The sequence below is a fragment of the Vibrio panuliri genome (assembly GCF_009938205.1).
GTDB lineage: Bacteria > Pseudomonadota > Gammaproteobacteria > Enterobacterales > Vibrionaceae > Vibrio > Vibrio panuliri.
In genome coordinates this window covers 1,211,102-1,325,042 of record NZ_AP019655.1, presented here as the reverse complement: position 1 = coordinate 1,325,042, position 113,941 = coordinate 1,211,102, and the positions used below count along the sequence as shown (strand labels likewise).

The window sequence follows — 113,941 nt, the reverse complement described above, 5'->3', positions numbered from 1 at the left end:
GTGAGTGCACCGTGCCCGCCCATGCTATGACCAGAGATGGCTTTAACCTCAGACACAGGGAAGTTAGCTTCAATCACCTTTGGTAGTTCGTCCACAATGTAGTCATACATTTGATAATGTTTGGACCAAGGTGCTTGTGTCGCATTGAGATAAAAGCCAGCCCCTTTGCCCAAGTCGTAGTTTTCATCATCAGCCACATCGTCACCGCGTGGGCTGGTATCGGGAGCGATGATAGCGATTCCCAGTTCGGCGGCTGCGCGAAATGCCCCCGCTTTCTGCATAAAGTTTTCGTCTGTGCAGGTTAAGCCTGACAACCAATACAGGGCTGGCACAGGATTGCTGGCCGTCGCATTGGGTGGCAAAAATATTGCGAAGCGCATACTAGAGTTAAGGCTTTGGGCATAGTGTGAGTATTGTTTATGCCAGCCACCAAATACTTTTGCTTGGCTGAGGTTTTCGATGGTCATGGATAATCTCTCGGTAAAGTGACTCGCGTTAGTATCCCTAGTAAGCTCTCTAGGCAAAACCCAGAGAGCTTGAATGTTTGAACTCGGTATCTGGATTATTTATCCATGTGTAAAACAGTGCGGATAGATTCACCTTTATGCATCAGTTCAAATGCTTCGTTTACGTCTTGCAAACCCATAGTATGAGTGATGAATTCTTGTAGACCGAATTCACCAGCCATGTAACGGTTAACAATCTCTGGAAGCTCTGAGCGGCCTTTTACACCACCAAATGCACTACCGCGCCATACGCGACCAGTCACCAGTTGGAATGGACGAGTTGAGATCTCTTGGCCTGCACCAGCAACACCGATGATCACTGATTCACCCCAGCCTTTGTGGCAGCACTCTAATGCTTGACGCATCACGTTGACGTTGCCGATACATTCAAATGAGTATTCAACACCACCATCTGTCATCTCAACGATCACGTCTTGGATTGGCTTATCGAATTTCATTGGGTTGATGCAATCAGTTGCGCCAAGCTGTCTTGCTAGCTCAAATTTGCTCTCGTTGATGTCAACACCGATGATGCGGTTTGCACCAGCCATACGAGCACCAATGATGGCAGATAGACCGATACCGCCTAAGCCGAATACCGCAACGTTGTCGCCTTTTTCTACTTTAGCGGTGTTTAGTACCGCGCCCATACCTGTGGTTACGCCACAACCTAATAGACAAACTTCTTCAAGTGGCGCTTCTTTATTTACTTTCGCCAGTGAAATTTCTGGCAGTACTGTGTACTCAGAGAAAGTTGAACAACCCATGTAGTGGAAGATAGTTTCGCCGTTGATTGAGAAGCGGCTAGTACCATCAGGCATTAGACCTTTACCTTGCGTTTCGCGAACGGCTTGGCATAGGTTAGTTTTACCTGACTTACAGAACTTACATTCGCCACATTCAGCCGTGTAAAGAGGAATAACGTGGTCACCCACTTCTACGCTGGTCACGCCTTCGCCAACCATTTCAACGATACCGCCACCTTCGTGACCAAGAATTGAAGGGAAGATACCTTCTGGATCGTCGCCAGATAGGGTGAACGCGTCAGTGTGACATACACCCGTTGCAACGATGCGAACTAAGACTTCGCCGGCTTTAGGCAGTTGTACGTCAACTTCTTCCATTTTTAACGGTTCGCCAGCTGCCCAAGCAACCATAGCTTTTGATTTAATGTGAGTTTGACCAGGTTTAATTTCAAGCGCCATTGCGTTTTCCTTCTAGTGTTGCTCGTCGTGAATAACAAGCATCAGATAATCTATTTAAAGGTAGTTGAGGATGAGTGGTGTTGCTGTCTCAACAAGATGGTGACTATTTTAAATATTTCATTTCAAATGATAATCCGGCTATTATGTAAATGATTTTTACGTATATGTAATAATGAGAGTGTTAACTATGGCGAGTTGGGAAGGCGTGAGTGAGTTTGTTGCGGTGGCGGAAAGTGCGAGCTTTACGGGGGCAGCGAAAAAACTCCACACCTCAGTTGCACAAGTAAGCCGACGAGTGGCTGCGTTGGAGGAACGATTGGCGGTTAAATTGCTCAATCGAACGACGCGCAAGGTCACGTTGACAGAAGCGGGTATGGTTTACTTCGAACAGTGTAAGCTGCTGGTGGAAGGGTTGGAGTTAGCGGAACTGGCGGTAACGGATCTTCAAGCTGCCCCCAAAGGCAAAATTAAACTCACAGCGCCCGTTACGTACGGTGAAATGCACGTTGCCCCATTGCTGAATGAGTTTTTACTGAGTTACCCACAGATTGATTTGGAGCTCGATTTAACCAATCAAACTGTCGATCTGATTGAAGCGGGGTTTGATGTCGCTATTCGCTTAGGCCGTTTGCGAGACTCGACGCTAGTGGCAAAAAGGTTGGCTTCGCGGCAACTCTATGTGTGTGCCAGTCCGGATTACATTCGCAAGTATGGCGCGCCTCATAGCTTATCGGAACTGGGCTATCATCAATGCTTAGTGAGCAATATGGCGCATTGGCGTTTTAGACAGAACAACAGTGAAAAATCGGTTCGCGTGAGTGGTCGTATCCAATGTAATTCTGGTTTTGCTTTACTAGATGCAGCAAAGCGGGGTTTGGGCTTAATTCAATTGCCAGATTATTACGTTCAAAGTGCGCTCGATAGTGGCGAGTTAGTTGAGGTGCTGAGAGATTTTCGTGATGAACGAGAGGGCATATGGGCGCTTTACCCACAGAATCGCAATTTGTCACCTAAGGTGCGGCTGTTAATCGACTTTCTTGCTGAAAGAATGGCTGAGTAGGGGATGTAGATGATGCCTTTTATTCACTAGGGCATCATCTCTTCTCTGATAGCGGTGGTGCTAAAAAATAGCAGAGCGCTAAACGCTAAGCGAATCAATCGTTTTCTTGAGCATCCTGCTGTTTAATGACTTTATGTCCATCTTCGGCAACGCCTTGTTTCCAGTAGCTGCTGATATAGATAAAGTCGCGTTCGACCTGCTTTTCGTTGCGAAGGTACTGGCGTAAGCCGCGCATTGAGTCAAATTCACAGGCTACCCAAGCTGAAGCTTGACCTTCAAGCCAAGGCAACGCACGTACTGCTTGTGACAGTTCTTCCGTCACCCAATGAACTTCAATACCTTGTGGTACTTCTAAAGGCTGAATATCTTCTTGGCTTACCACTTGGATAACAGCATAGCCTTTTGCATCGCTAGGTAACTGTTTCACTTTGACCGATAGCGCTGGAAGTGCGGTCATATCCGCGGCGAGTACAAACCAATCAGCATCGTGGTTTAGGTTAGAAATCGATCCAGGACCACGTATATCAATGGTGTCGCCAACCTGCGCATTCATCGCCCAGCGAGAGGCAAAACCGCATTGCTTATCTTGAGTAATATGACGGACAAAATCGACTTCAATTTCTTGATTCGCTGCGATAAAACGGCGAATAGTATAAGTACGCATAACTGGGCGCTCGCCCTCTGCGATACTTGAGAGATTGGTTTCACCCTCTTTATTGAAAAGCAGCTTAATGTAGCCTCCTTCACAATCGGCAGGAAAGTTGGCTAAAACATCCCCTTTTAGGGTCAGGCGTTGCATGTTTGGCGTCACGGTTTGATTGCTTATGACAGTGACGGTTTGGGCGTTAATTGTTTGCATGGTGTACTCGATAAATATTCTTCTTCTCATTTAGAGTACCACTCAATCCTCTAACCACACAGTATCTTTAACCTTATTTACATTTGTTACGTTGAAGGAGGTGAGTGGTATTCAAGTCTTAGAGCATCGGTAAGGTAGAAGCAATCAAAAGTACTGCCATGGAATAGTTAAACCATCGCACACGGGTGGCGTTGGTAAGCCAATATTGCAGTTGCTTACCAGCCACAATCCAAAAAGAGCCTGAGGGGATATTCGCGAGCGCATAGATAAGGGCGATCAGCCCTAACCCCAACAAGCTGTTACTAGGGTTGTAGACGGTGACAGCTGTTAGCGCCATAGACCAACCTTTTGGGTTCACCCACTGAAAGCATGCCGCTTGAAAAAAACTGAGCGGTTTGTAAGTGTCAGTATTGCTCTGTGGTGGTTGGCTGCGAGCAATTTGGTAAGCCAAGTAAAAGAGGTAACTGAGACTGAGTACCTTAAGGAGTTGATGTATCAGCGGATAGCGGTCAAAAACTTCGACTAGACCAAAGCCAACCAATACCACCATAACTGGAAAACCGATAGTAATACCGAGCATGTGGGGCAAGGTACGATTGAAGCCAACATTCGCGCCTGAGGTCATTAACATTAAGTTGTTGGGGCCTGGGGTAAAGGTCGAGACAAAGGCAAACAGCGCCAAAGCCGTAATATGTTCCCAATGCATAGAGTGTTCCTTGCTAGGTTTTAATAGGTGAATAATTAGTCTACGTAGATTGATGCTCAATTTTGTGTTTTTATTGTGTACATATCACCTAATTGCACAATTTGGAGGCGGAATGGATAAGTTTGACGAAAGAATATTGCAAGCGCTCAAATTGGATGGACGAATTGCTAACGTCGACCTCGCTGAGAAGATAGGGCTGTCACCCTCTGCAACTTTACGGCGTGTCCAAGAGCTAGAGAAGCGTGGTGTGATTACAGGTTATAAAGCCAAGCTAGATCCAAATGAGTTGGGGATTGGCTTTATTGCTTATGTCTCGATAGGTTTATCTAATCATAGCAAGCAGGCTCAACTTGCCTTTGAAGAACATGTTAGTTTTGTCGATGAAGTGGTTGAGTGTCATAGCATTACTGGCGCGACGGAATATCTGTTGCGTGTCGAGACACAAGACTTGATCAGTTATAAAAAGTTTCACGCTGATGTTTTAGGAGAGTGTGAGTTTGTCAACTCGATCGCAACGATGGTGGTGATGGCATCGCCAAAAGATCTGCGTTAGCGTGTCATAAAGTTGCCAAATTAATTTAAGATTTGTGCAGTGCAAAGGTCATTAATATGCCATTTGGTTTTCATTTTTCTTCTCTAGCTTAATGGGTGCAAAAGCACAGAGCAGCAAGCTCACGATTAATTAACTAGGGAAAGAAAAATGAAATACGCAGCAGTGGCAGTGGCTGTTTTAGCCAGTTTAACTTCAGGTTCGGTGTTCGCAGCGAAAGTATATGACTCAGAAGGTACCGAGTTGAAGGTGGGAGGGCGTGTAGAGTTTCGTGGCGACTTTATTGGCACCTCAAAAGGGGCCGAAATTGAAGGCAGTATGGATGACAGCACCCGTGCCCGACTTAACCTCAAAGGTCAATCTCAGCTTAATGATTCGATGACAGCATTTGCCGTATACGAAGCAGAACAAGACACAGGCACCGATCAGTTTGAAAACCGCTATATGTACGCTGGTGTCGATTTTGGCCAGCAGGCGGTATCGTTCGGTCGTCAAGATATGGCATCTGTGATTGTTTCAGATTTTACCGATATTACCGAGTTCTCGGGTATTCAACAGGTAATTGACTCATCAAGTGATAAGCAAGACAGCGTGTTTGCCTATGCATTGGAAATGGACGCCCTGCAGTTCCAAGCAACTTACCAAGCAGAAGAAGCCAAAGACAACGATGGTTATAGTATTGCAGGTGTTTATTCAACGCCGTTCGGCTTGGACTTAGGGCTTGCATACTCGGGTGGCGATCTTGGTCAAGGCAACGGTAGCGAGTCTCAAGGATTAGTTGGGCTAGCTTACTCAATAGAAAATCTGTACCTTGCCGCCACGTATTCGCGAGGTGACTTAGACGATAAAGCGGCATCAAATACAGATAAAGAGTTTGAGGCGATGGAGTTTGCGGCTCAGTACAAGTTTAATCAGCAAATATCTTTAGCTGCAATGTATACCTTTCAAGAAAATAAACAGGGTAGTGGAGAGAAATACGACGAAAAAGATGGCTTAGAGTTGGTGGGTTATTACAAATTTAATGGTCATTTTCGTACTTACGTTGCCTACTACTTAAATAATCTCGACAAAGTTGCCAATGCTCAAGGAGTGAATACTCAAGGCGAGGACACATTACGCTTGGGTGTTCGCTACGACTTTTAACTCGTCTCTAAAATGAACCCAATAATACTGCCAAGGGTCACTTTGGCAGTATTATTTTTTGTCTATAAAAACACCTTCAGTTGATGTTAGTTCAATTAAATACTGTGCAGTCGAAATTTCCCCTGATATTTATGACCGGTATCACGGCTTAAACTGGTGATATGCAATAGTATTCGCGCGTTTATTTGTCGGCTAATTCTTACAACGACAAATAATGAAGTATAATTTGGGGTTGTATATGCAGTTTTCTATGAAAAATATCTCCATCCGCACTCAAGTTCTTGTTCCAGTAGTTTTTACTATTGTGGCTCTATTGATTGCGCTTGGAATGACACAAAATAGCTTACGGAAAGAACAGGCATTGATTGAAGATCATATGCAATCATTGATGTTCTACAAGGATTCACTCGCCAATATTGATGACAGTGTTTATCCATTGCGTATCAGTGCGGTATATGCGATTTACGATGCAGAACGCCGCAAAACATTCTTAGCAGAACTGACCCAAGGTCTACAAAAAGTGGAATCCATTCTGGATACCATTGAAGCTCGTGGTACTTTCCGCTCTGAAGCCGTGAAAGTTCGAGAAAAGATTGAGCAGTACGTGGCGGTTTCTAAACAAGCGACCGAGTTCTTTGCGCAGCGCGACAAAGGGCTGGTTACGTCACAAGAATATAATGATTTTATTAGTAACTACCGAGTTGTTGGGAATGAGTTGGCTTCTGCCATCAACGACCTATCGGGACGCGTTAACAAGATCAACAATCAAGTGATGGTGGAGTCAGCGCAAGACCTTGAGCGAGTCCAATCGATTGCAATCTGGTCAGTGTTAGCTGTGTTAGCGCTGTCTGTGTTCGTCGCTTGGATTCTATCGGGTATGATCGTGGCACCGATCCAAAAGCTCCAACTAGTGATGCACCGTGTTTCTGAGGGTGATCTTAGAGTTCGTTGCGAGTCTGATGGCAACAATGAAATTGCTAAGTTGAGCAAAGATGTGAATCAAACCGTTGAGCAACTTGCCTCAACAACAGACCATCTGATCCGCATTAGTGAAGATGTTGCCTCTGCTTCTACTGAGTTGGCGGCAGTCATGGGTCAAGCAGAGCAAAATTCACATCAGGAACTTGCAGAAATTGAGCAGGTAGCGTCAGCGGTGAATGAGTTGGCAAGTACGGCAAACAATGTGAGTGATAATGCTCAGTTAGCGGATAGCACAGCTCGAGAAGCGGACCATTTGGCTCAATCGGCGCTGTCTACGTTCAACGAAAGCAATGTAGCCAGTGAGCAGATGAGTTTAGCGCTTCAAGATGCGGCGGTGGTTGTCAACAAGTTGAAAGAGCAATCTGAGCAGATCAACAACGTGATTGAAGTCATCAGTGGTATCTCTGAGCAAACTAACTTGCTTGCGCTTAACGCCGCGATTGAAGCTGCTCGTGCCGGAGAATCCGGTCGTGGTTTTGCTGTGGTGGCTGATGAAGTGCGCATGCTAGCAGCGAGAACACAAGAATCAACTGGTGAGATTCAGGCGATTATTGAAGAGTTGCAGAAGCAATCAGGGTTAGCAAATGACAGCATGCATTTGAGTATTGAAATGCTAGAGAAGAACAATGAGTTGGCTAAGCAAGCTAATGATGCTCTAGTTGGTATTACTGAAGCGGTTACCCGCATTAATGATGCTAACACTCAAGTGGCGACGGCAGCAGAAGAGCAGTCACAAGTGACGCAAGATATAAACCGTAATGTCGTCAATATGTCTGAGTTGGTGAGTCAGAACGTTTCGGGAATTAGTCAAAGCGCGACTGCGAGTACGGAACTCTCTGAATTGGCAGAAAAACAGAAAGCTCAACTTTCGTTCTTTACGTTGTAATATTTGCCTTCAAGATAATACCCAGCCGATAGAGCGTTGCTCTGTCGGCTTTTTTTATGTCCGATGGTTTGGGATATCAAGGAAATTCTATTTTACCGCTTATATAACTTTGATGTGATCAGGCTTCATAGTTCGGTTAAGTTATATTGATTTATTTGTCAATTAATAAGTGGTTTGTTTGCTGGACAGGTTGTCATAATTTGTAATAAACTCCCGCCTCAGAATGAATATTGGGAAGATTCCCAAAGCATGGATGCGAACAGACAATTATAAACCTGAGGCTATACATGCAATTTTCTTTGAAAAACCTTTCTATACGCACTCAAGTACTTGTGCCGGTACTGTTGACCACTTTTGCGCTGTTTGTCGCGCTGTGGATCACCAAAAATAATTTGCAGTCAGAGCAAGAGCTTGTATCACAAAACACTCGCTCATTGGTGTTTTATAAAGATACCCTAGCCAAAATTGATGATCGTATTTACCCGTTACGAATCAGTGCGGTATATGCGATTTATGATGCATCACGCCGCGACTCTTTCCTGTCTGAGCTAAAGCAGAGCATGGGAGAGATCACTCGTGAACTGAATGAAATGGAACAGGAAGGTTCATTTGACGCAGAAGTGCAGCGCGTTGAGAAGGCGATTGATCAATATGTACGTCAGTCAGAGCAGGCGGTGAGCTTTTTTGGTCGTCGTGATCAGGGGCTAGTCACTCAGCAAGAGTACAACAACTTTATCTCTACTTACCGTCAAACGGGTAACGTGATGGTTTCGTCAATCAACGATTTGTCGAAAAAAGTTAACCAAGTGACCAATACGGCGATGGAACAGAGCGAAGCTGCGGCGGCGAATGTTCAGCGTATTGCGATGTGGACAGTCCTAAGTGTACTTGCGCTGTCGTTGTTAGTTGCGTGGATACTGTCTGGTATGATTGTTACTCCAGTGCAAAATCTTCAACAAGTTATGCGTAAAGTGGCGCAGGGCGATCTTTCTGCTCGTGCTGATGCTGATGGTAAAAACGAAGTGGCTCAGCTAAGCCAAGACGTAAACAAAACTGTAGAGCAGCTGCACAGTACTGTTGATCATCTAACACGCATCAGTGAAGAAGTGGCTTCTGCATCGACTGAGCTTGCTGCGGTTATGAACCAAGCAGAAAATAACGCTCAGCAAGAGTTGGCAGAAATTGAACAAGTTGCTTCTGCGGTAAATGAACTGGCAAGCACGGCTGATAACGTGAGTGACAACGCTCAAATGGCTGATGGTACAGCACGCAATGCAGAGCAACTTGCCCATTCAGCGATCTCGACCTTTGATGAGAGCAATGAAGCAAGCGATCAAATGGGGCGTGCCCTAACTGACGCTGCGTGCGTAGTTTCAAAACTGAAAGAGCAATCTGAGCAAATCAACAATGTGATTGAAGTGATCAGTGGTATCTCTGAGCAAACTAACCTGCTAGCACTTAACGCCGCAATTGAAGCTGCGCGAGCGGGTGAGTCAGGCCGTGGTTTTGCGGTCGTTGCGGATGAAGTTCGAATGCTTGCCGCGCGCACTCAAGCATCAACAGTTGAAATTCAAGGCATTATTGAAGAGCTTCAAAAGCAATCTGGCTTAGCCAATGACAGCATGCAAATCAGTTTGGATATGCTAAACCGCAACAACGAGTTGGCACGTCATGCAAACGATGCGTTGATGGGTATTACTGAAGCAGTGACTCAAATTAATGACGCCAACACACAAGTGGCGACAGCGGCAGAGCAGCAGTCTCAAGTGACACAAGACATCAACCGCAATGTGGTTAACATGTCTGAGTTGGTTAACCAAAACGTTGCTGGTATCAGCCAAAGTGCGGCAGCAAGTAGTGAGTTGTCACTATTAGCTGAGAAGCAAAAAGCACAACTATCATTCTTTAAACTGTAATCCAGTTAGAGAAGAGAGAACAAGCCGGCATTGATGCCGGCTTTTTTGCATCTAAAGAGGCGTGTTAAAAGACAAAATCAGATACTTACTTTTCAGTACAGTTATTTTTGTGACTTTGATTGTTATTTTAATTGCTTGCGTTACAATGTGCGCTTGTTCGTAGAAAGGGGCATCCGTATTTGTCTCTGGCCACGAATCAAACAACCAAATTTACTCATCGTTTCATCTATTAGATTCGATTGAACCAGCAAGTGTTGCTTGGTATGCAACACCACTGTAAGGATAAAACATGCCTATTATTACACTTCCTGACGGCAGTCAGCGTCAATTTGACAACCCAGTATCTACTTTAGAAGTTGCTCAATCTATCGGTCCAGGTCTTGCAAAAGCAACCATCGCGGGTCGTGTTGATGGTCAGCGCGTTGATGCGTGTGATCTGATTGAACAAGATGCAAGCCTTGAAATCATCACGGTTAAAGATGAAGTCGACGGTCTAGAAATCGTTCGTCACTCTTGTGCTCACCTTCTTGGTCACGCAATTAAACAGCTTTACCCAAATGCGAAAATGGCGATTGGTCCAACCATCGACAATGGTTTCTACTACGATATCGACCTAGAAGAATCGCTAACGCAAGAAGATCTAGAAAAGATCGAAAAGCGCATGAAAGAGCTGGCGAAAACCAAGTACGAAGTTGTTAAAAAGAAAGTTAGCTGGCAGGAAGCGCGTGACACATTTGAAGCGCGTGGCGAAACTTACAAGATGGAAATCTTGGATGAGAACGTATCTCGCGACGATCGTCCAGGCCTATACCATCACGAAGAATACATCGACATGTGTCGTGGTCCACACGTGCCAAACATGAGCTTCTGTCAACACTTCACTTTGCTGAATGTTGCGGGCGCATACTGGCGTGGTAACAGCGACAACAAGATGCTGCAACGTATCTACGGTACCGCTTTCCACGATAAGAAAGCACTTAAAGCGCACCTTACTCGCCTAGAAGAAGCGGCTAAGCGTGACCACCGTAAAATCGGTAAGCAACTAGACCTATTCCACATGCAGCAAGAAGCACCAGGTATGGTGTTCTGGCACCACAATGGTTGGTCTATTTTCCGTGATCTAGAAGTATTTGTTCGCGACAAGCTAAACGAATACGGTTACCAAGAAGTAAAAGGCCCACTAATGATGGACCGCGTTCTTTGGGAACGTTCAGGTCACTGGGACAAATACGCAGATGCGATGTTCACAACTTCTTCTGAGAACCGTGAATACGCGATCAAGCCAATGAACTGCCCAGGTCACGTGCAAATCTTCAACCAAGGTTTGAAATCTTACCGTGATCTACCACTACGTATGGCAGAGTTTGGTTCTTGTCACCGTAACGAACCATCAGGTGCACTACACGGCATCATGCGTGTACGCGGCTTTACTCAGGATGACGCTCACATCTTCTGTACTGAGAGCCAAATCCAAGAGGAAGTAACCAGCTGTATTAAGATGGTTTACGATACTTACCAAACATTTGGTTTTGACAATATCGTTGTGAAACTGTCTACTCGCCCAGAGAAGCGTGTAGGTTCAGATGAAATCTGGGATCAATCTGAAGAAGCATTGAAACAGTCTCTAGAATCAATGGAAATTCCATACGAGATTCAAGAAGGCGAGGGTGCGTTCTACGGTCCTAAGATCGAATTCACACTATACGACTGTCTAGACCGTGCATGGCAATGTGGTACAGTTCAGCTAGACTTCAACCTACCTGGTCGCCTTGGTGCAACTTACGTAGGTGAAAACAATGAGCGCCTAGTGCCAGTGATGATTCACCGTGCAATTCTAGGTTCTCTAGAGCGTTTCATCGGTATTCTTATCGAAGACTACGCGGGCTTCTTCCCAACTTGGTTGGCGCCAGAACAGGCAGTAATCATGAATATTACTGACAAACAGGCTGACTACGCACAAGAAGTTGCTCAAAAACTACAAAAAAGTGGAATTAGAGCTAAAGCGGACTTGAGAAATGAGAAGATTGGCTTTAAAATCCGCGAACACACTTTAAAGCGTGTACCGTACCTACTAGTTTGTGGCGACCAAGAGATGGAAGCTGGCGAAATTGCAGTACGTACTCGTAAAGGTAAGGATCTCGGCAAATTCAAAGTGGATGACTTTATCGCATACATCCAAGACGAGATCGCTAGCCGTAAGCTCAATCTGGAGGAATAAGCTATTAAAGGCGGAAGACGCGGCCAACAGCCGGTAAAAACAAACCCGCACCGTTTGAACGGTGAAATTCGTGGCGTTCGTGAAGTTCGTTTAACTGGCGCTGACGGTGAATCAGTTGGTGTTGTATCGATTCAAGAAGCGATCGCAGCTGCTGAAGAAGCAGGCATGGATCTGGTTGAGATCAGTCCTAACGCTGAGCCACCAGTCTGTCGAGTGATGGACTACGGCAAATTCCTCTTTGAAAAGAGCAAATCTGCGAAAGAGCAGAAGAAAAAGCAAAAGCAGGTTCAGATTAAGGAAGTTAAATTCCGTCCTGGAACTGACATTGGAGACTATCAGGTAAAACTACGCAACCTGACTGGTTTCCTAGAAGACGGCAACAAAGTGAAGGTAACAATTCGCTTCCGTGGCCGTGAGATGGCTCACCAAGAGATCGGTGTTGACGTTCTAAATCGCTTGAAAGCCGACACAGAAGAATTTGCTGTTGTCGAATCTTTCCCTAAGAAGATTGAAGGCCGTCAAATGATCATGGTGTTGGCCCCTAAAAAGAAGTAATTAACGGCTTTTACAAGTAAGAAAACCCAGCCGTAGTCCTTTAAAGGTCTGGCGGTTGGGTTTTGTTCGCCCTAATTACTATTGTTATAAACAACTCAACAATGCGGAGTTATTCATCATGCCTAAGATGAAAACCAACAAAGGTGCTGCTAAGCGTTTCAAGAAAACTGCTGGTGGTATTAAGTACAAGCACGCTACAAAACGTCACATCCTGACTAAGCGTACTACTAAGAACAAGCGTCAGCTACGTCCAAATGCAATCCTTCCTCGTTGTGAAGTGGCTGCAGTTGTTCGTATGATGCCATACGCTTAATTCTTTTTAGTTATCAATCGTTTAGTTTAGGAGAAGCATAATGCCTCGCGTAAAACGTGGTGTACAAGCTCGTGCACGTCATAAGAAAGTTCTAAAACAAGCTAAAGGTTACTACGGTGCACGTTCACGTGTTTACCGCGTAGCTTTCCAAGCAGTTACTAAAGCTGGTCAATACGCTTACCGTGACCGTCGCAACAAGAAACGTCAATTCCGTCAACTATGGATTGCACGTATCAACGCTGCATCTCGTCAAAATGGTCTATCTTACAGCCGTTTCATCAACGGTCTTAAGAAAGCATCTATCGAGATCGACCGTAAGATTCTTGCTGACATCGCAGTATTCGACAAAGCAGCATTTGCTGTACTAGTTGAAAAAGCGAAAGCTGCTCTTTAATTAGCAGTTTAGGTTTAAGAAAAGGAGAGCTTCGGCTCTCCTTTTTTCTTTTGAGTCATTTACTTTAGAATGCTTGCCTCATCCGTGAGGAAGTGTTTAACCTTTTCTACTTTCTACTTTCTACTTTCTACTTTCAGCTCTCCTCTCCCAACTTTGTGACAATCTGAGCGGCGGTAAAAGAATGAATTTTCTTACCGTGGAATGACTAATATCCTGTTGTTAATGGGATTTTTGTCACATTGCCATGAAAATCAGTACTATTGCATATTCGTAAAATCGAGAATGATCACGTTAGAATCGGCGTGGGTTATTTAGTATGCGCGTGATTTGTTTACAACCATATGAATACCAATAATGAAAAAAAACCTCTTATCTAGCGCAATTCTGCTCTCTCTTGCATTCCCTACGTTTGCAGCAGACGGTGACATTCATCAAGTGACGATTCTTGGTACCTCTGATCTCCATGGTCATTTTATGGCTTGGGATTACGCCGCCGACAAACTGAACATGCGTGGTAGTTTGAGCCAAATTTCGACTAAGGTAGATGAGATTCGCCAAGAGCAGCCGAACATCATCTTGGTAGATGCAGGTGATACGATTCAAGGTAACTTTGTTGAAACCTTCAAGGATGAGCCTGTCGACCCTATGATGCTTGGTTTCAACCATATGAAATACGACGTTTGGGTGCTAGGCAACCATGAGTTCGACTTTGGCTTAAAAGTACTGGATCGCTCGTTGACTCAGTTCCAAGGTCATTCATTGGGTGGCAACATTAAACGTGCTGATGGCAATCCATTCCTACCGGCTTACACGGTTATCGAACGCGGTGGAATTAAAATTGGTGTGATTGGTATGGATACACCAATGACACAAGTTTTCGCGGAAGGCACGAACAGACTTGAGGGTGTCACTTTTACTAACCCAACATTGGAAGTGCAGAAAGTCATTAAGCAAATCGACGACAAAGTTGACGCAATTGTGCTTGTCGCTCATATGGGTTTAGACAATGAAAATGACATTGCCAACACAGGTGTGACTGATATTGCCAATGGCAACCCAGAACTTGATGCAATCGTTGCGGGCCACATGCATACCCGTATCGACAAAGCAGTGGTTAATGGTGTGATCATCACTGAACCGGACAAGTACGGTCGCGCACTATCTCGAGTGGATCTTCAGTTTGAAGAGCGTGATGGCAAGTTCAACTTAGTCAACAAAGACAGCTTTACTTACAAGATCAAAGGGATCGACTCAGACAAAGATATGGATGAGTTGTACCAACCTTACCACAAACGCCTGCGTGATATGGCCAACCGTCCGGTGGCAGAGCTAACTGGTGTCGATTTGGTACCGGAAAATGAGATCCGAGGCATCCCACAAGTGCACATTCAAGATACGGGCATCAGTGCTTTGTTCCAAGAGGCGAGTTTTTTCTATGCGCCAAAAGCCAATGTGATTGCACTGCAAATTGATAATGATAACGCTGAGCTTGATGTCGGTCCGATTAAAGCAAAAGATATTGCTTACAACTACCAATATGCCGGCGGTGAAATTACGGTTTATCAAATGACTGGTAAAGAGCTTAAGACCTACATGGAATGGTCGGCAGGCTACTTTAACTCAGTTGTTCCTGGTGATGTTACTTACAGTTTCGACCCAATCCGTCGTGCTTCTAAGTACTCAACCAATGACTTTTTTGCTGGCGTAACTTACACCATTGATTTGACTCAACCAAAAGGAAAGCGCATTACCGATCTGCAATTTGCTGATGGAACTAAAATCACTGACGACACCGCGATTCAATTGGGAATGAACAGCTACCGTATGGGACACTTGACCAAGAAAGGCGGTGTGTTAGAAGGACGTGACTTCCCAGTACTGTTTGATACTGAAGCGGAGTACGGTGAGGAAGCGGGCACGATTCGTAACTTGACCATCAAGTACTTAACGGAAGAAAAAGCGGGCGTGTATCAAGGCATGCCAATGCAACGCTGGAAACTGGCGGGGTTGGATGACGGTTACGCTGAACAACGTGAAATCGTAAAAGCACTGATCAATGAAGGTAAAATTGATGTGCCGATGAGCGAAGATGGTCGTTACACGAATATCGCCTCGATCAATGTTCAAGGCCTAATGTTTGACAGCGAAAAAGCGATGCAGAAAGCGGTCGCGGAGCGAAAAGCTCTGCTTAAGCAAGCCTCTGCGGCTGATAAAGTGAATATCGAACGTGAGCTTATTTTGATTGATGCACTAAACTAATCAAACGATAGACCTAAGCCTAGCGGTTGCTAGGCTTTTTTTTTGCTTTGACGATGACGGATTGTTTCGCGGCGATTGCTTTAACTTGTTAAGATGTGCCCTTATGTTTTGATGCAGGTCATCGAGATAAATCATCCAAAATAAGGAACCGACGTCTGATGCAAAATCAGCCAAATAACCCGCTACATGGGCTATCGCTCGAAAAGATTGTGACTCGCTTAGTTGAACACTATGGCTGGCAAGGTTTGTACTCTGAGATTAGAGTTAACTGCTTTCAAAAAGATCCATCAGTGAAATCTTCACTTAAGTTTCTGCGTAAGACCCAATGGGCGAGAGATAAAGTCGAAGCACTCTATATTGATACGTTTTGCTAAGGTTTTTAGTGCTGGAATTTTGATTCGGTCGAGTGATTCACTCGGGAGGTGTTATGAAGCAATCAATTGTTCACATTGCTTTGGTCGTTAAAGACTATGATGAAGCGATAGACTTTTACGTCAACAAACTGAAGTTTGAGTTGGTGGAAGACACCTACCAACCAGAGCAGGACAAACGTTGGGTAGTGGTTTCGCCGCCAGGATCAAATGGCGTAACTTTGTTGCTTGCGCGAGCCTCAAAGCCTGAACAGTTTGACTTTGTTGGCAACCAAACGGGCGGACGGGTATTTTTGTTTCTCAATACCGATGATTTTTGGCGCGACTATAAGCGAATGTGCTCGTTAGGTATTCATTTTGTCAGAGAGCCAAAAGAAGCCGAGTATGGCACGGTAGCAGTGTTTGAAGATCTCTATGGTAATCAATGGGATCTGTTACAGCTGAAACCTGACCACCCTATCGCTATGCGCCATAGCAAATAGCGATAGAGTGATTATTATTGTCAGCCGCATTTGGTTGGGTAAACCTGCTTAGTTGCTCACTTCGTATGTCGCGACAAAACCTTTTACCGCACTCTCTACTGCGATTTTCACCTCGTCGCAACTTGGTGGTGACTTATGGGCGAGAAGGTGCGGCCAAAACACCACGGCTTTAATACTGCCAATGTATTGCTCTACTGCGAGTGAAACGTTTGGTACCAGTAGACGATTGGCAGCAATGCCTTGGCGAACCCACTCATGTAAGCCGTAGCTATCTTCAATTGCGCCAAATTTGCTTATCAGCATGCGAGACGCGTTAGGACAACGGATACACTCTGCAATCACCATGCGTGCGGCGATCTGATAATCCTCACTGTTGATATAGCAAAGCTGTTTAAGAGTGAGTTCAATTAACTGCTGCTCTGTTGAACGCAAGAGTTCGAATTGAGCAGTGGGCTGATCATCAAAACGACACATCAAATTGTCTACAATGACTTCAAATAGCGCTTCTTTGTTAGGGTAGTACTTATACAAAGTGCGCTTTGACACACCCGCTTGTTTAGAAATCCCCTCCATGCTCGCTTGTTCAAAGCCTTTTTGAGCAAAAACCTGAATGGCAGAGTTGATAATATCTTTCTGTTTTATATCGCTAATTTTTACCATAGTCAGTTTTTATCATAAAAAAGTAAACGATGGTGTTTACTTTTTGTGGGTTAATTTCTAAAGTATACACCATCGTTTACTTTTTTTGATAGCAGATAGGTCATAGAAATGAGCAAACTGGGTTCACTTGGTATGATTACTCAATCACACATTGCTTCGGTAGTCGGCAAGTTTAGGGCATCGTGGGTAGATGCCTCAAGGCGTGAAAGTGAGCAGCGTCGCCTAGCGCGTATTGAACAATCGCCGCAGTTCCACCAAAGCAAAGTGATCAATCGCTTACCTCGCGTTGCGAGCAACGAAAGTATGTCGAGTGTGATGAAAAAGTTCTTCTTTGAGCGTTCAACACTGAAACCTCAAAATGCGCTTCCTTATCAACCAGTAGACATTGAGTTACTCTATTCTAAGCCTCTTTCACCAAGAGTGACGTGGCTTGGGCATTCCAGCCTCTATGTTGAAATCGATAGTGTCAAACTCTTAATTGATCCTGTGTTTGAGTATGCCTCACCATGGGCAGTTAAACGGATGTTTGCTAGGAATGTGAGTTCGCCGATCACAAGAGAGAAGCTACCAACACCCGATGCAATCGTCATTTCGCACGACCATTACGACCATCTGGAGAAATCGACAGTACGTTTTTACGCTGATAAAGGTGTTCAGTTTATTGTGCCATTGGCGGTGGGGCGCCATTTAGAAAAATGGGGCGTCGCACCGGATAAAATTGAAGAGCTAGATTGGTGGGAGTCGACCTTGATCGGTAGTGTCGAGCTAACCGCGACGCCAGCTAACCACAACTCTGGGCGTACTGGGTTTGACTCTAACTCGACGCTTTGGGCGTCATGGGTGATCAAAGGGGTGAGCGGATCATTGTTTTACAGCGGTGATACCGCCTATGACAATCACTTTAAACAGATTGGTGAGCGTTTCGGCCCGTTCGATATTGCCTTTATTGAAGTGGCGGCTAACGTGAAAAATGGCATCGGTTACCCAGTCGAAAATTGGGGACATATGCAAGCTAGGCATACCGCAAATGCTTATCAAGATCTGCAGGCGAACATACTGATGCCAGTACACTGGTCGACGTTTGAACTGTTTGCTCATCGTTGGGATGAGCCAATTGAAGATTTACGCCAAGAAGCCCAGCAAATTGGTGCCGAGCTGATTACACCTATGATTGGTGAGTCATTTGAGATTCATTCAGAGATAAACTCTACTCGATGGTGGGAATCGCCAGAGTATCATCTAACTAAAGTGGACTATAGCTACTCAGGCTAGTTATTGTAACTAGTTGTTCTCAATCAATCAGACCTATTGAGTAGGTCTGATTCGATCTTTATATAATATCGACTCTTTTCATCCATATGCAAAATCATGTACTGTGAAGCTGTTCACAGGAGGTGATAATGGAAACCGATCAAACGCTATTTCAATGGCAGCGAGTAAAAAGATTCAGTCTTCCCATATGGACCGTGCTGGTCGGCGTGTTAGTGACACGCACTGCTTACTTTATGGCTTGGCCATTTCTCATCGTTTTTCTCTACCAAGATTATGGCGTGTCGGCGGCGGATGTCGGGGGAATGTTGGCGATCTCCGCGTTAGTGGCATCATTCACTGGGCTTTACTCTGGTTACTTATCCGATAAGTTAGGTCGTAAGGTGGTCATGGCGGTAGGCAGTTGCTTGGCGGCATTTGCCTTTACTGGGATTGGTCTGGCGAGTGAACTTTGGCAATTCTATTTGATGGTCGTGTTGGCAGGACTGATGCGTCCAATGATCGAAGCACCCTCGAAAGCGGTCATTAGCGATAATCTTGCGGATCTTAAAGATCGCGAGTTGGCACTGAATATTCGCTACTTTGTGATAAACCTAGGTGGGGCGATTGGTCCGTTATTAGGTATTACTTTGGCGCTTGAAACCCCTCAACTGCTGTTTGTCGCAACAGGTGCTACTTTCGTGATCTATTTGTTGTTGATTCTTGTCGGTATTGAGCGCAATGGCAGTTTTCGTAAACCAGATTCTTCAACCTTGCCCAATTTTCGCGCCACAATGAAAGTGGTCGCGCAAGATAAGGTGTTTTTGCTGCTTTTGATCGCCAACTTCTTGATGATGTTTATCTATGCTCAGTTGGAGTCATCGCTCCCGCAAGTGATTGTACGTGCGAACCCCGAACTGGCCGCTAAGATCATTGCCAGCCTCGTATTGGTGAATACATTGACCATTGTGATCTTTCAGTTTCCAATGTTGAAATGGTTGGAGAAGGTGCCATTGTTTACCCGTACTCGAATTGGTATGGCGCTCATGGCGATCGCACAAATAGGTTTTATGCTTACTCCTGTCGATTATCCAATAGGGTGGGCGGTTGCGTGCTTTATTATTAGTTTGGGAGAGGTAATCGCATTCCCAACTCTAAACGTACAGATTGACCGTTTAGCTCCACCTCATTTAAGAGGCTCATACTTTGGTGCAGCAGCGCTATATTCATTAGGCTTTGCCTTAGGACCTTGGTTAGGTGGACTTATGATTGATAAATTCAATTCAAATTGGCTTTTCTTGCTCTGTTTCGCTTTGGGTTTGATGATGATCTGGCTCTACCAACGAGCAGATCGCTCGCAAGACAGCATTAATCGAGATGAAATTCGAGTATAAGCACAAAGCCTTCTGCTGAAGGCTTTGTGCAAATTATCGAGTCGTAGGCGACTATCCCTCTAGCTCGCCAAGTGAGGTTGGGTCGATTTTTAGCGTTTGAGTTGGGAAGGCGATATCTGCCCCATTGTCAGCCACAATCGCAATGATTTTTAGCAGGACATCCTGCTTAACCTCTTGATAGCGTATCCAGTTGACGGTTTTGGTAAAAGTGTAAACCATGATATTAAGCGAGGATGCGCCAAACCCATTGAGGTTAACGATCAAAGTTTGGTTAGCATCGATATCGGGATGGCTCTTCAGCATCGTTTTGATATCTTCAGTGATTTTTTCCACTTTGCTGCCATCATCGTAACGAACGCCCACCGTCTCGTAGATACGTCGGTTAAGCATTCGAGAAGGATTCTCAACCACAATATTGCTAAACACTGAGTTAGGAACATACAGTGGACGTTTGTCAAAAGTACGGATAATCGTCATGCGCCAACCAATGCGTTCAACCGTTCCTTCAATTTGACGATCTGGTGAGCGAACCCAGTCACCGACTTTAAAAGGGCGATCGAAGTAGATCATCATCCCACCAAAGAAGTTGGACAGAAGATCTTTAGCGGCTAAACCGACAATCAAACCACCGACACCACCAAAGGTGAGTAGGCCAGAAAGGCTCAAGCCAAATGCTTGCATAATCGTCAGCGCACCAATGGTTAAAAAGAATAGTCTGGCGACCTTTGCTACCGCTTGAACCGTTGTTTCATCGCGCTTTTTCTGCTCCAACACATACTCTTCAACATTGTTGATCAGTCGCATGATAAACCAGAGAAAAATCGCGATGACCAAGATGAGCTTTACGGTACTGAGCCAGTTGAGCTTGCTGCCCATTTGTTGTTGGAGTAAAAAACCAATTGAAATGGTAGCGGGCCAACACCAAATCAAAGTGCTCATCGGGGTTTTTAGTGCTTGTAACGTCAAGTTGTCCCAGTGAAAGCTGGTGCGTTCAGCTAATACTTCAAGACGACCGTAAACAACGCGCCATATCAACCAAACGACAAAACTGGTGGCAGTGAGTAAGAGAACATTACTATCAAGTTGCTGATAGAGCGTTGAGATATGGTTAGGTAATAATAATTTGAGTTCATTCATGTTTAGAGTTCTAACTTGTCGTCGAGTGCGAGCTGATCAGTCACGTTACAAACGCTGATCAGAGAGACTGCCGATAATTGGATACCTTGAGTATATACACTTGGTTTGGCGTCGAAAATGCTAGAGGGGGTAAACCTATCGTTTTCCTGCATTTTGGCTATTTTTCGTTGAAATGTTCAACGATTGCCGAGCGGCGTTTTTTCCCTAATCCGCCACCTTCGAGATCCACCAGGTGTTCGTAACCTTGTTTGACAAAACGCTGAGAAGGGCTGTTTGGCTGCACTCGATTCAATAACGGAGCGTTTTGTCGCGAGGATAGCTGGTAGACGTGCCACCCCGAGCCAGTTTCTAGCCTGATTTGACTGCCGTCAAACTCAAATTTTGTCGTGATTAGGCGATTATTACGAAAAACACCATCTTGGTTGAATTCAATTGTTGCTCGATCATAGGTGGGGGTACCAATCTCGATCCAGCGCCCATAGACGCGATGTGGATCAATCGATTGTTGATAGTTCTGATAGATAAGGACACTTAACGCGCCAACAGTGGTGATGGCAACTGCAAATAGCGTGTAGCGAATGGCATGTAGCGTCAGACTCGCTTTGCTGCGCGTCGACTGTCGTCGAAAGTACATCGCCATTGCTAACTACCCCTATGTCACTGCGAACGGCTACCCAGATTCAATACTGTTGCCAGCTTGTAAAAATAAAACCGATAAGGCAATTTGAATGTGAGGAAGTTTGATCTTATACGCAAAGCTAAACTAAAGGCTTAGATAGGGCATGACGAGTTTCCGAATATCAACGCGTGCTTTTAACCTTGCTGCCAACAAGTATAGCCCACCGATTTTCCGATGAAGGAAGATCGCATCAATAGGGGGAGTGTGCCAGTAATTTTCTTGCATACTCAATGCGGTGCCTCTTTGACGAATTTTATTCGCGAGATCGGATTGGCCAAAGTCATACGCGCCCTCATAACACATAGGCTCACATGCCAGCGTGACCAGTTCAAGTATCGCTTGTTTCTGACTTTCAACGATCGTTTGACTGAAAAAGCCAATTTGTCTCAACGCTTCTTCTAGTGCTCCTGTGTCGTGGTTAATCACTGCTTGGAATGCGAGTCGGTAGCCGTTGCTAATGATGTCGCTGTATTCTCTGGTAGCACCAAAATCGAGTAGGACGACTTTCTGCGATTGGGTGTTGTACCGATAGTTTGCGAAGTTAGGGTCGGTTTGCACTAATTGGAAGTCAAACAGTTCAGCAAACAATAGCTCAAGTAAAGCATGCATCACGGCGTCACGTTGAGCTTGTGGTGCATCAACCAGACTCTCGATGCTTACACCCTCCACGTACTCCATCGTTAGTACCGTCTCGCTACTAAGTTCGGGGTAAGCTTTGGGAATAACAAAATGGTCGCGTTGGGTGAGGTGTTGCTTGTATCGTTGCAGATATTCACATTCTAGTTGGTAATTAGCTTCAGCGTGGAGCTGTTTTTTGGCTTCCCCCAATAGAGCGTTTATATCAATATCTTTGGGAATAACTCCCACCACATTGAGCAGGGTAGCGACATTGTCGACATCACTATCAATGCTATTACGTATTCCGGGGTATTGAACTTTTACCGCGACCATATCCCCGTCGTCAGTGTATGCTTGATGAACTTGTCCAATTGAGGCGCTGGCTACAGGCTTAAAGTTGAAAGATAGAAATGCTTGCTTCCAGTTCTCACCCAACCCATCGACCAATACAGCGTTGAGCTGCTTAGATAACATTGGATTCGCATCAGAGCGTAAGCGCGCTAAAATTTCCGCCAACTCAGGAGACAGAATGTCACCACTGTCCATCGACAGCATTTGACCGACTTTCATCGCTGCCCCTCTAAGGTGAGCCAGTTGGTCAGCCACGCGTTTGATGTTTGACGGTGTGAGCAGAAGGTCTTTGGTATGAGGCCGCTCGCCTTTAAGTAGCTGCTTAGCCCCTTCTGCGACAACATTACTGCCAATTCGAGTCGCAAGAGAAGCAAATTGACCAAAACGAGCCAAGCGGTGAGTGGGAATTTTAGATTCTTGATTTGCCATAGTGTCGTGTTTAATTGGGGTTCCGTTCAAAGTAAGCCGTCAGTGACCGTAAGTTATTGCTTGTTGTTGCGCAAGTTTTGCGATACAAAATCAAAGGTTTCTGGCTTTTACGTGAAGTCAGCAATGAATGTTCAGAAAAACAAGGAAGAAAAATGAAACACAACGTATATTTTGAGGGAAATGTTCAGTCTCTAGCGTTTACCCAGCAAAGTGATGAATCTAGTGTTGGCGTGATGGCGCCGGGCGAGTACACATTTGGTACCGCCGCTCCAGAAAAAATGACAGTTGTAAAAGGTGCCTTGACCATCAAACGCGATGGTGAAAATGATTGGATAACGTTCCGCGATGGTGAATCGTTTAATGTCGCGGGTGATTCCTCTTTTCAGTTAAAAGTAGAGTTGGCTACGGCGTATCTATGTGAATACCTGTAATTACGGTGCCGTGTATAACGCGCGGCATTGCTCTCGTTATTTGTAATGTTTTCAAACTCACTCTCCTCATTACCGCTTGTATCCATACTCAAACGTGAAACACAGAAAATAATCAACCTTTTGACTATACTAATGTTATTGGTAGTAACTGATGTGAGGAGGTTGATATGGCTGTTGGTCGAAGACAAACTAACTCGAATACTCGTTATGATCCTAACCAAGACTTCACCCAAGACCAACTTCGTCGCTTTGGTCATGTCGCTAACCAAGCGCAAAGTAATCGCGATTTAGAGAATAAACTCGCGCAAGAGCGTCAGCAAAGTCAGCGCAAAAGTCGAGCGTTAACACCGATCGTTAAGATGGGTGACGTCAAAAAAGAGAAATCACTCAGATACGCGATTTGGTTAACCGTTGCGCTTATCGTGCTGCTCTGGTTTATGTATATGACGGGATGACTTCTGTGCGATGTTATGCACGTTGCAATCCATCGGGATCTCCGTCAGGGTAGTTAGGATATCACCGCTGTAGTATTTGAACTGATTTTTACCACAATGCTTGGCTGCATACATGGCTTTGTCGGCACAGCGAGTCAATTCCGATAGATTGTCAGCATCTTGTGGGTAGAGTGCCACACCAACACTGACGGTTAGGTCGCGGATCTTATTGGTATCTGCATAGCTGTCATGAAAGAGGTGGCTGATTCGTTTTAGAATGCCATCTAAATCTTTTTTACTGCGTACGTCATAGAGCAAAATAACAAATTCGTCGCCAGCGAATCGAGCTATCGAGTAGTCATGGTGATTACTCTTTCGGTCTCGAGAGCGAACATTGTTTTTCAGCCGACGTGCAAAATTCTGTAGAACGCGATCTCCAACATCATGTCCGTAGGTATCATTTACCTGTTTGAAATCATCAATGTCGAGGAATACGAGAGCTGTAGTGGTTGACAAGTTACCAACTTCAGAGAGCTTTTTCTGCGCCCAGCTTTCGAAACTCCAGCGATTTGCCAATCCCGTAAGCTGATCTAGGTATGCAAGATCTTCAATGCCCTCCCGATAGAGTAATTGAATATAACGCAGTAGTTTGGCGTAATAATAGGCAGCGGTATTGCAGATAATACAAAGCACAATCAGACCAAATAAAAAGCCAGTCTGCACGCTATGAAGTTCAGTTTGACTCTGCTGGAATATGTTGGCAGCGAGCGCCATCAAACAGAATAAAGAGCTACAGACTAAGCCTATTTTAAATTCGTTAATTGCAATGACTGAGACCATTAATGGGAATAGCCAGACTAACCGCTCGGGATAGTGAGCATGGTACAGCAGTAAGAGTAAACCTTGGAACATGAGTACACCTGAGAGCAAAATATCAGTGTATTGCAGCCCTTGATGGCGTTTGAGGCGCCACAAATTGGTTGTGACAATCACAGTACAAATAAGGTTTATTATCGCTAAGCTGTAATCTTGGTTGTAGAAATGGACGACGCCGTAACCGGCCAGAGTGATAAGTGAAATAACTGAACATAGGCTGACTAACTTGCGCTTACGTGTTGCGCGAATATCGGCCATTTCCTCTAGATGGCCTGCGACGAAATTACTCATCCTTAAGTGTGCTCTCAAGTTCATATTGTAGAACTAAGTCTAGGAGAATATTTCTTTGCTTGAGAACAAGAGAGCATTAAATAGTGTGACGTCGTTCAATTAAATGCATGAATGTATTTATTAGTACTAACGGTTTACTGAATTAATCCCTCGGTTTTTACTCAAGACCAGCCTGCTAATTTAATCCATCGAACTCAGCTCTTAACCAATTTCTGAGTAATAGAACATTTTCGCTTTTTAAACTATCAATCCGACAAGCAAAGTAAAAATCTTGGAATGGGTTGAGTGCTGCATCGCCAATTTCAACCAGTAGACCTTGCTCGACATCATCTTTGATAAATAATCGATGTGTCACAAAGACCCCGAGTTTACGAATACATGCTTGTACGGCTTGAACAGAGGCTGAGAAACTGAGGTTTTTGCTGATATCTGGAACGGCTAGCCCGTTGTGATGACACCACACTTGCCAATCATGCTTGCGTCTATCGTTGGCAGCGGCAATCGCAGGATATTGTGCGAGTAGCTCGGTAGGACTGATGCCATCGCGGAGTAAATCGGGATGACAAACCATCACCAGTTCATCGATAGCGAGTTTCTCGCAGTAGTAGTCAAGCCACTCGTCAGTTTTGCCATGAATAATCGCGACATCGACACCTTCCTCTTCGAGTGAAAAATGACCGATTAATGTCGAAATGCGAACATCCACCTTAGGAGCGTATTGGTTAAAGTTTTGCATGCGAGGTATCCACCAATGCATTGCCAACGAGTTAACCATGTTGAGTGTGATGCGCTGCGAATGCGGTGAAACCATTAGCCCTTGTGTTGCATGTACGATAGTTTCTAAAGCGGGTGCCACCTTGCGGTAATACTTCCTTCCCACGCTGTTGAGTGTTACTTGCCGACCAACACGTTTGAGTAAAGGCTGACCCAATTGAGTTTCTAAAGCTTTGATTGCTTGGCTAACAGCAGAATGACTGACGTTCAACTCCTTCGCTGCCTCGGTCATGCTGCCCGTTTCAGCGACCGCGACAAATGTATAGAGAGATTTCAGTGGGGGTAGCTTTCTCATCTGTAAGTTTCTCTAACAGGTTATGTTAATTTTAATCGTTATTCAACAGGGTATACGCGAGCTACAATATGCGCAACTTTAGGGAGGTGATTATGTTGCGCCAGTGGTACCCAGTTTTTTTTATGTTGTCTTCGACATTTAGTTTGTCTTTGACGGGGCTGTTTTCAAAATACTTGACCAATCAGTTAGAGGCTAACTTACTCAGTTTTATGCGTTTCTTTGTGCCTAGTTTGGTTTTATTGATTTTTATTGTTGGGCGAAAATTGCGCGTACCAAAGCGCGATCTTCTTAAACCAATTTGGGTTAGGGCATTGTGCATTGGTGCTTGCCAAATTTGCTTTATTTATTCTTTGAACCATCTCAGTTTGGTTGAGAGCGTGGTGTTGTTCGGTACTGGCCCTCTGTTTCTACCATTGTTAGAAAAGCTAATTTATGGTGTGCCTATCTCTACCGTCACGATTGCAGCATTGATCACCACGTTTGTTGGGGTGATGCTATTGGCTGGTGATGTGGGGGGGATTGAACTACGTCCTGAGCTCTTTATTGGCCTATCAGCGGGAGCATTTAACGCCGGTTCACAGTTAAGTCTTTACCGAGCAAGCAAAAGTGAACTCAATCCCTATGAGATTAACTTCTGGTCATTTACTTTTGCTGCAATACTCATTGCTCCGCTGGTTCTGTTTTCTGCCCACAGTGGTGAGACATTGTGGCATCCTCAGCAAGTGAGTTCTTTAATGGTCGTGGTTGTGCTACTGCTTTTGGCGGTGCTGATCATCAATACTCAGGTATTTCGTGCGAAAGCCTATCGGCTAGCGGATTCGGGTTCACAGTTAGCACCACTCATTTTTACCAACTTGCTGTTTACTGCTATTTGGCAACTGCTCTTTTTTGACGTGACGTTCCATCGTTTTCAAGTTATTGGACTCGGGTTAATTGTTATTTCGAGTGTAATGAATGTGTTGTTGCCTAAGTGGTTGGAACGCCGAGAGTCTCGTTTGGCCTAGTATCGTCGCCCTCGCGTTGCGGCGAGGGCGACATAGAGATGTTAAAGGCTTTTATTTTGGCTCGAGTCCATAAGGTAAGCGAGTGAATATCTCAGGTTGCTTTTGGTAGGTAGGTGCTTGATTTACTTGCTGCCAGTCGAGCAACATAATTGCCAGCACATTTCTATGCTCACCGTGAGAGAAATCGAAATCACCAGTGACGGAAGGGATCATACCTTGTTGTTTATCGATGGCTTTGTTGATCGCCTTACGGGTTTTCGCGACCACTGGGTCGTTATCTAACCCAGCCAGCAAAAACGAGAGGCCGACTTCGGCGATTACGTCCTCTTTCGCTCTAAGCAAAATTTGATCAATGTTTTGACGGAAGTAGTCGTATATCCATTGGTGATCTTGCTCATTGACTTGCTTTTGGTAGTAGTTAGAGTCGGCAAAGATAATGTGCGTCATGCCATAAAGTTTATTGCCGTATTGCTGCGGTGAGAGCTTTTTATCTATCGCGTCGGGATAGGTTTTGCGAAAACTATCAATAAACTGATCGACGACATCTTGTTCTCCTAGTTGACGCAACCAATATACCTGATTGGCGAGCTGAGCTGCCCACGCTCGAATCATTTCGGGGTCGGTAGCGTAACGGGCAAAATCATAGCGACGGATAACCTCACGCAGTTTTTGGTCTTGTTTATGTTTCAGGCCATATTCATTCGCACGTGCCATTGAGCCAAGCAGGTCAACCCCGAGATAGAGGTATTCAGGCATGTGTTTTGTCGCGTTGAAGCGGCGAATGCTGCGCTCATCATCATCCCCAATGTAGCCAGACAATCTTCCCTCAGAGTAGATATAGATGCTTTCAGGTGTGTTCACCTCTGCCGCAAAGTGGTTGAGGCGACTTGCCACTCTTGCTAGGTCACTCCAGATTGCGGCTGAGTACTTGCTATCTAGGGTTTGGCGATACATTCTCAAACCATAATGCCCTTCCTTGAAAGCGGGTAAGGTGTATAGGTTTTGCTCGTATGTTTGTTTAATGAGATCGGCCGACTCTTGGTACGCTGCAGAGGTATCAGCAAAAGCGGTGTGGGATAAAGAGAACCCAAGTAGTAATAAGGAAAAAGTTCGACGCATTAGCAGTTCCTAGCTCAATGAGTGTTGAAGTGCTTAGCTTAGCAAATATCTTTGCTGTCAATGTGAGCAACATGTCAGATTGATAACAAACATATCGTAGTCAGGCTCTTACGCTGACCTTAACGGAATATCAGCGCACCAGTCGGGATTTGACGCTATTGAAATTCGGGCACGATATAACGGAAAGTAAGGTTAATTCTTGGCTCTGAAATCCGCTTAGTCTTGGGTAGTGAGTGACGCCAGTGGTGTTGTAGCTCTCCAGCCATAACCAATAGGCTGCCGTGGTTCAATTGAAAGTCGAGTTTAGCGGAGCCATCTTTACGTTTTATCGCAAACTTACGCACCGCACCCAAACTGACTGAGGCGATCACTGGGTTGACGCCGAGTTCTTTCTCATTGTCTTGATGCCAACCCATATAGTCCTGTCCATCGCGATAAAGATTAAGCAAAACGGTATTAAATGGCTGTTGGCAAACGATCTCACATTGCTTTTTCAATTGTGTGATGAGTGCTGGCATGGGTTTGGGTGAAAGTACTAGGCCAGAATACTGATAGGCATGTTCCCCATACGATGCTTGAAGGCGAGGTTGAAGAACGTGCCGACCAAACATAGTGATAGCTTCTTGTTGCCACGGTGTCTGATTGAGTAAAGTTTGATAATTGGTATCAGCTTGCGCTTTTGGCAAAAAGTTCTTTATCAATAATAGTTTCCCACCGTCGACTTCATGCCACATGAGATTACTTGACATATCCCTGACACTCCTAAAACGTCATTTTTGGTATTTTTTGTGCAAAATTCGATGTAATTTCACCAGTTTTATTATATTTTGTAATAAATGATAAAGATATAACTCAACATTAAGTATTAGTTGTTGCTTGTATGTTTTAAACCAAACGATGGCGCAAGATCATCGGTTATTAAATCTAATTGTAAATTCAGCTCATTTTTCGGGGGAGTATATGAGGTTCAGACGTAGCTGGCACCGTCCATTGACGTTGTGTTTTGCTATCCTCATCGTTATCACGGTTGCTTGTATAGAGTACATGACCAGCTTGCAGCACCAATACATTAGTCAAATTGAACAGGAAAATGCGAAAGAAGAGTTGTCAATAATCCGAGCAAAACTGGAATCACTGATTATCTCGGATATCTACCTAGTCAATAGCCTACCCGTAGTTGTGGCCACGAATCGAGAGTTCCGCCAAGAACAATGGGAAGCGATCGCCGAAAACATCATAGAGCGCAGTTCACATATTAATGCCATTCTTTTAGCGCCCGATGATGTGGTGGAATATGTCTACCCTAATCACCATCGTCGTTTTATTGGTAGTGATTATCGGGATAGACCAGAGGCGTGGAGCGCTGTACAAGAAGCCAAAGTCGTCGAAGAGGCGCTTATTTCAGACATTGTGCATTTTTCCAGTGGTGAAAGAGGGCTTGTCGCTCGTGTGCCGATATTTACCGATCCTCCCTTCAATCAAAATTACTGGGGAGTTGCCAGCGTTGTAATTGGTTTGAGTAACTTATTACGCGACGCGGGTGTCTATCAACTCTCTAAGCACTATCGACTTAGTATTGTTTCTTTAGATAGCCAACAGCAGGCGGTAAGCCAAATATTTGGTGAGGGTGATGAGCACGCCAATGCTTTTTCGAGCGAGTTAGTGCATTTTCCTCATGGGACTTGGCGAATCAGTTCGACAATCGATAACGGCTTTCTTAGCGAAACGGATTGGTATCAACTTAATGGTGCTCGACTAATTGGCTACAGCTCTTTACTTATGCTGTGTATCGCCTTTGCTGCCGTCTATTTTTTGTATCACCAGGCCAATCAGCGCTCGCTCCATGATGAGCTAACCAGTTTACCTAACCGTCGCTACTTTATGTTTACCCTCAAACGGCAGTTTTCGATGGCGCAGCGCTCTGAGTCCAAAGAGTGCTTTGCTCTGTTGAATATTGATCTCGATAAGTTTAAACAGATTAACGATCGGTATGGTCATGATGCTGGAGACAGCGTGCTAAAAGCGGTTGGTCTGCGTGTCCAACAAGCTTTGCGCGGCTCTGATGTGGTCGCACGCGTTGGGGGCGATGAGTTTTTGGTTTTGTTACCGCGAGTACGGGAAGAAAGCAACGCCAAAACGATTGTGGCGAATGTTGCTCGTTGTCTCTGTGATGAACCATTGGATTACGATGGACACTCAATTGAGTTCAGTGCGAGTATTGGCTACGCGATGTATCAACCTGAAATGGCGTCTGTCGAAGATATTCTTCGCGAAGCAGATGATGCTATGTATCAAGATAAGCTACGTGACACAAAGTAGGTTTTTGCATTATGCGATCCCGAAAAATTGCATATTGCATCGACATTTGCATTTTGCAATGGATTTATGCACGCTGTTTTGCTGCAATCGCTGATTGTTTAACCGTTTTTATAGCATTTATCCCATTTATAAAGTTGGCACATTAAATGCTTTAGATAAAGTGACCCTTATTAAGCCGAGGGTCACCTAGCCAACTGACGTTGTTAGTGAACCTACTAATTTGTTCACATTCATATATAGCCAATCATATTGTTGTGATTGGCTTTTTTTCTATCTGGGTTTCTCAATCGCTGTAGCAACTAGGTTGACGTGGGCAAACCGCCCCACGTGAGCAAATGACACGTGCATCAGAGTCTAACCCTCGTTCTACCCAGTTGATGTTGAGTATCTTCGCTATAGTGGTGAACTCACGTTTGATATGTTGAGGGATAGCAGCACTGCCTCCATTCTCAACACAGAGGGCTTTCAGCTCTTCCGCGATACTTAATGCATGCCCACCTTGTGCGTTGATCGCCGGATTGAGGTCAATACCAGCGCAGAGTACACGATTGTTCCCTGCAGGATCGGTCATGTTCATTGACTCACAACAATAGATTCTTGGTTCATCGCCGACATGAAGAATGGAAATCTGTGCAGAGCTACCAGTTTGAGGTTGGGATAGACGTCGAAACACCGCCCAATGCTGACATGGGTCGTTAACCTTTCGCATGTTTCCCCATGGCAGAGGAATACCATTACCTCGATAGACTGCTTTGAGTTTATTTTCGCCATAGGCATCAAAGTAGTGCCAATGAGGGTAAGGAGAGACCACCGTCATACGACGCATGGCGACAGAAGGAGATACGCCTGCCTTTTTGTGCACATCAATCTCATAACCGTTCCGATCGAGCAATTGCCTAAATGGGACTTTGGGGCACAGCAGAGCCCCAGCAAAAAAGCTCGACTCAAAATCTCGCCATGCTTGAAGAATGTGTTGTGAGTTAAGTTCGGTATTATTGCTTTGCTCGGGCTGCTCTTCCCAGCTGTTCGCATGGCCGACAGAGAGGACGCTCTTCAATCCTTCCTTGCTGTGAAGTACACAGTGACCAATATAAACCGCTAAGTCATATTTCAAGCGCGTAGGGTAATCACGCAGGATTTCATTCAGATAAATACTGCCTGGTGGTTCAAAAAAAGAGGTGACCACTTGCTTAGCGCTCATTCCCATCTCATCAACCACATCTTGTGGGGCGCGAGAAATCCAACGTATGGTTAACCCCATGCTTCGGGCGATATTCATAAGATCTTGTGTCGACAAGTTCAGGCGTTTTAAGCCTATCTCTTCTGCCGCTCGCTCGAGATCGGGAAAATGGTTTTGGTGACTTTCCTGATGTGCCCGAATCAATAGGTGGGCGAACTGGCGACCTGTTATTCCGGTTTGAGAGAGCATTTCAGGGATGGCGATCTGTAAGATCTCTTTGGAAAAAAGAAAACTAGGCTCTAACGCCATGCCACTGATTCCACCCCGGTTACCTTTATCTGGGGTGATGTCCTCTTGAGTCGGTTCATCGTCAAGAAACCATGCGGGATCCTTTTGGAAAACTTCAGCGATAACTTCAAGCATATCGATACTTGGAACACGCTTTCCTCGCTCAATCATCGAAAGGTAGGAGACGGAAGGGGCGTACTCGGGGTTGATGCGAATACAACGGGCAGAGAGATCTTCCATGGTTAAATGGTTACGTTTTCTTAGATTTCTTATCTTGGTCCCTAAAAAATGGGACTGACGGATTAAACTTTTTGACAGCAGCATTTTGTAAAATTCACAGTGTAAAATTTTTGTTGTGAAATTGTAGTAAAAAATTCGCTAATCTACCTAGTAAGCAAGTTCACAAATTTACAATCTCGTTGGATTGCAGGTTTCATGAACTGCCAAGGATATTAAGAATTGTGCGTTATACGCGAGGGAAAGACTATGAATATGCAAACGTTCGAAAACAATGACATCCAAACAAATTCGACTTCTTTTATTGCGAACGCAGTCTTTGCCGTGGAAGCAATTAAAGCGGACCAAGCACAAGAAAAGCAGATGAAGACTAAGCAGTTGCTAGATAAACTGTTCCCTCTAGAGAACGGCTCGCACTGTGATGTGACTGAGTACGTAATTGATTTACGTCACGTTATGGCGTTTTTCAAAGATGGTACGCACAGTGGTCTAAAACACCCTAAGCATTTCGTTGCCTTTACAGGGGAGAAAGAACACCCACATTCAATTCTGTTCCGTGATGGTACAGGTAGCCATATGGAAGTGACTTTTGGTCGTCAAAGAGGTACGGGTAGTGTTGAATTTATTACTATTGACGATATCCAAATGGAAACATGCACGACTTTTCCACATATGGAAGCCAGTTCAGCGATGCGTCATTGGATCAGCTTGGTGAAAGGCGACAAGAAAGGAAAACCAATGGCTTGCAGTGAAGATAAAGAGTACACCGCGAAAAATGGCGATGATTACCGCTTAGACTGCTGCTACAAGCTATAAGCTAAAGTTGTTAGAGAGAAATCCAGCTACGGCTGGATTTTTTATTGCTTAAATTCGACAAATGAGAAGTGAGGGTTATCTAAAGTGACTCGTAGACTTTTGAGGTTGTCGGTGACGACATATTCACGCGTGCCCTCGACTTCGAGGATCAGACACTCTTGTTTTAATGCGTTATAGCCGGTATCGCAAGCAATGCCAGATAGTTCGTGTCCATCAAGTAAGGTCAACTTGACGGGAAAATGATAAAGGCAGGCGATTTCAAGATAGTCGTATTGGCTGCAACTGATCATAGGTTTTCCTTAGTTGGTTTAAGCTCGACAATATTACCCTCTGGGTCTGTGAGGTAAACTGAACGACCAAACCCTTGAGCGCCATAGCGCTCAACAAAATCCTCTGGGCGAAGTTGGTGTTGCGCGAAGAGTGTGATTAAGTCAGTTTCTGATATCGGTTCAATCTGTAAGCAGAGATGATCCATGTTTCTTCCATTTTGCTGCGGTGCTTTACCGCCTAATCGACCTAGCTCACTATCTACCGTGACGATGTCAATTAAAGCGGACCCTGCACGTAACTGAGTCAGTCCCAGCTCGGGTAACGTGCGCTCAATTGGACACCCTAGTTTGTGTTGATAAAACTCCAGCATTTTATCCAGTTGGGTGGTACGCAGCACCACGTGATCTAATCCAACAATCTTAAGCATGCTCTCTCCCAAACTGTTGCTCAAATGATCAGTTTAAACGCTAACAGCAACATGATCATACCAATGGCACTTTCTAACACTTTCCACGCTCGTGCATGACGAAATACAGGCGCAAGCAGCCGAGCGCCATAACCCAAGCTGAAGAAAAACAGAAACGACCCCGTCATTGCCCCAAGCGCAAACTGGAGTTTTTCTGGTTCGTACTGGGTGGAAATGGAGCCGAGTAACACCACCGTATCAAGATAGACGTGTGGATTGAGCCATGTAAACGCCAAACAGAGCAATGCGGTGTGCCACGCACTTGAGTTGCTATTGCCTTGAGGCGTAAGGGCATGGTTGGTTTTCCACGCCGAGTACAAACTGCGCAATCCATACCAAACAAGAAACAGTGCGCCTCCGTAGCGTGCGATCATCTCTAAGTTTGGAAACTGTTTGACCAATACGCCAAAGCCAGCCACGCCTGCCGAAATCAGTAGTGCATCCGATAGAGCACAGATAAAACAGACCAAAAAAACGTGGTGACGTTGGATACCTTGTTTAAGTACAAACGCATTTTGCGCTCCAATGGCGATAATCAAGGAGAGTCCAAGGGCTAGACCTGCAATAAAAGTACTCATTTAAAAACGTGAGTTTGGCTGGGCGAGAAATTCGAGTTCTTCATCGCTACTAGGACGACCTAGGATCTCGTTGCGATGGGGATATCGGCCAAAGCGGTCAATAATCACTTTGTGTTTCAGTTCAAAGTCGTAATTGTTTTCCATACCTGGCTGATTAAAGAGTGTGACGGCTTGTTGATGGATCTGTGCGGACTCACTATGCATATAAGGCATGTAGAGAAATGCCCGCTGCTCGACAGATAGCGCTTGATCCGCTCCAATACTGATCGCTTCTTGAGCCAGAGCAAGCGCGAGCGGATCCTGACTAAAAGCGCGCGGTGTATTGCGATAGATATTTCGAGAGAACTGATCTAAGACAATGATCTCTGCCAAACGTCCGTGCGCACTCTTTCGCCAGTGAAAAAGCTCACATTGCGCAGCTTGCTCAACCAATGGAGCAAAGCGCTGTTGAATATGTTGATCAACCTCAGGGTTAACCATAAACCAATCTTTCGGTTGTAATTCCTCAAACCAAAAGTCGAGAACGTGCTGATCCATGAACTGTCCTTAATTCGTCTTCTATTTGGATTATCAATATAGCCTAAACAAGCCACGCTTGAAATCTTGCGCCTAGCACATATAATCCGCGACACAAGATCCTGACAGCAGTTGCTCTAATGAAATCGAACAAGAAACCCGATCGCATGACAGCGATGAAAAATATCATTGAAGAAGTCTTAGCAGAACTCCCACTGTACGAGCCAGAAACGTTCGTGTGTAGTTCAAAAGGAAGTTGTATTGGTTGTCCAAAGAAGCTGCTCGAGATGGTCGATGGCGAACTGAGTTACTGGCAAAGTGCAATGTCACGCGGTGTGGTGCCACAGTTTGACGAGATTCGTCGTTTTGGCAAGATGTGCAGCAGTGTTCGCAAGGGACTAGCGCGAAATAACTTATTACTTAAGCCCGTTTAAACGGCGTATTCTAAGATTGAAAAAGGGAACAAGATGTTCCCTTTTCCGTTGTTGTGGTCGGCTGGTACTAAAAGCAGGCTTTTTTGACAAAATACGGGTTATCAAATTTTTTCGCTGGTCCCAGTTCTGAAATCACCAACTTGTTCCATAACGCTTTATCAAATTCGCCTTTTGGAATAGAAGGGTAGAGCGTTTCAACTTCTTCGTAGGCAAAACGCATAAACTGCTTTTTCTTGATCTGATTGTACTTGTTGGCAACCCGATTGTGCTTTTTGATCCACTCTAGCTTGTAGTCATGCAGTGCGGGTTCTGCTTGCTCAAATGGCACGCGTGACAAATAGACTCGTTTGTAAGAGACCTTTCGATCCAGCATGGTACGCATCGCAGTTTGGATGTACTTGCCATGATGAGTGATCGATATATCATCCAATTTAAATGGCTTTACGTGCCAACCTGTAGGCAAAAACTCTGGGCGTTTAAATTGCTTGTTTCGCACTTCAATGGCGTTATGCAGAACAATATCTGATGTGCCATTAAAAGTTTGCTGCCAGCGTCCAATACGGATCTGAAGGGCAGTTGGTAAGCGATAAATATTGGTAAACTTATCTTGGTCCATAAGCGTAAACATTAGTTTTGTTGCGCTTTGCTGTAATCGATGCCAAAGAGCGCAATGAATATTTGGATTAGGGATTTTATTCCAAGCTTCGCAACCCAGCGAGCAAAAAAATGTGTAGAGATATATCTACGGCTTAGCTAAGCATTGAACACTTTAGGTTAGAGAATAATGCCAAGCCTGACGCAAGGCAAGTCTCATAGTTGGAAAATGTACTCAAGTAACGTCTAGAAGCTTGGTTCAGCGAACATAACTTGACTGGTAGACTGGGCAAAAAAATCGTAAACGACGTTTACTGACCAAGGAAACTCGCTCCAGTGACATTGCTTAGAATCCTGACCTATAAAGTCACTTGAATATACAGTGTTTAGCAAAATCCGCTGCTTCATTGGCTGTCCAGTCACCCTTCGCTTTTTGCTTCATATCGTCGCACCACGCTTCACTGCCAACCTCAGTACAGCCGATCATCACGAGAGTGACACTGAGCATAATCAATAATTTTTTCACATTAGATTCCTTGATAAAAATAGCCAGCCTCTGGCTAGATAACGACGAATTGCACAACGGCTGAGCAAATCACGTTACAGAAAAGCCCAAGCACAATAGCCTTAAAATTATAGCTCTGATAGGAGACAAGTAGTCAAATTATTGTTTTTATTTGTTTAATTTTTTCTTGGTCAATAAATGGCCTGTCGAACCCCAGTTACTGAGTTTGAACGCAGTATTTCTTATGATTTAAGTGATCAATGTCATTATTGTGTGATGTATTCCTCTCTAATGACGATCTAAATCACACAACGAGTTTTATCGGGATGATCATAAATATTTCTGATCTATATTGTCATCGAAACGTTTCGATGGGTTTTCTATTAACACTGAATCAAGTTTTATAACAGAACCAAATTGTCGAGAAAGCGTGTGATTGAAGGTCAATGAAATGAAAAAAAGTACCCTATTAAACTCAGAAGTTGCTTACTTAGTGTCTACGCTTGGACACACTGATGAAATAACGATTTGCGATGCCGGTTTACCGATCCCAGACCATGTGACGCGTATAGATTTAGCTTTGACCCATGGGGTCCCTAGTTTTATCGATACCGTGCGTGTGATTTTGACTGAATCACAGATTGAAGGCGTGGTTATGGCTAAAGAGTTCGTAGATGTTAGCCCTGAACTACACCAAGCTTTGCTTAGCGAGCTCGAACTCGAGCAAGCGCGTTGCGGCAAAGTATTCAATATTGAGTATGTTTCTCACCAAGAATTCAAACAACTGACTCATCAAAGTAAGGCGGTGGTTCGCACAGGTGAGTGCACCCCTTATGCCAACGTCATTTTCCAAGCAGGTGTGGTTTTTTAACCATACCGAATTGAGGACGAGTTATGACTCAAGCAATTTTACAACTCAGCGAGATTGAAAAAGCTTTCCCCGGCGTAAAAGCACTCGACCGTGCCAGTTTGAATGTCTATCCGGGGCGGGTGATGGCGCTTCTTGGTGAGAATGGGGCTGGTAAGTCAACCTTAATGAAAGTATTGACCGGTATTCATGCCTCAGATTCCGGCACCATTCAGTACCAAGGTAAGCCGGTGGCATTTAAAGGCCCGCGCGACTCTCAACATGCTGGCATTAGTATCATTCACCAAGAGCTCAATTTGATCCCGGAGCTTACCATTGCCGAGAACATTTTTATTGGTCGTGAGTTTACAGGGGCATTTGGTCAGATCCAATGGGCGAAGATGTACGATGAAGCCGATAAATTACTGAAAAGGCTTAACGTTAAACACAGTTCAAAAACACTTTTGGGTGATCTAAGTCTTGGTGAGCAGCAGATGGTTGAAATTGCCAAAGCACTCTCATTTGAGTCAAAAGTGATCATTATGGATGAGCCTACTGACGCGTTAACCGATACGGAAACGGAATCGCTGTTTACCGTGATCAACGAGTTGCGCGAGCAAGGGTGCGGCATTGTTTATATCTCGCATCGACTCAAAGAGATATTTGAGATTTGCGACGATATTACCGTTCTGCGTGACGGCAAGTTCATCGGCGAGTGTTTGGTTTCGGATACGGACGAAGACGGCCTAATCGAGATGATGGTTGGTCGAAAGCTGGAAGAGCAGTACCCACGCATTGACGTTAAGCATGGCGATACTTGCCTTGAGGTTATTGGTTTAACTGGCTCAGGTGTTCACGACGTGAGCTTCACCTTACAACGTGGTGAAATTCTTGGCGTGTCAGGTTTGATGGGGGCCGGGCGCACAGAGCTAATGAAAGTGATTTATGGGGCTCTGCCAAGTGAGCGTGGTGTGATTAACCTCGATAATAAAACGATTAATCCCGTGAGCCCACAAGACGGCTTAGCCAATGGTATTGCTTACATCTCAGAAGATCGGAAAGGCGATGGCTTAGTGCTGGGACTCTCGGTGAAAGAGAACATGTCTCTTTGTGCATTAGACAAGTTGTCAAAAGGTGGTCGAATTCAACATAGCGATGAAGTGCTCGCGGTCGATGACTTTATCAAGCTGTTCAATATCAAAACCCCAACCCGCGAACAGATCATCGGTAATCTATCCGGTGGTAACCAACAAAAGGTTGCCATTGCTAAAGGGTTAATGACTAAACCTAAGGTTTTGATCTTAGATGAGCCGACTCGCGGGGTTGATGTAGGCGCGAAGAAAGAGATCTACCAATTAATCAATAAATTCAAAGCGGAAGGCATGAGCATCATTTTGGTGTCATCTGAAATGCCAGAGGTGCTTGGTATGAGCGACCGCATAATGGTTATGCACGAAGGGCGTGTGAGCGGGATGTTTGCCGCTAAGGATGCCGACCAAGAAAAATTACTCGCCTGCGCAGTAGGTAAGCAGATCAATGAGGAAGCAGCATGAGTACTGAAACCATGAGCAAAACAAACCAAGCTAATGGCAAAAAGCTGTTTAGTAAAGAGTGGCTAATTGAGCAGAAATCTTTGATTGCTTTACTGCTTTTGATTGTGGTCGTCTCGTTTTTAAACCCCAACTTTTTTACCGTTGATAACATCCTGAATATTCTCCGTCAGACCTCGGTGAATGCGATTATCGCTGTCGGTATGACGCTGGTTATTTTGACCGCAGGAATCGACTTAAGTGTTGGCTCAGTGCTCGCGCTATGTGGTGCCTTTGCTGCCACGATGATTGGGCTGGAAGTGCCTGTTATGGTGGCAGTGCCTACCGCACTTGTCGCGGGTGCCGCACTCGGTGCAATTAGCGGCATCATTATCGCCAAAGGTAAAGTTCAAGCATTTATCGCGACTCTTGTAACCATGACCTTGCTACGTGGTGTGACCATGGTATACACCGACGGGCGTCCTATCTCTACTGGCTTTACCGATACCGCAGACGTGTTCGCTTGGTTTGGTACGGGTTACACACTCGGTGTTCCAGTCCCTGTTTGGTTGATGGTCATTGTGTTTGCATCGGCTTGGTATCTGTTAAATCACACCCGCTTTGGTCGCTACGTTTACGCAGTGGGCGGCAATGAATCAGCGGCGCGTCTTTCAGGGATTAACGTTGACCGCGTAAAAATCGGTGTCTATGCCATTTGTGGTCTATTGGCAGCGCTAGCGGGCATCATCATTACTTCTCGACTATCTTCAGCACAGCCTACTGCCGGTATGGGTTATGAGCTTGATGCCATTGCTGCGGTTGTGTTAGGCGGAACCAGTTTAATGGGGGGTAAAGGACGTATCATGGGGACACTTATCGGTGCACTGATAATTGGCTTCCTGAACAACGCTCTTAACCTTCTCGACGTATCTTCTTACTACCAGATGATTGCTAAAGCAGTGGTTATCCTTCTGGCAGTAATCGTGGATAACAAAAATAAGTAACTGACATTTTACACCAATAACTCTAGAGCCAAGCTCGCTTGGCTCGCTCGATACAAAGGACTAATACGATGAAAAAACTTGCGACTCTAATCTCAGCGGCGCTACTTACTTCTACAGTTTCCGTATCAGCTCAAGCGCAGGATACTATGGCGATTGTTCTGTCGACGCTTAATAACCCGTTTTTTGTCACGATGAAAGATGGCGCGGAAGCAAAGGCGAAAGAGCTCGGCTACGATTTGATTGTTTTGGATTCACAAAATGACCCAAGCAAAGAGCTATCAAACGTTGAAGACTTGACCATTCGTGGTGTAAAGGCAATCTTGATCAACCCAACGGACTCTGATGCCGTTTCTAATGCGATTCGCATTGCTAACCGCTCTAACATTCCTGTACTGACTCTTGACCGAGGCGCATCACGCGGTGAAGTAGTGAGCCATATTGCTTCTGATAACGTTGCTGGTGGTGAAATGGCAGGTAAGTTCATTATGGAAAAAGTGGGCGAGAAAGCGAAAGTTATTCAACTAGAAGGTATTGCGGGTACATCGGCAGCACGTGAACGTGGTGAAGGCTTCATGAACTCAGTGAAAGGCAGCGAGATGGAGCTATTGGCAAGCCAACCAGCTGATTTTGACCGCACTAAAGGTCTAAACGTCATGGAGAACTTACTTGCTGCTAATCCAGATGTACAAGCAGTATTTGCTCAGAATGATGAAATGGCATTAGGCGCACTTCGCGCAGTGCAAGCATCAGGCAAAGAGGTGTTGATTGTTGGTTTTGATGGCACGGATGACGGTATTGCAGCTGTTAATCGTGGCATGCTAGGCGCAACGATTGCTCAACAACCTGACTTGATTGGTGCACTTGGTGTTGAGACTGCAGCGAAAGTTCTTAAAGGCGAACAGGTCGAAGCCAACATCCCAGTACCACTTAAAGTTGTGACTAAATAGTCGTAATGGAGTTCCTGCTGCCGTTGGGCGGCAGGAGCTTTCGTTAACTCACTAGTGGCTTTAACTAAGTGCAGTGTGTGCTTACTTAAATCTATTTATCAGAAACACAAATGGTTGTGAAACAACCGAGGATAACCATATGAATAAGTTAGTGGTATTAGGTAGTGTTAACGCTGACCATGTTCTTCAAGTGCCTTCTTTTCCGCGTCCAGGTGAGACGCTACATGGTCATAATTATCAAGTTATCCCTGGCGGTAAAGGTGCCAATCAGGCTGTTGCCGCAGCTCGTCTAAATGCCGATGTTGGGTTTATTGCCTGCGTTGGTGATGACTCATTTGGAATTAATATTCGCGAAAGCTTTAAGCTTGATGGCATTAATACTCAGGGCGTGAAGCTTCAGCCGAATACGCCAACGGGCATTGCTATGATTCAAGTGGCTGCAAGTGGTGAAAACAGCATTTGCATTTCAGCGGAAGCGAATGACTGCTTAACGGCAGAGGCGATAGAAGCAGATTTACCCGCGATTCGTCAAGCCAAGTACCTGCTTACTCAGTTAGAAACGCCGTTGGAGGGCATCGAACGAGCTATCGAAGTCGCAAAAGAAGCGGGCACAAGCGTGATACTAAATCCTGCACCAGCAAAGCATTTGCCGGAGAGCTTGTTGAAAAATATCGCTGTGATTACCCCGAATGAGACCGAGGCTGAAGTCCTCACTGGTATTACCGTTGTAGATAGTGAAACCGCTCAGCTAGCAGCACAGGCATTGCACCTTAAGGGGATTGAAATCGTGATGATTACAATGGGGTCCAAAGGTGTTTGGTTGAGTCAAAATGGTCGCGGTGAATTGATTGCGGGCTATAAAGTAGATGCGATTGATACGACAGCGGCAGGTGACACATTTAATGGCGCATTTGTCACTGGCTTGTTAGAGGATATGCCGATAGAATCGGCGATTAAATTTGCCCACGGTGCAGCCGCAATCAGCGTTACACGCCTTGGAGCCCAGACATCTATTCCTCGTCGTGACGAGGTTGAAGAATTCCTCGCCAAGCAATAAAGGAGAACGATAGCATGGCAACCATGAAAGATATTGCCAGACTGGCCGGTGTATCTACTTCGACAGTCAGTCATGTTATCAATCAATCCCGCTATGTGAGTGAGGAAATCTCTGCACGAGTTAATCAAGCGGCACAAGATCTCAATTATACGCCTTCAGCGCTCGCTCGAAGCTTGAAAATGAATCGAACCAAAACCTTGGGTATGCTGATGACGACATCAACCAACCCATTTTTTGGTGAAGTGGTGAAAGGCGTTGAGCGTTGCTGTTATCAAAAGGGGTACAACCTGATTCTGTGTAATACAGAAGGGGATTCGCAGCGCATGAAAGCTTCGATTAATACTCTACTGCAAAAACGGGTCGATGGAATGATTTTGATGTGCTCTTCATTAGAAGGGGAGCGTATTGATATCTTCGAGAAATACCCAGACGTTCCCGTGGTGGTCATGGACTGGGGGCCGATGCTGTTTGCCAGCGATAAGATCCAAGATAACTCGCTGCAAGGTGGCTATATGGCGGCGAGATATCTGATTGAAAATGGTCATACTCAGATCGGGTGTATCACAGGACCGTTGCATCGTCATCAAGCTCAGATGCGTTACGAAGGCTACAAGCGTGCGATGCGTGAAGCTGGGTTAGAGTTCAATCCCCATTGGATTGTCGAATCGAACTTCGAATGTGATGGCGGTTATCAGGCATTTAACCGAATGTATGATAAAGGCCCTTTGCCAAGTGCGTTATTTGTTTGTAACGATATGATGGCGATGGGGGTGATCAATGCCGCTCACGAGAAAGGATTATCTGTTCCGCAAGATTTTTCAATTATTGGCTACGATGATATTCATATCGCCAAGTTTATGACTCCGCCATTGACGACGATACATCAGCCTAAGTACCGCTTGGGCCAAGCGGCTGTGGAAACCCTGTTAAGTAAGCTTGAAGATTTGTCTCGAGATGCGCTTGTGGTGCAGCTAGAGCCAACCTTGATAGAGAGAAATACGGTTAAGTGTTACGCGCTTTCAACCCAAAGTTAACGACGACAAGTCTCCCCTAATTGCCTTCGTTATCATCGATCATTTTCCAGAGCGCCGATTTAGGCGCTCTTTTTTTACACTTAAAAATACTGTTAACTTATTGTTATCAATAAGTGAGATCTAGATCCTTCCTTGGTGGTTTTATATCGCTTACTTTATAAGCAACCAGTTCACGGTTGCCGCTCAAACTGACCGCAATCGGTGGGTGTATAACGCGTCTGGCAAATCAGCGTTGATTGCCAATAAAACACATGGAGAGTCACAGATGAAAGTTTCTAAGTTAGCCAAAGGTTTGGCTCTAGCTGCTGCATGTATCGGTTTATCCGGCCAAGTCATGGCACAAGAACGTAGCTATATTTTAGCGACCGCTTCAACGGGAGGAACCTATTATCCTGTTGGCGTTGCACTCGCCACATTGAGTAAAGTTAAGTTGACGCCGCAGTATAAGTTCTCACTCTCTGCGATCAGCTCTGCTGGGTCTGGAGAGAATGTAAAGCTGCTGAATGAAAACGAAGCGCAGTTTGCAATCCTACAAGGTCTTTATGGGGCTTGGGCATGGAATGGTGAAGGCCCTTATAAAGCTCGCCAAGAAGAGTTACGTTCGGTTTCGATGTTATGGCAAAACGTTGAACATTTCATCGTTCGTAGTGATTTAGCGCAAACGGGAACCGTGAGTGATCTCAATAATCTCAAAGATAAGAAGTTCTCAATTGGTAAAAAGAATTCCGGGACAGAAAACTCTGGCCGCCAGATTATGCAAGGGCTAGGAGTTGATGTGGCAAGTTTCAATCTTGCTCATATGGGGTACGGTGGCAGTGCGAGTGCGCTACAAAATGGCACGATTGATGGAATGAACACCCCTGCGGGCGTGCCAGTTGGTGCTGTGACTCAAGCGTTTGCTGCCTTGGGCGAGGAGATTCAAATCCTCTCATTTACTGATGAGCAGATCAAACAAGCTAACGGTTCATACAATCTATGGACCAAGTATGAGATTCCAGCGGGTACTTATCCTGGCGTTGATAAAGCGATTAACACCATCGCGCAGCCAAACTTTCTCGCGGTTCGTCATGATGTTTCGGACGATGACGTTTATCAGTTGACCAAAGCGATCTACGAGAATCTACCTTTCTTACAAGGCATCCACAAAGCGACAAAAGCAATGGCGATAGAAAAGGCGATCGCAGGCTTACCGGTTCCGCTCCATCCTGGCGCGGTGAAATACTATCAAGAGATGGGTATTGATGTGCCGGAATCGCTGATTCTTCAATAATCTGGGTAATGCCAATTTAATTGGCTAGTGTTAGCAATGTCTCAACTCGAAAATGAGTTTGAGACATTGCGTCTCTCATTGCTAACGGAGTCGTTATGAGTGACGCCCAACAAGTCAAGCTCAGTCAATTTGAGCTTGCAACTCGCATCGAAACAAAATGGGTAGCGACCACAGTTACAGTATTGGGTGTGCTGCTGTCCCTTTTACATATCTGGTTTAACACCTTTTCAACTCTGTCCGAGCTATGGATTTCCGCAACGCACTTCGCTGGTTTTGCCGTGATGTGTGCCTTGCTCTATCCCGCTCACCGCCGCCTAATTAACAGTAAACCCGCTTTAGTTTTCGATATTATTATCGCGCTGGGGGCTGTTGCTTGTCTTATATATTTGCCGTTCGCGGAAGATGCTCTTTATGAGCGAGGGGTTAAGTTTGTCACCAGTGACTGGATATTTGCCATTATGGCGATAGTCATAGTGACAGAGCTTATTCGCCGAACAATGGGGTGGTTTATTCCGGTACTGATTGTTGTCTGCTTGAGCTATGTCGTGTGGTGGGGAAAATGGGCAAGTGGTATTTTCCATTTTCCAGGTTTGAGTGTAGAGACCTTGTTATACCGGAGTTTCTATTCTTCGGAGGGGATGTTTGGTCCAATTGCACGCATCAGTTGGAGCTTCGTGTTTATGTTTATTCTCTTTGGCGCATTTTTAGTGCGTTCAGGGGTTGGGGATTACATTATCAATGTTGCTCGAGCTGCGGCAGGAAAGATCATTGGAGGTCCAGGATTTATCGCCGTGATTGGTAGTGGGCTAATGGGGTCGGTATCAGGTTCCAGTGTTGCGAACACGGTTTCAACTGGCGTGATCAGTATTCCATTGATGCGTAAAGCAGGTTTTCCTGCGAAATTTGCAGCAGGGGTTGAGGCCGCCGCATCGACCGGTGGGCAATTGATGCCACCTGTTATGGGGGCAGGGGCGTTTATTATGGCTTCTTACACGCAAATACCTTATGTCGATATTATTGCCGTCTCGTTTATGCCTGCGCTGATCTATTTCCTTTCCGTGGGCTTTTTTGTTCGAATCGAGGCGAAACGCAGCGGAGTGCAAAAGATTACTGTTTCTGAAGTTTCGCTGTTACAGGTGTTGATTTCTGGTTGGCACAACCTTATCCCGCTTGCCGTGTTGGTGACGCTCCTTGTCCAAGGGTTTACCCCTACCTACGCCGCAGGTCTATCAATTATCTCCGTTGTTGTAGCAAGCTGGCTGTCTAAAGAGCATCGTATGGGTATCAGTGCCATTGTCGAGGCTTTAGCGCAAGGCGCACGCAATATGGCGACAACAGCGGTGCTGTTGGTTGGGATAGGTTTGGTTATCAATGTGATTAGCACCACGGGGATAGGGAACACCTTTTCCTTGATGATTGATAGCTGGGCAGGTGGTGATCTTCTGATGATGTTAGCGTTAATTGCTTTGGCATCACTGGTGCTTGGTATGGGGCTACCTGTTACTGCGGCTTATATAGTATTGGGTACCCTGTCAGCTCCGGCATTGTACAAATTGCTCGCGGAGCAGCAGTTGCTCGCTATGCTGGTGGCTGGTGAATTGCCGGAGCAAGCCAAAGCAATCTTTATGCTTGCGGCGCCGGATAAGCTCGGATTGCTTTCTGCGCCTATGTCAGCAGTGACGGCAAATGAACTGATTTCACTCGTTCCTGCTGATTTTATGAGTATGTTACTGGAGCAAGCATTGGGTCTTGAAACTGTCGCCTTGGCTTTATTGTCTGCGCACTTAATTATTTTTTGGTTATCACAAGACAGTAATGTGACGCCCCCCGTATGCTTAACCGCATTTGCCGCAGCGACGATCGCAAAAACCCCGCCAATGCGTACTGGTTTAATGGCTTGGAAGATAGCAAAAGGGCTCTATCTGGTGCCGATATTGATTGCTTACAGTGGTTTGGTCAGTTGGGAAATCACCCATGTCTTGGAAGTCGGTCTACTGGCGATTATAGGGACATATGCGTTAATCGCAGCGATTGAAGGCTATTTAGAAGGGCCGCTCAACTGGATGTTGAGGGTAACGATGTTAGTAGTTGGCGCTAGTTTGGTATGGCCCAATGTAGAACTCGTATTTAGATTGGCCGCGCTGGTGCTTTTTGTCATCATATTTGCTTACAGTGCGAAAATGTACCGTCAACGGGCTCCGGCGATCAATTAGTGATTTGATTATCATCAGACATAAAAAAACCGGCGATAAACGCCGGTTTTTCAATTTGCTTAGTCTTCGTTGCGACGACCGCCATCACGACGACCATGACCACGTTCACCACGGTGATTGCCACGGTGATCGCCACCACGGTTACGATCGAAACGACGTTCGCCACCTTCGCGGTTGCCATCACGGTTACCACGGTAGCCACCTTCACGGTTACCATCGCGGTTGCCACGGTAGCCACCTTCGCGGTTACCATCACGGTTGCCGTCGCGGTTACCACGGTAGCCGCCACCATCACGGTTGCCACGGAAGCCACCATCACGACGACCACCGTCGCGACGACCGCCATCACGACGACCACGAGGTTCACGGAAATCATCAAAGTCACATACAACCGCGCCAACTTCTTTCTGACGGATACGTAGTTTACTTAGTTTGCCAGCTGTCTCTGAGCTCATTGCTTTAGGAAGCTGAACGTAAGTTTGACCTTGGTCTAGTTTGATTGCACCGATAGAACCTTTCACTAGGCCTAGTTCGTTAGCAAGTGCACCAACGATGTCTTTAACTTGAACGCCTTGCTCACGACCTACTTGCAGTTGGTAAGTATCCCAATCTTGGTTGTTGAAGCTACGACCACCTTCGCGACGACCACCATCACGGCCACCTTCACGGCGGTCTTGACGACGTTGCTTGTCACGTGCAATTGCTTCAACCATTGGGTCCTCGCCAATGTAGAATAGAGGACGCTTGCCTTGTTGACGCTTAAGAAGGATAGCTGCAAGAGTCGTAGAATCGATCTCTAGCGTTTCTTGTAGCTTCTCAACGAGTTCAACAAACTTGTCTAGTGCTTTGTGTTCTTTTTCTGCTTCTAGCTCTGCACCTAGTTTAACTAGACGTGCTTCTGCTACTGCGTCACGTAGAGGCAGTTGGATTTCTTCCATAGAAGACTTAGTTACGCGCTCGATAGTGCGTAGCATACGAATTTGGTTAGTGCGAACTAGAAGAATCGCTTTACCTTGACGTCCAGCACGACCAGTACGACCGATACGGTGGATGTAAGATTCCACATCAAATGGGATATCGTAGTTGAATACGTGAGTAATACGTGGAACATCAAGACCACGAGCGACAACGTCAGTCGCAACTAGAATATCGATTACGCCATTTTTGATGTGATCAACTGTGCGCTCACGCAGAGACTGAGGAATATCGCCGTGTAGTGCTGCAGCTTTGAAGCCACGTGCACATAGCCAGTCAGCTAGGCGCTCAGTATCTTGACGTGTACGTACGAATACGATTGAAGCGTCAGTTTCTTCAGTTTCAAGTAGACGAGACATTGCTTCGTCTTTCTCTACACCTTTAACAACCCAGAACTGTTGTTCTACTTTGTCAACAGTGTGGTTCTTACCTGCAACGTCAACCATTACTGGTTCGCGTAGGAAGCGCTCAACAATGTTTTTCAGCATTGGAGGCATAGTTGCAGAGAAAAGAACGCGTTGAGCTGATGCAGGAGCGTGCTCCATGATTGCAGTCACGTCATCTACGAAGCCCATGTTTAACATTTCATCAGCTTCATCAAGGATGAAAGTGTTTACTTCGTCAAGGTGTAGACGGTCACGGTTGATTAGGTCTTGAACACGACCTGGAGTACCTACGATCACGTGCGCACCATTCTTAAGTGCACGCATTTGATCAACGATAGAAGTACCACCGTAGATTTCTAGAACTTTAAGACCAGAAATATTTTGACCTAGGTTCTTCATCTCAGCAGCAACCTGAATCGCTAGCTCACGAGTAGGAGCAAGTACGATTGCTTGAGGTTTGCGTTGAGAAAGATCGAGTTTGTTCAATAGCGGAAGAGAGAAAGCCGCTGTTTTACCTGTACCTGTTTGCGCTTTACCTAGAGCATCAGCACCTTCAAGAAGATGCGGAATTGCCGCTGCTTGGATAGGAGTTGGAGAAACAAAACCCATGCTATCAAGAGCTGAAAGGATGGCGTCATTTAGCGCTAATTCACTAAATTGAATTACAGTATCTGTCATTGGGATCCCATTAACAAAAAAAAACAAAAGGTCCCACGAGCTCTACCAATTCCAATACCAATCCAGATTGAGCTGATTCCATTCAGATGCGGATAAGTGTTAAATCGCATCAAGCCGCTAGGGACATAAGGGAGGCGGATTATTCCCTAAAAGCACAAAAAAAGCCAGAAAAAATTGAATTTCATCACAAAAAACTCCTAGAGAAGGTCTGGTTGACTCTTTTGTCGTCACATAATTGAGAATTCGTAATCATTTTGCTCAATTTGGAGAGCTAGGTAGACTTACAAAGTGGCGCTTTGTGTGGCTTGGCACAATGGCGAATGTTATAGTGTGCGCAATTTTACAAGCGATAAGAGTTAAGATGTTCCAAGATAACCCGCTACTGGCTCAGCTAAAACAGCAGATTCAAGAAAACCTCCCGAAGAAAGAAGGGACAATCAAAGCCACAGAAAAAGGCTTTGGATTCTTAGAAGTGGATAGCAAAACCAGCTTCTTTATTCCACCACCGTATATGAAGAAGTGTCTTCATGGCGACAAAGTGAAAGCGATTATTCGCACGGAGAATGAACGTGAGGTGGCAGAGCCTGAAGAGCTTTTGGAGCAAAACTTAACTCGCTTTATTGGTCGCGTAAAAATGTTCAAAGGCAAATTGAACGTGACCCCAGATCACCCGCAACTCAAAAAGCAGTCTCTAAAAGCAAAGGTAAAGAAAGGGCTTAACCCTAATGATTTTGCTGAAGGTGACTGGGTCGTTGCTCATTTGATTGGCCACCCATTAAAAGGGGATAACGGCTTCTTTGTCGAAATCTCGCAAAAGGTGACCAATGCGGATGACAAGATCGCACCGTGGTGGGTAACGCTAGCACAGAATGATCTGCCAAACAGCGAGCCTGCTGGTATCGATAACTGGGAAATTAAAGATGACGCGGATCTAGAGCGCGTTGATATGACCCACGTACCGTTTGTTACCATCGACGGTGAGTCCACTAAAGATATGGACGATGCCCTATATGCGAAGAAGTTAGACAATGGCGATTTTGCTTTAACGATCGCAATTGCTGATCCTACTGCTTATATTACACCGGATAGTGAAATGGATAAGGTTGCGCGTGAGCGTGGCTTTACTATCTACTTACCTGGTCGCAATATTCCAATGCTCCCTCGTGATTTGGCTGATGAGCTTTGCTCATTAATGCAAGACGAAATCCGCCCAGCATTATGCTGTACCGTTACTGTGAGCAAAGATGGTGTGATTGGCGATGATATCAACTTCTTTGCCGCGCATATTAAGTCTCACGCGCGTTTAGCTTACGATCACGTATCCGATTGGCTGGAAAATGGCGAATCAACGGCTTGGCAACCAAGTGAAGAAATTGCGCAGATCGTTCGCGACCTCTACCAGTTCTCATTAGCACGTGCTGACTGGCGTGAAACTAATGCGGTGGTTTTCCCTGACCGTCCGGATTATCGTTTTGAACTCAGTGAAGATAACGATGTTATCGCGATTCACGCAGATATGCGTCGTAGTGCTAATCGTCTTGTTGAGGAAGCGATGATTACGGCAAATATTTGTGCGGGTAAAACTCTACAAGCAAGTTTTGGTTCGGGTGTATTTAACCATCACGCGGGTATCAAGCCAGAGAAAGTGGCAGAAGTGATTGAGATGGTGAATCCAAATGGTGAACTACCATTTACCGCTGAGTCAATTGTAACCCTAGAAGGCTTTGCCGCTTTACGTCGTTGGTTGGGTGCTCAAGAGAGCAGTTACTTTGACAACCGAATTCGTAAGATGCAAACCTACAGTGAAATCGGCAATCAACCTCTTCCGCACTTTGCGATGGGGCTAGACATCTATGCCACTTGGACTTCACCAATTCGTAAATATGGCGACATGATCAATCACCGTATGTTGAAGGCGCATATTCTGGGTAAAGAACCAGAACAGCTAGCTGATGAAACTGTTGGTGAAGAACTAGCGTTGCACCGTAAACACCACAATATGGCGGAACGCAGTGTTTCGGATTGGTTATATGCCCGCACACTTGCGGAGGAGCCAGCGAAAGCAACTAAGTTCAACGCCGAGATCTTTGATATTAATCGTGCAGGTATGCGAGTGCGTCTCGTTGAAAATGGCGCTGCTGCTTTTGTCCCTAGCTCGTTGATTATGGATAATAAAGAGCGCATTGAATGCAATGCCGATAATGGAACCGTTTCTATCGACAAACAGATTGAGTTTCGTTTAGGCGACACGCTAGAAGTCGTTCTTGCGGATGTGAACCAAGAGAATCGTAGTCTCGTTGCTAAACCGACACGAGTGTTTGCAGCGCTAGAAAGTGACGCAAAACAAGAGGCACAAACTCAAGCCTCAGCTGAGTAAGTCACGACAGTTTGATCCCCTGAGTGGTGAATACCATTCAGGGGATTTTTATTTGCTACGAAACCAAATTTTTGGTGAAAAAGAACTAAAGCAAACATATTGTTACATTGGTAGTGAAATATGTGGGTAGCCAAAAGTAAATAGCTATTTGATTACTCAATCAATTGGGCTGTAATTATAGTTTTAGTCAGCGTATTTGAGTGGTTCAATGATAGATTGTTCTAACTATAGTGTGTGTGTAGATCAAAAATACTCATGTATTTGAGATTTATATCGCAGTGCGGTTGCTTTCATTAAAATATTGAGACACACTACTAGTTAAGTTGTTTGAGTATTTCGAATTAGCATAAAAGACTGAAATGTCGTTGATTAATCAGTAAATAGCTCTAGCACATTTGATTGTCCAAAATCTCGCAAAATTCTGGTTGGTCGGAGGATTTATTCAACTAGGGTTTAGCGGGGTTTATAACAATGATAAAGGCGACTACAGGTCGCCTACTGTAGTCATTACTTAACCCAGATGGTTTGGCCGCCGATCAAGTTAAGTAACCTACGAATTTGGTGTTACGCATAGCTGGCTGTTAGCTTAGATTCCTTACTATCCCTACTAACAGTTTTTGTAACCTGCCTGAGCAACCATGCTCAGGCTTTTTTGTTTTTGCGTTGTGGATATTAGAGTGGGAGTCAGGTGTGCGGTAGTGGTTACGGAACGATATGCGATTAGGTGCAAATAATTGTGCTACTTGTGCTTGTTAACTGTGATATGAGTAAGAAGCCTTCCTAAGCTTGTATCAGCTAAAACTCACGACTTGATGGTGCGCAGCCTAAGTATTGCAGCAGAACATAAAGACTCTCTTGCGCGAGTGCGACTCGACGGAAAAGGTCAGCAAAGGTTTCGTCCCCACCAAAACATGCTTGAATGTAGTAGTTGATTTGCTGTGCGTTATAACCTTCGACATACATAGATCTTACCCATTGGTACTCAACCGACTTAGGGTTACTTAACGTATTTTCATCCAACGTTGTTTTTTTCATGCTAAGCCCGAATCCTTGATAAAAGCTATAAGGCAAGGATTTAATCAAATCAAGATGAAAGAAAAATGACAACGAGGTAAATCCCGTAAACAAAGTCGATGTGGATTAAATACTTGAGTAGATATCAGGGTTTCAGGTACTTAACGTGGGCTTGCATTTCTTCGCCAATCTGCTTACGCATGTTCATCAATTTGATTGCCGACTCGCGCAGCTCAATATCATGCGGTTCAGTTGGAATCCATTCTGGTACTGGTGTTGGGTTACCCAATTCATCCACCGCGACCATAATGACTATACAGTGAGTAGTGAGTCGGTTTGATAACTCTTTAGGATCGCTGGCTTGAACATCAATCGCGATGTGCATCGAGCTACTACCAGTGTAAATAACTTTCGCACTTACTTCGACTAAGTTGCCGACATGGATAGGGGATACAAAGCGAATGCCGCCTGCATATGCGGTAATGCAGTATTTACCACTCCAACCTGCAGCACACGCATAGGCTGCGAGGTCAATCCACTTCATGGCTGCGCCGCCATGGACTTTACCGCCAAAGTTCACATCACTTGGCTCAGCCAAAAAGCGTAAGGTGATCTCTCTTTGCTGTTTACTCATCGTCTTACTCCTTGACGTAAAACAGCAATATAACAAAGATTCGCTTCAATGATCTATTGAATGCCTCTCAAAGGCGCTGGTTGCTATTTGCTCACTTCTTCAAACTCACCTTCAATAACATTATGGTGTGCTTGGCCCGCATAGCGTGTGTTGGATTGGGCTTTCTCAGCTGCCTTGACCAATTTTCTTCCTGTTAAAGCACCTAAAATTGCAATAGGGATAGCAATCAATAGGCTGCCGATTAGGAGAAAGAAGCCAGTAATCAAAGCAATAAATGTGGTAATGACTCGAGTCATACTTTTTTCCTCTGTAATAGTCGTTGGTGAAAATGAGCAATCAAAACGTCAACGACCAACTAACATAGAGCATAATAGGCAAAAGATGAATAGAGTATGAATGAAGTTTGGTGTGATTGGATGTTACTGCGAATGATACTGAAGTATCACGCCCTTCCATGGGCAAGCAATATAATGTAGTACGTGAAATCGGCGATTTTACTCAGAAAAAGCGTAAATCTAACAGCCCGACTTGAGTGCTGATTAATAAATTGACAAGTTACGTGCTGGCTAACATAAGTGCAGTGTCTAAGTCTGAGGCTTCTAAAGGCGCATCAGTCACAGTAACGCCGACGCCAGTAGATGATGTGTTTTCACTACCTAGGCGCAAAATTTTGCTGCCAAATCGAATACCCTTGTGATTAATCTGATCACGCATCGTTGCGTCGGTCACGCTTTCTAACAGGGCGCGTAGTTCTGCAGCAAGTTCGTGACTCCCTCTGTTCTTAAAGCTCGGATGGATAAAGCCTTCTTTCTTATAGGTGTAGTTATACGGCTCTATTGTTCGATAAACCAGTTCGCTCACAATTGATTCTATTGACATGACCTTAATCCTCGGGTTGATAAATATGATTGCAATAAGCTATTTGTGTTTCATATATGGTCAATAATGATAGCACGAAAGGTTTAAAAGTGAAGGCTCCTGACGTTTTTTTGACTTATCTGGTTAAAAAAAAACCGCCTTGTTGGCGGTTATAGATTTAGGTAACTGTTTAGCTTCTTTTTTTCCAAACGCCCCATTTCGCCACGCCTAGTACTTCTAAGTTATTAACGTCGCAGACAGTGGTTGCATTTTTGGTGGTATCGTCGCCACGCCATACATGTACTTTGTCAGCGACCATCACTAGCGTATAGAAATCGAACGGGGCATTGACACCAATACGAGCAAAAACAAGATCGTCATTTTGCCACTGCTCATTTTTGGATATTAGAGCGGCGCAGTCCCAAATAGAGGCGAGTGGCCCTTGCAGTGGGTACATTACGCCAAATTGACCGGCGTATTGAGTAGGGACAGCCATGTGCTCGACAGGGTTAACATCATGCCCACTCATTAACGCATTAATATCCGCTCGGCTGTAAACATTCACTGTTGCAGCGCCTGCTCCGATTGAGTCATTGATCGTTTGTCGACATGTGTGGCGGTCGCCAACGCCACATATTAGCCAATGAGGTTCAACATCAAGGTATTTCGCAATCAACTCTAGGTCACACACACTTGGGTAAGTGCGAGTGTGATCTTTTGCAAGATAGCGGCTGATGGTCGCTTTGCCTCTATTCACTCCTTTCGCCAAGCTACCATAGGATTCACGACGCTCTTTCATCACCATTAAAATTCGGTCTTGATAATTATCTTCCATAGTTACTCCACGATTTACTCATTCAAGAAACGCGGAGGTTCTAGCCACGAACTTGAGATGAGTTGATTCAAAAATCTCAACACTTTGCCTTTTTGGTTCAATACGCTGATGAAAATAGCCACTATGGGTTCAATTCTGATTTGAATCAAATTTAATCAAACTGTATCATTATAGCATCATTGATGAAATTTATGAGGGTTGTTTTGATTGAAATAATGCAAGCTGAAGCTCAAAAAAGAATATTTGATCGTTTGAGGAAACACTATGGTGTGGGTTCTGTAGCATTAGGGCGTCTATTCGATATTTCGCGTGCAAGCATGTATCGCTATGAGCATGGTCAGCTCGTATTGCCAATGGATACGGGGATTCGAATCGAAAAAGTCAGCCGTGGTGTTGTGCAGCGTCATGAGATTTTTCCCGCGATGTTTAGTGGGTATGTCCGTGAAGATGGCGAGTAAAAGTGAGCATAATGCAGTAATTGCGTGAAATATTCGCCTGATAGATTTGGTTTCAAATGTGAAACCAAATCTTGAGTGGGGGGGATAGAAACGTTGTTGTGGCATAGGCAAAGTTTTAGCAGAAATATTGGAGGGGAATTTGAGCTGCTTTTCATCTTTAGTGACGAAGGTTGGGCGTCCAGCTGTGTATTTATTGAAAGCGCTGTGCCAACGCACACGAAGTCGAGTCAATGTGCCAAGCATTCAAGTTGATGGTAAAACCTATTGGCAGTTTTCTGGTAAAGAGTTATCAGCGGGGAACAGTTTGATCAAGCAAGAGATCGCTTTTCAAATTCATATGGGGCGATTGATGGCAAAAGGTATCGTTGATGTCGTTAAGCAGGGCAACTATCGCTACGCTCGTATTACGGAAGAGTATCGAGAAATGAGCGATGCTTGTCCCGAGTCTATTGCGTCTGTCTAAAGAGTGAGGTTGCTAAGTAGACCGCGATATTTAGTCGTGACACAGAGATAGACATGCCTTTGTTCTAACGGTACGGGTTGATGAATGATAATCGAGGTTGGAGTATTGATTTTCGCGTTAAAAACGACGCTTGTTTCAAGCGTCGTTTTAAATAACAGAGAGCGCGAACTAAAAAGAGTAGTTAAACATGATTCCTTGCGCGTCTGAGTTACCAAACTGTGCAGGGACAACAGCGAGGTTTTTGTCTTCGAACTTGGTTGTGACAAAGTAGCTTACCCCGTAGGCGAGTGCTGCACCCGCAAGTACGTCGGTTTTCCAGTGTCGGTTTACATACACGCGTGAGTAACCAACGTAAGAAGCCGCCATGTACGCAGGTAGCCCATACTCCCAACCGTAACGATGGTGTAAGAACGAAGCACCACTAAATGCCAGCGAAGTATGCCCTGAAGGGAAAGAGTTGTAGGTGCTGCCATCGGGTCTTAACACTGCGGTAGTGACTTTTAAACCGTGTGTTCCGATGCCCGTTAGCGCCGCCCCTTTTGCAAGTTGCCAAACTCCTTCATTATCGTCTTTACCGAGTGCGACAGCCAGTGCGGCAAGAGGTACACCAAACTGTAATGCATCACCAACAGCCCCAGTTTTTGAGCTGTCAGCAAACGCCAACATTGGACATAATGCAAATAAAATCAGGGCTTTTTTCATTTTGTTAGCTCCACTGCATAGTGTGGAACAGTGAGCGCATCGTGTATTTTATGTGCGCAGGCAGCCAAGGCCACTAATAAGAACAGTACATAGAGAAGAGTGGCTTGTTTTACTAATTTATCCATGATGATACCTTCTACAATAAGACCATTGTTGATCTTGTTGGGTAAAATCGAATCGTTATTGATTCACTCGAATGAACGCGTGACGTCTGCTGCCGTTATCGTGTGTGGGCTTCCTGCTTCGTATCAGTTGCTTCGCTGTCGAAGAAACCTATTACATCCATTCTCTATTACCGAAGGCGTGCGTATCACCTGCTAGTTGGCGCGATCATTCTCGCGTTTAGCGTGACGTTCACAGTTGATGGCTCGATTTAATATTGCTTACTCATATTGGGATGAGCATTTTGTGTCGTGATAATCAGATAGGGTTGAATCACGATTTTGTTCTATTTCCAAACTAGGACTTTGGCTGAACACACCATCATAGAATAGGTGCCTCGTTTTACTGTTTAGAGGCTTAACGTCATCATTGCTGCTCGTATTGAGCAACTGGATGTCACCTTGTGAGAGGGTGTAAATCGAAACAGCACTACCATTTAAGTAGTGTTGAATGTCGGTCACCTTGATCGCCTCATCTGCTTTAACCTGACAGGTAGACCATAAAGTCATGACACTCAGAGCCAGAAATGTCTTTTTCATGCTTGAGCCTAGTGATGGAGAAGAATTGAGCATCCATGCTCAATGACTATCCGTAAACGGTTTTAGTTACTCAATTAGAATGAGAACTTAGCACCCAGCTTGATCGCATTGTCATGGTTGTCATGGTTGTGCGCGTACTGAATGTATGGTGCAACGCCTTCGTAACCAGTGAAGGTTGCTTTTAGTTCGCTAGACCAGAAGCTGTTAGTTTTGCTTTCTAGTAGGCGGTGGTGTGTGTTGAAAGAACGAATATCTTTATTTAGCTCCGACTTATGGATGCCTTTTGCTGTTAAGGTGACGTTTTCTAGATTGTAACCTACTAGTAGGTCAGTACGACCAATAGAACTGCGTGCAGAGTTCTCTACAGTTTTGTTATTGCTGTCTACATAACGTTGGCCAGTTTTACTTGTGTTAGTATCAATACGGTAACGAGCTGACGCAAAGAAATCACCAAATGCAGCGCCTGCTTCTACACCAAACTTAGCGACGTTTGACTTTGTACCAAACTGAGTGAAGTCCAGAATCTCAATGTCGTCATCTTTTTTATTCCACTTGTATACAAAACCTGCAGATGGTTTTAGGTAGAAGTTTTCGCCTAGTTCGAACTTGTAGCTTGCGCCTAGGTCAAGGTCTTTACCTGTTGTTGCTTCTGCGCTTAAAGTTAGGTTTTCGTAACCGTACGCTAGTTCAACACCTTGTTTTGCTGAGCTTTCACCAAACAAACCTTCATTTTTTTCTGTGCCTGTTACACGCTCACCGTATACATCTAGAGTAATACCAGCGATTGCAGGAGCGGCGCCCATTAGAGCGGCAAGAACGGCAGAAGTGACTGCTAATTTTTTCATGATTAATCCTAATTAGTTTAATGATTATATTTTTGAGTTTCACAAATGGTGCGCACTGTATCATTTTGATAAATTGCGTTTCATTTGTGGTTCGAGAGGTACTATACCTAACTCATTTTCGTTTGTGAAGGCTTTGTGATTAGAAAAATCTAAAAAAGTTCCATAAATATATTTCAAAACTTTAATGCTAGATCATATTTGATTGCTTTCTTGTGTGGTTATGAATTTTTTTGAGGTTGGCACAGCTTGGTTTGACTTGATTTAGGGAGGTGTTATTCTTGACGTGAAATCATAAATGACAAAGTTGGTTCTTCTTATTGGTGTTTTTTTCTAGGTGAGCTCAATTTGGAATGTCCTGGGTTCAAAACTGATTGTTAGGTGCCGGGGAGGGGAGCGTAGCTGAACAACGCCATTGTTGAAGCGGTCTTAGTTCAAAACAGTGAGTTAACGCAAGTCGCAATGCTTGCGTTTAGTGATACTGGAAGGAAGTGGCACGTTGAGGGTCTAGCGGTTCTCAATCAAAAATCGCTAACGATATATACGCACCAAGGTAACTCACCATCTAGGAGTCATTCACTGGTCTGGTTTCTACGTTAAACTACTTGAAAATAGACGACTATTTTACGTCGCAGTTTTCCTTGTTCTTAAACCCGTGATAAGGCTCTGAATCCGGCATCTTTAAATCACTTGAGTGTATACACGGGGTCTCAGTGTAGTGATGTGGATTAAATAGTACATAGCCCACGACAAGCATAAAGAGCGTGAAGGAAGCTAATATTAGAATGTGCCTTTTCATTTCTGTTTCCTGCTCGTGTTAGGTTAGACTTGCTGTTCGGCCAAGAAATGAAGCCACACTTCATCCAAGTACAGCATCAGCATTAACAGTGCGACCGGTAACACGACGACCAACATAAAAGCTTTCAACAACCTCATTTGTTCACTCTCTACTGCGATTTAGTCAGCAAAAAAGTAAGCCTTAAGGCGTGGTGTTTGAGCGCTCAAGTGGCTTTTTTTGGCAATGTGATCGGTAGGAAATGTAGTGCGCTCTCTCATCTCTTTAGATATGTTCAATCGGTTGGCCGAGAGCATCTCTAATTGACCACTGAGTTGCTTGAGCTCACTAACAGTGTGCCAGTATTCGTTATTTCTCAAATAGCTGATTTGTTCGACTCTTTGTGTGACTTTTTGGTATGCACTACTGATGGTCTTTAAGTACTGTTCGGTTTTATCCGATAGGTAGCAAAGTGCCGGTGTGCTCATGGCGCACAACTCTTGGATGGTCAATATTCTTACTGAAGTTTCCATAGGTTCCCCTCATTTGTTCTCGACATAACACGCTGTACTTTTGCGTAATCTTGTATAAATGAAGTGTGGAGTTGCTCAGACACTTCTAAAGCTTCATTTAACTTTTGAATGGCTTGTTCTTTACTTTTCACCAAAGTCGCCGACCAAAGATGAATTTTAATTTCTTCAATTGCAGCATTATGCAGTGAGTTGGCAGTGTGCTTTGTCTTGTCGAATGTCTGTGCTAGTGACAGCCGCTTCTCTTGTGTATCAATAAGATGAGAGCGATGTTCATGCAGCAAATTAATCGCTGTGCGTAAGTTCTTATTCAAATGGAGTAGTTGTACAAGTCTCATTGGTTTACCGCTAAGCGTGAGTTAAGAGTGGTTGTCGTTTTGAACGCTACAACCTCGACAATCAAAAGTGTATTGAACCTATCTTTGTTGGTTCTGTGTCTAGCCAATACATAAAGCCAGATAAATTAGCCCCATCACAATGCGAGGAACCCAAACTTCCCAATCAATCATAAAATTGAACTCCGATTATTTGCTGGTGTGAACGTCGTATGTTTTACCCAATAGTGCAGATGGCACTAATCTAGATACATATGGCCATTGATATAGTGTCCGCTATCGTAGGCCTTGACGATTTCTTCTTTAACTATCTGCTCATTGCCATAGATATCTAACACCGAGACATTGAAAAGCATTGAGCATGACTCGTCAGTACAGTTAAAGACGACTTCGAAGTCATCTCGAAACATTTCTACACATTCGATGATTTGCTCTTGCTCAAACATGCGTCCGGTCTTGATAGTCAAATTTTTCATGTTTTAGCCCTAGATATCATTATCAAGCATTATGTTTATGATAATTTCATTAATGATTTAGATTGTCATGTTGGTGTCATTATGGGATCGATATGGAAGTATTTCATGTGCTAAATTGATGCAAAATGTAACTCAAAAATCGGTGATGAATTCTTTAATGATGTTTTATTGTGGTTAAAGGGAGAGTGTTTGCAGCGGGGGAATTACCGCGAGGCTGTTTGTACGAGACATCATCACGGCTAAAACAACAATAAGGATACCGCTGACTATCTGTAACACTCGGGAAATATTTTGCGAGTAGGGCACAAGGCTACATGACAACGCAGTTTTGGTGATCAGTACCATACAGGCGAGGATGCTTGTGGTGACCGTCACCCCCAAAGCGATCGAAAAGGATGCCAGCAAGCCGACATAATGGAGGTTTAGCATGCTTGAAAACAGCATCGCCATAAGCGTACTTATACAGGGTCGGCAACCTAGTGCGAGTATCAACCCGTAGACAGTGTTCGCTTTACTCGCGCCACAAAAACTACCCCAAACTGAAAGCAGGCCAAATATAACTAGACCAAAGCAACTCACTTGAGATACCACGTTGAACATAGGATGGGGGTGATTAATCGACGAAGTCACAAGGCAACTTATGGTCATTACTAGAAGGGTGCTGAGGGTTTGCAGTAACGACGTTGCGCTTGTAATGAGCAAAGCGGTGGTGATGGTTGTTTTGTGGGCGATTAAGTATGCGCACGTTACAGCCTTCCCATGCCCAGGACCAAGGGCATGCACCATTCCATACAGATAACTCAATACCACTATCCATAATGAGTTCCAACCTTGGTCGTCTTGGAAAGCGTAAATGGTATCAGTCAGTATATTACCCACTTCTCTTTGAACACTCATTGCGTTGATAAGTAGTAGGTTCCAGTACTTACCAAAGAAAGCAAGAGTTAAACAAACAATCGAAAAGGCAATGAGTCGATCGCCTAACCGGTTCATATGCTCTCCGTTAGCAGCCAATATGGACTAAGTTGAACAGCAGTTCGCCATTGCTAGCTTGATGAACATCAAGGCGGCATTGGAATAAGTTTTGCCATGATGGCTCTGTAGTATCTAACTGCTTATCTGTAGAAATAGTAGTAACAAGCTTTCCGTCTTTATCTTCATACTCATCCAAAAAATACCCTGATAGGTCAACGGCTTTAAGTAGGTTCTCTTTGCTGTTATCCACGTGACCAAATTCTGTCTCGATAACAATGTTACCTTGAGCGAAACTTGCCGCAGGTATGCTCTCGATACCATGTCGAACCGCCTTGGAGTAAACGAGGCTGTCCGCACTTTTTACCGCACCTTGAGCGCCTTTGAGAACGGAAATCCGCGCATCGCTACTTAGGTTCAAGAAGCGCGGTGCTGCTGTTACCGCGAGAATGGCAAGAATGACGATGACAATGACCAACTCTATTAGGGTGAAACCTTGACTCTGTTTCATAGCTTGATCTCTAATTGTTGCTAGATTCTAGTAATGAGACTTTCTCTTCCCAGCGAGCAAGCTTTCTTGCTGAGATATGACGCAATGTTTCTGCCATTTGTTCAACAGTCAGATCGCCGGTTTGAGCCATCGCAAGAAACGCAATGTCCAGTGCGACGTTGACGACATCAACGGCCTCACCGACGATACCGTCTTCTCCGCCTTTGGATTGAGGTAAACGACCTTGATTGATTTGAACTTCTATCGCGAGTTCACCCACTTCTTCGACAAGCTTAGCGAGGTCAAAGTCTAGAGTGCGTGTGAATCCTTGTGTGCCAAGTTTTTTGGCTTGAACAAGTTTCATTGTTTCTAACATGGGGGCACCTTGATGTGTTCAATAGAACTAAAAACAAACAGTTCGTTAGTTGGGTGAAAAAAAAGGTCGCGAACGACCTTTGAATTAGGACAGTAAACTAAGTTAGGCGTCAGTCTTAGACTCCTATAAGTGATTACTCCGGACATTAAGTAAATCACTGGTAGAAACCAAAGAATAGAGTTCTTAGGATACAAAAATGAGCGTTTAATGGAGTTTGCGAATCAAATTTGCTCCCGATTGCTACGTATTATACATCTTATGTTTCAGATGTGAAGTGTTTTGATGGTTTTTCTGAAAATTTGGTGCTAAATATGGGTTTTTAAAACAAAATTTCTCTTGTCTGTTTTGAAAATGATTTCTAAAACTAAAGGAAGTTTCGTGTTTGAGGTTTGTTGAGCTAGAAAAAACTAGGCCTGTGTCGGCCTAGATTGAATATGTCATTGTTTTGCCTAAATGGATAAGCTTTTAGCTCAGGGGGAGTTTTATTGGTGGAAACTATTTTTCGACAGCTTCGCCAACGATGACCACATTCCCTGTCTCTTCATCTAAGTATGCGCCAATAGGTTGCGGCATTGCCTCATATTCAAACTCGTAACAGGTTCTTGCTTCCCAAACGCCAGAACGATTTTTACTAGACGTTGCTTGCATGTTTGGTTGATTTATTCGCAGCCACTCGTTGGCAACATCACGCAGGGGTTGCTCTTCTGTGCTTGAGAAGACACCGGAGTTTTGATAGCAAGCAAGTACTTTTTGCTGCGCCTCGTCGCGATGAGGAGAGACAATATATTGTGACCCATCTTCTGAGTTGAAGATGGATTCATTGCCTACTTTGTAGTCCATCAGCATTGAAACGTCTTGAACCGTGTTGTAAACAGAACATCCTCCAAGCACTGAAGAAGAGAGTAGAGCAAAAGAGAGTGCTTTAGTCATGTTATTCATTATTGACTGCCTATAATAGTTGAAAATAAAACGCTAGTGCGTGGTCCGTTGTGATATCGTCATTGGTAGTTATCAATCTAACTTTATTTGAATCATAAATGATTTCAAATGATAGTTTATTTTCAATTGTGATTTTTAATGTCAGCATGATGTCAAGGAAAGTTGTGTTGAAGGTTGAAAGATGATTGATGACTATCTCGGTCGCGATCAAGTCATCGCTATGCTTTGGAAGGTCGTTATAGGCAGTCTTTGTTTTTAATGGAGAGTCGCAGTATGAATAAGTCCCATCATGTAGTCGCGTTGATCTTTGATGACTATGAAACTCTAGACCTACATGGACCTATCGAAATGCTAGGTCGTGTGGAAGGTGTTGCAACTGCAATCACTTTGGTTGCAGAGAAAGACGTCATTACCAGTAGCCAAGGTACCCGAATTCTATCTGATCGTCTGGTGTCAGAGCCTATTCCTTGCGATATGTTTATGACCATTGGCGGCGTGGGCACGCGTAGTGAAATCGACAATCAGAAGTTATTAACTTGGATAGTGCATCAATGTGAGGTGTCTGAGAAAGTCTTTACTGTGTGCACGGGGGCGGCTCTACTCGCACGAGCAGGTGTGCTTGACGGCATCCCTGCGACCACCAATAAATTAGCTTATGATTGGGTGGTCTCGCTTAACGACAAGGTGTTGTGGCAGCGCAAAGCTCGATGGGTAAACCATGGTAAGTTTTTGACTTCGTCGGGAGTTGCTGCCGGTACTGATGCGTCACTGGCATATATTGCGGAGCGATTTGGATACGAGCAGGCGAAGCAGGTCGAAAGAGTTACAGAGTACATTTGGAATGAAAATGCAGACGACGATCCGTACGCCTAACAAGAAAGCCACACTTCACCAAGTGCGGCTTTAACTGTTACGTCTGAAATAGTGCCTTCCAAACGGTGGCAAAAAGAAAACGCGACGCAAAGCTCTAAGTCGTATTTCTCTTTACAGCCCTGCATGTAAAACTTCAGCGTCTTACCGCGTAATCGCTAGGGAAGGGTTTTATACCTAACACCCATCATTTGCTCCATGCAGTGCACAACTTGGCAACTGTATCCAAACTCGTTGTCATACCAAATATACAGAACGCAACGTTTGTCTTGAGCAATCGTTGCTGCGCCATCGACAACGCCAGCAAAACGGGAACCGACAAGGTCGGTCGACACGACTTCGGTTGAATCTGTGTAATCGATTTGGCCTGATAGCTCAGAGTTGAGTGCCATTTCGCGCAAATAACTATTGAGGCTTTCACGGTCGGCAGCATTAGCTAGATTTAGATTGGCAACAGCCATAGAAACATTCGGTGTTGGCACTCGGATAGCATTGCCTGTTAGTTTGCCTGCTAATTCTGGCAGTGCTTTAGCAACCGCTTTGGCTGCTCCGGTTGAAGTGAGTACCATGTTCAATGACGCGCTGCGTCCGCGGCGTTCACCACTATGGAAGTTGTCGATGAGGTTTTGATCATTGGTGAATGAGTGAACGGTTTCAATATGTCCAGATTCGATACCATAACGATCATTTAGCGCTTTCAATACCGGAGTGATGGCATTGGTGGTACAACTTGCCGCAGAGATAATCGTATCATCTGGTTGGATCACTTGATCATTTACGCCAAAGACAACGTTCTTGATATCTCCTTTCCCCGGTGCTGTCAGAAGCACTTTTTCTGCACCTTTAGACGCTAGATGCTTACTCAGTCCTTCGCTATCTCGCCATACACCTGTGTTGTCGACCACCAAAGCGTTGTTAATTCCATACTGAGTATAATCAACGTCTTCTGGTTGATTTGCGTAGATAATCTGGATGTAATTGCCATTGGCAATGATCGCTTTGCGTTCTTCGTCTACAGAGATACTGCCGTTGAATTGGCCATGTACCGAGTCTCGACGCAGTAGACTTGCGCGCTTCTGTAGATCGCCATTCTTGCCGCCACGTACCACGATTGCACGTAAACGGAGAGGGTAACCAGGGCCGCTTTTTTCAACAAGTAAACGTGTCAGTAGACGACCGATTCGGCCGAAACCGTACAGAACCACGTCTCTAGGTGTACCAACGCCCTCACCATTCATCGCGGTAACGAGTGCCGAATGAAGAAAGTCTTTAAGAGCATGTGTGTCGGTATGGTTTTGCCAATATTGGTCAGCGAGTTGACCAACATCGACTTTGCACGGAGAAAGAGGTAATTCCGCGAGTGCTTGAATGATGGGTAAGGTCTGGGTTGGGGTGAGTGCTGTGCCACTATAGTGACGGGAAAGGCGATGGGTTTTGATGATGTCGATAGTAGCGGCGTTTACCAGTGTCTTACCAAAGACGAGGACTTCAACACCCTTCAGTCGATACAACTGTCCAAGTAAAGGGGAGATTGTTTCAGCAATGGTTTGGTTCGTTTGCCAGTCGAGCAGATGTTTTTCAGGACTCATGTAACTTAGGACCTTTTCACGTTTTGGTTTTAGCTTCCACGCCAAGACAGGAGTGGTGAAAATGTTGTAATTTTTATGTGGCGGGAGTGTAATGGCTGAATACTTATTCTGCTAGCAAAATTAAATTTGCTCCTACTTGGGATATTGTCCCTTCTTAGTGGCAACCCATGAACGAAAACTGCGCAGAAAAGGTAATTGACATTTTAGAACTTGCTGACTTTTTTCGTAAGGAAAAATACTTACCCGACATATAAATGTAAGGCTGAGAAATTTTATTTGTGTTTTAGTGATAATAATCACTAAATCAACGTTTTTAGTAAAAATAAAGAGCTGAATATATGGTTTTATCAGTCTAATAGTGACGAACATTAACTGCTTCAGTGCCTTACGCCTAGATAAGATGAATAAATGTGATGCGGTTAACGTTTTTTAAAGTGGTGTGTCGGAGGGAAAAGGTAGGATTTGGTTTGATAGCTCGTAAATAGAGGCGCTCCAAACGACAGCGCCTCACTATAGTGTCAGTTAGCGCGCAGATCCTCCGAGCTCATCTAGAGGCAGCCAATTTACTTTGACACCGGCTTGTAAGAACATTTCTTGGCTCACAGAGATCTTGTCTCCCCATCGGGATAGGAAATCTTCGGTTTGCTCAGGACAATGTACGGCAGAAATCCCAGTTTGAATGATCTTGGCGGCACAGTTTGGGCAAGGGAAGTGAGTAACCCAAATTTCACAGCCATCAAGATCCCGTTTAGCAAACAGAATTGCATTTTCTTCAGCATGCAAAGTCTTAAGATACTTCATTTCTCGGTCATCAGTGATGGCACTGTCTGAAATACCATGTGGGTAGCCATTAAAACCAACCGACACAATGCGGTTTTGCTTCGTAATCACTGCTCCAACTTGCGTTGACGGGTCTTTACTCCAAGAGCCAACAAGTTCTGCCATTTGGTAAAAACGTTGTGCCCATTTTGAGATCATTTCATTTCCTCAGTCTGATCTACCCAAGCGACTTGGATAGAGTTGTACATTTTTTGATTTTTCATTCTTCATATTATCCCACTTTTTAACGGGTTAGTACCTTGTTTGGTAAATTCCCCCCAAGTTGTACTTAGAATCTGACCTCGTTATTTGCAAAAGGAAGGGATAACTGCCTGTTGAATTTGTAAGAGATTTCTCACAAGCGTGTGCGAAAGTTGATGTTTTACTCTAGTGTATATTACCCGCAAAAATATTAAATCATTGTTTTATATTGATTTTTATCTATTGCTGAACTTGATGAGGTCTATTTTTGGCGCTAGGTTGATTGTAGATGATGAGCAAATGACGTAATTTAAAGGTGTCGGCAGGAAGCGGACACGGAACAGGAAAGACCCAAGGATAGGTCATCTTCAGGAAGAAGATATAATCGTCGCGGATTGACGGTTAGCAAGGAATGCAAAGGACACCGCTAGGACAGCGATGTTAAGGAAGTGCTGAAGGATACAGCGTACTATCATGGAATAGATGCAGGGAGCACCTATTAGTAGCCGGATGCTGCGAGTAAGAATAGACCCCGCTAGGCAAATGCCTAGCGGGGTTTTCTTTTGTCTCTCACTTGGTTAAATCCATCATGTATTGAAGTGCAATGAGCCACATACAACTCATCAACAGGCTTGTTGAACTGAATTATTTCCCGTTCTATTCGTAGAAACTCTGACAACAGACATTCTGTGTCTGACCTTTCGGTTATGTTCGATGGTAAATAAAATGATGCTCAAGTGTTAATTGAGAGCTTTGCATCAGTAAATAATTATCGATAACACTATAATATGCTTAGCTTTCACATAAGGAGATAAATAGATGAAACTTCGTTACTTGCTTTCTACTTTGGCTATCGTTACTGCAGCATTTTCAGCTCAAGCAAGTGCTAGCTGTGAGGTGACAATTGAAGCAAATGATATGATGAAATTTTCTACGGATATGATTTCTGTTCCTGCCACCTGTGAAGAGGTTTCGATTACTCTTAAACATACAGGTAGTCTGCCAGCAGCCTCAATGGGTCATAATATTGTGATCACAGATACCAGTAATGTGCAGGGAGTAGGCACTGATGGTATGACAGCAGGTATTGATAATAGCTACATCAAACCAGGCGATGAGCGTGTTTACGCATTTTCTAAAGTGATTGGTGGCGGAGAGCAAACCACACTAACATTTGATACGTCGGCTTTCACTCCGGGTGGTGATTATACATTCTTCTGTTCTTTCCCTGGCCACTGGGCAATTATGAAAGGTAAGTTCGAGTTCAAATAATCGGCTCTGGTTGCGAAAAACGCCTCGATTGAGGCGTTTTTTATTGAAAGATTTTTTTCAACCAACAGAGTATAGGATTGGTGAACTGAGTCTTTTGACCGCGAGCTAAGTAAAAGCTTGCCATAAATTCACTTCTGAGTTGCTCTGCATTGCCGCCTTGAATGCCGACCAACATCGTAGCACTATTTTCTGCATGATCATTTGCAAGGCTGAAATCCATCGCCAGATAGCCCTGAAGATAAATCCAGATATGCGTAATGAGCAGAAGTAGTTGACCATCTTGATATTGAAACTTAGCTGCGTGTGATTCGCCTAGTTCCTGTTTAAAAGTACTGTTCATTGCGCGAACAGAGTCTTTATCAGCTTCAATTTGGCTCAGTACTTCAATATGAGCTTTGGTCAATACGCCCAATAAATGATGGTGAACGTCAGTCTCTGGCTTTACTTGCTGTATTTTCGCAAACAACTTGGCATTGTTTTTTTCAAATAGCTGCCAAGTCGTCGAACTAAAATCGAGTACCGTTAGTTGCGTGGCTCCGATTTGTTCAAGAGCCTGTTGTAAGCTAATCATGGGCCTGTAGTGTTTCCCATACTATTTCGTGTGAGCCTTCACTACCGTCGACAAACAAACTATTGCCAGTAATCAGAACAGAGAGATCCATTCCCCTTTGAACTTGGGTTGCCAATGACTCAATGGCATCACCATCAAACTGGTAAATATTGACTGGCAGTGGCGCGATTTTGGTTTTTGATTGGCTCCACCAAACATCAGACTTGGAATTGAAGGTATAGATCTGCACTTTTCCTGCCAACCGTGACGCTTTCTTAATTCGGTCTACAGAGGGCTCGCCAACCTCCACCCAATGCTCAATCGTTCCATCGAGTGACTTTTGCCATAAGTCTGGCTCCTCGATTGTAGATAAGCCTTTGGTAAACACCAAATCGGGAGAGGCATTAAGGCAGTACGCTAATACTCGTGCCATCATTCTTGTTACCGTTTCAGATGGATGAAGAGCAATGGTGCAAGTTAGAGCATCATAATAATCACGATTTGTGTCAGAGAGCGCGATACGGAATTTATAGATCGTTGGTTTAAGAGCCATAGATATTACTCAATTTGCCGTTAGCGAATGCCTAACGGAAAGCCATTTTAATATGGGCACGATGTTTTCAAGTAGTGCAACCAAAATAAAAATAGCCAGCTTAAAAGCTGGCTATTAAAATCTATTTTGTCGACAAATTAAAGAACTTTAATGTTCTCTGCTTGTGGACCTTTCTGACCTTGAGTAATGCTGAATTCAACAGCTTGGCCTTCAGTTAGTGTACGGAAACCGTCACCTGTGATTGCACTGAAGTGTGCGAAAACATCTGGACCATTTTCTTGCTTGATAAAACCGAAGCCTTTAGTTTCGTTGAACCATTTTACTGTACCAGTCACTGTATCTGACATCTGTCTTTCCTTTGTGTTTCACTGTTTCGCCTAAAGTGGCACGGATAGCGTGGAAAAGGAGATTGCTATTGCGCACGACGTTACGGCAGAAATACTCGAGTTCCAACGAAACGGCGTTCTAGACAAGAACCGTTTTCTAGCTACTAACCAGTCTAAGGTTTAACCAATCTAAGTCAATAAAATTCCAATGATATTAAACGAATAATTTGAACTAAATATCGACATTGGAAAAATTTACCGGAATTTAATACTGAAAAACTTACGTTGGTCACAATTCTATGTTTGTCGGAACGATAACTGCATGACAAAATTATCGCACGAACGTGATTTGCATAACAAATATATCGTCAAACACACACGGTCTAAAAATATGGAATAGAGAATAATTTTAAAATATATCTCTATTGAATGGTTATTTTATAATATTAACCTGCTAGTGAGGTTGAAATCAGAAATGTATTGATTGATGTGTTTTAACTAGCTTGCCAACAACTCGCGCTTTGGGGGCCAGTCACCGGCGTGATTTTTACGTCAAACTACTTGAAAATAGATGACTGTTCCATGTCGCGGTTTTCTTTGTACTCGTGCCCGTGACAAGGCTTTCAACCCTTTATCTTGACGTCACTTGAGTCTCGATATGGGCTTTAAACTGATACCTACTGTTTAAAGTTCACATTTTCATAAAATTTGTTGATTGATTTCGTTGTTAAAAATGAGGTTGATTTAGATACATATGATAGGAATCTCTATTTAACTCCATGATTTTTAGTTGGATTGCAAAGGTCAATTGTTAATAAAATGTTATTATGCCGCATGTATTAGTTTTTTTGTCACAATGGCTTAAAATTTAGCACTTGAAATCTACGCTTTTGGTGAGAAAATATCCGCAAAATGAGTTTTCATTATTGAAAGGATGCTTTAACCACTTTCTAAGGCGACACATATGAAACTAGTTCTGATTCTAATGGCATCAATCTCCGCAGGTGCGGCATCGGCTGACCATATCCACTCTTTTATGTTGGGTTTATCTGTTGCATCTTTAGCGGTGGGGAGCTGCTACTGGTTTGCTTTTCGTACTACTCGCTTCCCAGAGTTTGCCGTGTTTTTACTAATATGCGGTTTGTTTTCTAAACTGGCTATCACCATTGCTGGAGTTGCATTCGGAATTTCTCAAGCACTAATTACTTCGCCGTTCGTATTTGTGTTGTCTTATTTATTCTTCTCCTTAGTGGTGAGTTATTTATGGTTTGCTTACCGAGACTCAATTACTAAGTCACCACAAGCCGCATAATAATATTTATCCGAGAGGCCAGCTTTTTAGCTGGCTTTTTTATTTCTCGAGATAAAAGTTTCGACCAGCGCATCATAATCTGTCTAGTTGCATAATCTATTTCACAATTCTTTGCCTCAAATCTTGTATAACAGTAACTAAGCGTAACAGAGAGGCTGAAACCACCTACGCTTTGAATATACTGGAATCATTCTTTTATTTGGTAGATCGCCATGGATAGTAAACGTTTAGTACAGTCTGCGTTGTTAGTCAGCGCATTGAGTTCATCGCTCGCGTTAGCAGCGCCTTCGATTACTCCGGATCCTCCTGTTCTTGGAGCGAAAGGTTACATATTGATGGACTACAATACGGGTCAAGTATTGGTGGAGAAAAATGCGCATGAGCGGTTGAATCCTGCCAGCTTAACTAAGCTAATGACGGCGTATGTTGCAGGACAAGAGGTGAATTCTGGCAATGTCACTTTGAATGACCGAGTGACGATAAGTAAAAATGCTTGGGCAAAGAATTTCCCTGATTCTTCAAAAATGTTTATTGAAGTGGGCACGTCAGTTGCGCTGATGGATCTTTATCGAGGTCTGATCGTCCAATCAGGGAACGATGCGAGTGTGGCAATTGCGGAGCATGTTGCAGGAAGTGAAGGTGCATTTGTTGGGTTAATGAACAGTTGGGCGAAGCGACTTGAGTTAGATAACACCGCATATACCAACCCGCATGGTTTGGATAGTGAAGGTCTTTACTCAACCCCTTACGATATCGCCCGGCTAAGCCAAGCGATTATTCGCGACTTACCGACCATCTACCCACTTTATAGCGAGACATCATACTCTTACAACGGCATTACTCAGTACAACCGGAATGGGTTATTGAGAGATCGAAGTTTAAACGTTGATGGCATGAAAACTGGTTACACGAGTGGCGCGGGTTATAGTTTAGCAACCTCGGCAACCAACGGTGATATGCGCTTGATATCGGTAGTGATGGGCTCAAGCAGTACAAAAAGTCGTGAATCTGAGAGTAAGCAGTTACTGAGTTATGGTTTTCGTTTTTTTGATACTGTGCAAACCAGCGAAGCGGGCGTGCCAATCAATGAGGCTCGTTTGTGGATGGGAGAAGTCGACACCATTCAGGTTGGAACCAGCAAAAACATCTACATTACTCTGCCAAAAGGGGATGTGGGTAAGGTTAAAGCTGAACTTGTGTATCACGGTGATTTAGTGGCACCGATAACATCGGGTCAAGTGCTTGGAGAAGTGCTTTACACAGTCGATGGAACCGAAGTGGCTAGGGCTGATCTGACCGCATTGAACGATGTCGACGAAGGTAGTTTGTTTAAACGCATCATAGATTGGGTGAAGAAGTTAGTTTCAAGCTGGTTCTAACCATCGGCTCGGTTATCAACTAGGTGAGGTATCGGCTCACCTAGTGTTTTTTCATTCCTACCATCAGTTTTATTGCAGTGTTTTTTGAACCTGTGGCACGCCTTTACCTTTCTTGCCCTAATTATTAACTGCCGTTTACTTTGCACTGACATTCTCATTGGATAGTTCGACACAATCCGTGTCTAAAGATTGAATACTTGAGCCGTGGAAACAACACGCGGACTCGAGACAATAGTCGTTTAAGACTACGCAGTGTAGAAATAGGAAACCATGATGGAATTTACCGCAAAAGATAGCGAAGCCTTGTATCAAGTATGGATGTCACAAAAATCAAAGATGCGATTAACACAAATGGAGTTTGCTAAAAAACTTGGAATGAGCCAACTTGAGTTTTCAAGCATTCTTAGAGGCGAGCGTCCGCTCTCAATGGCCTTTGTTTCTCGTTTTTGCAATTTGCTTAATTTGGAGTCAGACCGCGTGATCCCATCATTACGTTCGAAGCCCGATGTCAAAGAGGTGTACTTAGAGAGCCGAATGACGGTCGACGGTGAAATAAAACGTGCTTATATTGAAGGTAATCAGGTGGTTGTCGAATATCTCCATCGTGTCACTCATTAGTTGGCTAGAGTGGAAACCAACGCGAGTCCTTTAATCGCATGATCCTCTGTTCAATAACATATGGCAGAACAATATCGTAAATTGATGATATCTTCGCCACAAGCCGTGCAGTTCAATTGTTTATGGAATATCATTCTCTATATTTTTTGTAGTAGGGAATGATGAAATGAAGCTGATTAGATTGATTCTGGTTGTTGCTGCCTCGATGTGGTTGGTCGCATGTGCCTCTGGTCCGATCGCGAAAGCAACCAAGTTTACTTCGTACGAAGATTTTCGCCCCGGCCCAGAAGGCGGCGTTGACTTAGTGTGGGCGAGACTTGGTTTGCGAGACCAAGAACGATTGCAAGCAAAGTTGTCTCAATATGATTCGGTGGTCATTGACCAAATTTTTGTGGTTGTGGAAGACAATAGTGTTGATGATGACGATGTGAACGAGTTAACTCAATATATGGTGGATCGAATCACGCAAGTCATCTCTCCCTACAAAAAGGTGGTTGATCAACCTACGGATAAAACCTTACGTTTGAATATTGCGCTGAGTAATGTCGAAACACCCAACCCCATTTTGGCGGTCACAAGCAGCGTGTTGCCATTTGGTTTAGCGATGTCAACTATATCCAAAGTGACCACGGGAGAGCATACCAATGTCGGTAGCGCGAGTATTGAGCTTTTGGTGAGTGATGCAAGTACGGGACAACCACTGTTTGCAGCTATAGATCGCCAAGCAGGAAACAAAGACTTCTCGACAATCATTGATTCCTTAGATGATGCGAAAGATGCGATGGATTATTGGGTCGAACGTCTTGCGGTCACGCTAGAGCAGAAAGAGAACCAAGCCTAGTTGTGAGCACCAAGGGACGATGAGCAACAGATTTGTGGAACTCCACTTACGTTACTTATTACTCGGCTTTATTGGTGTTGGCGACAATGGTATTCTCTGGCGATTAATCATGTCCTATCAATGATGCTATGTTAGAAAAAGAGAACTTGCTTAAGTTAGCTCGTATGCAAATGCCATTTGGCAAGTACGCTGGCCGCGTTTTAATTGACTTACCAGAAGAGTACCTGCTTTGGTTCGATAAAAAGGGCTGGCCAAGTGGCGAACTGGGAGAGTTGCTCAAGCTCTGTTTAGCGCTCAAAATTGAAGGTTTAGACAGTGTCGTCAAGCCGCTTAAACGCATGTAACCCGCCACAGAAAATTCTTACAATTAAAAGACTTACTATGAAATTAGATATCAACGCCTTGAAACATCACCAATTGGTTGAAGATGGCCAACTAGAGGGTTGTTTCCTTCATCAGCCGGCTCAAGGTAGCCAGCCTGACGATAAAGCGGTCTTGGCAGAGCGCCAAGCTTTGGAAAAGATGGGCTACAAGGTAATACAGGTTCAAGCGAAAGGCGGGTCAACTACCTTTGCCGAGGCGATGCAAAAATTTGCCAAGAAAACGGCTCATCAGCCTAAAGAGTAAGCGACCACAACCTGCCATGTTGTCACTTTTGTTAGTGTCCATAAGGGAGGATCCAATATTCCTACTTAAGTGGATCTGTATGGTTTTTCATGAAACATAGTGGTGTCTTTCCGGTCAGTTTCTTGAAAAAGGCAATGAAAGCACTGTCAGAAGAAAATCCTAGCCAATGAGCGGCATCACTGACTTGCATTTCTCTAGACAGTAATTCAATGGCTTTTAGGAGGCGCCATTGTTGTCTCCAGTCTTGATAGGACATTCCCGTCTCTGCTTTGAATAACCTGGTCACTGTCTTAGGACTTGCACCTATTGACTGCGCTAGTGTGGTTAGAGACGGTACCAAAAAAGATTCTTGCATCAGTTGTTGGTAGAATCTTTTTAATCGACGATCTGACGGCAGAGGTAATTGGAAAGAATGACACTTAGCCTCATAAAATTCTTCCCAAAAAAGATCCGTCGTCTTTTTCATTTCATTTTCAGGTTTATCCCATGCCCACAGTGCCATCTTATCAATCAGGGCTTTAAGCACAGGGTTCACTTCTATTGTCGTCATGTCACTAGGGCATTCGAAAACTGAGCAATCAAAATATAGCGAACGATAAGCCACCACGTTGGTCATCATCGCTTGATGTTGGGTATGTGCTGGAATCCAAACAGCTTTTGTTGGAGGTAAAATGCAGATTGAGTTCTCTAAAGCGAAGCTCATGCATCCTTGAGATGCATAAAGAAGTTGACCTTTCTTGTGCTGGTGCATTCCCGAGTCGTGCCTACCAATGTCGGCCGCTATCCCTACAACACAAGCTGTCAGTTTATCTGCATCGAACAGAGTGTGTTCATCAATAATTGCCATTTGTCCGAATCTTGTTGTTTTTAGTATTAATGTTGTTAATAGGTAAAGAATAGCCTCATTTATACTTTGCGCCAAGTTCATTGATGAGGACACAAGATGAAAACAAAACCTTCGTTATTGCTTATGGTTGTCATGTTGATGTTTCCGCAAATCGTGGAAACCATTTACAGCCCGGCTTTGGCATCGATTGCTCAATCATTTTATGTAAGTGACGCCCAAGCAGCTCAAACGATGTCAGTTTATTTTTTAGCCTTTGCTATCGGCGTTGTTATTTGGGGAGTGTTGGCAGATAGACTTGGCAGACGCCCAACAATGATTATTGGTCTATTTATATATGGTTGTGCTTCTTTGGTTGCTATGCAAACAAAGAGCTTTGATGTCATCATGATTGCAAGAGTATTTAGTGCATTCGGAATTGCTGTTTGCTCTGTTGTGACACAGACTATGCTTCGCGATACGTTTAGTGGCGCGGAGCTAGGCAAGGTGTTTAGCCTAATGGGGATGGGGATCTCTATTAGTCCCGTAGTAGGAATGCTATTAGGTGGTCAACTAACGGCAGTTGGCGGTCACCATTATGTGTTCCTTGCTCTATTTGCTTTGGCACTAGTACTATTTCTGTACAACCTGTTTAAGCTTCCTGAAACTCAAAAGGAAAGCCCGCGCATGCAGCTAGGTAGCTTAAGTGTTCGTATGCTGAAAGATTCGCACATATGGTTGTCAGGATTATTGATTGCATTGTACAACATTGCACTATTCTCTTATTACCAGCTTGGCGCATTTACTTTTGGGGAATTAGGCTTTAGCCCCGCTCAATTTGGTTACAGTGGTATCGTATTGGGGTTTGGGACATTACTAGGCAGTTACTTAAACAAAGCTCTACTTTCAAAACTGGTGTCACAACGGTCACTTTTACAGTTATCCGCAATGCTGTTAATTTCTGGAGCTATAGGGGTATATACCATATCTGATTCTATTTGGTTTGTGGCACCAATGATGTTAGTGGTGATGTCCTTTGGTGTTGCGATACCAAACGTACTGACAGCTGCCTTAATTGATTATCAACAGGATGCCGGTAGTGCCGGTGCTCTATTTGGACTTCTGTATTATCTGTTGATTGGTGGAGGTTTAGGTCTAGCTGGTGGGATTCACCATTTAGGGATGGTACTCATAGTATGTGGGGGCGTGACGGTATTGGTGACGTTAGTACACCAACAATTGCAAAGAGCCTATTAATCGTATGGAGCAAAGGATGTGCGCAATAGGGAGTGCAACAACCACTTATAGCACCAAAAGACGCAGACAGCTTTGCTGCGTCTAAATTTCAACGGCTTGATAGTAGCGAACAATGTGTTCGACTGTTTTTTTGCTTCCAAACTGGATGCGTTGATAGTGAGCTAAGGTTTTTTCTAAGTACTCCCTGACTTCTACCAATTGTTCGGTTGTTTTTGTCTGCCAGAGTTTGTCGCCAACTGGAGCAACCAGAGTGTTCCCCTGCAACTCAGTCGAGGCATAAATGATTTCGTAAAATCTTTGATTCTCTTTAATTAAGCATTCATCGATTAGGCCGCATTTTAACCTGCGTAAACTTTGGCGCAGCGTAAACTGATGGTGCACAGGGCAAAGCAGAAAATCGATCTTCTTAGTGGGGTTGCTTGTGATTAAGTTCTCAACAAATTGCGTCATGAGATCGCCACCCACGCCAGCAATTATAACTAGGTGAGTGCCAGAAAGTTCACCAAGAGGCAGAGTGGAAACATCCTGACAATGGATATGCCACTTGGATGCTGTAAGAGTAGGGAAACGTTTTAACTTAGCTTCAAGTTGTTGCATTAAGGTCGGTACGATATCGACAAAATGGATGTTCGCTGCCGCCTCACGTTTGAGTAGCGTCGCACCCAATAACCCGTGGTCACAACAGCAATCCCACACGTGATCGTAGTTGCCGCTAACCAGTTGCTCAATTCGTTCTAGTCTCTTACTCAGTTTCAATGGGTGTTCGCTACAAAATTTAAAACCGACGTATTGTAATGATTTTCTTTTGTTTGGCTATAGCGGTTATCAGTGGGAAATCTTTGTTGGAGTGAGGTGAGTAAGAAGTGTATTGCATAAAGAACATGTCAAAACCAAAAAAACGTATTCCTTACTCAGTTGCGGATTGAGCAAGTGATGATTCTAGAACGACTGGCTGCTTGTCGGTTTTGACATTCACTGATGGTGGTTTTATAAAATACTTCAATTGTTGCTTTATTTTTCGATAATTATCGGGTCAGGATAAAAAACTCAAATCTTGAAGATGAATATTTCTATATTTTGTACGATAGATGACCGAAAAGAAATGTAAATATTTCTTTAACGACCAGTTCTCAATTAATATTTTGGTAAATAAAATATACCCCTATTTCTCATTTTGATTGTGTAAATATACATAAAAGGTCTTGAAAAACGGTCTGTAAAAAGTTTTGTACATTCCAAACGCAAACGATGTACATGGTAAAAGTGTTCGCGAAGTCCCATTTACCTGCGTTGATGCAAATTTCAACACTGAATGCTAGGTATTCACCTCTTACTTTTTTAATTAAAAGACTTGTGATCTCTCACTTTTTAATTATTTATCGTGTTGTTTATTATATACAACATAGTCAATTATCTTTATTCCTCTTACTCTTTCCTCCGTTGGAAATGCTCTATTTAATAAGTGTCAGTACCTACTGTTAATAATAAAAAGGCAACATATGGAAATAACAACAACAACTCCAAAAAATAGCACCTCCAAGGTGATTGGCGGCGGTTTGATTATCGCTGGCACATCAATTGGTGCTGGTATGCTTTCTATCCCGCTGATGTCATCAGGTCTGGGTATGGGCGTATCTGTGCTATTGCTATTCGGTTTTTGGGCACTTATGACTTACACGTCGATGTTAATGTTAGAAGTTCATCAACATGCTGATAGCTCTGCAACCCTACATACTCTTTCGACTCAATTTTTAGGTAATGCTGGTAAGATCACCGCGACAATCGCAACGTTTATGTTGCTGTATGCGTTGTGTGCTGCGTACGTAGCAGGTGGTGGTAGCAACATGGCTGACCGTCTGTTCCAACTTACCGGTATTGAGATTCCTGCTTGGTTGAGCTCTATTATCTTTGTTACTATCGTCGCGGCACTTGTTGCAGCAGGTACGGCGCTAGTTGATAAAGTAAACCGCTTCCTATTTGGCGCAATGATGATTGCAATGGCTGCGGTACTGATGTTCCTAAGCCCGAACATTTCTGGTACTTTGCTAGCGGCTTCTCCTAAAGGTTGGGGTCTATTCTTTGCTGCACTACCAGTAATCTTCACATCGTTTGGTTTCCACGGTTCTATTCCTTCAATCGTAACTTACTTCGAAGGTGAGACTAAGAGCCTACGCGTAGCGATGCTTATTGGTTCATGTATCCCTCTAGTTGTATACCTATTCTGGCTTGCATGTACGCTTGGCGTAGTTGAGCAAGACGTCCTTATGGAGAATGGTGAACTAGGTAAGATGATCGCTATTCTTGGTGAGACTCTAGGTAGCTCAAACATTGCGGTAATGATCGGTCTATTCGCTGACTTGGCACTGATCACTTCTTTCTTGGGTGTTTCTCTAGGTCTATTCGACTACCTACGTGATACAACAAAAGACAAGCTAAAAGGCAACCGTATCTCTGTTGCTATGGTAACTTTCCTACCACCACTAGCTTTCGCTTTGTTCTACCCACAAGGCTTCATCATGGCACTAGGTTACGCTGCAATCGCTCTAGTAGTAATCGCAATCTTCCTACCAGTTGCTATGACTATCAAGTCTCGTCAAGTACACAAAGAAGAGAACTTGTACCGCGTTAAAGGTGGTCCAATCGCAATGGGTCTAGCAACTCTATGTGGTGTGATCATTATCGTTGCTCAGTTCGCTGCTTAATTCGGCACTGACAGGTCTTAATTGAAAAAATGCCGTTCACCGAGGTGAGCGGCATTTTTTTGTCTTTGAACTCTGTTAAATCACTAAACTTGCCAGTAGATAGCCATTTAGCCCAAGAACTAACGTGACAATAATGACACCAAGTACAGACACAACGCGATTGTTTTTAAACTCTCCCATAATTTGACTGCGGCTGGTGAATATCAGCAGTGGAATGATTGCAAGTGCAACGCCAAAACTCAAAACCACTTGGCTAGCAACAAGAATATCAGTGGTACTCACTCCCATCGCAATAAAACCGAATGCAGGAAGCATGGTAACAGTGCGTCGTAGCCATAGTGGAATGGAGAAATGCACGAATCCCTGCATCACTACCTGTCCAGCCAATGTTCCGACTACCGTTGAAGATAAACCCGATGCAATCAAAGACAGTCCAAACAATAGAGCCGCGCCTTTACCAAGCATGGGCGTCAGTGTTTGATAGGCATTCTCTATGCTGGCGATGTCACTGCGTCCCGTGTGATGAAATACAGCGGCTGCCATCGCAATAATCGCAATATTGACAAAGCCAGCGATGGTCATTGCAAGCAGCACATCAATACGAGTCATTTTTAAACGTTGTTGAGCAGTGTGTTCGCTCTTTGCGCTAAACAGTGCTGAATGTAGATAAACCACATGTGGCATCACGGTAGCACCTAAAATTGCTGCGGCTAAGTAAACTTGTTTTGGGTCGTCTAATGTTGGCACAATCAAACCTGTCGCCAATGGGGTGAGCTCTGGCTTCGCCATCATAAGTTCAACCACGTAGATCACCGCCACAAATACCAGTAAGGCGCCAATAAACATCTCTAATGGTTTTTGACTGCGTCGACCTAGTGTGAGGATCGCTAGGCTTAATAGCGCAGTGATCACGGCACCTTCGAAGAGCCCGACACCTAATAGCAATTGAAAACCGACTGCGGCACCAATGAATTCGGCTAAGTCAGTCGCCATGGCGATAATTTCGGCTTGAATCCAATATGGCACAACAGCCCAACGGGGAAGATTGTCACGAAGGTGTTCAGCGAGGTTTTTGCCCGTCACTATCCCCAACTTAGCGGATAGGTATTGGATTAGCATTGCCATCAAGTTGGCCCAAAGTACCACCCAAAGTAATTGATAGCCATACGCCGACCCAGACTCGATATTCGTTGCAAAGTTACCTGGATCGATATAACCAATAGCAGCGATAAATGCCGGGCCAATAAGACGTTTGCTGCTTGATTTCAAGCTGGCAGCGTTTGGCGAGTTATCGCGATTTATCTCTGAAGTAAGCGTGGTCATAGTTCAATTCCAGTCATTTTGATGAGAGGAATTTACGCCTGCCGTGCGCAAGGTGCTAACTCGTCTTAACTATCAATTTGATAGCATTTAACGATGAATGGATGTTCAGCTGAGGTTGACGAGATGTTTCAGCTTTATTACGGCGGAATGAATAGGATATAATCCGTGAGAGATAGATCAACATTCAAGGTAATCGTTCAACGATGCAAAAGAAGATCACTTTAAGTTTACTGATCGTGTTTCTCTCGATGCTTATCGTCGTGACGGTAGATACTTTTCTGTTGGGAAACACTGAGCAGCAGGCGTCAGAGAAGGTAACCGAACCCCAGCCGGAAACGCAATTGCGTGCAATTGACCCGCATCATGCTTTGCTGGCACTGTTTGAGCGGTCAGGTTCTGATTCCGATGATGTGTTAGCAGACCTCCATCACTGGCGAGAGGAGTTAACTCGTCAACCACAAACCATCGAACGTATTTTTCAACTTTGGATTGAGCGCAATGTTGCTCGCAACCTAAAACAACATGATCAGATAGTGCAGTTGGATCACGAGTTATGGGAGATTGCGACAGATGAGCCAGTGCCGTGGTTAGAAGCGAAGCTCTATACTGAGAAGGCAACAGAGTTGTTGCGAGAAGATTCCTATCAGCAAGGGGTAGATAGCATCAAGCGAGCCATAGAGATTGCTGAAGAACACCATGCCGATTTTATCCTTCTTGAGTCTTATAATACCGCGGGCATTTTGCATAACGCTTTGAATCAACTCAAGCAATCTCAGCTCTATTTTAGCCAAGGTTTGGAGCTAGGAGAGCGTTTCCCGGATAGTGACTACGTGGGGCGCTTTAATAACAACTTAGGCTTATTGTTTGTTCATTTGGAGCAGTGGGATCAATCGATTAACTATCTGCTGAAAGCTAAGTCCTTCTATTTGGCACCAGAGCGGAATGGTGCAGCGCCATTGCCAGTTATCTACTTTAACCTATCCTATGTCTATAGTGAGCTTAAAAACGTCCACAAAGCTCGTGAGTATTACCAGAAAGCCCTTAAGTACATAAATTCAGATAGCTCACGCTACCTTCATATCGTCGCTGATAAAGCGAAAGGAAGGGTAGATCTATTAGCAGGGGATGGTATTGAGGCTGAGCAATCGGCACTTCGCTGCTTACAGGATGTCGGAATCGAGAAGTATCCTAAGCAAAAAGGGATATGTTTGTATCTACGTTCAATGGCACTTTACCAGCAGGACCAGATACCCGAGGCATTGAGTGTTGTGTCCGATAGCATTGATGTGTTCGAAAGCATTGCTCATCAGAGATGGTTGATCCGCAGTAATCTACTGCTAGCTAAAATTCTACAAGCTAATGGTGACTATCAAAAAGCGCTGTCAATCTACCAGATTTATCATGCCAAGGAACGAAGCCAAATCATAGGTGAGTTTCATGCATTAGAAACGGCTTTTGAGGTGAGGAATCTCGAGAAAGAAAGGGATTTGCTCAGCGTGCAGAACCAATATAAAGACCTAGAGGGACAGGTTGTCGCAGACCGATTTAAAGTGTTAGCACTCTGGCTCACTATTGCGTTATTGGTCGCAGGTTGGTTTATCGTTCGCTCTGTGCTCGATCGCCGACAAAATAAACGTCTGCGCGCCTTGTCTTATCTTGACCCGCTCACTGGTGGTGGTAATCGAAGGCTGTATTATCAGGAACTACGTCAGCCAGAAATTCTTAATAATCAATGGCAGTATCGCGTGGTGGTGGTTGATATTGATTGGTTTAAGCACATCAACGACAAATATGGACATGATGTCGGGGATGAAGTGTTAGCCGCGGTGGCATTAAAACTCAAATCTCGCATTGATGAAGAAGAGCTATTTATTCGATGGGGTGGTGAAGAGTTTTTAATGTTGGTCAAAGAGCGTGAAGACTTTAGAGCTTTTGCGCAGTCTTTGGTAAGTGTCATTAATCATGCGCCCTTTGTTTTGTCTCAAGAGACGCTAAACGTGTCGGTATCGGTTGGTGTGAGTAGTTCATACCATATTGATCAAATTCGCCATGACTCAAGCGCCTTTGCTAAAGCGGATAAATGTTTATATAAAGCCAAAGCACATGGTCGCAATCAATATGTTATCGCGGAAGATTTTGCTGATTAATCAGTTCCTCCCTAACTATCAGACTCACCGTTGTGTAAGAAAAAAAATAGTGCGACAGGTCATGTGCTGGATTATGCCAAGATGACGTTGTGGCGAAAACCGGAGAGACTACGAATCAATATAGGGGCGTTTGGTGAGAGCGATGTCTGCCAAACGTCGTGATTGTTGTTCTTTAGGGAGGAGGTGAAACCATGCTGATTGGTTTGGATATTGGCGGTACCAAAATCGAGGGTGTTATTGTTTCACCTGACAATTCTGAAGTTATAGAACGTTTGCGTGTAGACACGCCAAAAACTCATTACGCAGACTTTCTCTCTGCGGTTAGGTCGGTTATCGACAGCTTAATGGAGAAGACCTTAGCCAGCTCTGTAGGCATTGGTTGTTGTGGTTCAATTAACCGTACGACAGGAAAAATGCAAGGTGCCAACATTCTCTATCTCAATGGTGAAGACTTTTTAGGTGATTTACGTTCCTATTATAATCTGCCAGTCGCGTTAACCAATGATGCTAACTGTTTGGCGATATCGGAGTTTAAGTCTGGCGCTGCGAAAGACGCGCAGGACTCTTGTCTGGCCGTTATTATCGGTACAGGTTGTGGCGGCGGTATTGTGATTCATGGCAACATCGTGGATGGTCAGCACGGTCTTGGCGGCGAGATTGGTCACAATCCTTTACCGGGTTATCGCGTGGATACCGACGGACCAACGACTCAATGTTACTGTGGCTCACATAACTGTAATGAGTTGTTTGTATCGGGGACCGGCTTTGAGCGAACTTGGGCATTAAAGCATCCCAAGCTATCCGCGAAAGAGATCTTTAATCGATATGCGAATAAGGATAAAGACGCCGTTGAACACGTTGAGTACTACGCAGATTGCCTCGCGAGAATTTTAGGCGCCATCGTTAATGTGATTGACCCTGAAGTGATCGTCTTGGGTGGTGGGGTGTCTAACCAACAAGCGATCTACCCATTGGTTGAAGACAAATTGAAAAACTACACTTTTAGTAAGAATGTCGACACCCCTGTGAGACAAGCTCTGCACGGTGACTCCAGTGGTGTACTTGGCGCGGCTTATCTTCCCGTTATGAAGGGAATGGTGAATTAAATCAGATGAGTATCGGGGCACATAACGTCAGCTCGTGCCCCGATTGCTTTAGTTAGCTTCTTGGTGTGCGGCGTTTACTTTGGAACTGCTTAATACTTTTCTTGTTATTAGTGCGGCGGTTTGCTTGTTTATCTCGTGGCGCGCGTTTGCTTTCACCACTTGATGGTGTGTCGGTCACTGGAAATTCTGCCATCTCAATCAGAGGCAACGCGCGCTGAGTCAGCTCTCTGATTGCATTAAGCGCCGCAGTTTCTCCGTGGCAAACTAGAGACACGGCGACGCCTTGTTTGCCTGCACGCGCCGTTCTACCGACACGGTGGACATACACTTCCGCATAAGTGGGTAGTTCAAAGTTGATTACTACGGGCAGTTCATCAATATGAATGCCACGAGCAAGGAGATCGGTCGCGATCAGTACTCGAGCCTCGCCTGACTTAAACTCCGCTAATGCTTGTTCGCGTTCTGGCTGAGTTTTATTGCCATGCAAACATGTCGTCTGAACCCCTGCCTTTGAGAGTTTTTTACTTAAGTTATCAGCGTTTTCTTTGGCACCGATGAATACGATGGCTTGGCGCCACTGATTGTGTTCAAGTAGGTGGATTAACGCTTTGGTCTTACTGCCTTTGTTTACCAGATACAGCATTTCAGTGATAGCTTGGTTGGTGCTGTTAGGCTGATGCACCGCGACTTCGAGAGGTTGGAACATCAATTGTGCCGCTTTTTGTTTTAGCTCCGCGGAGAAGGTAGCGGAAAACATCGCTGTCTGACGTTTTGCCGAAATTTGCCCTGCGATAGCTTGTACATCTTGCCAGAATCCCATATCAAGTAGGCGGTCTGCTTCATCCAGCACTAATTGCTTGATGCGTTTTGCGTCAAAGGCAGCGTCAGCCAATAGGTCGAGCATTCGTCCTGTTGTGGCAACCAAAATGTGTGGGTTAGCTGTTAACGCTTGTAGTTGTTCTACTTTATCTGCACCACCCGTTAAACAAACGGTAGTAAGTTGTAGTTGGCTGGCAATCTCATTAATCGTCGCTGCGACTTGATTTGCCAGCTCACGAGTTGGCACCAACACCAAGCAAAGACTCTCATCGCTGGCGTTCAACTGATGTTGAATTAGCGGTAAGCCATAAGCGAGAGTTTTACCGCTGCCAGTGTTTGCCAACGCCAGTAGGTCATGCCGAGCAAGAAGCTTACTAATAGTTTGTGTTTGAATATCAGTTGGATTGTTGATGCCATCAGGCAGTGAAGCGATGATTTCAGCGTGTAGGCCGAGAGTAGAAAATGACATGTGTTTACCTATGTGATGGCGAAACTCGCAAGGCGCGCACTTTATCACACGCTTGGTTTGATGGGGATAGAAAACTTATGAAGAAGATAAGCCTAGCTATTATCAGCTTATCTTCATTGTTTAATTGCGCTATTGAGTGTGGTTATTGAGGAACTCATCGAACGCTTGCCATGATTTTTCATCCGCATCTTGACGGTAATTTTTCGAACCAAATACAGTGAACGCATGCGGAGCGCCGCTATACGTTACCATTTCATGGCGTACTTGGTTGGCTTCCAGTTCAACCGCTAACTGGGCAAACTGACTCATTGGTATCGCCTTATCCGCCGTGCCGTGCAGCACTAAAATCGGTGCTTTGGTATTTGCATAGCTTTGCCCTTCGGGGGTTTTTAGTCCACCATGAAAAGTGACAAAACCTTTTGCGGGCATTCCAGCTCTTGCGGATTCAAGCGTCGCAGCACCACCGAAACAGTAGCCCATCACCACCATATTCTCGGTATTACCACCGAGTGTTTGCGCTTGTTGTACTCCCGCCTCCATCAATGTTCGCAGTTTGTCGCGGTTTTTATAGAGTTCACCGGTATGTTGTCGCTTGTCTTCTAACTTAGTTGGCCGAACACCTTTACCGAATAGATCGACCGCAAAGACGTTATACCCCATCTTATTGAGCATTTCAGCGCGTTGCTCTTCATACTCAGTTAGGCCATCCCAATCATGTACAAGTAAGACTAAAGGGGCATCATCACTCACTTTAGACCAATAACCTTGATAGTCTTGATTATTGGCTTGGTAGGTAACCACATCTCCAGCCAATGTATGACCGCTGATTGCGATAAGAATGGCCGCGACGCTGTTAAGATTCATAGCATATTCCTTTTGCTGGTTTTGATGGGGGTTCATACGAATATAGTGAAAAATCAGATTTTTGCTTCTGTAGATCGCGTACTTCAGAGCTGAAATGAATGACTGCACATTCTTAATCAGGCGATTATTGGCAGTGGTAGGTTTGCTACTGAGTGACTGTGGTACACTCGCAATGCCCGCTAGCCGAGTCGTTGACTTGAGTCTGTCGCTAGCTTTAAGGCTCTGACAAATAGACACTATTTATTAGCGCGCAGGCGTGCCCAGTGGTGGTTACTCTGACAATGAGAAATGAACGAATGCCACGCACGCTTTGCGTTTTGAGAACAATGATGAAAAAAATACTAATAACAGGGTTTGAACCCTTTGATGGCGCATCGATCAACCCTGCGCTGGAAGCGGTGAACAAGTTGTCCCAAACAAAGCTTGATGGTGGCGAAATTGTGGTTTGCGAAGTGCCAGTCACTCGCTTTGAATCCATCGATAAAGTGGTGGCAGCTATTGAAATGCATCAGCCAGATTATGTTATTACTGTTGGTCAAGCAGCAGGGCGGGCTGGGATTACGCCAGAGCGAGTTGCTATCAATGTGGATGATTTTCGCATTGCTGACAATGGCGGGAATCAACCTATAGATCAACCCGTCGCCGTTGATGGCCCAGATGCGTATTTCTCCACGTTACCGATTAAAGCAATCACTCGCACATTACAAGAACAGGGCATCCCATGCCAGGTATCGAATACAGCGGGGACCTTTGTTTGTAACCACTTGTTCTATGGTGTGCAGCACTATTTAAGAGACAAAAATATCGGTCATGGTTTCGTGCATATCCCTCTATTACCAGAACAAGATACAACGGGAAACCAACCAACGATGTCACTTGATGTAATTGTTGAAGGACTTCGTTTAGTTGCACAAGCGACCATCAATCATGAGCAAGATGTTGTAATTACCGCAGGTCAAATTTGCTAAATTATTAAATAGTTTTATCGCCCGCTTTATGCGGGCTTTTTGATATCACGATTTAACTGTAACAGATGATTTCACGTCGCAGATTAGTGAACTTGGTGAGCGAAAATAAGGAGAAAAAAGGATAATGTACCGTAAAGTTTAATACACTGGTGCAGCGAATAGTGTCAGCGCCAAATATCGAGTATAGGTAAGGAGTAAACGTGGAAATAAAGGAATTGCAGAGCGTTTTTGGCTACGAAATTGACTTGAGGGACTTGTTGATTGATAGCGTAGCGCACAACGCTTCAATTGGGTTTGTTTTACCAATTGAGAATTCCGAAGCAGATGATTATTGGCTGGGAGTTGAGGCAGATTTGCGCGAAGGCGGTCGAAAGTTATACGTTGCATTTGATCAGGAGCAATTGGTAGGAGCGGTGCAACTTAGCCTGTGCTCAAAATCAAATGGCACTCACCGTGGAGAAGTTGAAAAACTGATTGTAAAAACCAGTCATCGTGGACAAGGGATCGCCAAGCAATTGATGTCCCTTATTGAGTCAGAATCTCCGTTGTTAGGTGTATCGCTGCTGGTACTTGATACTCGCAAAGGAGACATTGCCTCGTTCCTCTACCGTAATCTTGGTTATCAAGAAGTCGGAGAAATCCCTCTGTTTGCTCGTAATCCAAATGGCGAGCTAGAGTCTACAATCTATTTCTACAAGCAGTTAGCGCTCAGTTAGTAGGTTTCGATAGACGTAAGTAATCAATGCGATAACTATAAGCGATTAGAGTTGTGGCACGTGTTTGGCTAATCTCTTGTTCATCTTAAGTTATGATGTATTCAAAGAGTTTAGTAATGACAAACAAAGCGTTAGTGGTAGAAGGCGGAGCCATGCGTGGCATCTTTGCCAGCGGTGTATTAGATGCCTTTCTTGAGCAAAACTATAAGCCCTATAATTTTGTCATTGGTGTTTCTGCTGGAGCGTCTAACTTACTTGGCTATCTCTCAAACGCGCCACATCGCAGCTATCAGGTCATCACCGAACTTGCAACAGACAAGCGTTTCTTTAACCGTACACGCTTCGCTCGTGGTGGTGATCTGGTTGATGTTAAGTGGCTGATTGAAGAATCCAATCAGCGCTTTCCTCTTGATGAAGACGCACTCTATCAAATTCCTATGTATGCAGCGGTAACCAATATCGAGACCGGCAATGCAGACTACTTTCAGCTAAAGCCATGCAATTTAGAGAACGTACTTGAGGCAACCACCGCCTTGCCCATTGCCTACCGCACCACACCATGTTTTTCCGGAGGTTGCTACACCGATGGTGGTGTTGCTGATTCTATTCCAGTCAAAGAAGCCTATCGAAGAGGGGCGCGAGATATTACGGTTGTGCTGTCTCAACCTTTAAATTACCAAATGCGTCCTACTCGTGCGCCATGGCTAATGAAGCGTTTGTTGTCACGTTATCCAACGGTTGCTGAGTCCATGTTGGTAAGGGCAGATAATTACAACCAGTCACTCGACTTTATACGTCATCCCCCTCAAGATGCTACGATACGAGTGATTGCGCCGCCTGATGAGTTTGCCGTTAAGCGTTTGACCATGAACAAGGCGGTGTTGGAGCAGGGTTACCAAATGGGTGTAGAAGCCGGTAAGCAACATATTGCGAGCCGCCAAGGAAACCATGGTTTAGACGATCAAAATTGCCATTTTTGTTTATAACCTATGAAGCACCTAGATACAGTCAGAAGGAAGGATTAAATGACGAAAGCGAAGCTTTATTATGTTCATGACCCAATGTGTTCTTGGTGCTGGGGGTATCAGCCAACATGGACACAGATCGAGCAAAGTTTGGAAGAGGAGTTTTCTTCCTCATTAGAGGTGCATTACTTAGTGGGTGGCTTGGCACCCGATAGTGATGAGCCTATGACGCAAGCTATGCAGCAGCAAATTTCGTCATATTGGCGCAAGATATCAGACTATCTGGGAACCGAGTTTAACTACGATTTCTGGCAAAATAACACTCCGAGACGCTCAACCTATCCCGCTTGTCGTGCGGTTCTTGCGGCACGAGCGCAAGGCGCTGAGAAAGCGATGATCAGTGCGATTCAAAACGCTTACTATTTAAGAGCGCTCAATCCCAGCGATATCCTGGTTTTGCAGCAACTTGCCGCTGAACTTCAATTAGATACTAAACAGTTTCAGGACGACTTACAGAGTGAACAGCTCAATCAGCGATTATTACAAGAAATCGATTTTGCTCGTTCAATTGGTGGAAATAGTTTTCCATCGCTGTTTTTGCAGCGTGATAAGGACGTTGTTGAGTTACCGATAGATTACCAAGACAAGCACAAAACAGTGCAGCAAATTCGAGCTGTGTTAACCGCTTACCCTAGTTCTCAATAGGGCCCCCACGGGACTTGATTGGCGTTTAGTGTCGAAGCGTAAGGTTGTTAGCCGATGCAGCGATAAACTAACATTTATCGCTGATTAACTTGTACTCGACGTTACCCGACGACTCTCGCGGATAGAAAACTTCATAGTGACACTTATCTAATGCATTTGGGCCACTACCATTGCCATCACCGTCTTCGTCACCAGTGGCAAACCCAAGAAGAAAATAAGGTTTATCGGCGGGGTCTCCTGGTCGATATGGCATACTGATAGAAAATTTCAGCACGTCAAAACCAGCGAGTTCTTCGGCGCTGACCACATAACGAATTAAGCCATAGAAACCAATCACATCGTTGTGCCCATCATTATCGAGGTCAATGTTTCGTATCGTAGCAACCTCGTCTTCTTCACCTTGTAACAAGGCTTTGGCAAAGACCAGGGTATTAGCGGTAGCAAAAGCGTCTTTTGCTCCCATCAGTGATGCGATTTTCGCTTCCTTACGATAGTTTAGATAGGCACTTGTGGCAGACACGGCGAGTACGCCCAAAATAACCACCACCACCATAAGTTCGATGAGGGTAAAACCATGCGCCCTTTTGGGAAATTTAAGTTTGCGGTTGTGTAAATTACGAGAGTGATTTTGATTCATAACTTGCTTTACATCAATAAGTTACCTTGAAGGATACCGATGAACCATAGCTCGTCTATCTCTGAGATTTTAAAACACGACTTACGCCTCATAAATGAGTCAGCGTGATTCGAGAGTGTTGTAAAGTTTCACTGTATTGATGGGATGAAGCAGACGCAACGGGATGTGTACCGTGATGCAATCGCGATGAAATGTTCTGCATGCAGAGTCGTTGCCGAAACAGAGTGCAAAAGGGCTGGAAGGTACGCTGAATATGAATGTCAATGCTATTTAGTAGGACAGACGCCAAATATGCCAATTGACCTCATGCCTAGTTCACATTACTTGCAAAAATGTAATAATGTGATTTATCTCGCAAAATATCGTACGTCATACATTTGTTAAAAATAATCACAGATAATTAACGACTTATCTAAATAAAAATGTAAGTTAATATTCGTTTTATGCATATTTCCGGAAATTTCTTTCATATCGAATTTGAAAGTTACAGTTCTGTTACTAGCTTTTAGGTGGGAGCAGCGGAGGGCAGTAGATCCGTTGATTCGGCTTGCTACTAAATAGAATATGGAAATACATAAAATGAAAATGACAACTCTAGCCATGGCAGTGGCGACTACTTTTCTGGCTTCAACCAGTGCATTTGCTGCACAAGTATACAGTGGTGATGGCACAACATTATCGGTTGGCGGTTATGTTGATGTTGGTGTGGGGGAGCGAGGTGCGATTTACTCCGATCCTAACTTTGAAGTTCACCAAATCTCACCTCGACTAAACGTCGAAGGTAAGAAAGAGATTGGCAACGGCGTGACTGTTGATGCAAAAGGTGAGTGGGCGATTAACTATCTAGATGGCGGCAATACATCCTTTACTACGCGTTTGGGCTACATGGGTGTATCACACGACCAAGCTGGTAGATTAGTCGTAGGTACTCAGTGGGCACCATACTATGATGTTGCGGGTGTGGCTGATAAACCAATCGCGTTTGCCAATGACTTCCTCTATGGTACCAATTTTAATCAACTAGGTTCAGCTCGTGCCGAGAAAATGGTTAGCTACCGAAATACACTAAGGGTGTCTGAAGATGTGGCATTTAATATTGGTTTAGGTTGGCAAGGTGAGACCAGCGATGAAAAGATAACCCCAAGTTCGGGTAATGGCCTTGTCACCTACACGAGAAGTAGCGCGGATTATGATGATCGAGCCCAGATAGCGATTAGCACTGAGTTTGCTGGGTTCGGCCTTGGTTATGTATACAACGGTGGCGATGTCGACAATGAAAAAGCTCGTTCTCACGTGTTTGCTGGTAAGTACGGTACATATGGAAATGGCCTGTATATCGCCTTAGTTTATGGAGACAATGAGAACTTCTATAATGGCTTAGAAGAGAGCAAACAGTATGAAGCTGTAGGGGCATTTGGCTTAGATAACGGCTTAAATATTATCCTTAACTATGAAGCTGTAGAGGACGATAAGAACGATAAAACACAATTTAGTCAAAGTGCGATTCAGCTAGAGTATACCGTCGCTTCTGGTTTAGTCGCCTTTGCGGGTTACCAGTTCGACCTAGGTAATGACATCAATAAAAACGAAGATGATCAGTACTCGGTGGGTGCTCGTTACTTCTTCTAATTCCATTTAGTTCTGCCTTTTTTACTCAGAGTTTGCTTTTGAGCGCAAGCTCTGAGTTTTTTACTCTTAATTGCAATTAATGTTTGCCTGAAATAATCTTTGGCTAGAATGTGCTTTCACTTAATACTCAGGGACGATGGCATGCACTCTATTCTTGTTGAAGACAAACCGACTCAGCCTAGTAAGGTACTATGTGTTGGTCGTAATTATCTCGATCATATCGCAGAGCTAAACAATGCTGTGCCTGAGCAAATGGTGGTTTTCAATAAGCCTTCAACGGCTATCACCAATCAATTATTTGCGTTTCATCAAGAGACTCTGCACTACGAAGGTGAAATTTGCTTTGTCGTAAACAATGGCAAGTTGTCTGCAGTTGGCATCGGATTAGATCTTACTAAGCGCTCGTTGCAATCTAAGTTAAAGCAACAGGGATTGCCTTGGGAGCGAGCCAAAGCTTTTGATGGTTCAGCGGTTTTTAGCCGTTTTATTTCTCTTGATAATCTAAATATTGATGAGTTAGAGATTGAACTGTTTATTAACTGTGTGCGTGTACAACGTGGTGGTGTAAAACAAATGATGTATTCACCAGAGGTGATCATCAATGAGTTAAAAAGCTATACCACGCTTTGTGATGGTGATGTCATTATGACGGGTACGCCGAAAGGAGTTGGTGAAGTTCAGCAAGGTGATATCTTTTTAGGACGACTGCTCCATGCAGGCAAGACACTGATTGAGATTGAGTGGCTTGCCAATTAATTGCTTGCGTTAGTAACGACTCTAGAAAACCAGATTATTCAGTACCAGAAAAACGGCCATGCTAAGGATTGTAGTTAGCAAAACGTTGCCTGTTTTATAGATAATCAGGCCTGCCAGCAATGCAGCAAGCAAATAAGGGTTGGTGGGCGCCAGCCAAAGTTCTCCCTCAGGAGCAAAGACGATCGGCGCAAGAATTGCGGTTAAAACCGCAGGTCCTGAGTAACTGAGCATGCTCTGAATTTGGGGCGCGAGTCGCAGTGGTAGTTTAGGCTCAAGGAACACATAACGGCTAAAAAACACCAACGCAGCCATTGCCACAATCGATAACATAATCATTGTTTTTTCCTTAATATGGTGTCGACGAGATAACCTGCAAGCATGCCTCCTAAGCTCGCAATCATAAGCGCGCCCTCAACTTTCATCAGATTAAACGTGACAGACAGTACCAACGCGACGGTGACTGCCATCAAGGTCGGGGAATCTTTAATATTGGGTATCACCAACGCGATAAAGGTGGCTGCCACGGCAAACTCAAGTCCGAGTTCATTGAGAGCAGGGATGTAACTGCCCGCGACAATGCCAACAAATGTCGCGATGTTCCAGCAGATGTAAAAACTCAACCCTGCACCTAGCGCATACCAAGGTTCAAATCTCTGTTTGGATTGGTTTCCACAAATAGCAAACAATTCGTCCGTTAGTAGATAGCCTAATGCGAGTCTCCAACGCAGTGGCAACGGGCCTATTCGGTCACGCATCGAGACACTATATAAAAAGTGGCGCGAGGTAATAAATAGCGTGGTGAGTAGCAAGGTCGTGAGCCCTACGCCCGCCTTGATCATCCCTGTCGCCACTAACTGCGCCGAGCCCGCAAACAAAATAGCGGAGAGTGCTTGGCTCTCAAGAGGGCTTAAACCCGATTCAATGGCATAGGAACCGGCTAACAACCCCCAAGGTATAACAGCAATACTGAGCGGAACCATGGCTATGCTTCCTTGCATAAACAGTGTGTATCGATTTGGCATTATTTGGACATCTGTGTTCATTGATCCTTCCTAAATGTGAGAGTTCTGATAGCCCAGCATTCACGTTTTTGATAAGGGCTGAGGTTATTTCGCCATAATTCAGGAAGAGGAAATTGGATAAAATTGCTCTTTATTTGTCAGTGATTTCACGTATTGCTTCGGTGTAACGCCCATTGCTCGTTTAAAATGACGATGCAGATGACTTTGATCGTGAAAACCAGACTCTTGAGCGACGTCAGATAGCGTTCGACCTTGCTTCATCAAGCGAAGCGCATAACGAAGCCGCGATTGCACCTGATAGGCATGGGGTGGGAAACCAAACTCCTTTTGAAACGCGCGAGCAAAATGATAAGGGCTAAGGTTGGCAAGTTTCGCCAGTTCTTCCAATGAGACATCGGCTTGCGGAAAATCATCCAGAAACTCCTTGGCCACCAGTAGCTGCTTTTTACTGCGTGAGTTGGGCTCATACTCACGTCGCTTCTTGCCATGGCGAGCCATTAACTTCACCAATGTACCGTAAACTAATGTCTCTCGTAATAAGCGGTTGGAAGAGTTTTCTAGGGTATTGAACACCAACCTTAGTTGCTGCGCCATTTCAGGATCATAAACCACAGGTTCTGGGAAATAAGGAATAGTAGGTTCGTTGCTAATACCTTGTGTCAGAGAGGCAAATTGCTCGGGTAGCGGGTACATAGCTTTGTATTCCCATCCATCCTCAGTGGCACTTTGCCCGTTATGAACTTGGTCGGCATTAACTAAAATGATGCTGTCTTGAGGAGCAACATGATCGCCACCGTTACGGAAAAAGCGCTGTGCACCTTTCTCAATCACACCGATAGTAAAACCTTCATGGCTATGACGTGAGAAGTTGTGGGTTTTATATTTGGCAGTCAAAAACTCTAAACCACCCAGCTCGTTGGCTGTTTGAAATATTGCCCCCTCCTTAAATCTCTCTTGTCCCATGAGTATTGCCCTCTTCGATCCTTGTCACAGCATAGCGTAGTTCAAACTGAGGAAGAGTTTTTGTACAAAATTGCTGTATTGATGTTCAACATAACATGAAATTTGATTTTCACCTTATCACTGAGCCCGAAGTAGAGTGCTCCACTAGTGTCATATAATCTAATTTTTGATTAATGATTGGTCGTATTGGCTAGATCTAAAATACTTTGCAATATAAAATGCGCTCCGTCCTATTCCGAACAATTTATAATTATGATCGATATCTCTATTCTGCCGTTGTATCTCACGGCAGTGGTGGCGCTATTGCTGCTACCAGGCCCTGATATGTTGCTGATCGCGAGCTCTAGTATGAGCTACGGGCGCCGTGTTGGCGTTTTTGCAAGTTTAGGTAATGCAACATCGGGCATCATTTTGACTTTCTTAGCAGCGCTCGGTGTCTCAGCATTGATCGCTATGAGTCCTTTAGCTCTGAAAGCACTGCACCTTTTAGGTGGTGCATATTTGCTTAAAATGGGTTGGGATTGTGTGCGCTCTCAAGCGGCAGACGCTCCTGAACTGGATAAGCAGAACAAGATGGCGACAACCTTCTATCAGCGAGCGTTGATCACCAACTTACTAAACCCTAAAGCGCTGGTCTTTTTTGTGATGTTTTTGCCTCAGTTTGTCTCAAGTAATATTGAAGCAAGCTCAGGAGAGCAAATGCTAGCCTTAGGTTTACTGCTTAACGTTCTTGGTTTGTTGTTCAACCTAGTATTGGTTGCGCTAGTGGGTACTTTAGGCAAAGGCTTACTAGAGAATGCTAAGTTTAGAAACTACCAGCATAAGTTTATGGGTGCGATTTTCCTAATCTTAGCGATTTGGATGCTAAGCTCTTTCTTCAGTGCTTAGTCGAGATTGATAAGATATTAGGCCAGCGATAAGCTGGCCTTTTTATATCCCCAAGCAACCTTAAGGTGTTTGGGGAAGCTTAATAAACAATACCTTGAAAGAGTGGCTTAAGAGCCTCTAGTTGTTCTTCTTCACTGATTGGTTCTACTTCTACTTTAATAAGAGGGCCAACGCACTCGACAAACGGTTCAATATCAAACTGTTGCGCTTGGTCTACGTTGCCGTCAACAGAGAAATCCCCTTTAAAAAGGCTGGGTGTTTGTGTTTTATCGACGGAAACCTGAATGGAAACCGTGTACTGATGACCTTCGGGTAGTAGCTTGGCGCAGTTTTCGATATTGTGAATATCACCGTAGGCATACACATTGGTCGCCACACCAAGCGCAAAAATAGCTAAAGTCTTAATCATCCTTGCCTCTGTTATTCAGATTGTCCATTTAAATGGCATCGTTAGCATAATGGACGAGCCAATAAATAGAGCATAGCAAGCGTGGTATATTTTGCCTGTAAACTGATTAAGCGGACAAAATGCCCGCTTAATTGGTTACTTATGCAAAGGTTGTTATTGCCGATTCGGTCAAATCATATGTTGATGCTCAGCAATCAGCATATCCATTGCCAGCTGCGCTTTATCTTGTGCTGTTTGGAACGCTTCCTGTTCGGCAAATGGCTCAACCACTTCGTAGTAACACTTAAGTTTAGGTTCAGTGCCTGAAGGGCGAACAATCACTCGAGCACCGCCAGAGAGGTGATAGATAAGCACATCGCTTGGAGGAAGGTCGATCTTTTCAGTTGTACCATCAGCAAAGGTCTTTTCTAAGGCTTTAAGATCATCAATACATTCAACGGTTCGACCTGCGATTGCAGTTGGCGGGTTCGCTCGAAGTTTTTCTCCTACTGCAGGCGTGTTAGGTGCTAGGGCAATACTACGCTGAGCATTGACATACATACCATGCTGACGATAGAGATGTTCGAGTTGATCCCAAATGGTCTTACCTTGGCTTTTGAGTTCGGCCGTCAATTGAGCAAAAGCGACGAGTGCCGATAAACCATCTTTGTCCCATACTTGATTGCCCACGGTATAGCCGAGAGCTTCTTCATAAGCGAATAAAAACTGGCTTTGTGGCGTCTGCTTTTGCATTGCGACGTTGGTTAGCCATTTAAAGCCAGTAAGGGTTTGGTAGTAACTCGCTCCGTGAGATTTGGCAATTTTACTCAACAGGCTTGAAGAGACAATCGTGTTGCCCACTAACTGATTGCTTGCCTCGGTTTGGCAAAGTAAGTAATGACCAAACAATGATCCTACTTGATCCCCTGTGAGCATTTGATACTCACCGTTGGGTTTTCTTACCGCGACAGCAAAGCGGTCTGCGTCAGGGTCATTGGCACAAGCAATATCAGCATGGTGCTGTTTGGCTAGTGCTACCACCATATCCATCGCCCCTGCTTCTTCAGGGTTAGGGAAGTTCACGGTTGGGAAAGTACCATCAGGTTCACGTTGCTCTTTTACACTGTAAACCTGATTGAAGCCGGCGTCCGCGAGTAAAGTTTCTGCCATACGAGCCCCAACGCCATGCATGGCGGTGTAAGCAATACCAATACTGTCTGGTTTAGTGTGGTTTTTTAATAGAGGATTAGCATTCATTGCGTCTCTATATGATTGATAATAATCATCTTCTAACCAAATGAGGCGATCAAGTGCCACGGCTTCTTCGACAGAGAGCAACTCGAGTGGAGACTGTGCTGCAATATCGATATGGTGCGCAATCCCAGAATCATGTGGTGGGATAATTTGAGCGCCATTTTCCCAATAGACTTTGAAACCATTGTACTCTGGTGGGTTATGGCTTGCAGTGACGACAACGGCTGCCACGGTGTTTAGGTGTCTAACGCCAAATGCGACAATTGGAGTGGCGGCAACATCATGGGTTAAATAAACCTTGATGCCCAAAGCGGTCAGTACCGCTGCCGTGTCATGAGCAAATTGCTTTGAATCTGGGCGACCATCATAGCCAATCACAACGCCCCGTTGCTTTGCATCGTCAAATTGATGTAACAGATATTGACCTAATCCGGTTGCCGTTTGCTGAATAACGAGACGATTCATACGATTAGGACCCGCGCCCACTTTGCCGCGCAAGCCTGCTGTACCGAACTCTAGCCGACAGCGAAAGCGATCTTCTAACTCCGTTGTTTGTTGTTGCTCGATCAGAGTTTGCAACTCTTGACGAGTTTTCGGGTCAGGATCAATAGCTAACCATTGAGTCATTTTTTCATTCATCTTGTTTCCCTTAATTGCAGCTAACTTTAGGCGTTATATTGAAATACTAGTTGATAGTGGTTCTCATTTACGAGAGCGCAATCGCTAAACTAATTTGTCATTCACCAGCTTGCACATTTTTAAATCGCTAACTAGCCTTAATTAACATAAATATAACATTTTGCGTTAGTTTTAGGTTAGCCCATTCGAGTCATTACTACCTAGTCGACTTGAAAATCCAGATACGAAGCGCATGGATGACGCGATATCGCAAGGAATGTGATTGTATATCGGGTGTTCTGCGTAAAAGTGATTGAACCCTTGGTTTTTGGCTACTCGGAAGAGTGCGGAGACAAAGAGGAGAGGTCTTTTGAAAAGAATACCACTATCGGTTTGGCTGACATTGGAAGTTTTCGCCGTCACTTGGTCAACAAACAGTCTTGCGCAAGAGAGCGCACTTAACATGACTCAAGGGGTTACGCAGATTAGCTCAGAGGTATATCACCTCCATATGCTCATCTTTTATATCTGTTGTGCCATTGCGTTAGTCGTGTTTGGTGCGATGTTCTATTCCATTTACAAGCACCGTAAATCCAAGGGTGCGGTCGCCGCACATTTTCATGAGAGCACCAAAGTTGAGATTATCTGGACTGTCATCCCGATCATTATTCTGATTGCGATGGCGATTCCTGCAACCAAAACTTTGGTTGCCATGGAAGACACCTCTCAATCGGATCTCACCGTGAAGATCACTGGCTCGCAGTGGAAATGGCACTACAGCTACTTTGAGCAGGACGTGGAGTTTTTCAGTCTGCTTGCCACTACGCAAAATCAAATCGATGGCATCGAGGCCAAAGGGGCGCATTACCTATTGGAAGTAGATAACCCACTAGTGCTGCCGATTAATCGCAAAATCCGTTTTCTGCTCACTTCTGACGATGTTATCCATTCCTGGTGGGTACCAGATTTTGCGGTTAAAAAAGACACCATCCCCGGATTTATTAACGAAGCATGGACAAAAATCGATCAGCCGGGTGTCTATCGCGGCCAATGTGCAGAACTGTGTGGGCGAGCACATGGCTTTATGCCAATCGTGGTTCACGCGATGACGGAAGCGGATTACGACACATGGTTAGCCGACAAAAAGGCGCAACTAGCTTTGGCGAAACAGCAAGCCGCCGCCGCTCTGAGCAATGAGCTTAGCTTGGAAGAGTTAATGCAAATAGGCGAAAAGATTTACACCGAGCGATGTTCCGTTTGCCACCAAGCTAATGGTGAAGGGATTCCCGGCGCTTTCCCTGCAATTAAAGGTAGTGCCATCGCGACCGGAGCGATTGATCAGCACATCGATATTATCGTCAATGGTCAAGCAGGGACGGCAATGCAGGCTTTTGCCAACCAGTTAACCGAGCAAGAGATAGCCGCCGTGATTACCTACCAACGCAACGCTTTTGAGAATAACACCGGTGATGTCGTTCAGGCATCTGATATCAACGCCTTTACCATGCAGGCGCAAGGTAACAAGGAGGAACTATGAAACCATCGACTCCTGACAACCAAAAGTCATCGCCAGTGACCGATGCTGATCTAAGCCGAGCAAACTCAACAATTGCGATTGATCATGACGAGCATCATGCGCCAAAAGGGCTTGCTCGATGGTTGTATTCAACGAACCACAAAGATATCGGCACACTCTATTTGTGGTTCAGCTTTATTATGTTCCTTACCGGAGGCGCGATGGCGATGATCATTCGTGCCGAGCTGTTTCAGCCAGGTTTACAACTCGTTGACCCGCAGTTTTTCAATCAAATGACCACGGTTCATGGCTTAATTATGGTGTTTGGCGCGGTAATGCCTGCCTTTACAGGGTTAGCTAACTGGATGATTCCAATGATGATTGGTGCACCAGATATGGCGTTGCCTCGCATGAATAACTTAAGCTTTTGGATCTTGCCGTTTGCTTTCGCCATTTTGCTTGCTTCACTGTTTACGGAGGGAGGTGGGCCAGATTTTGGTTGGACCTTCTATGCTCCACTCTCGACTACCTATGGCCCTGATAGCACCGCATTATTCGTTTTCTCTGTCCATATCATGGGTATTAGTTCGATTATGGGGGCGATCAATGTCATCGTGACTATCGTCAATATGCGTGCGCCCGGAATGACTTGGTTTAAAATGCCGATGTTCGTTTGGACGTGGTTAATCACCGCATTTCTACTGATAGCAGTGATGCCAGTATTAGCCGGTGCGGTCACCATGGTGCTAACAGACAAGTACTTTGGAACCTCCTTTTTCGATGCGGCTGGTGGCGGTGACCCGGTGATGTTCCAACACATTTTCTGGTTCTTTGGTCACCCAGAAGTGTACATCATGATTTTGCCCTCATTCGGTATCATATCGGCCATTATTCCAGCCTTTAGCGGCAAGAAGCTTTTTGGTTACCACTCGATGGTGTACGCCACTTGTAGTATCGCCCTGTTATCGTTTTTAGTTTGGGCGCACCATATGTTTACTACGGGTATGCCAGTCTTTGCTGAACTCTTCTTTATGTACTGCACAATGCTAATCGCAGTGCCAACTGGGGTAAAAGTGTTTAACTGGGTAGCAACCATGTGGCGCGGTGCGATGACATTTGAAACACCCATGCTGTTTGCTATTGCGTTTATCGTCCTGTTCACCATCGGTGGTTTTTCAGGTTTGATGCTAGCGATTGTCCCTGCGGATTTTCAATACCATGACACCTATTTTGTGGTGGCTCATTTCCATTACGTACTGGTTTCAGGTGCGGTGTTTTCTATTATGGCGGCGGCTTACTACTGGTTGCCAAAATGGACGGGCAATATGTATGACCATAAGTTGAGTCTCTGGCATTTTTGGTGCTCGATTATTTCGGTCAATGTGCTGTTCTTCCCGATGCATTTCTTAGGTTTAGCGGGTATGCCGCGACGTATTCCCGACTATGCGATTCAGTTCGCTGATATCAACCAGATAGTGTCCATTGGTGGCTTTGCTTTTGGGTTGTCACAATTGATCTTTTTGTGGCTAGTGATCAAGTGTATCAGAGGGGGAGAAAAAGCCTCGGCGAAACCTTGGGAACGTGCTGAAGGGCTAGAGTGGACGGTTCCAAGCCCCGCTCCTCATCATACTTTTTCTACACCGCCCAAAGTCGATTAAAGGTGGTGGAAAATGCAGGACGATATTGAAAACAACAAGCAAGCAGCGAACCGCAAACTGACGCTGAAACTGCTCGGCGCCACGGTGGCGATGTTCGGTTTTGGTTTTGCTCTGGTTCCGATATACGACATCATGTGTGAAGCGCTTGGTATTAATGGCAAAACCAGCTCCGAGGCGGTAGAGCAGCCAACTGCGCTTACACCAGACAAAACGCGCACGATTAAAGTTGAATTTATTGCCCATCCCAACCCCTCGATGGCGTGGGATTTTAAGCCGCAAGTCGCTTCAATGGAGGTGCACCCTGGTGAAGTAATTCAGACAGCCTATCTCGCCTACAACCGCGCCAACCATACGATAGTTGGTCAGGCTGTACCCTCTGTCTCGCCTGGTCTTGGCGCTAGTTACTTCAATAAAGTTGAGTGTTTTTGTTTCAACAAACAGCCGCTCGTGGCACAGGGACACGCGGAAATGCCGTTGATCTTTTATATCGAGCGCGACATACCAGACTCCATTCATACATTGACACTTTCTTACACCCTTTACGACATTACCGATACTGTTTCTGAACCAATTTCGACGGCTCAAATACAACCTCAGCCGGCAATCAAACAGGAAGGAGCAACCCCATGAGTTCCAAGCATCAATCCTACTATGTTCCGGCACAAAGCAGTTGGCCAATTGTAGGCGCTATTGCTCTCTTTTTAGTCGCTCTGGGAGCGGGTTTAACCGTGCAAACGATGGCAGAAGGAGGAAGCGCGAGTGTCTTTTCAAAGATAGTTCTTGGTGCAGGCTTTTTGTTTCTACTCTATATGCTCGCAGGTTGGCTATCTAATGTGGTGAGCGAATCAATGGATGGGCTCTACTCGGAGCAGATTGCGCGTTCATTTCGTCAAGGCATGAGTTGGTTTATCTTTTCTGAGGTGATGTTCTTTGGCGCGTTTTTCGGTGCTCTATTTTACACGCGCATGATATCGGTGCCTTGGCTGGGCGGTGCTGATAACAATGTGATGACCCATGAGGTTCTTTGGCCTGCCTTTGAAGCAATCTGGCCGTTAACAACCACACCTAGTGGACAAACAACCACAGCGATGGGGTGGCAGGGGATACCGTTAACCAATACCATTATTTTGCTGCTGTCGTCGATTACATTGCACATGGCTCATACCAGCTTAGAAAAGAATAAGCGTATGGCGCTGATTGTTTGGTTGGAAATCACCATCGTACTAGCGGCATTCTTTCTTTATTACCAAGGCGTTGAATATATCCATGCGTATCAAGACTTAGGACTCACTTTACAGTCTGGCGTTTATGGCAACACCTTTTTTATGCTCACGGGATTTCATGGCTTACACGTGTTGCTAGGAACCGTATTTCTCATCGTGCTGCTAGGAAGAATTGCGAAGGATCACTTTACACCTAAAGACCACTTCGCGTTTCAGGCGGGGAGTTGGTATTGGCACTTTGTTGACGTGGTTTGGCTGTGTCTGTTTGTGTTTGTTTATGTGCTTTAGTTAGAGGCTTTAGTTAGGCAATGAAAGCGTCCTAAAAAGGCCGAGAATTGGGTTCTATAAATCCACTAAGGAGTGCGACAAGCATCAATATGACGGCAAGCGCGGAGAGGATGACACGTTTGCCAAGGTAGTGACTCATTGGCGGCTGGTCTTCGGATTCTTCTGCATCGTTTGGGCCTTTTACCATCTCGATCAGCGCTTTGGCGAGGTTAGCAATGATAAAGAGTAGTAGTAAAACCAGCACTGACTTGAAAATGAAAACCATAGTGTGTTCCTTTTCTCGTTTAACCAAACAGCCGTTGTTTTGGCTCGCCCTGTTACTAACCTTGGTCGCTATTTCGATATTGGTCAACCTAGGGATGTGGCAACTTGACCGCGCAAGCCATAAACATCAACTGCAAGTTGAACTAGAGAATAATCAGCAAAAACCGCTTCAGAGCCTTGGCAGTATAGAGTTTGTAGGCAACCTCAATGGAACGGTCGCTTTGGCTAATCTCACACCAATAGCTGGCTATTATCTGTTGCTAGATAACCAAACGTACAACGGGGAAGTGGGTTATCTAGCGCTCCAGCTTATGCGCTCAAGCGATAGTAAGTACTTCCTGTTTGAAATGGGCTTTTCGAAAGCTCTCGCAGCACGCACTGACCTGCCGGTGATTGAATGGTTAAGCCGCCAATATGTGGGAGAGGTTAGGCTCTATCGACGCTCGGCCAATCCGTTGAGTGATCAATTGATGATAGAAGAGACTCAGCCGCGACGGATACAAAACTTAAACCTAGAACAACTTGCGAGTTATTGGCAATTGCCACTAGAGAGCTATGTATTGCAACCCTTGGTGGCGAACTGGCGATATCCACAGCCTTGGCAGCCGATTCCTATGGGGGCGGAAAAACACACTGGATACGCGGTGCAATGGTTTGCAATGGCCTTGGCCCTAGCCGTGATTGGCGTGATTTGGCTACGCCGTGCAATGATCAGTTCGACTAAGGAGAGTCTATGAACCAAACCCTTACTCGCAGTCGGTTAAAACTGCTGGCGTTAATTACGGTGTTCGCCCTGCCTGCTATCTTGGCAAAATTGGTACTTTCCCAGCATTGGTATAACTCGGGGGTAACCAATAAAGGCGAGCTAATCACGCCAACGTTAACTATGCAAACATTGGGGCTAGACAACCCGTATCAAGGTGAAAAATGGCAACTAGGGTACTTAGTTCCGCAAAGCTGTCACGCCTTGTGCCAACAGCAGATTCACTATCTTCAGCAAACGCATATTGCATTAGGAAAGTATCAACAGCGAGTTGTCCCCGTGGTGTTGATTGATGGTAACAGTGACCCAGAAGTTGTGGGTGATATTGGGCTTGATGTTGTTCGTATCAACGCTTCATTTACGGATGTTGTTCATCAATCGGAGTACGTGATTGTCGACCCGCTCGGACAGTTGGTGATGCGCTATCCGCAGGTCGAGTCCCAGCAGAGATTGATTAAGCAAAACAAAGGCTTGCTCTCTGATCTGCGTAAACTATTGAAACTGTCTCGTGTTGGGTAGGGAGGCAAAATGATGCTGAAACGCTTGTTGCAGTTGACACTCGTCATGACATTTTGCGTGATCTTGCTGGGGGCCTATACCCGCTTAGCTGATGCCGGACTTGGATGCCCTGATTGGCCGGGGTGCTATGGGCAACTTGATGTGCCTTCGAGTCAAGCAGAGTTGGCGAAAGCGAACTTGCTCTATCCAGATTTAGTGGTTGAAGCTGATAAAGCTTGGTTAGAGATGATCCATCGTTATTTCGCGGGTAGCTTGGGATTGCTGGTATTTGCTATTACAGCGTTGGCGTTAAAACAGAAGCAGTTTGGCAAGTTGTTACCGCTTTCCGTCTCTTTTGTGGTGATTTTCCAAGCTTTACTGGGAATGTGGACGGTAACCATGAAACTGATGCCAGTCGTGGTGATGGGGCATTTATTGGGCGGCTTCACTCTGTTCAGTTTACTGGCTCTGCTCTATTGGCGAGTTAGCCACTCAAACCAAAATTCGTTGCTCAATAGAGCCAGTGTTGGGTTAAGAACGTTGGCATTGATTGCCTTCGCTGCGCTGACACTACAGATAGCATTGGGTGGCTGGACGTCGTCTAATTATGCGGCGCTAATGTGTACTGAGTTGCCAATTTGTCAGGGAAATTGGCAGGGATATTTAGACTTTGAAACCGCCTTTCGTCTTATCCAACCTGAGCGAGATAGCTACGAGTTTGGGACTTTAGACTATGGCGCTCGGATGACGATTCATGTCTCTCATCGAGTTGGAGCAATCATTACCAGTGGGATTTTCCTCATATTGATTGTGCAATTGTGGCGACAGAATCAAGGGCGCTATCGCCGTCAGTCAATCTCGTTAACCCTGCTACTTGTGACGCAAATTGGCTTGGGTATCAGCAATGTTTCGTTCGGTTTGCCTTTGGCTGTCGCGGTGGCGCACAACTTAGTTGCTGCACTGCTTTTAATTAACACCCTTTATGTCAATCATCTGCTTTGGCTAAGTGCTGCAGAGAGTCGATCTCATGCTTTGCGCACCATGGGCAAGGAGGCCTATTATGAGTAAAACGTTGACCGCAGAGTTGCGCCAAGAACGCTCAATATGGCGTAGTTACCTTACGCTGACCAAACCTAAAGTCGTCGCTTTAATGCTGTTAACTGCGCTGGTCGGTATGTGTTTGGCTGTTCCTGGAGCATTGCCGCTGCAACAAACCGTTCTCGGTATGTTGGGGATCGGATTAATGGCGGGATCGGCAGCGGCATTCAATCATCTGATTGACCGTCGTATTGATGCAATTATGTTTCGTACTCACCGTCGCCCTCTACCTTGTGGAGAACTGGCACCGAGTCGCGTTATGCTATTTGCGACCTCGATTGGTTTATTGGGGTTTGCCATTCTGATTTTGGGTGTTAACGCTCTCACCGCTTGGTTGACGTTCGCCAGTTTGCTCGGTTATGCGGTGGTTTATACCATGTATCTCAAGCGGGCGACGCCCCAAAACATTGTTATCGCAGGAATCGCTGGCGCTATGCCTCCTTTGCTTGGGTGGACTTCAGTAACTGGTGAACTTCACGGCAATGCTTGGCTATTGGTGATGATCATCTTTATTTGGACACCTCCTCACTTTTGGGCGCTTGCCATTCATCGTAAGGCAGATTATGCCAAAGCGGATATTCCTATGTTGCCAGTGACACACGGTGAAGAATACACAAAAACATCAATCTTGCTTTATACGGTTTTGCTGGCGATTATCTGTTTACTACCTGCGTTAGTTGGCATGTCTGGCACCCTATATTGGGTCGGCTCGACGTTTTTAAGCGCTGGTTTTATAGCTTATGCATGGAAGCTGAAATTCAATCCTAATGAAAAAACCGCGATAGAGACCTTTAAGTTTTCCATTTACCATTTGATGTTACTGTTTTTGTTGTTGCTTGGTGACCACTACTGGGGATAGTCGGTTTGTCTCAAATTTAAACACAAAAATAACAGGGGGTGTCTTTTCACTACGCGACAAGTCACGTATGCTGTTGCGCTTCCAAGGAGTGGACGGTGAATCGTAGTTTGATATGCATAGTGCCTATTTAATCATTAATTTTCGTGCAATTTTGTTGTTGCTCATCGCTGTGGTTGCAGGTTGTGCATCATTAGCAAAGTCGCTGAACTACTACTCAGACGTGGTAGTGAGTATTGAACAGATGCTTGGTGGAGACTGGGCTCTGCATGCCATTTTTGCTTTGGTGCTCGGGTTTACTGCGCACTGGGCTACACCGGTTGATTATTTTTACTATCGACGCTTTTGCGCCGCTCCCTTGCTCGCATTAATCCTATTTTTAGTTGTTGTTGATGAATTTATGCAAGCCTTTATTCCTCATCGTGAGTTTTCATGGCTTGATCTCTCGATCAACGTCGTCGGGTTACTTGTCGGTGGTTTCCTCTATCGTCTCTACTTGTACCGAAAAGGGATTTAACCGATTCAAAAGCGAGATGTCGTTTCTGTGATTTGACACCGTGTCCACCGCACGTTCTCTATTTCAAAACTCACCACTTTAGTCGATGCATTTGCATGATATTTTCACGAAATTTCTGCAGGTGTAGCAAACTTTATACGTAGTGGTGGTTTTATATCCTCTTGATTATTAATCGATATTTTCTTTGCTTAATATGAAAAAACGGTAAAAATTTACGCGTGTAATAAATAATTTACAGTATTCCTTGTTGGTTAAAATTAGTGAAATATTGCCTTTTGTAAAAAATAATGGTTGCAAGCATCTATTTGGGCGGATAAGTTACTAGGGACAGGATAAATACAGGTAGGCACGCGGACTCAAGTTGAGTACACGTCGATGCTGCCGAATAACAGGAAGAAGTTGCGATGTTTCAAACCGATGATGTACGAATTAATAAAGTAAAAGAATTACTCCCACCAATTGCCGTTTTAGAGAAGTTTCCGGCGTCAGAAATCGCGTCTTCAACCACATTTCGCTCGCGCAAAGCAATTTCAGACATTTTGCACGATAAAGATGACCGAGTTTTAGCGATTGTCGGCCCATGTTCTATCCATGATCCTCAAGCTGCGTTGGAGTATGGCAAGAAGCTAAAAGTACTGCGAGACGAGCTAGGCGAGGAGCTTGAAATCGTGATGCGTGTCTATTTTGAAAAACCACGCACTACCGTTGGTTGGAAGGGGCTGATTAATGACCCTTACCTAAACGACACTTTTAAGATTAATGACGGTTTGCGTACCGCACGCAAGTTGCTGCTTGATTTGACGGATCTAGGCATGCCAACGGCGAGTGAGTTTCTCGATATGATCACGCCTCAGTACGTTGCTGATCTAATCAGTTGGGGTGCGATCGGGGCTCGTACTACCGAATCACAAGTGCACCGTGAATTATCATCTGGTTTATCTTGTCCTGTTGGTTTTAAAAACGGCACTGATGGCAATATCAAGATTGCCTCTGACGCCATCCGCTCTGCGAGTGCATCACACCATTTTCTTTCCGTGACTAAATTTGGCCACTCCGCGATTATTGAAACTGGTGGTAACCCAGATTGCCACATTATTCTTCGTGGTGGTAAAGAGCCAAACTACAGCGCGGAGCATGTTAGTGCTATCAAACAGGAGCTTGAAGCGTCAGGCTTACCGCAAAAAGTGATGATCGACTTTAGTCATGCGAACAGCTCTAAACAGTACCAACGTCAAATGGTGGTGTGTGAAGATGTTGCTAAGCAAATTGCCGGTGGAGAAGACGCAGTATTTGGCGTGATGATTGAGTCTCACCTAGTGGAAGGACGCCAAGATCTTGTTGATGGGCAGGCACCGACTTATGGTCAATCAATTACTGATGCATGCATTGGTTGGGCTGATACTGAAGCGGCACTAAAGCAACTGGCTGAAGCTGTTAAAGCGCGTCGCGCTGGCAAGTAAAACGAATCAATCTTGAAGGCTCCTATTTAGGGGCCTTTTTTATTTCCATTATATTTGTAGGGTTATGTGTTCTAAACTTAACCGTGATGAATAAAAAGCGTTCAGATTGGTCTAGCATGTAATTTTGAGTGCGGCGAATGAAATGATCTGGAGTGTGCGTAGTCGCTCAAATCTAGCACTCGTTTACACTTCGTCACCTTTTGCATATTGAGTGCTTATCTATTCCGGCATAGCCTAAGTTCAGATTATTTAGGAGGGTAAGACATGGTGTCTAAAGTGACTGTTGGGCCACAAGGTCCAGATTTGTCTGAGTTAGTGCAAGGCTATTGGCGTTTAGCAGAATGGGGGATGACACCTCAGCAGCGTCTCACATTTTTGAAGCAGCATATTGATCTGGGTATTACCACGGTCGATCACGCTGATATTTATGGCAACTATGAATGTGAACAACTGTTTGGCGAAGCGCTAAAGCTTGATCCATCAGTGCGTGAACAGATTGAGATTGTCACCAAATGTGATATTAAGCTGTGTGGTGATAAGTTCCCTGATCGCAAGGTGAACCATTATGACACCAGTGCTGCGCATATTTATGAATCGGTGAACAACTCACTTAGCCGTTTAGGCGTTGAGCAAATCGATTTGCTCTTGATTCACCGTCCTGATGTATTGATGGATGCAGATGAAGTGGCGGAAGCGTTCGCAGAACTGCATAAAGTCGGCAAAGTGAAACACTTTGGGGTTTCAAATTTTAGCCCTAGTCAGTTTGATTTATTGCAAGATCGTGTACACAAACCGTTAGTGACGAATCAAGTCGAAATCAATCCACTCAACTTTGAAGTTGCCCATGACGGTACATTGGATCAGATGCAAAAAGCCCGCATTCGCCCTATGGCATGGTCATGCTTGGGTGGCGGTGCAATCTTTACGGGTGAAACCGCTCAGGCTAAGCGTGTGCGCGATGAGCTTGAGTTGATCCGCAAGGAAGTGGGCGCTAAGTCAATTGATGAAGTGATTTACGCTTGGGTACGTAAGCTACCATCGAAACCACTGCCTATTGTTGGTTCAGGTAAAATTGAACGCGTAGAAAGCGCGATCAACTCACTGGCGATTGAGCTAACACGTGAGCAATGGTATCGAGTGTGGGTGGCATCTAAAGGTCACGGTGTGCCTTAGAACGACACTTTTACCAAATAAAGAAAGCCAACCTTCGGGTTGGCTTTTTGCTAGGCGGTAAGGTTGGCGGTCTGCGCATAGCGATTGCTCTCGCTCAGCTTTAGCAACGCTTCCGGTTTGACAGGGTAAGAGTAATAGTAACCTTGGATATAACTGACGCCGAGTTTTCTCAGCAGCTCAATTTGCTGCTCGGTCTCAACGCCTTCAGCGATCACCTTCATATTTAATTCTTTAGCAAGCTGAATCATCGAGACGAGCACAGGAGTAATGCTCGACTCTGAATGCAAACTCTTGATAAATACTTGATCGATCTTCATTACCTGAAAAGGGTGGAGGCGAATAAAGTTCAAACCAGAGTATCCAGTACCAAAATCATCAATGGCGAGCTTAAAGCCTAGCGCTTGGATTTGGTTGAGATTATCGAGAGCAATCGTGAGCTGTTGTTGGTCAAAATCAATATTTTCAGTCACTTCCAGCAAGATGCTATCAATCAGTTTAGGGTAGCGTTTAGCGAATTTTCTTAGGTGATTGAGAAAATGTTTATTAACAAGCGATACACGGCTTACGTTGACGCTAACGTACTTTGTTTCCTGATAGTGAGGGTTTTGCTCAAGGAATCGTACCACCATGGAGAGCATTTTCTCTGTTAGGGTATCGATCACCCCCAGTTTTTCCGCAAGCGGAATAAAGATCTCAGGTGAGATATGTCCCTGCGTTGGGTGATTCCATCTCACCAAGGCTTCGCTGCCAACCACCACGTTATTGTTGAGATCAACAATAGGTTGCAGGTAAAGCTCGATTTCATCATTGCTAATCGCGTTCAGCAAGGTATGTTCAATTGAACGCTTAGCTAATAGATGATAGCCAATAATGAGGTAGAGCAAAGAGCATGCAGAGGCAAACAGAATGGCTTGCCATAGGTTAGCCAAATAGTGATAACGATAGGTGCCAAGAGTTGGGTGCAACTCTATTTTGAATGGGTAGAGCTTGGAGCTAAATGCGAATCTCTCATCATAAGGGACATCATTTTGATAAGTGTTACTCTGTTCGTAGTCGAGAATGGTTAATGTGTACTGATACTCTCGAGCGTCGAGAAAAGGCGCAATAAGATCCGTTAATCGCTCAGGTGGCAATAGCGCATTCAAGCCGAAGTTATCGTCGATTGAAGCATAGATGAAGAAGGTATAAATATGGCTATCTGATTCGCCAATCGAAATAGTGATATGGTTTTCCGATTTGGCAATGCGATTGGGAACCCCCTCGGAAAGCGCAATTTGGCTTGGTCCTTCGTTGCTGGTGCAAAACACCTGTCCATCTTGAAACATTCCTACTTCTTTAAGAAACTCTGAATGGAATGCGTGCGCGCGTAAGGTTAATTTGTCTTGCGTTGAACAGCGGTTGGTCAGTTTTCCGTTGAGCAAATAGAGCTCGCTGGCGACCTTATCAATGTATCCGTCTAATGAGTTAACGATATCGACACCATCTCGCTCAACGGCACGTTGAGTCTGGTAATAGTTGTCTAAAACCGAGAACATAAATGCTAACAGGAAAATCGCCGCGACCGGGAGTAGGTTAGGCAAGTAATTAAAGATACTTTTTCCTAATCCTGTTATGGTTTTTAGATTGAGTTTAGTCGATACCATTGAAATTTAGTCATGTTACGTTTACTTACCCACTATAAATACTAAAAACCAAATGTAGATGACTAACGTCCACTATTTGGTCGGTGTCTTACAAATGAATCGAGGAAAAATAGCGCTGTCTTAACAATGAGAAGATAAATCAATCTCAGTGTAGATGAAAGTGTAAATGACAGATTTACCGACGATCTGCATAACTTGAGAGCGTCTATACTTAACATAATGCAATACAAATCACTTAAATTAATGAAATGTAACACCTAAGTGTAAAAATTTGTTACTTTCTGATGATAAAAGAATAAATAACTAAGTGATGTATAAAGCTTAAGATTTCGGGGGAAATTTTATGGACGAGAAAGTGGTTGCCGAAGGAGCCAAAGTCGTCAAGATCATCGGCGAAGTGATCGCTGTTGATAGCTCAGGAAACGTACGCCAACTTAAAGTTGGCGATGTGCTTAATGGTGATGAAATCATTGTGACAGCAAAAAACACCAGTGTAGAGCTTGCTGAAACCAATGAAACGATAAACCTCACTCAAAACTGTGTTGCCTGCAATAATGAACAAGGTTCTTTGCAAGGTGTTGACCTTGATGGCGATGTGTCGCTAGACCTAAGCCAAAATGCAGATTTTGATGCGGATCAGCTTGAAGCCATTCAAGCTGCGATTTTAGCGGGAGAAGACCCGACCCAAGTACTAGAAGCTGCGGCAGCTGGCGGTGTGGTTGGTTCTGCTAACGCAGGTTTTATAACCATTGAGTACAATAACCCAGAAGTTTTAGCACAAACCTTTTTCGAAACCAGTGGTATTCAACGTGATCAAATAGACGACCCGCAAGAAGAAGGGCGCTTTACGGTGTTTGCTGCTGGGGGGGAGTCTATTTCGGAGCTGTTAATTGAGGGCGATCTCGACGCCGCAAACGGCTATCCGACCTCAGTCACAACGACGGTGTTGATTGAAGCGGGAGATTTGCCGCTAGATGCTGACAGTTTTGTCCCTGATCCCATTTCGCTTTCTGCACTAATTAACGAGCTAAATTCTGATATTACGACTTCAGAGCAAGACGTAACCTTTGTTTATGATGCTGCGCAAAATGCCATTGTGGGTAGTAATGGCAGTGATGAAATTTTGCGGATTGATATCGATACCACCAATGTTGGCAAAAACATCCAACTGTCGCTGACAACAACGCTGAATCAACCGATTGACCATGTGCCTAGTGTTGGCGGTGGTAATGTCGCGCTAGTTAATGATCAAGTGGTGGTCACGTTTGATATCACAGGTGCCGATAGTGGTGGCAACCCAATCCTTTCGCCGATTTCAGCAAGTGTCACTATCGGTGATGGTGAGGATCCAAGTTTTACTGATGTGCCAAGTATTACCGTTAACGAAGCGAACTTGACCGATGGTACGGCAACCAATATCGCTGAAACGGTTCAAGGCAGCATGGTTGATATGAACTTGGGTAGTGATTACGTTAAGCAATATCGTTTAGATGTTGATGCGTTTAATCAACAAGCGGCGCTCAAATCTCAAGGTGAGACGATCACCATTAACGAAGTTGAAAACAGTGATCTGAGCTATAGCTATACAGGCACTAATGCCAACGGTACCGTTTTTACTTTAGTGGTTGAGCCTGATGGTGATTACACTTTCACGCTTCTGCAACCTATCGATCATGCGGTTGATAGTGATTCGACCACAATAAGTTTGCCAATTATTGCTACTGATTTTGATAACGATACCGCACAAAGCGTGTTACCGATCGTTATCTTAGATGATAAGCCACAGCTCAATGGTTTTACTGGTGATACCGACGTGGACGAGGATGACCTCGCCACCGCCGCACATCAAGGCTCTGATGATGATAAAGAGCTGACGTATGTCACGGGCAATTTTGATATTGTCGAAGGTGCCGATGGGATCAAAAGCTACCAAATTGACACCACGTCACCAGACATTACTTCGCTGAAATCCGGTGGCGAAGCGCTTAAGTGGAGCGATGACTCGCCAGTACAAAACGGCACGGTCTTTACCTACACCGCTGAAACCGCATCGGGTGATAACGTGTTTACCATGGTGTTTGATACCAATGACAACAGCTATCGCTTTGAGCTATTGAAACCACTCGACCATGCGACGGCGGATGGTGAGAACGACATTAATATTGGTTTTAATATCAGTGCGACCGACTTTGACAATGACACCACGCCACCCAAAACGCTGACGATTAAAGTCACAGACGATGTGCCAGCCATTACCGATGCTGACCCACTATCGGTGGATGAAAACGACTTAACACCATTAGGAACTGATGGTTCGGACCCGCTCAGTGCCAGTGGTAATTTTGACACCACTGAAGGTGCCGATGGTGTGGTGCTGTACCGTCTTGACCCAAGTGACAACCCAGTGGATGGACTTGAGTCGGGTGGGGTGCAGATAACGCTAGAAAATCCGGTTATCGACAGCAGCAATAACACTTATACCTATGTGGCGAAAGCCGGCAGTGTTGAGGTGTTTACTCTGACGTTAAGAGCGGACGGCAGTTACACCTTTGAGCTAAAACAGCCGATTGATCACCAAACCGGTTCGGACAGCGAACTGGTTAACTTTATCGTGCAAGCGCAAGACCAAGATGGCGATTTAAGTCCGTTTACCTTGCCTGTCACCATCAATGACGACGCGCCAATTTTACGCGGCTTTACTGGTGATACCGACGTGGACGAGGATGACCTCGCCACCGCCGCGCATCAGGGCTCAGATGATAATAAAGAGCTGACGTATGTCACGGGCAATTTTGATATTGTCGAAGGTGCCGATGGGATCAAAAGCTACCAAATTGACACCACGTCACCAGACATTACTTCGCTGAAATCCGGTGGCGAAGCGCTTAAGTGGAGTGATGACTCGCCAGTACAAAACGGCACGGTCTTTACCTACACCGCAGAGACCGCCTCGGGTGATGACGTGTTTACCATGGTGTTTGATACCAATGACAACAGTTATCGCTTTGAGCTATTGAAACCGCTTGACCATGCTACGGCGGATGGTGAGAACGACATTAATATTGGTTTCAATATCAGTGCGACCGACTTTGACAATGACACCACGCCACCCAAAACGCTGACGATTAAAGTCACAGACGATGTGCCAGCCATTACCGATGCTGACCCACTATCGGTGGATGAAAACGACCTAACGCCATTAGGAACTGATGGTTCGGACCCGCTTAGTGCCAGTGGTAATTTTGACACCACTGAAGGTGCCGATGGTGTGGTGCTGTATCGTCTTGACCCAAGTGACAACCCAGTGGATGGACTTGAGTCGGGTGGGGTGCAGATAACGCTAGAAAATCCGGTTATCGACAGCAGCAACAACACTTATACCTATGTGGCGAAAGCTGGCAGTGTCGAAGTGTTTACTCTGACGTTAAGAGCGGACGGCAGTTACACCTTTGAGCTAAAACAGCCGATTGATCACCAAACCGGTTCAGACAGCGAACTGCTCAACTTTATCGTACAAGCGCAAGACCAAGATGGCGATTTAAGTCCGTTTACCTTGCCTGTCACCATCAATGACGACGCGCCAATTTTACGCGGCTTTACTGGTGATACCGACGTGGACGAGGATGACCTCGACACCGCCGTGCATCAAGGCTCAGATGATGATAAAGAGCTGACGTATGTCACGGGCAATTTTGATATTGTCGAAGGTGCCGATGGGATCAAAAGCTACCAAATTGACACTACTTCACCAGACATTACTTCGCTGAAATCCGGTGGCGAAGCGCTTAAGTGGAGTGATGACTCGCCAGTACAAAACGGCACGGCCTTTACCTACACCGCTGAAACCGCCTCGGGTGATGACGTGTTTACCATGGTGTTTGATACCAATGACAACAGTTATCGCTTTGAGCTATTGAAACCGCTCGACCACGCTACGGCGGATGGTGAGAACGACATTAATATTGGTTTTAATATCAGTGCGACCGACTTTGACAATGACACCACACCACCCAAAACGCTGACAATTAAAGTCACAGACGATGTGCCAGCCATTACCGATGCTGACCCACTATCGGTGGATGAAAACGACCTAACACCATTAGGAACCGATGGTTCGGACCCGCTCAGTGCCAGTGGTAATTTTGACACCACTGAAGGTGCCGATGGTGTGGTGCTATACCGTCTTGACCCAAGTAACAACCCAGTGGATGGACTTGAGTCGGGTGGGGTGCAGATAACGCTAGAAAATCCGGTTATCGACAGCAGCAACAACACTTACACCTATGTGGCGAAAGCTGGCAGTGTCGAGGTGTTTACTCTGACGTTAAGAGCGGACGGCAGTTACACCTTTGAGCTCAAACAGCCGATTGATCACCAAACTGGTTCGGACAGCGAACTGCTCAACTTTATCGTGCAAGCGCAAGACCAAGATGGCGATTTAAGCCCCTTTACCTTGCCTGTCACCATTAACGACGACGCGCCAATTTTACGCGGTTTTACTGGTGATACCGACGTGGACGAGGATGACCTCGACACCACCGCGCATCAGGGCTCAGATGATGATAAAGAGCTGACGTATGTCACGGGCAATTTTGATATTGTCGAAGGTGCCGATGGGATCAAAAGCTACCAAATTGACACTACTTCACCAGACATTACTTCGCTGAAATCCGGTGGCGAAGCGCTTAAGTGGAGTGATGACTCGCCAGTGCAAAACGGCACGGTCTTTACCTACACCGCTGAAACTGCCTCGGGTGATGACGTGTTTACCATGGTGTTTGATACCAATGACAACAGTTATCGCTTTGAGCTATTGAAACCGCTCGACCACGCTACGGCGGATGGTGAGAACGACATTAATATTGGTTTTAATATCAGTGCGACCGACTTTGACAATGACACCACACCACCCAAAACGCTGACAATTAAAGTCACAGACGATGT

116 protein-coding genes (2 of these 116 cut by a window edge) are annotated in these 113,941 nt (G+C 44.7%); 62 read left to right on the top strand and 54 right to left on the bottom strand.

The features are described from left to right. Window positions 1-467, bottom strand: the 5' portion of a protein-coding gene (gene fghA, locus GZK95_RS20660; protein ID WP_075705436.1) for an S-formylglutathione hydrolase. The gene continues 376 nt to the left of window position 1, outside the view; the window shows 467 of its 843 coding nt (coding positions 1-467); its start codon is at window positions 465-467; its stop codon lies off the left edge, out of view. A 95-nt stretch (window positions 468-562) separates the two neighbouring features. Beyond that, entirely contained in the window at window positions 563-1,711 is a 1,149-nt protein-coding gene (locus GZK95_RS20655; RefSeq protein WP_075715296.1) for an S-(hydroxymethyl)glutathione dehydrogenase/class III alcohol dehydrogenase, read from the bottom strand. 187 nt (window positions 1,712-1,898) lie between these two features. On the opposite strand from GZK95_RS20655, the gene GZK95_RS20650 reads away from it, so the two are divergent. Further along, window positions 1,899-2,771: a LysR substrate-binding domain-containing protein gene (locus GZK95_RS20650; protein WP_075713085.1), complete on the top strand. Its 873-nt coding sequence runs from the start codon at window positions 1,899-1,901 to the stop codon at window positions 2,769-2,771. A gap of 94 nt (window positions 2,772-2,865) precedes the next feature. On the opposite strand, the gene GZK95_RS20645 is transcribed toward GZK95_RS20650, so the two are convergent. Both GZK95_RS20645 and GZK95_RS20640 read right to left on the bottom strand, forming a co-directional pair. Next, the gene (locus GZK95_RS20645) at window positions 2,866-3,630 is read right to left on the bottom strand and encodes a siderophore-interacting protein (protein ID WP_075713083.1); all 765 of its coding nucleotides are present in this window, start codon (window positions 3,628-3,630) and stop codon (window positions 2,866-2,868) included. A gap of 118 nt (window positions 3,631-3,748) precedes the next feature. After that, window positions 3,749-4,336, bottom strand: a complete 588-nt coding sequence (locus GZK95_RS20640; RefSeq protein ID WP_075713081.1) for a LysE family translocator — start codon at window positions 4,334-4,336, stop codon at window positions 3,749-3,751. Window positions 4,337-4,448: 112 nt separating this feature from the next. Between GZK95_RS20640 and GZK95_RS20635 the strand changes: the two genes are divergently transcribed. The 11 genes from GZK95_RS20635 to GZK95_RS20585 all read left to right on the top strand — a co-directional run bounded on the left by GZK95_RS20635 (window position 4,449) and on the right by GZK95_RS20585 (window position 16,404). Further along, window positions 4,449-4,889, top strand: coding sequence for an Lrp/AsnC family transcriptional regulator (locus GZK95_RS20635; RefSeq protein ID WP_075713079.1), 441 nt, complete (start codon window positions 4,449-4,451; stop codon window positions 4,887-4,889). Between the two features lie 147 nt (window positions 4,890-5,036). Next, window positions 5,037-6,029, top strand: a complete 993-nt coding sequence (locus GZK95_RS20630; protein WP_075713077.1) for a porin — start codon at window positions 5,037-5,039, stop codon at window positions 6,027-6,029. Between the two features lie 238 nt (window positions 6,030-6,267). Next, entirely contained in the window at window positions 6,268-7,896 is a 1,629-nt protein-coding gene (locus GZK95_RS20625) for a methyl-accepting chemotaxis protein (RefSeq protein WP_075713075.1), read from the top strand. A 287-nt stretch (window positions 7,897-8,183) separates the two neighbouring features. Continuing rightward, entirely contained in the window at window positions 8,184-9,812 is a 1,629-nt protein-coding gene (locus tag GZK95_RS20620) for a methyl-accepting chemotaxis protein (RefSeq protein ID WP_075713073.1), read from the top strand. Between the two features lie 289 nt (window positions 9,813-10,101). After that, entirely contained in the window at window positions 10,102-12,030 is a 1,929-nt protein-coding gene (thrS, locus tag GZK95_RS20615) for a threonine--tRNA ligase (RefSeq protein ID WP_075713071.1), read from the top strand. 3 nt (window positions 12,031-12,033) lie between these two features. Then, the gene (gene infC / locus GZK95_RS20610) at window positions 12,034-12,585 is read left to right on the top strand and encodes a translation initiation factor IF-3 (RefSeq protein ID WP_075713069.1); all 552 of its coding nucleotides are present in this window, start codon (window positions 12,034-12,036) and stop codon (window positions 12,583-12,585) included. A gap of 118 nt (window positions 12,586-12,703) precedes the next feature. Beyond that, the gene (gene rpmI, locus GZK95_RS20605; RefSeq protein WP_010448653.1) at window positions 12,704-12,898 is read left to right on the top strand and encodes a 50S ribosomal protein L35; all 195 of its coding nucleotides are present in this window, start codon (window positions 12,704-12,706) and stop codon (window positions 12,896-12,898) included. A gap of 40 nt (window positions 12,899-12,938) precedes the next feature. Continuing rightward, entirely contained in the window at window positions 12,939-13,292 is a 354-nt protein-coding gene (gene rplT, locus GZK95_RS20600; protein WP_004401084.1) for a 50S ribosomal protein L20, read from the top strand. Between the two features lie 354 nt (window positions 13,293-13,646). Continuing rightward, a complete protein-coding gene (locus tag GZK95_RS20595; protein WP_075714026.1) occupies window positions 13,647-15,551 on the top strand; it encodes a bifunctional metallophosphatase/5'-nucleotidase in 1,905 nt (634 codons plus the stop codon). Window positions 15,552-15,709: 158 nt separating this feature from the next. Continuing rightward, the gene (locus tag GZK95_RS20590) at window positions 15,710-15,925 is read left to right on the top strand and encodes a VF530 family protein (protein WP_075706435.1); all 216 of its coding nucleotides are present in this window, start codon (window positions 15,710-15,712) and stop codon (window positions 15,923-15,925) included. Between the two features lie 53 nt (window positions 15,926-15,978). Beyond that, window positions 15,979-16,404 carry a VOC family protein gene (locus GZK95_RS20585; protein WP_075706436.1) on the top strand — a complete coding sequence of 142 codons (426 nt, stop codon included), beginning with the start codon at window positions 15,979-15,981 and terminating at the stop codon, window positions 16,402-16,404. A gap of 48 nt (window positions 16,405-16,452) precedes the next feature. Here GZK95_RS20585 and GZK95_RS20580 read toward each other — a convergent pair whose 3' ends face one another. Continuing rightward, window positions 16,453-17,064, bottom strand: a complete 612-nt coding sequence (locus GZK95_RS20580) for a TetR/AcrR family transcriptional regulator (protein ID WP_075706437.1) — start codon at window positions 17,062-17,064, stop codon at window positions 16,453-16,455. Between the two features lie 108 nt (window positions 17,065-17,172). Between GZK95_RS20580 and GZK95_RS20575 the strand changes: the two genes are divergently transcribed. Both GZK95_RS20575 and GZK95_RS20570 read left to right on the top strand, forming a co-directional pair. Then, the gene (locus GZK95_RS20575; protein ID WP_075716127.1) at window positions 17,173-18,336 is read left to right on the top strand and encodes an MBL fold metallo-hydrolase; all 1,164 of its coding nucleotides are present in this window, start codon (window positions 17,173-17,175) and stop codon (window positions 18,334-18,336) included. Between the two features lie 128 nt (window positions 18,337-18,464). Next, on the top strand, window positions 18,465-19,706 hold the full coding sequence (locus tag GZK95_RS20570; protein WP_075716128.1) for an MDR family MFS transporter: 1,242 nt from the start codon (window positions 18,465-18,467) through the stop codon (window positions 19,704-19,706). A gap of 51 nt (window positions 19,707-19,757) precedes the next feature. On the opposite strand, the gene GZK95_RS20565 is transcribed toward GZK95_RS20570, so the two are convergent. From GZK95_RS20565 to GZK95_RS20555, 3 genes are all read right to left on the bottom strand, one after another. Next, a complete protein-coding gene (locus GZK95_RS20565) occupies window positions 19,758-20,843 on the bottom strand; it encodes a mechanosensitive ion channel family protein (protein WP_075716129.1) in 1,086 nt (361 codons plus the stop codon). 157 nt (window positions 20,844-21,000) lie between these two features. After that, complete coding sequence (locus tag GZK95_RS20560) at window positions 21,001-21,483, bottom strand: DUF2850 domain-containing protein (protein ID WP_075706441.1); 483 nt, start codon at window positions 21,481-21,483, stop codon at window positions 21,001-21,003. 123 nt (window positions 21,484-21,606) lie between these two features. After that, complete coding sequence (locus GZK95_RS20555; protein ID WP_075716130.1) at window positions 21,607-22,920, bottom strand: ABC1 kinase family protein; 1,314 nt, start codon at window positions 22,918-22,920, stop codon at window positions 21,607-21,609. A gap of 152 nt (window positions 22,921-23,072) precedes the next feature. On the opposite strand from GZK95_RS20555, the gene ppnP reads away from it, so the two are divergent. Together ppnP and GZK95_RS20545 are read left to right on the top strand one after the other, a co-directional pair. Continuing rightward, window positions 23,073-23,351, top strand: coding sequence for a pyrimidine/purine nucleoside phosphorylase (gene ppnP / locus GZK95_RS20550; protein WP_075706443.1), 279 nt, complete (start codon window positions 23,073-23,075; stop codon window positions 23,349-23,351). A 167-nt stretch (window positions 23,352-23,518) separates the two neighbouring features. Continuing rightward, window positions 23,519-23,806, top strand: coding sequence for a hypothetical protein (locus tag GZK95_RS20545; protein WP_075706444.1), 288 nt, complete (start codon window positions 23,519-23,521; stop codon window positions 23,804-23,806). Here GZK95_RS20545 and GZK95_RS20540 read toward each other — a convergent pair. Both GZK95_RS20540 and GZK95_RS20535 read right to left on the bottom strand, forming a co-directional pair. Beyond that, the gene (locus GZK95_RS20540; RefSeq protein WP_075716131.1) at window positions 23,756-24,952 is read right to left on the bottom strand and encodes a GGDEF domain-containing protein; all 1,197 of its coding nucleotides are present in this window, start codon (window positions 24,950-24,952) and stop codon (window positions 23,756-23,758) included. The genes GZK95_RS20545 and GZK95_RS20540 overlap by 51 nt on opposite strands. A 175-nt stretch (window positions 24,953-25,127) precedes the next feature. Then, window positions 25,128-26,021, bottom strand: coding sequence for a LysR substrate-binding domain-containing protein (locus GZK95_RS20535; protein ID WP_075716132.1), 894 nt, complete (start codon window positions 26,019-26,021; stop codon window positions 25,128-25,130). Between the two features lie 92 nt (window positions 26,022-26,113). Here GZK95_RS20535 and GZK95_RS20530 point away from each other — a divergent pair, with 92 nt between their 5' ends. Further along, window positions 26,114-27,025, top strand: a complete 912-nt coding sequence (locus GZK95_RS20530; protein WP_075716133.1) for a DMT family transporter — start codon at window positions 26,114-26,116, stop codon at window positions 27,023-27,025. A 51-nt stretch (window positions 27,026-27,076) separates the two neighbouring features. On the opposite strand, the gene GZK95_RS20525 is transcribed toward GZK95_RS20530, so the two are convergent. Together GZK95_RS20525 and GZK95_RS20520 are read right to left on the bottom strand one after the other, a co-directional pair. Further along, window positions 27,077-28,144: a DUF3541 domain-containing protein gene (locus tag GZK95_RS20525; protein ID WP_151148832.1), complete on the bottom strand. Its 1,068-nt coding sequence runs from the start codon at window positions 28,142-28,144 to the stop codon at window positions 27,077-27,079. 155 nt (window positions 28,145-28,299) lie between these two features. Continuing rightward, window positions 28,300-28,893: an alpha-ketoglutarate-dependent dioxygenase AlkB family protein gene (locus GZK95_RS20520; protein WP_075716135.1), complete on the bottom strand. Its 594-nt coding sequence runs from the start codon at window positions 28,891-28,893 to the stop codon at window positions 28,300-28,302. A gap of 211 nt (window positions 28,894-29,104) precedes the next feature. Between GZK95_RS20520 and GZK95_RS20515 the strand changes: the two genes are divergently transcribed. Then, window positions 29,105-30,463 carry a diguanylate cyclase gene (locus GZK95_RS20515; protein WP_075716136.1) on the top strand — a complete coding sequence of 453 codons (1,359 nt, stop codon included), beginning with the start codon at window positions 29,105-29,107 and terminating at the stop codon, window positions 30,461-30,463. Window positions 30,464-30,746: 283 nt separating this feature from the next. On the opposite strand, the gene GZK95_RS20510 is transcribed toward GZK95_RS20515, so the two are convergent. Continuing rightward, entirely contained in the window at window positions 30,747-32,255 is a 1,509-nt protein-coding gene (locus GZK95_RS20510) for a DUF3612 domain-containing protein (protein ID WP_075716137.1), read from the bottom strand. A 162-nt stretch (window positions 32,256-32,417) separates the two neighbouring features. Here GZK95_RS20510 and GZK95_RS20505 point away from each other — a divergent pair, with 162 nt between their 5' ends. Then, complete coding sequence (locus tag GZK95_RS20505) at window positions 32,418-32,984, top strand: aldolase/citrate lyase/malate synthase family protein (protein WP_075706453.1); 567 nt, start codon at window positions 32,418-32,420, stop codon at window positions 32,982-32,984. A gap of 41 nt (window positions 32,985-33,025) precedes the next feature. On the opposite strand, the gene GZK95_RS20500 is transcribed toward GZK95_RS20505, so the two are convergent. Genes GZK95_RS20500 through GZK95_RS20485 form a run of 4 tightly spaced genes read right to left on the bottom strand, consistent with a single transcriptional unit; the run spans window position 33,026 to window position 34,835 of the window. Continuing rightward, entirely contained in the window at window positions 33,026-33,274 is a 249-nt protein-coding gene (locus GZK95_RS20500) for a Rho-binding antiterminator (RefSeq protein ID WP_075706454.1), read from the bottom strand. Then, a complete protein-coding gene (locus tag GZK95_RS20495) occupies window positions 33,271-33,681 on the bottom strand; it encodes a VOC family protein (protein ID WP_075706455.1) in 411 nt (136 codons plus the stop codon). Before GZK95_RS20495 ends, GZK95_RS20500 begins: the two co-directional genes overlap by 4 nt. Before the next feature lie 20 nt (window positions 33,682-33,701). Beyond that, window positions 33,702-34,298: a LysE/ArgO family amino acid transporter gene (locus GZK95_RS20490; protein WP_075706456.1), complete on the bottom strand. Its 597-nt coding sequence runs from the start codon at window positions 34,296-34,298 to the stop codon at window positions 33,702-33,704. Next, entirely contained in the window at window positions 34,299-34,835 is a 537-nt protein-coding gene (locus tag GZK95_RS20485; RefSeq protein ID WP_075716138.1) for a DUF924 family protein, read from the bottom strand. A 119-nt stretch (window positions 34,836-34,954) separates the two neighbouring features. Between GZK95_RS20485 and GZK95_RS20480 the strand changes: the two genes are divergently transcribed. Then, window positions 34,955-35,248, top strand: coding sequence for a hypothetical protein (locus GZK95_RS20480; protein WP_075706458.1), 294 nt, complete (start codon window positions 34,955-34,957; stop codon window positions 35,246-35,248). Between the two features lie 67 nt (window positions 35,249-35,315). Here the strand turns inward: GZK95_RS20480 and GZK95_RS20475 are convergent, their stop codons facing one another. Both GZK95_RS20475 and GZK95_RS20470 read right to left on the bottom strand, forming a co-directional pair. Next, entirely contained in the window at window positions 35,316-35,864 is a 549-nt protein-coding gene (locus GZK95_RS20475; RefSeq protein WP_075706459.1) for an MSHA operon transcriptional regulator, read from the bottom strand. 345 nt (window positions 35,865-36,209) lie between these two features. Beyond that, entirely contained in the window at window positions 36,210-36,350 is a 141-nt protein-coding gene (locus GZK95_RS20470; protein ID WP_404817661.1) for a DUF3012 domain-containing protein, read from the bottom strand. Window positions 36,351-36,798: 448 nt separating this feature from the next. Between GZK95_RS20470 and rbsD the strand changes: the two genes are divergently transcribed. From rbsD to GZK95_RS20430, 8 genes are all read left to right on the top strand, one after another. Further along, the gene (gene rbsD, locus GZK95_RS20465) at window positions 36,799-37,218 is read left to right on the top strand and encodes a D-ribose pyranase (RefSeq protein ID WP_075706461.1); all 420 of its coding nucleotides are present in this window, start codon (window positions 36,799-36,801) and stop codon (window positions 37,216-37,218) included. Window positions 37,219-37,241: 23 nt separating this feature from the next. Continuing rightward, window positions 37,242-38,747 (top strand): ribose ABC transporter ATP-binding protein RbsA, encoded by a 1,506-nt coding sequence (gene rbsA, locus GZK95_RS20460; RefSeq protein WP_075716139.1) that lies wholly within the window; start codon window positions 37,242-37,244, stop codon window positions 38,745-38,747. Beyond that, window positions 38,744-39,727 carry a ribose ABC transporter permease gene (gene rbsC, locus GZK95_RS20455; protein ID WP_075716140.1) on the top strand — a complete coding sequence of 328 codons (984 nt, stop codon included), beginning with the start codon at window positions 38,744-38,746 and terminating at the stop codon, window positions 39,725-39,727. Before rbsA ends, rbsC begins: the two co-directional genes overlap by 4 nt. 68 nt (window positions 39,728-39,795) lie before the next feature. After that, window positions 39,796-40,674: a ribose ABC transporter substrate-binding protein RbsB gene (gene rbsB / locus GZK95_RS20450; protein ID WP_075706464.1), complete on the top strand. Its 879-nt coding sequence runs from the start codon at window positions 39,796-39,798 to the stop codon at window positions 40,672-40,674. Window positions 40,675-40,813: 139 nt separating this feature from the next. After that, window positions 40,814-41,731: a ribokinase gene (gene rbsK, locus GZK95_RS20445; protein WP_075716141.1), complete on the top strand. Its 918-nt coding sequence runs from the start codon at window positions 40,814-40,816 to the stop codon at window positions 41,729-41,731. A gap of 14 nt (window positions 41,732-41,745) precedes the next feature. Then, a complete protein-coding gene (locus tag GZK95_RS20440; RefSeq protein WP_075706466.1) occupies window positions 41,746-42,765 on the top strand; it encodes a substrate-binding domain-containing protein in 1,020 nt (339 codons plus the stop codon). A 265-nt stretch (window positions 42,766-43,030) separates the two neighbouring features. Beyond that, the gene (locus GZK95_RS20435; protein WP_075706467.1) at window positions 43,031-44,035 is read left to right on the top strand and encodes a TAXI family TRAP transporter solute-binding subunit; all 1,005 of its coding nucleotides are present in this window, start codon (window positions 43,031-43,033) and stop codon (window positions 44,033-44,035) included. A 95-nt stretch (window positions 44,036-44,130) separates the two neighbouring features. Continuing rightward, the gene (locus GZK95_RS20430; protein WP_075716142.1) at window positions 44,131-46,248 is read left to right on the top strand and encodes a TRAP transporter permease; all 2,118 of its coding nucleotides are present in this window, start codon (window positions 44,131-44,133) and stop codon (window positions 46,246-46,248) included. Window positions 46,249-46,307: 59 nt separating this feature from the next. Here the strand turns inward: GZK95_RS20430 and GZK95_RS20425 are convergent, their stop codons facing one another. After that, window positions 46,308-48,287, bottom strand: coding sequence for a DEAD/DEAH box helicase (locus tag GZK95_RS20425; RefSeq protein WP_075716143.1), 1,980 nt, complete (start codon window positions 48,285-48,287; stop codon window positions 46,308-46,310). A 361-nt stretch (window positions 48,288-48,648) separates the two neighbouring features. Between GZK95_RS20425 and rnb the strand changes: the two genes are divergently transcribed. Next, window positions 48,649-50,664, top strand: a complete 2,016-nt coding sequence (rnb, locus tag GZK95_RS20420) for an exoribonuclease II (RefSeq protein WP_075706470.1) — start codon at window positions 48,649-48,651, stop codon at window positions 50,662-50,664. Window positions 50,665-51,459: 795 nt separating this feature from the next. Here the strand turns inward: rnb and GZK95_RS20415 are convergent. From GZK95_RS20415 to GZK95_RS20395, 5 genes are all read right to left on the bottom strand, one after another. Next, window positions 51,460-51,699, bottom strand: coding sequence for a hypothetical protein (locus tag GZK95_RS20415; RefSeq protein WP_075706471.1), 240 nt, complete (start codon window positions 51,697-51,699; stop codon window positions 51,460-51,462). Window positions 51,700-51,823: 124 nt separating this feature from the next. Further along, window positions 51,824-52,312, bottom strand: a complete 489-nt coding sequence (locus GZK95_RS20410) for an acyl-CoA thioesterase (protein WP_075716144.1) — start codon at window positions 52,310-52,312, stop codon at window positions 51,824-51,826. A gap of 83 nt (window positions 52,313-52,395) precedes the next feature. Further along, window positions 52,396-52,608: a hypothetical protein gene (locus GZK95_RS20405; protein WP_075706473.1), complete on the bottom strand. Its 213-nt coding sequence runs from the start codon at window positions 52,606-52,608 to the stop codon at window positions 52,396-52,398. A 259-nt stretch (window positions 52,609-52,867) separates the two neighbouring features. Continuing rightward, on the bottom strand, window positions 52,868-53,191 hold the full coding sequence (locus tag GZK95_RS20400) for a hypothetical protein (RefSeq protein WP_075716145.1): 324 nt from the start codon (window positions 53,189-53,191) through the stop codon (window positions 52,868-52,870). A gap of 169 nt (window positions 53,192-53,360) precedes the next feature. Continuing rightward, on the bottom strand, window positions 53,361-54,005 hold the full coding sequence (locus tag GZK95_RS20395) for a helix-turn-helix domain-containing protein (protein ID WP_075716146.1): 645 nt from the start codon (window positions 54,003-54,005) through the stop codon (window positions 53,361-53,363). A gap of 269 nt (window positions 54,006-54,274) precedes the next feature. Between GZK95_RS20395 and GZK95_RS20390 the strand changes: the two genes are divergently transcribed. After that, complete coding sequence (locus GZK95_RS20390) at window positions 54,275-54,463, top strand: helix-turn-helix domain-containing protein (protein ID WP_139315096.1); 189 nt, start codon at window positions 54,275-54,277, stop codon at window positions 54,461-54,463. 184 nt (window positions 54,464-54,647) lie between these two features. Beyond that, on the top strand, window positions 54,648-54,926 hold the full coding sequence (locus tag GZK95_RS20385) for a hypothetical protein (RefSeq protein WP_139315097.1): 279 nt from the start codon (window positions 54,648-54,650) through the stop codon (window positions 54,924-54,926). A gap of 168 nt (window positions 54,927-55,094) precedes the next feature. On the opposite strand, the gene GZK95_RS20380 is transcribed toward GZK95_RS20385, so the two are convergent. The 11 genes from GZK95_RS20380 to GZK95_RS20335 form a co-directional block, all read right to left on the bottom strand. Beyond that, window positions 55,095-55,628 carry a phosphatase PAP2 family protein gene (locus GZK95_RS20380; protein WP_075706478.1) on the bottom strand — a complete coding sequence of 178 codons (534 nt, stop codon included), beginning with the start codon at window positions 55,626-55,628 and terminating at the stop codon, window positions 55,095-55,097. Next, on the bottom strand, window positions 55,625-55,753 hold the full coding sequence (locus tag GZK95_RS22440; RefSeq protein ID WP_263862216.1) for a hypothetical protein: 129 nt from the start codon (window positions 55,751-55,753) through the stop codon (window positions 55,625-55,627). The genes GZK95_RS20380 and GZK95_RS22440 overlap by 4 nt, the downstream gene beginning before the upstream one ends. 258 nt (window positions 55,754-56,011) lie before the next feature. Continuing rightward, window positions 56,012-56,329, bottom strand: coding sequence for a hypothetical protein (locus GZK95_RS20375; protein WP_139315098.1), 318 nt, complete (start codon window positions 56,327-56,329; stop codon window positions 56,012-56,014). A gap of 74 nt (window positions 56,330-56,403) precedes the next feature. Next, on the bottom strand, window positions 56,404-57,174 hold the full coding sequence (locus GZK95_RS20370; protein ID WP_075716149.1) for a hypothetical protein: 771 nt from the start codon (window positions 57,172-57,174) through the stop codon (window positions 56,404-56,406). Window positions 57,175-58,128: 954 nt separating this feature from the next. After that, entirely contained in the window at window positions 58,129-58,479 is a 351-nt protein-coding gene (locus GZK95_RS20365; RefSeq protein WP_075716150.1) for a hypothetical protein, read from the bottom strand. Then, complete coding sequence (locus GZK95_RS20360; protein WP_075716151.1) at window positions 58,464-58,814, bottom strand: hypothetical protein; 351 nt, start codon at window positions 58,812-58,814, stop codon at window positions 58,464-58,466. The genes GZK95_RS20365 and GZK95_RS20360 overlap by 16 nt, the downstream gene beginning before the upstream one ends. Before the next feature lie 236 nt (window positions 58,815-59,050). Further along, complete coding sequence (locus GZK95_RS20355) at window positions 59,051-59,287, bottom strand: hypothetical protein (protein WP_075716152.1); 237 nt, start codon at window positions 59,285-59,287, stop codon at window positions 59,051-59,053. Between the two features lie 174 nt (window positions 59,288-59,461). Continuing rightward, window positions 59,462-60,280: a HoxN/HupN/NixA family nickel/cobalt transporter gene (locus tag GZK95_RS20350; RefSeq protein WP_075716153.1), complete on the bottom strand. Its 819-nt coding sequence runs from the start codon at window positions 60,278-60,280 to the stop codon at window positions 59,462-59,464. A 10-nt stretch (window positions 60,281-60,290) separates the two neighbouring features. Then, the gene (locus GZK95_RS22435) at window positions 60,291-60,770 is read right to left on the bottom strand and encodes a pilus assembly FimT family protein (RefSeq protein ID WP_075716154.1); all 480 of its coding nucleotides are present in this window, start codon (window positions 60,768-60,770) and stop codon (window positions 60,291-60,293) included. 10 nt (window positions 60,771-60,780) lie between these two features. Further along, window positions 60,781-61,125 (bottom strand): nucleoside triphosphate pyrophosphohydrolase family protein, encoded by a 345-nt coding sequence (locus GZK95_RS20340; protein WP_075716155.1) that lies wholly within the window; start codon window positions 61,123-61,125, stop codon window positions 60,781-60,783. Window positions 61,126-61,620: 495 nt separating this feature from the next. Next, window positions 61,621-62,064, bottom strand: a complete 444-nt coding sequence (locus tag GZK95_RS20335) for a hypothetical protein (RefSeq protein ID WP_139315099.1) — start codon at window positions 62,062-62,064, stop codon at window positions 61,621-61,623. Window positions 62,065-62,337: 273 nt separating this feature from the next. On the opposite strand from GZK95_RS20335, the gene GZK95_RS20330 reads away from it, so the two are divergent. Beyond that, window positions 62,338-62,937 (top strand): DJ-1/PfpI family protein, encoded by a 600-nt coding sequence (locus tag GZK95_RS20330; RefSeq protein WP_075716157.1) that lies wholly within the window; start codon window positions 62,338-62,340, stop codon window positions 62,935-62,937. 155 nt (window positions 62,938-63,092) lie between these two features. Here the strand turns inward: GZK95_RS20330 and GZK95_RS20325 are convergent, their stop codons facing one another. Both GZK95_RS20325 and GZK95_RS20320 read right to left on the bottom strand, forming a co-directional pair. Continuing rightward, window positions 63,093-64,523 carry a glyceraldehyde-3-phosphate dehydrogenase gene (locus GZK95_RS20325; protein ID WP_075716158.1) on the bottom strand — a complete coding sequence of 477 codons (1,431 nt, stop codon included), beginning with the start codon at window positions 64,521-64,523 and terminating at the stop codon, window positions 63,093-63,095. 522 nt (window positions 64,524-65,045) lie between these two features. Next, entirely contained in the window at window positions 65,046-65,501 is a 456-nt protein-coding gene (locus GZK95_RS20320; protein WP_075706491.1) for a dCMP deaminase family protein, read from the bottom strand. An 861-nt stretch (window positions 65,502-66,362) separates the two neighbouring features. Here GZK95_RS20320 and azu point away from each other — a divergent pair. Further along, window positions 66,363-66,815 (top strand): azurin, encoded by a 453-nt coding sequence (gene azu, locus GZK95_RS20315; protein ID WP_075706492.1) that lies wholly within the window; start codon window positions 66,363-66,365, stop codon window positions 66,813-66,815. A 40-nt stretch (window positions 66,816-66,855) separates the two neighbouring features. On the opposite strand, the gene GZK95_RS20310 is transcribed toward azu, so the two are convergent. The 3 genes from GZK95_RS20310 to GZK95_RS20300 form a co-directional block, all read right to left on the bottom strand. Continuing rightward, the gene (locus GZK95_RS20310) at window positions 66,856-67,386 is read right to left on the bottom strand and encodes a hypothetical protein (RefSeq protein ID WP_075716160.1); all 531 of its coding nucleotides are present in this window, start codon (window positions 67,384-67,386) and stop codon (window positions 66,856-66,858) included. Beyond that, the gene (locus tag GZK95_RS20305; RefSeq protein WP_075716161.1) at window positions 67,379-67,918 is read right to left on the bottom strand and encodes a YaeQ family protein; all 540 of its coding nucleotides are present in this window, start codon (window positions 67,916-67,918) and stop codon (window positions 67,379-67,381) included. Before GZK95_RS20305 ends, GZK95_RS20310 begins: the two co-directional genes overlap by 8 nt. A gap of 137 nt (window positions 67,919-68,055) precedes the next feature. After that, a complete protein-coding gene (locus GZK95_RS20300; RefSeq protein WP_075650916.1) occupies window positions 68,056-68,265 on the bottom strand; it encodes a cold-shock protein in 210 nt (69 codons plus the stop codon). Between the two features lie 943 nt (window positions 68,266-69,208). On the opposite strand from GZK95_RS20300, the gene GZK95_RS20295 reads away from it, so the two are divergent. The 6 genes from GZK95_RS20295 to GZK95_RS20270 all read left to right on the top strand — a co-directional run bounded on the left by GZK95_RS20295 (window position 69,209) and on the right by GZK95_RS20270 (window position 73,021). Then, window positions 69,209-69,556: an NADH:ubiquinone oxidoreductase gene (locus tag GZK95_RS20295; RefSeq protein ID WP_075706495.1), complete on the top strand. Its 348-nt coding sequence runs from the start codon at window positions 69,209-69,211 to the stop codon at window positions 69,554-69,556. Window positions 69,557-69,768: 212 nt separating this feature from the next. After that, window positions 69,769-70,935, top strand: coding sequence for a D-alanyl-D-alanine carboxypeptidase family protein (locus tag GZK95_RS20290; RefSeq protein ID WP_075706496.1), 1,167 nt, complete (start codon window positions 69,769-69,771; stop codon window positions 70,933-70,935). A gap of 273 nt (window positions 70,936-71,208) precedes the next feature. After that, window positions 71,209-71,553 (top strand): helix-turn-helix domain-containing protein, encoded by a 345-nt coding sequence (locus GZK95_RS20285; protein WP_075706497.1) that lies wholly within the window; start codon window positions 71,209-71,211, stop codon window positions 71,551-71,553. Between the two features lie 166 nt (window positions 71,554-71,719). After that, on the top strand, window positions 71,720-72,394 hold the full coding sequence (locus GZK95_RS20280) for a DUF3313 domain-containing protein (protein WP_075716162.1): 675 nt from the start codon (window positions 71,720-71,722) through the stop codon (window positions 72,392-72,394). Between the two features lie 128 nt (window positions 72,395-72,522). Next, window positions 72,523-72,738 (top strand): DUF3820 family protein, encoded by a 216-nt coding sequence (locus tag GZK95_RS20275; RefSeq protein WP_075706499.1) that lies wholly within the window; start codon window positions 72,523-72,525, stop codon window positions 72,736-72,738. 37 nt (window positions 72,739-72,775) lie between these two features. Beyond that, a complete protein-coding gene (locus GZK95_RS20270) occupies window positions 72,776-73,021 on the top strand; it encodes a hypothetical protein (protein ID WP_075716163.1) in 246 nt (81 codons plus the stop codon). A 61-nt stretch (window positions 73,022-73,082) separates the two neighbouring features. Here the strand turns inward: GZK95_RS20270 and GZK95_RS20265 are convergent, their stop codons facing one another. Next, window positions 73,083-73,868: an AraC family transcriptional regulator gene (locus GZK95_RS20265; protein ID WP_083626394.1), complete on the bottom strand. Its 786-nt coding sequence runs from the start codon at window positions 73,866-73,868 to the stop codon at window positions 73,083-73,085. Between the two features lie 96 nt (window positions 73,869-73,964). Between GZK95_RS20265 and GZK95_RS20260 the strand changes: the two genes are divergently transcribed. Beyond that, window positions 73,965-75,101, top strand: a complete 1,137-nt coding sequence (locus tag GZK95_RS20260) for a multidrug effflux MFS transporter (protein WP_075716164.1) — start codon at window positions 73,965-73,967, stop codon at window positions 75,099-75,101. Window positions 75,102-75,182: 81 nt separating this feature from the next. On the opposite strand, the gene GZK95_RS20255 is transcribed toward GZK95_RS20260, so the two are convergent. Then, window positions 75,183-75,857 carry a tRNA (adenine(22)-N(1))-methyltransferase gene (locus GZK95_RS20255; protein WP_075716165.1) on the bottom strand — a complete coding sequence of 225 codons (675 nt, stop codon included), beginning with the start codon at window positions 75,855-75,857 and terminating at the stop codon, window positions 75,183-75,185. A 743-nt stretch (window positions 75,858-76,600) separates the two neighbouring features. Here GZK95_RS20255 and GZK95_RS20250 point away from each other — a divergent pair. After that, window positions 76,601-77,803, top strand: a complete 1,203-nt coding sequence (locus GZK95_RS20250) for an aromatic amino acid transport family protein (protein ID WP_075716166.1) — start codon at window positions 76,601-76,603, stop codon at window positions 77,801-77,803. 75 nt (window positions 77,804-77,878) lie between these two features. Here the strand turns inward: GZK95_RS20250 and GZK95_RS20245 are convergent, their stop codons facing one another. Next, on the bottom strand, window positions 77,879-79,126 hold the full coding sequence (locus GZK95_RS20245) for an Nramp family divalent metal transporter (protein ID WP_083626385.1): 1,248 nt from the start codon (window positions 79,124-79,126) through the stop codon (window positions 77,879-77,881). 203 nt (window positions 79,127-79,329) lie between these two features. On the opposite strand from GZK95_RS20245, the gene GZK95_RS20240 reads away from it, so the two are divergent. Both GZK95_RS20240 and GZK95_RS20235 read left to right on the top strand, forming a co-directional pair. Continuing rightward, window positions 79,330-81,273 carry a tetratricopeptide repeat-containing diguanylate cyclase gene (locus GZK95_RS20240; protein WP_075716167.1) on the top strand — a complete coding sequence of 648 codons (1,944 nt, stop codon included), beginning with the start codon at window positions 79,330-79,332 and terminating at the stop codon, window positions 81,271-81,273. Window positions 81,274-81,464: 191 nt separating this feature from the next. Further along, window positions 81,465-82,379, top strand: coding sequence for an ROK family protein (locus GZK95_RS20235; RefSeq protein WP_075706505.1), 915 nt, complete (start codon window positions 81,465-81,467; stop codon window positions 82,377-82,379). A 52-nt stretch (window positions 82,380-82,431) separates the two neighbouring features. Here the strand turns inward: GZK95_RS20235 and GZK95_RS20230 are convergent, their stop codons facing one another. After that, window positions 82,432-83,667, bottom strand: coding sequence for a DEAD/DEAH box helicase (locus GZK95_RS20230; protein ID WP_075716168.1), 1,236 nt, complete (start codon window positions 83,665-83,667; stop codon window positions 82,432-82,434). A 129-nt stretch (window positions 83,668-83,796) separates the two neighbouring features. Further along, a complete protein-coding gene (locus GZK95_RS20225) occupies window positions 83,797-84,531 on the bottom strand; it encodes a dienelactone hydrolase family protein (RefSeq protein ID WP_075706507.1) in 735 nt (244 codons plus the stop codon). A 329-nt stretch (window positions 84,532-84,860) separates the two neighbouring features. Here GZK95_RS20225 and pcp point away from each other — a divergent pair, with 329 nt between their 5' ends. From pcp to GZK95_RS20205, 4 genes are all read left to right on the top strand, one after another. Further along, entirely contained in the window at window positions 84,861-85,499 is a 639-nt protein-coding gene (pcp, locus tag GZK95_RS20220) for a pyroglutamyl-peptidase I (RefSeq protein WP_075716169.1), read from the top strand. 200 nt (window positions 85,500-85,699) lie between these two features. Next, on the top strand, window positions 85,700-86,215 hold the full coding sequence (locus GZK95_RS20215; protein ID WP_075706509.1) for a GNAT family N-acetyltransferase: 516 nt from the start codon (window positions 85,700-85,702) through the stop codon (window positions 86,213-86,215). A 116-nt stretch (window positions 86,216-86,331) separates the two neighbouring features. After that, window positions 86,332-87,201: a patatin-like phospholipase family protein gene (locus GZK95_RS20210; RefSeq protein ID WP_075706510.1), complete on the top strand. Its 870-nt coding sequence runs from the start codon at window positions 86,332-86,334 to the stop codon at window positions 87,199-87,201. Between the two features lie 39 nt (window positions 87,202-87,240). After that, a complete protein-coding gene (locus tag GZK95_RS20205; RefSeq protein ID WP_075716170.1) occupies window positions 87,241-87,885 on the top strand; it encodes a DsbA family protein in 645 nt (214 codons plus the stop codon). A 67-nt stretch (window positions 87,886-87,952) separates the two neighbouring features. Here the strand turns inward: GZK95_RS20205 and GZK95_RS20200 are convergent, their stop codons facing one another. Beyond that, the gene (locus GZK95_RS20200; protein WP_075706512.1) at window positions 87,953-88,522 is read right to left on the bottom strand and encodes a type II secretion system protein; all 570 of its coding nucleotides are present in this window, start codon (window positions 88,520-88,522) and stop codon (window positions 87,953-87,955) included. A 579-nt stretch (window positions 88,523-89,101) separates the two neighbouring features. On the opposite strand from GZK95_RS20200, the gene GZK95_RS20195 reads away from it, so the two are divergent. Both GZK95_RS20195 and GZK95_RS20190 read left to right on the top strand, forming a co-directional pair. Then, window positions 89,102-90,151 (top strand): porin, encoded by a 1,050-nt coding sequence (locus GZK95_RS20195; protein ID WP_075716171.1) that lies wholly within the window; start codon window positions 89,102-89,104, stop codon window positions 90,149-90,151. Window positions 90,152-90,292: 141 nt separating this feature from the next. Beyond that, window positions 90,293-90,907, top strand: a complete 615-nt coding sequence (locus GZK95_RS20190; RefSeq protein WP_075706514.1) for a fumarylacetoacetate hydrolase family protein — start codon at window positions 90,293-90,295, stop codon at window positions 90,905-90,907. A gap of 21 nt (window positions 90,908-90,928) precedes the next feature. Here the strand turns inward: GZK95_RS20190 and GZK95_RS20185 are convergent, their stop codons facing one another. The 3 genes from GZK95_RS20185 to GZK95_RS20175 form a co-directional block, all read right to left on the bottom strand. Continuing rightward, window positions 90,929-91,243 carry an AzlD domain-containing protein gene (locus tag GZK95_RS20185; protein WP_075706515.1) on the bottom strand — a complete coding sequence of 105 codons (315 nt, stop codon included), beginning with the start codon at window positions 91,241-91,243 and terminating at the stop codon, window positions 90,929-90,931. After that, window positions 91,240-91,950, bottom strand: coding sequence for an AzlC family ABC transporter permease (locus GZK95_RS20180; protein WP_075706516.1), 711 nt, complete (start codon window positions 91,948-91,950; stop codon window positions 91,240-91,242). Before GZK95_RS20180 ends, GZK95_RS20185 begins: the two co-directional genes overlap by 4 nt. 78 nt (window positions 91,951-92,028) lie before the next feature. Then, window positions 92,029-92,892 (bottom strand): AraC family transcriptional regulator, encoded by an 864-nt coding sequence (locus GZK95_RS20175; RefSeq protein WP_075706517.1) that lies wholly within the window; start codon window positions 92,890-92,892, stop codon window positions 92,029-92,031. A gap of 252 nt (window positions 92,893-93,144) precedes the next feature. Between GZK95_RS20175 and GZK95_RS20170 the strand changes: the two genes are divergently transcribed. Continuing rightward, entirely contained in the window at window positions 93,145-93,780 is a 636-nt protein-coding gene (locus GZK95_RS20170; protein WP_075706518.1) for a LysE family translocator, read from the top strand. A 79-nt stretch (window positions 93,781-93,859) separates the two neighbouring features. Here the strand turns inward: GZK95_RS20170 and GZK95_RS20165 are convergent, their stop codons facing one another. Continuing rightward, complete coding sequence (locus tag GZK95_RS20165) at window positions 93,860-94,189, bottom strand: hypothetical protein (protein WP_075706519.1); 330 nt, start codon at window positions 94,187-94,189, stop codon at window positions 93,860-93,862. Between the two features lie 168 nt (window positions 94,190-94,357). After that, complete coding sequence (locus GZK95_RS20160) at window positions 94,358-96,061, bottom strand: phospho-sugar mutase (RefSeq protein WP_075716172.1); 1,704 nt, start codon at window positions 96,059-96,061, stop codon at window positions 94,358-94,360. 376 nt (window positions 96,062-96,437) lie between these two features. Here GZK95_RS20160 and coxB point away from each other — a divergent pair, with 376 nt between their 5' ends. Genes coxB through GZK95_RS20140 form a run of 4 tightly spaced genes read left to right on the top strand, consistent with a single transcriptional unit; the run spans window position 96,438 to window position 100,725 of the window. Beyond that, window positions 96,438-97,577: a cytochrome c oxidase subunit II gene (gene coxB / locus GZK95_RS20155; protein ID WP_435594146.1), complete on the top strand. Its 1,140-nt coding sequence runs from the start codon at window positions 96,438-96,440 to the stop codon at window positions 97,575-97,577. Beyond that, on the top strand, window positions 97,574-99,214 hold the full coding sequence (gene ctaD, locus GZK95_RS20150; protein WP_075706522.1) for a cytochrome c oxidase subunit I: 1,641 nt from the start codon (window positions 97,574-97,576) through the stop codon (window positions 99,212-99,214). Before coxB ends, ctaD begins: the two co-directional genes overlap by 4 nt. A gap of 12 nt (window positions 99,215-99,226) precedes the next feature. Beyond that, window positions 99,227-99,844: a cytochrome c oxidase assembly protein gene (locus GZK95_RS20145; protein ID WP_075716174.1), complete on the top strand. Its 618-nt coding sequence runs from the start codon at window positions 99,227-99,229 to the stop codon at window positions 99,842-99,844. Beyond that, a complete protein-coding gene (locus GZK95_RS20140; protein ID WP_075716175.1) occupies window positions 99,841-100,725 on the top strand; it encodes a cytochrome c oxidase subunit 3 in 885 nt (294 codons plus the stop codon). The genes GZK95_RS20145 and GZK95_RS20140 overlap by 4 nt, the downstream gene beginning before the upstream one ends. Before the next feature lie 31 nt (window positions 100,726-100,756). On the opposite strand, the gene GZK95_RS20135 is transcribed toward GZK95_RS20140, so the two are convergent. Then, window positions 100,757-100,990 (bottom strand): DUF2909 domain-containing protein, encoded by a 234-nt coding sequence (locus GZK95_RS20135; protein WP_075706525.1) that lies wholly within the window; start codon window positions 100,988-100,990, stop codon window positions 100,757-100,759. Here GZK95_RS20135 and GZK95_RS20130 point away from each other — a divergent pair. From GZK95_RS20130 to GZK95_RS20100, 7 genes are all read left to right on the top strand, one after another. Beyond that, window positions 100,980-101,726: an SURF1 family protein gene (locus tag GZK95_RS20130; protein ID WP_075716176.1), complete on the top strand. Its 747-nt coding sequence runs from the start codon at window positions 100,980-100,982 to the stop codon at window positions 101,724-101,726. The two genes, GZK95_RS20135 and GZK95_RS20130, sit on opposite strands and share 11 nt — an antisense overlap. Further along, a complete protein-coding gene (locus GZK95_RS20125) occupies window positions 101,723-102,271 on the top strand; it encodes a hypothetical protein (protein WP_075706527.1) in 549 nt (182 codons plus the stop codon). The genes GZK95_RS20130 and GZK95_RS20125 overlap by 4 nt, the downstream gene beginning before the upstream one ends. Before the next feature lie 9 nt (window positions 102,272-102,280). Beyond that, window positions 102,281-103,318, top strand: a complete 1,038-nt coding sequence (locus GZK95_RS20120; RefSeq protein WP_075716177.1) for a COX15/CtaA family protein — start codon at window positions 102,281-102,283, stop codon at window positions 103,316-103,318. Further along, entirely contained in the window at window positions 103,311-104,207 is an 897-nt protein-coding gene (gene cyoE, locus GZK95_RS20115; RefSeq protein ID WP_075716178.1) for a heme o synthase, read from the top strand. Before GZK95_RS20120 ends, cyoE begins: the two co-directional genes overlap by 8 nt. A 112-nt stretch (window positions 104,208-104,319) precedes the next feature. Beyond that, window positions 104,320-104,721, top strand: coding sequence for a VanZ family protein (locus GZK95_RS20110; RefSeq protein ID WP_075706530.1), 402 nt, complete (start codon window positions 104,320-104,322; stop codon window positions 104,719-104,721). Between the two features lie 404 nt (window positions 104,722-105,125). Beyond that, window positions 105,126-106,181: a 3-deoxy-7-phosphoheptulonate synthase AroG gene (gene aroG, locus GZK95_RS20105; protein ID WP_075706531.1), complete on the top strand. Its 1,056-nt coding sequence runs from the start codon at window positions 105,126-105,128 to the stop codon at window positions 106,179-106,181. Between the two features lie 264 nt (window positions 106,182-106,445). Beyond that, window positions 106,446-107,354 carry an aldo/keto reductase gene (locus GZK95_RS20100; RefSeq protein WP_075706532.1) on the top strand — a complete coding sequence of 303 codons (909 nt, stop codon included), beginning with the start codon at window positions 106,446-106,448 and terminating at the stop codon, window positions 107,352-107,354. A gap of 50 nt (window positions 107,355-107,404) precedes the next feature. Here GZK95_RS20100 and GZK95_RS20095 read toward each other — a convergent pair whose 3' ends face one another. Then, on the bottom strand, window positions 107,405-108,997 hold the full coding sequence (locus GZK95_RS20095; protein ID WP_075713744.1) for an EAL domain-containing protein: 1,593 nt from the start codon (window positions 108,995-108,997) through the stop codon (window positions 107,405-107,407). Between the two features lie 343 nt (window positions 108,998-109,340). Between GZK95_RS20095 and GZK95_RS20090 the strand changes: the two genes are divergently transcribed. Next, on the top strand, window positions 109,341-113,941 hold the 5' end (the start) of the coding sequence (locus GZK95_RS20090; RefSeq protein ID WP_161987240.1) for a retention module-containing protein. 8,860 nt of this gene lie beyond the right edge of the window; only the first 4,601 of its 13,461 coding nucleotides appear in the window; the start codon lies at window positions 109,341-109,343; its stop codon lies off the right edge, out of view.

What these genes read in the sequence shown, in the direction of transcription:
- GZK95_RS20335 (WP_139315099.1), bottom strand. Translation starts at nt 62,064, where the DNA reads ATGAATAACATGACTAAAGCACTCTCTTTTGCTCTACTCTCTTCTTCA.
- GZK95_RS20140 (WP_075716175.1), top strand. Translation starts at nt 99,841, where the DNA reads ATGAGTTCCAAGCATCAATCCTACTATGTTCCGGCACAAAGCAGTTGG.
- GZK95_RS20340 (WP_075716155.1), bottom strand. Translation starts at nt 61,125, where the DNA reads ATGTTAGAAACAATGAAACTTGTTCAAGCCAAAAAACTTGGCACACAA.
- GZK95_RS20175 (WP_075706517.1), bottom strand. Translation starts at nt 92,892, where the DNA reads ATGGGACAAGAGAGATTTAAGGAGGGGGCAATATTTCAAACAGCCAAC.
- GZK95_RS20380 (WP_075706478.1), bottom strand. Translation starts at nt 55,628, where the DNA reads ATGAAAAAAGCCCTGATTTTATTTGCATTATGTCCAATGTTGGCGTTT.
- GZK95_RS20520 (WP_075716135.1), bottom strand. Translation starts at nt 28,893, where the DNA reads ATGTCAAGTAATCTCATGTGGCATGAAGTCGACGGTGGGAAACTATTA.
- GZK95_RS20180 (WP_075706516.1), bottom strand. Translation starts at nt 91,950, where the DNA reads ATGAACACAGATGTCCAAATAATGCCAAATCGATACACACTGTTTATG.
- GZK95_RS20125 (WP_075706527.1), top strand. Translation starts at nt 101,723, where the DNA reads ATGAACCAAACCCTTACTCGCAGTCGGTTAAAACTGCTGGCGTTAATT.
- GZK95_RS20650 (WP_075713085.1), top strand. Translation starts at nt 1,899, where the DNA reads ATGGCGAGTTGGGAAGGCGTGAGTGAGTTTGTTGCGGTGGCGGAAAGT.
- GZK95_RS20425 (WP_075716143.1), bottom strand. Translation starts at nt 48,287, where the DNA reads ATGACAGATACTGTAATTCAATTTAGTGAATTAGCGCTAAATGACGCC.
- GZK95_RS20585 (WP_075706436.1), top strand. Translation starts at nt 15,979, where the DNA reads ATGAAGCAATCAATTGTTCACATTGCTTTGGTCGTTAAAGACTATGAT.
- GZK95_RS20575 (WP_075716127.1), top strand. Translation starts at nt 17,173, where the DNA reads ATGAGCAAACTGGGTTCACTTGGTATGATTACTCAATCACACATTGCT.
- GZK95_RS20545 (WP_075706444.1), top strand. Translation starts at nt 23,519, where the DNA reads ATGGCTGTTGGTCGAAGACAAACTAACTCGAATACTCGTTATGATCCT.
- rpmI (WP_010448653.1), top strand. Translation starts at nt 12,704, where the DNA reads ATGCCTAAGATGAAAACCAACAAAGGTGCTGCTAAGCGTTTCAAGAAA.
- GZK95_RS20430 (WP_075716142.1), top strand. Translation starts at nt 44,131, where the DNA reads ATGAGTGACGCCCAACAAGTCAAGCTCAGTCAATTTGAGCTTGCAACT.
- GZK95_RS20290 (WP_075706496.1), top strand. Translation starts at nt 69,769, where the DNA reads ATGGATAGTAAACGTTTAGTACAGTCTGCGTTGTTAGTCAGCGCATTG.
- cyoE (WP_075716178.1), top strand. Translation starts at nt 103,311, where the DNA reads ATGAGTAAAACGTTGACCGCAGAGTTGCGCCAAGAACGCTCAATATGG.
- rbsA (WP_075716139.1), top strand. Translation starts at nt 37,242, where the DNA reads ATGACTCAAGCAATTTTACAACTCAGCGAGATTGAAAAAGCTTTCCCC.
- GZK95_RS20645 (WP_075713083.1), bottom strand. Translation starts at nt 3,630, where the DNA reads ATGCAAACAATTAACGCCCAAACCGTCACTGTCATAAGCAATCAAACC.
- GZK95_RS22435 (WP_075716154.1), bottom strand. Translation starts at nt 60,770, where the DNA reads ATGAAACAGAGTCAAGGTTTCACCCTAATAGAGTTGGTCATTGTCATC.
- GZK95_RS20235 (WP_075706505.1), top strand. Translation starts at nt 81,465, where the DNA reads ATGCTGATTGGTTTGGATATTGGCGGTACCAAAATCGAGGGTGTTATT.
- GZK95_RS20280 (WP_075716162.1), top strand. Translation starts at nt 71,720, where the DNA reads ATGAAGCTGATTAGATTGATTCTGGTTGTTGCTGCCTCGATGTGGTTG.
- GZK95_RS20565 (WP_075716129.1), bottom strand. Translation starts at nt 20,843, where the DNA reads ATGAATGAACTCAAATTATTATTACCTAACCATATCTCAACGCTCTAT.
- GZK95_RS20630 (WP_075713077.1), top strand. Translation starts at nt 5,037, where the DNA reads ATGAAATACGCAGCAGTGGCAGTGGCTGTTTTAGCCAGTTTAACTTCA.
- GZK95_RS20325 (WP_075716158.1), bottom strand. Translation starts at nt 64,523, where the DNA reads ATGAGTCCTGAAAAACATCTGCTCGACTGGCAAACGAACCAAACCATT.
- GZK95_RS20110 (WP_075706530.1), top strand. Translation starts at nt 104,320, where the DNA reads ATGCATAGTGCCTATTTAATCATTAATTTTCGTGCAATTTTGTTGTTG.
- azu (WP_075706492.1), top strand. Translation starts at nt 66,363, where the DNA reads ATGAAACTTCGTTACTTGCTTTCTACTTTGGCTATCGTTACTGCAGCA.
- GZK95_RS20530 (WP_075716133.1), top strand. Translation starts at nt 26,114, where the DNA reads ATGTTGCGCCAGTGGTACCCAGTTTTTTTTATGTTGTCTTCGACATTT.
- aroG (WP_075706531.1), top strand. Translation starts at nt 105,126, where the DNA reads ATGTTTCAAACCGATGATGTACGAATTAATAAAGTAAAAGAATTACTC.
- GZK95_RS20245 (WP_083626385.1), bottom strand. Translation starts at nt 79,126, where the DNA reads ATGACCACGCTTACTTCAGAGATAAATCGCGATAACTCGCCAAACGCT.
- GZK95_RS20405 (WP_075706473.1), bottom strand. Translation starts at nt 52,608, where the DNA reads ATGACTCGAGTCATTACCACATTTATTGCTTTGATTACTGGCTTCTTT.
- GZK95_RS22440 (WP_263862216.1), bottom strand. Translation starts at nt 55,753, where the DNA reads ATGGATAAATTAGTAAAACAAGCCACTCTTCTCTATGTACTGTTCTTA.
- GZK95_RS20470 (WP_404817661.1), bottom strand. Translation starts at nt 36,350, where the DNA reads ATGCTCAGTGTCACTCTCGTGATGATCGGCTGTACTGAGGTTGGCAGT.
- GZK95_RS20320 (WP_075706491.1), bottom strand. Translation starts at nt 65,501, where the DNA reads ATGATCTCAAAATGGGCACAACGTTTTTACCAAATGGCAGAACTTGTT.
- GZK95_RS20285 (WP_075706497.1), top strand. Translation starts at nt 71,209, where the DNA reads ATGGAATTTACCGCAAAAGATAGCGAAGCCTTGTATCAAGTATGGATG.
- GZK95_RS20620 (WP_075713073.1), top strand. Translation starts at nt 8,184, where the DNA reads ATGCAATTTTCTTTGAAAAACCTTTCTATACGCACTCAAGTACTTGTG.
- GZK95_RS20640 (WP_075713081.1), bottom strand. Translation starts at nt 4,336, where the DNA reads ATGCATTGGGAACATATTACGGCTTTGGCGCTGTTTGCCTTTGTCTCG.
- GZK95_RS20170 (WP_075706518.1), top strand. Translation starts at nt 93,145, where the DNA reads ATGATCGATATCTCTATTCTGCCGTTGTATCTCACGGCAGTGGTGGCG.
- GZK95_RS20250 (WP_075716166.1), top strand. Translation starts at nt 76,601, where the DNA reads ATGGAAATAACAACAACAACTCCAAAAAATAGCACCTCCAAGGTGATT.
- GZK95_RS20535 (WP_075716132.1), bottom strand. Translation starts at nt 26,021, where the DNA reads ATGAGAAAGCTACCCCCACTGAAATCTCTCTATACATTTGTCGCGGTC.
- GZK95_RS20495 (WP_075706455.1), bottom strand. Translation starts at nt 33,681, where the DNA reads ATGCTTAAGATTGTTGGATTAGATCACGTGGTGCTGCGTACCACCCAA.
- GZK95_RS20160 (WP_075716172.1), bottom strand. Translation starts at nt 96,061, where the DNA reads ATGAATGAAAAAATGACTCAATGGTTAGCTATTGATCCTGACCCGAAA.
- GZK95_RS20310 (WP_075716160.1), bottom strand. Translation starts at nt 67,386, where the DNA reads ATGATTAGCTTACAACAGGCTCTTGAACAAATCGGAGCCACGCAACTA.
- rnb (WP_075706470.1), top strand. Translation starts at nt 48,649, where the DNA reads ATGTTCCAAGATAACCCGCTACTGGCTCAGCTAAAACAGCAGATTCAA.
- GZK95_RS20100 (WP_075706532.1), top strand. Translation starts at nt 106,446, where the DNA reads ATGGTGTCTAAAGTGACTGTTGGGCCACAAGGTCCAGATTTGTCTGAG.
- GZK95_RS20355 (WP_075716152.1), bottom strand. Translation starts at nt 59,287, where the DNA reads ATGAAAAATTTGACTATCAAGACCGGACGCATGTTTGAGCAAGAGCAA.
- GZK95_RS20400 (WP_075716145.1), bottom strand. Translation starts at nt 53,191, where the DNA reads ATGTCAATAGAATCAATTGTGAGCGAACTGGTTTATCGAACAATAGAG.
- GZK95_RS20190 (WP_075706514.1), top strand. Translation starts at nt 90,293, where the DNA reads ATGCACTCTATTCTTGTTGAAGACAAACCGACTCAGCCTAGTAAGGTA.
- GZK95_RS20655 (WP_075715296.1), bottom strand. Translation starts at nt 1,711, where the DNA reads ATGGCGCTTGAAATTAAACCTGGTCAAACTCACATTAAATCAAAAGCT.
- GZK95_RS20145 (WP_075716174.1), top strand. Translation starts at nt 99,227, where the DNA reads ATGCAGGACGATATTGAAAACAACAAGCAAGCAGCGAACCGCAAACTG.
- GZK95_RS20555 (WP_075716130.1), bottom strand. Translation starts at nt 22,920, where the DNA reads ATGGCAAATCAAGAATCTAAAATTCCCACTCACCGCTTGGCTCGTTTT.
- GZK95_RS20580 (WP_075706437.1), bottom strand. Translation starts at nt 17,064, where the DNA reads ATGGTAAAAATTAGCGATATAAAACAGAAAGATATTATCAACTCTGCC.
- rplT (WP_004401084.1), top strand. Translation starts at nt 12,939, where the DNA reads ATGCCTCGCGTAAAACGTGGTGTACAAGCTCGTGCACGTCATAAGAAA.
- rbsC (WP_075716140.1), top strand. Translation starts at nt 38,744, where the DNA reads ATGAGTACTGAAACCATGAGCAAAACAAACCAAGCTAATGGCAAAAAG.
- GZK95_RS20135 (WP_075706525.1), bottom strand. Translation starts at nt 100,990, where the DNA reads ATGGTTTTCATTTTCAAGTCAGTGCTGGTTTTACTACTACTCTTTATC.
- ctaD (WP_075706522.1), top strand. Translation starts at nt 97,574, where the DNA reads ATGAAACCATCGACTCCTGACAACCAAAAGTCATCGCCAGTGACCGAT.
- GZK95_RS20350 (WP_075716153.1), bottom strand. Translation starts at nt 60,280, where the DNA reads ATGAACCGGTTAGGCGATCGACTCATTGCCTTTTCGATTGTTTGTTTA.
- GZK95_RS20480 (WP_075706458.1), top strand. Translation starts at nt 34,955, where the DNA reads ATGAAATCGAACAAGAAACCCGATCGCATGACAGCGATGAAAAATATC.
- GZK95_RS20230 (WP_075716168.1), bottom strand. Translation starts at nt 83,667, where the DNA reads ATGTCATTTTCTACTCTCGGCCTACACGCTGAAATCATCGCTTCACTG.
- GZK95_RS20635 (WP_075713079.1), top strand. Translation starts at nt 4,449, where the DNA reads ATGGATAAGTTTGACGAAAGAATATTGCAAGCGCTCAAATTGGATGGA.
- GZK95_RS20500 (WP_075706454.1), bottom strand. Translation starts at nt 33,274, where the DNA reads ATGATCAGTTGCAGCCAATACGACTATCTTGAAATCGCCTGCCTTTAT.
- GZK95_RS20365 (WP_075716150.1), bottom strand. Translation starts at nt 58,479, where the DNA reads ATGGAAACTTCAGTAAGAATATTGACCATCCAAGAGTTGTGCGCCATG.
- GZK95_RS20205 (WP_075716170.1), top strand. Translation starts at nt 87,241, where the DNA reads ATGACGAAAGCGAAGCTTTATTATGTTCATGACCCAATGTGTTCTTGG.
- GZK95_RS20330 (WP_075716157.1), top strand. Translation starts at nt 62,338, where the DNA reads ATGAATAAGTCCCATCATGTAGTCGCGTTGATCTTTGATGACTATGAA.
- rbsD (WP_075706461.1), top strand. Translation starts at nt 36,799, where the DNA reads ATGAAAAAAAGTACCCTATTAAACTCAGAAGTTGCTTACTTAGTGTCT.
- GZK95_RS20375 (WP_139315098.1), bottom strand. Translation starts at nt 56,329, where the DNA reads ATGAAAAAGACATTTCTGGCTCTGAGTGTCATGACTTTATGGTCTACC.
- GZK95_RS20270 (WP_075716163.1), top strand. Translation starts at nt 72,776, where the DNA reads ATGAAATTAGATATCAACGCCTTGAAACATCACCAATTGGTTGAAGAT.
- GZK95_RS20395 (WP_075716146.1), bottom strand. Translation starts at nt 54,005, where the DNA reads ATGGAAGATAATTATCAAGACCGAATTTTAATGGTGATGAAAGAGCGT.
- GZK95_RS20510 (WP_075716137.1), bottom strand. Translation starts at nt 32,255, where the DNA reads ATGCTGCTGTCAAAAAGTTTAATCCGTCAGTCCCATTTTTTAGGGACC.
- GZK95_RS20475 (WP_075706459.1), bottom strand. Translation starts at nt 35,864, where the DNA reads ATGGACCAAGATAAGTTTACCAATATTTATCGCTTACCAACTGCCCTT.
- GZK95_RS20440 (WP_075706466.1), top strand. Translation starts at nt 41,746, where the DNA reads ATGGCAACCATGAAAGATATTGCCAGACTGGCCGGTGTATCTACTTCG.
- GZK95_RS20515 (WP_075716136.1), top strand. Translation starts at nt 29,105, where the DNA reads ATGAGGTTCAGACGTAGCTGGCACCGTCCATTGACGTTGTGTTTTGCT.
- GZK95_RS20300 (WP_075650916.1), bottom strand. Translation starts at nt 68,265, where the DNA reads ATGTCAGATACAGTGACTGGTACAGTAAAATGGTTCAACGAAACTAAA.
- GZK95_RS20210 (WP_075706510.1), top strand. Translation starts at nt 86,332, where the DNA reads ATGACAAACAAAGCGTTAGTGGTAGAAGGCGGAGCCATGCGTGGCATC.
- thrS (WP_075713071.1), top strand. Translation starts at nt 10,102, where the DNA reads ATGCCTATTATTACACTTCCTGACGGCAGTCAGCGTCAATTTGACAAC.
- GZK95_RS20360 (WP_075716151.1), bottom strand. Translation starts at nt 58,814, where the DNA reads ATGAGACTTGTACAACTACTCCATTTGAATAAGAACTTACGCACAGCG.
- GZK95_RS20095 (WP_075713744.1), bottom strand. Translation starts at nt 108,997, where the DNA reads ATGGTATCGACTAAACTCAATCTAAAAACCATAACAGGATTAGGAAAA.
- GZK95_RS20505 (WP_075706453.1), top strand. Translation starts at nt 32,418, where the DNA reads ATGAATATGCAAACGTTCGAAAACAATGACATCCAAACAAATTCGACT.
- GZK95_RS20265 (WP_083626394.1), bottom strand. Translation starts at nt 73,868, where the DNA reads ATGGCAATTATTGATGAACACACTCTGTTCGATGCAGATAAACTGACA.
- GZK95_RS20305 (WP_075716161.1), bottom strand. Translation starts at nt 67,918, where the DNA reads ATGGCTCTTAAACCAACGATCTATAAATTCCGTATCGCGCTCTCTGAC.
- GZK95_RS20120 (WP_075716177.1), top strand. Translation starts at nt 102,281, where the DNA reads ATGATGCTGAAACGCTTGTTGCAGTTGACACTCGTCATGACATTTTGC.
- GZK95_RS20275 (WP_075706499.1), top strand. Translation starts at nt 72,523, where the DNA reads ATGTTAGAAAAAGAGAACTTGCTTAAGTTAGCTCGTATGCAAATGCCA.
- GZK95_RS20415 (WP_075706471.1), bottom strand. Translation starts at nt 51,699, where the DNA reads ATGAAAAAAACAACGTTGGATGAAAATACGTTAAGTAACCCTAAGTCG.
- GZK95_RS20625 (WP_075713075.1), top strand. Translation starts at nt 6,268, where the DNA reads ATGCAGTTTTCTATGAAAAATATCTCCATCCGCACTCAAGTTCTTGTT.
- GZK95_RS20560 (WP_075706441.1), bottom strand. Translation starts at nt 21,483, where the DNA reads ATGGCGATGTACTTTCGACGACAGTCGACGCGCAGCAAAGCGAGTCTG.
- GZK95_RS20435 (WP_075706467.1), top strand. Translation starts at nt 43,031, where the DNA reads ATGAAAGTTTCTAAGTTAGCCAAAGGTTTGGCTCTAGCTGCTGCATGT.
- GZK95_RS20570 (WP_075716128.1), top strand. Translation starts at nt 18,465, where the DNA reads ATGGAAACCGATCAAACGCTATTTCAATGGCAGCGAGTAAAAAGATTC.
- GZK95_RS20260 (WP_075716164.1), top strand. Translation starts at nt 73,965, where the DNA reads ATGAAAACAAAACCTTCGTTATTGCTTATGGTTGTCATGTTGATGTTT.
- GZK95_RS20525 (WP_151148832.1), bottom strand. Translation starts at nt 28,144, where the DNA reads ATGCGTCGAACTTTTTCCTTATTACTACTTGGGTTCTCTTTATCCCAC.
- GZK95_RS20370 (WP_075716149.1), bottom strand. Translation starts at nt 57,174, where the DNA reads ATGAAAAAATTAGCAGTCACTTCTGCCGTTCTTGCCGCTCTAATGGGC.
- GZK95_RS20595 (WP_075714026.1), top strand. Translation starts at nt 13,647, where the DNA reads ATGAAAAAAAACCTCTTATCTAGCGCAATTCTGCTCTCTCTTGCATTC.
- GZK95_RS20225 (WP_075706507.1), bottom strand. Translation starts at nt 84,531, where the DNA reads ATGAATCTTAACAGCGTCGCGGCCATTCTTATCGCAATCAGCGGTCAT.
- GZK95_RS20195 (WP_075716171.1), top strand. Translation starts at nt 89,102, where the DNA reads ATGAAAATGACAACTCTAGCCATGGCAGTGGCGACTACTTTTCTGGCT.
- ppnP (WP_075706443.1), top strand. Translation starts at nt 23,073, where the DNA reads ATGAAACACAACGTATATTTTGAGGGAAATGTTCAGTCTCTAGCGTTT.
- GZK95_RS20490 (WP_075706456.1), bottom strand. Translation starts at nt 34,298, where the DNA reads ATGAGTACTTTTATTGCAGGTCTAGCCCTTGGACTCTCCTTGATTATC.
- GZK95_RS20485 (WP_075716138.1), bottom strand. Translation starts at nt 34,835, where the DNA reads ATGGATCAGCACGTTCTCGACTTTTGGTTTGAGGAATTACAACCGAAA.
- rbsB (WP_075706464.1), top strand. Translation starts at nt 39,796, where the DNA reads ATGAAAAAACTTGCGACTCTAATCTCAGCGGCGCTACTTACTTCTACA.
- GZK95_RS20130 (WP_075716176.1), top strand. Translation starts at nt 100,980, where the DNA reads ATGAAAACCATAGTGTGTTCCTTTTCTCGTTTAACCAAACAGCCGTTG.
- GZK95_RS20410 (WP_075716144.1), bottom strand. Translation starts at nt 52,312, where the DNA reads ATGAGTAAACAGCAAAGAGAGATCACCTTACGCTTTTTGGCTGAGCCA.
- GZK95_RS20165 (WP_075706519.1), bottom strand. Translation starts at nt 94,189, where the DNA reads ATGATTAAGACTTTAGCTATTTTTGCGCTTGGTGTGGCGACCAATGTG.
- GZK95_RS20200 (WP_075706512.1), bottom strand. Translation starts at nt 88,522, where the DNA reads ATGAATCAAAATCACTCTCGTAATTTACACAACCGCAAACTTAAATTT.
- pcp (WP_075716169.1), top strand. Translation starts at nt 84,861, where the DNA reads ATGAAAAAAATACTAATAACAGGGTTTGAACCCTTTGATGGCGCATCG.
- GZK95_RS20240 (WP_075716167.1), top strand. Translation starts at nt 79,330, where the DNA reads ATGCAAAAGAAGATCACTTTAAGTTTACTGATCGTGTTTCTCTCGATG.
- rbsK (WP_075716141.1), top strand. Translation starts at nt 40,814, where the DNA reads ATGAATAAGTTAGTGGTATTAGGTAGTGTTAACGCTGACCATGTTCTT.
- GZK95_RS20540 (WP_075716131.1), bottom strand. Translation starts at nt 24,952, where the DNA reads ATGAGTAATTTCGTCGCAGGCCATCTAGAGGAAATGGCCGATATTCGC.
- GZK95_RS20590 (WP_075706435.1), top strand. Translation starts at nt 15,710, where the DNA reads ATGCAAAATCAGCCAAATAACCCGCTACATGGGCTATCGCTCGAAAAG.
- GZK95_RS20185 (WP_075706515.1), bottom strand. Translation starts at nt 91,243, where the DNA reads ATGATTATGTTATCGATTGTGGCAATGGCTGCGTTGGTGTTTTTTAGC.
- GZK95_RS20295 (WP_075706495.1), top strand. Translation starts at nt 69,209, where the DNA reads ATGAAACTAGTTCTGATTCTAATGGCATCAATCTCCGCAGGTGCGGCA.